This is a genomic window from Flagellimonas alvinocaridis, from assembly GCF_004916895.1.
Taxonomy (GTDB): domain Bacteria; phylum Bacteroidota; class Bacteroidia; order Flavobacteriales; family Flavobacteriaceae; genus Flagellimonas; species Flagellimonas alvinocaridis.
On record NZ_SNTZ01000001.1, the window covers coordinates 690,964 to 806,306 of the forward strand.

107 protein-coding genes and 1 tRNA gene (2 of these 108 only partly in view) are annotated in these 115,343 nt (G+C 43.2%); 49 read left to right on the forward strand and 59 right to left on the reverse strand.

The features are described from left to right. Nucleotides 1–561, forward strand: the 3' portion of a protein-coding gene (locus tag EZV76_RS03070) for an NUDIX hydrolase (RefSeq protein ID WP_136565107.1). 135 nt of this gene lie to the left of the window's left edge; only the last 561 of its 696 coding nucleotides appear in the window; the start codon falls outside the window, past its left edge; its stop codon occupies nt 559–561. Nucleotides 562–737: 176 nt separating this feature from the next. Next, the gene (locus EZV76_RS03075) at nt 738–1,277 is read left to right on the forward strand and encodes a DUF2911 domain-containing protein (protein WP_136565108.1); all 540 of its coding nucleotides are present in this window, start codon (nt 738–740) and stop codon (nt 1,275–1,277) included. Nucleotides 1,278–1,343: 66 nt separating this feature from the next. Here the strand turns inward: EZV76_RS03075 and EZV76_RS03080 are convergent, their stop codons facing one another. Further along, on the reverse strand, nt 1,344–2,099 hold the full coding sequence (locus tag EZV76_RS03080) for a sulfite exporter TauE/SafE family protein (RefSeq protein WP_136565109.1): 756 nt from the start codon (nt 2,097–2,099) through the stop codon (nt 1,344–1,346). A 69-nt stretch (nt 2,100–2,168) separates the two neighbouring features. On the opposite strand from EZV76_RS03080, the gene EZV76_RS03085 reads away from it, so the two are divergent. Beyond that, entirely contained in the window at nt 2,169–3,980 is a 1,812-nt protein-coding gene (locus EZV76_RS03085; protein WP_136565110.1) for a sodium:solute symporter family protein, read from the forward strand. A 7-nt stretch (nt 3,981–3,987) separates the two neighbouring features. Beyond that, the gene (locus EZV76_RS03090) at nt 3,988–5,076 is read left to right on the forward strand and encodes an acyltransferase family protein (RefSeq protein ID WP_136565111.1); all 1,089 of its coding nucleotides are present in this window, start codon (nt 3,988–3,990) and stop codon (nt 5,074–5,076) included. Between the two features lie 18 nt (nt 5,077–5,094). On the opposite strand, the gene EZV76_RS03095 is transcribed toward EZV76_RS03090, so the two are convergent. Further along, a complete protein-coding gene (locus EZV76_RS03095; protein WP_136565112.1) occupies nt 5,095–5,685 on the reverse strand; it encodes a riboflavin synthase in 591 nt (196 codons plus the stop codon). A 58-nt stretch (nt 5,686–5,743) separates the two neighbouring features. Between EZV76_RS03095 and pdxA the strand changes: the two genes are divergently transcribed. The 7 genes from pdxA (at nt 5,744) to EZV76_RS03130 (ending at nt 11,925) form a co-directional block, all read left to right on the forward strand. Further along, entirely contained in the window at nt 5,744–6,796 is a 1,053-nt protein-coding gene (gene pdxA, locus EZV76_RS03100; RefSeq protein WP_136565113.1) for a 4-hydroxythreonine-4-phosphate dehydrogenase PdxA, read from the forward strand. 113 nt (nt 6,797–6,909) lie between these two features. Next, nucleotides 6,910–7,440, forward strand: a complete 531-nt coding sequence (locus EZV76_RS03105) for a YceD family protein (protein ID WP_136565114.1) — start codon at nt 6,910–6,912, stop codon at nt 7,438–7,440. A gap of 7 nt (nt 7,441–7,447) precedes the next feature. Then, nucleotides 7,448–7,648 (forward strand): 50S ribosomal protein L32, encoded by a 201-nt coding sequence (gene rpmF, locus EZV76_RS03110; protein WP_072876398.1) that lies wholly within the window; start codon nt 7,448–7,450, stop codon nt 7,646–7,648. A gap of 172 nt (nt 7,649–7,820) precedes the next feature. Then, nucleotides 7,821–8,816: a beta-ketoacyl-ACP synthase III gene (locus EZV76_RS03115; RefSeq protein WP_136565115.1), complete on the forward strand. Its 996-nt coding sequence runs from the start codon at nt 7,821–7,823 to the stop codon at nt 8,814–8,816. A 27-nt stretch (nt 8,817–8,843) separates the two neighbouring features. Beyond that, nucleotides 8,844–9,335 carry an acetyl-CoA carboxylase biotin carboxyl carrier protein gene (gene accB, locus EZV76_RS03120; RefSeq protein ID WP_136565116.1) on the forward strand — a complete coding sequence of 164 codons (492 nt, stop codon included), beginning with the start codon at nt 8,844–8,846 and terminating at the stop codon, nt 9,333–9,335. A gap of 87 nt (nt 9,336–9,422) precedes the next feature. Next, nucleotides 9,423–10,775, forward strand: coding sequence for an acetyl-CoA carboxylase biotin carboxylase subunit (gene accC, locus EZV76_RS03125; protein ID WP_129653823.1), 1,353 nt, complete (start codon nt 9,423–9,425; stop codon nt 10,773–10,775). A 34-nt stretch (nt 10,776–10,809) separates the two neighbouring features. Further along, entirely contained in the window at nt 10,810–11,925 is a 1,116-nt protein-coding gene (locus tag EZV76_RS03130; RefSeq protein WP_136565117.1) for an NAD(P)/FAD-dependent oxidoreductase, read from the forward strand. 85 nt (nt 11,926–12,010) lie between these two features. On the opposite strand, the gene EZV76_RS03135 is transcribed toward EZV76_RS03130, so the two are convergent. From EZV76_RS03135 to EZV76_RS03175, 9 genes are all read right to left on the reverse strand, one after another. Continuing rightward, nucleotides 12,011–12,673 (reverse strand): ABC transporter ATP-binding protein, encoded by a 663-nt coding sequence (locus EZV76_RS03135; protein WP_136565118.1) that lies wholly within the window; start codon nt 12,671–12,673, stop codon nt 12,011–12,013. A gap of 9 nt (nt 12,674–12,682) precedes the next feature. After that, complete coding sequence (locus EZV76_RS03140; protein ID WP_136565119.1) at nt 12,683–15,091, reverse strand: ABC transporter permease; 2,409 nt, start codon at nt 15,089–15,091, stop codon at nt 12,683–12,685. A gap of 23 nt (nt 15,092–15,114) precedes the next feature. After that, nucleotides 15,115–17,514 carry an ABC transporter permease gene (locus tag EZV76_RS03145; RefSeq protein ID WP_136565120.1) on the reverse strand — a complete coding sequence of 800 codons (2,400 nt, stop codon included), beginning with the start codon at nt 17,512–17,514 and terminating at the stop codon, nt 15,115–15,117. Between the two features lie 24 nt (nt 17,515–17,538). Next, on the reverse strand, nt 17,539–19,953 hold the full coding sequence (locus EZV76_RS03150) for an ABC transporter permease (protein WP_136565121.1): 2,415 nt from the start codon (nt 19,951–19,953) through the stop codon (nt 17,539–17,541). 22 nt (nt 19,954–19,975) lie between these two features. After that, nucleotides 19,976–22,411, reverse strand: coding sequence for an ABC transporter permease (locus tag EZV76_RS03155; protein WP_136565122.1), 2,436 nt, complete (start codon nt 22,409–22,411; stop codon nt 19,976–19,978). Between the two features lie 23 nt (nt 22,412–22,434). Beyond that, entirely contained in the window at nt 22,435–24,813 is a 2,379-nt protein-coding gene (locus EZV76_RS03160) for an ABC transporter permease (RefSeq protein WP_136565123.1), read from the reverse strand. Between the two features lie 36 nt (nt 24,814–24,849). After that, nucleotides 24,850–25,545 carry an ABC transporter ATP-binding protein gene (locus EZV76_RS03165; protein WP_136565124.1) on the reverse strand — a complete coding sequence of 232 codons (696 nt, stop codon included), beginning with the start codon at nt 25,543–25,545 and terminating at the stop codon, nt 24,850–24,852. Between the two features lie 66 nt (nt 25,546–25,611). After that, nucleotides 25,612–26,862: an efflux RND transporter periplasmic adaptor subunit gene (locus tag EZV76_RS03170; RefSeq protein ID WP_136565125.1), complete on the reverse strand. Its 1,251-nt coding sequence runs from the start codon at nt 26,860–26,862 to the stop codon at nt 25,612–25,614. An 8-nt stretch (nt 26,863–26,870) separates the two neighbouring features. Beyond that, the gene (locus EZV76_RS03175) at nt 26,871–28,238 is read right to left on the reverse strand and encodes a TolC family protein (RefSeq protein WP_236640845.1); all 1,368 of its coding nucleotides are present in this window, start codon (nt 28,236–28,238) and stop codon (nt 26,871–26,873) included. A gap of 173 nt (nt 28,239–28,411) precedes the next feature. Here EZV76_RS03175 and EZV76_RS03180 point away from each other — a divergent pair, with 173 nt between their 5' ends. From EZV76_RS03180 to EZV76_RS03195, 4 genes are all read left to right on the forward strand, one after another. Further along, nucleotides 28,412–29,776, forward strand: coding sequence for a sigma-54-dependent transcriptional regulator (locus EZV76_RS03180; protein WP_136565126.1), 1,365 nt, complete (start codon nt 28,412–28,414; stop codon nt 29,774–29,776). Further along, nucleotides 29,776–31,128 carry a sensor histidine kinase gene (locus EZV76_RS03185; RefSeq protein ID WP_136565127.1) on the forward strand — a complete coding sequence of 451 codons (1,353 nt, stop codon included), beginning with the start codon at nt 29,776–29,778 and terminating at the stop codon, nt 31,126–31,128. The genes EZV76_RS03180 and EZV76_RS03185 overlap by 1 nt, the downstream gene beginning before the upstream one ends. Nucleotides 31,129–31,141: 13 nt before the next feature. Then, entirely contained in the window at nt 31,142–31,591 is a 450-nt protein-coding gene (locus EZV76_RS03190) for a 3-oxoacyl-ACP synthase (protein WP_136565128.1), read from the forward strand. Nucleotides 31,592–31,848: 257 nt separating this feature from the next. Beyond that, on the forward strand, nt 31,849–32,178 hold the full coding sequence (locus EZV76_RS03195) for a hypothetical protein (RefSeq protein WP_136565129.1): 330 nt from the start codon (nt 31,849–31,851) through the stop codon (nt 32,176–32,178). Here EZV76_RS03195 and arfB read toward each other — a convergent pair. Genes arfB through EZV76_RS03210 form a run of 3 tightly spaced genes read right to left on the reverse strand, consistent with a single transcriptional unit; the run spans nt 32,175 to nt 35,737 of the window. Beyond that, nucleotides 32,175–32,582 (reverse strand): alternative ribosome rescue aminoacyl-tRNA hydrolase ArfB, encoded by a 408-nt coding sequence (gene arfB, locus EZV76_RS03200; protein ID WP_136565130.1) that lies wholly within the window; start codon nt 32,580–32,582, stop codon nt 32,175–32,177. The genes EZV76_RS03195 and arfB overlap by 4 nt on opposite strands. Continuing rightward, complete coding sequence (locus EZV76_RS03205) at nt 32,560–33,555, reverse strand: ABC transporter ATP-binding protein (protein ID WP_136565131.1); 996 nt, start codon at nt 33,553–33,555, stop codon at nt 32,560–32,562. Before EZV76_RS03205 ends, arfB begins: the two co-directional genes overlap by 23 nt. Before the next feature lie 28 nt (nt 33,556–33,583). Then, nucleotides 33,584–35,737, reverse strand: coding sequence for a prolyl oligopeptidase family serine peptidase (locus EZV76_RS03210; RefSeq protein WP_136565132.1), 2,154 nt, complete (start codon nt 35,735–35,737; stop codon nt 33,584–33,586). Nucleotides 35,738–35,820: 83 nt separating this feature from the next. Here EZV76_RS03210 and EZV76_RS03215 point away from each other — a divergent pair, with 83 nt between their 5' ends. Then, nucleotides 35,821–36,231, forward strand: a complete 411-nt coding sequence (locus EZV76_RS03215) for a hypothetical protein (protein WP_136565133.1) — start codon at nt 35,821–35,823, stop codon at nt 36,229–36,231. On the opposite strand, the gene EZV76_RS03220 is transcribed toward EZV76_RS03215, so the two are convergent. The 4 genes from EZV76_RS03220 to EZV76_RS03235 all read right to left on the reverse strand — a co-directional run bounded on the left by EZV76_RS03220 (nt 36,212) and on the right by EZV76_RS03235 (nt 39,780). Further along, the gene (locus EZV76_RS03220; protein ID WP_136565134.1) at nt 36,212–37,210 is read right to left on the reverse strand and encodes an aspartate-semialdehyde dehydrogenase; all 999 of its coding nucleotides are present in this window, start codon (nt 37,208–37,210) and stop codon (nt 36,212–36,214) included. The two genes, EZV76_RS03215 and EZV76_RS03220, sit on opposite strands and share 20 nt — an antisense overlap. 340 nt (nt 37,211–37,550) lie before the next feature. Beyond that, nucleotides 37,551–37,958, reverse strand: coding sequence for a large-conductance mechanosensitive channel protein MscL (mscL, locus tag EZV76_RS03225; protein WP_136565135.1), 408 nt, complete (start codon nt 37,956–37,958; stop codon nt 37,551–37,553). 75 nt (nt 37,959–38,033) lie between these two features. Then, a complete protein-coding gene (gene alr / locus EZV76_RS03230; RefSeq protein WP_136565544.1) occupies nt 38,034–39,143 on the reverse strand; it encodes an alanine racemase in 1,110 nt (369 codons plus the stop codon). Beyond that, on the reverse strand, nt 39,136–39,780 hold the full coding sequence (locus EZV76_RS03235; RefSeq protein WP_136565136.1) for a thymidine kinase: 645 nt from the start codon (nt 39,778–39,780) through the stop codon (nt 39,136–39,138). The genes alr and EZV76_RS03235 overlap by 8 nt, the downstream gene beginning before the upstream one ends. 159 nt (nt 39,781–39,939) lie before the next feature. On the opposite strand from EZV76_RS03235, the gene EZV76_RS03240 reads away from it, so the two are divergent. The 9 genes from EZV76_RS03240 to EZV76_RS03280 all read left to right on the forward strand — a co-directional run bounded on the left by EZV76_RS03240 (nt 39,940) and on the right by EZV76_RS03280 (nt 46,631). After that, a complete protein-coding gene (locus EZV76_RS03240; RefSeq protein ID WP_136565137.1) occupies nt 39,940–40,629 on the forward strand; it encodes a DUF8457 domain-containing protein in 690 nt (229 codons plus the stop codon). Between the two features lie 47 nt (nt 40,630–40,676). Continuing rightward, a complete protein-coding gene (gene rsmI / locus EZV76_RS03245) occupies nt 40,677–41,348 on the forward strand; it encodes a 16S rRNA (cytidine(1402)-2'-O)-methyltransferase (protein ID WP_136565138.1) in 672 nt (223 codons plus the stop codon). A 32-nt stretch (nt 41,349–41,380) separates the two neighbouring features. Further along, on the forward strand, nt 41,381–42,427 hold the full coding sequence (locus EZV76_RS03250; protein WP_136565139.1) for a succinylglutamate desuccinylase/aspartoacylase family protein: 1,047 nt from the start codon (nt 41,381–41,383) through the stop codon (nt 42,425–42,427). Continuing rightward, nucleotides 42,424–43,554 (forward strand): DUF819 family protein, encoded by a 1,131-nt coding sequence (locus tag EZV76_RS03255; protein WP_136565140.1) that lies wholly within the window; start codon nt 42,424–42,426, stop codon nt 43,552–43,554. Before EZV76_RS03250 ends, EZV76_RS03255 begins: the two co-directional genes overlap by 4 nt. A gap of 52 nt (nt 43,555–43,606) precedes the next feature. Further along, on the forward strand, nt 43,607–44,674 hold the full coding sequence (locus EZV76_RS03260) for a helix-turn-helix domain-containing protein (protein ID WP_136565141.1): 1,068 nt from the start codon (nt 43,607–43,609) through the stop codon (nt 44,672–44,674). Between the two features lie 75 nt (nt 44,675–44,749). Further along, entirely contained in the window at nt 44,750–45,100 is a 351-nt protein-coding gene (locus tag EZV76_RS03265; RefSeq protein WP_136565142.1) for a SnoaL-like domain-containing protein, read from the forward strand. 9 nt (nt 45,101–45,109) lie between these two features. Further along, entirely contained in the window at nt 45,110–45,460 is a 351-nt protein-coding gene (locus EZV76_RS03270) for an SPW repeat domain-containing protein (protein ID WP_136565143.1), read from the forward strand. A gap of 26 nt (nt 45,461–45,486) precedes the next feature. Further along, nucleotides 45,487–45,960 carry a YHS domain-containing (seleno)protein gene (locus EZV76_RS03275; protein WP_136565144.1) on the forward strand — a complete coding sequence of 158 codons (474 nt, stop codon included), beginning with the start codon at nt 45,487–45,489 and terminating at the stop codon, nt 45,958–45,960. 92 nt (nt 45,961–46,052) lie between these two features. Further along, complete coding sequence (locus EZV76_RS03280; protein ID WP_136565545.1) at nt 46,053–46,631, forward strand: uracil-DNA glycosylase family protein; 579 nt, start codon at nt 46,053–46,055, stop codon at nt 46,629–46,631. Here the strand turns inward: EZV76_RS03280 and EZV76_RS03285 are convergent. The 3 genes from EZV76_RS03285 to EZV76_RS03295 all read right to left on the reverse strand — a co-directional run bounded on the left by EZV76_RS03285 (nt 46,625) and on the right by EZV76_RS03295 (nt 48,609). Then, nucleotides 46,625–47,209: a Crp/Fnr family transcriptional regulator gene (locus EZV76_RS03285; RefSeq protein WP_136565145.1), complete on the reverse strand. Its 585-nt coding sequence runs from the start codon at nt 47,207–47,209 to the stop codon at nt 46,625–46,627. The two genes, EZV76_RS03280 and EZV76_RS03285, sit on opposite strands and share 7 nt — an antisense overlap. A gap of 60 nt (nt 47,210–47,269) precedes the next feature. Beyond that, nucleotides 47,270–47,863, reverse strand: a complete 594-nt coding sequence (locus tag EZV76_RS03290; RefSeq protein ID WP_136565146.1) for a hypothetical protein — start codon at nt 47,861–47,863, stop codon at nt 47,270–47,272. Between the two features lie 143 nt (nt 47,864–48,006). Then, entirely contained in the window at nt 48,007–48,609 is a 603-nt protein-coding gene (locus tag EZV76_RS03295) for a carboxymuconolactone decarboxylase family protein (RefSeq protein WP_136565147.1), read from the reverse strand. Nucleotides 48,610–48,666: 57 nt separating this feature from the next. Here EZV76_RS03295 and EZV76_RS03300 point away from each other — a divergent pair, with 57 nt between their 5' ends. The 4 genes from EZV76_RS03300 to EZV76_RS03315 all read left to right on the forward strand — a co-directional run bounded on the left by EZV76_RS03300 (nt 48,667) and on the right by EZV76_RS03315 (nt 52,458). Further along, nucleotides 48,667–49,089 (forward strand): OsmC family protein, encoded by a 423-nt coding sequence (locus tag EZV76_RS03300; protein ID WP_116216562.1) that lies wholly within the window; start codon nt 48,667–48,669, stop codon nt 49,087–49,089. A 59-nt stretch (nt 49,090–49,148) separates the two neighbouring features. After that, a complete protein-coding gene (locus EZV76_RS03305; RefSeq protein ID WP_136565148.1) occupies nt 49,149–49,439 on the forward strand; it encodes a GIY-YIG nuclease family protein in 291 nt (96 codons plus the stop codon). A gap of 67 nt (nt 49,440–49,506) precedes the next feature. Then, nucleotides 49,507–51,195: a single-stranded-DNA-specific exonuclease RecJ gene (gene recJ / locus EZV76_RS03310; RefSeq protein ID WP_136565546.1), complete on the forward strand. Its 1,689-nt coding sequence runs from the start codon at nt 49,507–49,509 to the stop codon at nt 51,193–51,195. Nucleotides 51,196–51,201: 6 nt separating this feature from the next. After that, on the forward strand, nt 51,202–52,458 hold the full coding sequence (locus EZV76_RS03315) for an MFS transporter (protein WP_136565149.1): 1,257 nt from the start codon (nt 51,202–51,204) through the stop codon (nt 52,456–52,458). On the opposite strand, the gene EZV76_RS03320 is transcribed toward EZV76_RS03315, so the two are convergent. The 4 genes from EZV76_RS03320 to EZV76_RS03335 all read right to left on the reverse strand — a co-directional run bounded on the left by EZV76_RS03320 (nt 52,455) and on the right by EZV76_RS03335 (nt 56,024). Beyond that, nucleotides 52,455–53,222, reverse strand: a complete 768-nt coding sequence (locus EZV76_RS03320) for a UDP-2,3-diacylglucosamine diphosphatase (RefSeq protein ID WP_136565150.1) — start codon at nt 53,220–53,222, stop codon at nt 52,455–52,457. The genes EZV76_RS03315 and EZV76_RS03320 overlap by 4 nt on opposite strands. Nucleotides 53,223–53,321: 99 nt before the next feature. Beyond that, complete coding sequence (locus EZV76_RS03325; protein ID WP_136565151.1) at nt 53,322–54,089, reverse strand: enoyl-CoA hydratase/isomerase family protein; 768 nt, start codon at nt 54,087–54,089, stop codon at nt 53,322–53,324. An 88-nt stretch (nt 54,090–54,177) separates the two neighbouring features. Further along, nucleotides 54,178–55,512, reverse strand: a complete 1,335-nt coding sequence (locus EZV76_RS03330) for an MATE family efflux transporter (protein WP_136565152.1) — start codon at nt 55,510–55,512, stop codon at nt 54,178–54,180. 11 nt (nt 55,513–55,523) lie between these two features. Next, nucleotides 55,524–56,024 (reverse strand): GNAT family N-acetyltransferase, encoded by a 501-nt coding sequence (locus EZV76_RS03335; protein WP_136565153.1) that lies wholly within the window; start codon nt 56,022–56,024, stop codon nt 55,524–55,526. A 53-nt stretch (nt 56,025–56,077) separates the two neighbouring features. On the opposite strand from EZV76_RS03335, the gene EZV76_RS03340 reads away from it, so the two are divergent. The 3 genes from EZV76_RS03340 to EZV76_RS03350 all read left to right on the forward strand — a co-directional run bounded on the left by EZV76_RS03340 (nt 56,078) and on the right by EZV76_RS03350 (nt 57,405). Beyond that, a complete protein-coding gene (locus EZV76_RS03340) occupies nt 56,078–56,875 on the forward strand; it encodes a universal stress protein (RefSeq protein ID WP_136565154.1) in 798 nt (265 codons plus the stop codon). A 56-nt stretch (nt 56,876–56,931) separates the two neighbouring features. Beyond that, nucleotides 56,932–57,005 (forward strand) — tRNA-Ala (locus tag EZV76_RS03345). Nucleotides 57,006–57,150: 145 nt separating this feature from the next. Continuing rightward, nucleotides 57,151–57,405 (forward strand): GIY-YIG nuclease family protein, encoded by a 255-nt coding sequence (locus tag EZV76_RS03350; RefSeq protein WP_136565155.1) that lies wholly within the window; start codon nt 57,151–57,153, stop codon nt 57,403–57,405. Nucleotides 57,406–57,920: 515 nt separating this feature from the next. Here the strand turns inward: EZV76_RS03350 and EZV76_RS03355 are convergent. The 3 genes from EZV76_RS03355 to EZV76_RS03365 all read right to left on the reverse strand — a co-directional run bounded on the left by EZV76_RS03355 (nt 57,921) and on the right by EZV76_RS03365 (nt 60,486). Then, nucleotides 57,921–58,583 (reverse strand): hypothetical protein, encoded by a 663-nt coding sequence (locus EZV76_RS03355; RefSeq protein WP_236640846.1) that lies wholly within the window; start codon nt 58,581–58,583, stop codon nt 57,921–57,923. 41 nt (nt 58,584–58,624) lie between these two features. Next, entirely contained in the window at nt 58,625–59,488 is an 864-nt protein-coding gene (locus EZV76_RS03360; protein ID WP_201741817.1) for a HEPN domain-containing protein, read from the reverse strand. An 80-nt stretch (nt 59,489–59,568) separates the two neighbouring features. Next, nucleotides 59,569–60,486 carry a hypothetical protein gene (locus tag EZV76_RS03365; protein WP_136565157.1) on the reverse strand — a complete coding sequence of 306 codons (918 nt, stop codon included), beginning with the start codon at nt 60,484–60,486 and terminating at the stop codon, nt 59,569–59,571. 86 nt (nt 60,487–60,572) lie between these two features. On the opposite strand from EZV76_RS03365, the gene EZV76_RS03370 reads away from it, so the two are divergent. After that, nucleotides 60,573–61,283: an SDR family oxidoreductase gene (locus EZV76_RS03370; RefSeq protein ID WP_136565158.1), complete on the forward strand. Its 711-nt coding sequence runs from the start codon at nt 60,573–60,575 to the stop codon at nt 61,281–61,283. Here EZV76_RS03370 and EZV76_RS03375 read toward each other — a convergent pair whose 3' ends face one another. From EZV76_RS03375 to EZV76_RS03390, 4 genes are all read right to left on the reverse strand, one after another. After that, nucleotides 61,284–64,013, reverse strand: coding sequence for a PD-(D/E)XK nuclease family protein (locus EZV76_RS03375; RefSeq protein WP_136565159.1), 2,730 nt, complete (start codon nt 64,011–64,013; stop codon nt 61,284–61,286). Nucleotides 64,014–64,083: 70 nt separating this feature from the next. Next, nucleotides 64,084–65,442 carry an OmpA family protein gene (locus EZV76_RS03380; protein ID WP_136565160.1) on the reverse strand — a complete coding sequence of 453 codons (1,359 nt, stop codon included), beginning with the start codon at nt 65,440–65,442 and terminating at the stop codon, nt 64,084–64,086. Between the two features lie 113 nt (nt 65,443–65,555). Then, nucleotides 65,556–66,749, reverse strand: a complete 1,194-nt coding sequence (kbl, locus tag EZV76_RS03385; protein ID WP_136565161.1) for a glycine C-acetyltransferase — start codon at nt 66,747–66,749, stop codon at nt 65,556–65,558. A 9-nt stretch (nt 66,750–66,758) separates the two neighbouring features. Next, complete coding sequence (locus EZV76_RS03390) at nt 66,759–69,872, reverse strand: UvrD-helicase domain-containing protein (protein ID WP_136565162.1); 3,114 nt, start codon at nt 69,870–69,872, stop codon at nt 66,759–66,761. 118 nt (nt 69,873–69,990) lie between these two features. Here EZV76_RS03390 and EZV76_RS03395 point away from each other — a divergent pair, with 118 nt between their 5' ends. Next, the gene (locus EZV76_RS03395) at nt 69,991–70,599 is read left to right on the forward strand and encodes a superoxide dismutase (RefSeq protein ID WP_136565163.1); all 609 of its coding nucleotides are present in this window, start codon (nt 69,991–69,993) and stop codon (nt 70,597–70,599) included. A 671-nt stretch (nt 70,600–71,270) separates the two neighbouring features. Here the strand turns inward: EZV76_RS03395 and EZV76_RS03400 are convergent. The 4 genes from EZV76_RS03400 to purN all read right to left on the reverse strand — a co-directional run bounded on the left by EZV76_RS03400 (nt 71,271) and on the right by purN (nt 75,526). After that, complete coding sequence (locus EZV76_RS03400; RefSeq protein WP_136565164.1) at nt 71,271–73,169, reverse strand: amidophosphoribosyltransferase; 1,899 nt, start codon at nt 73,167–73,169, stop codon at nt 71,271–71,273. 44 nt (nt 73,170–73,213) lie between these two features. Continuing rightward, complete coding sequence (locus EZV76_RS03405) at nt 73,214–74,140, reverse strand: PfkB family carbohydrate kinase (RefSeq protein WP_136565165.1); 927 nt, start codon at nt 74,138–74,140, stop codon at nt 73,214–73,216. Between the two features lie 187 nt (nt 74,141–74,327). Next, a complete protein-coding gene (locus tag EZV76_RS03410) occupies nt 74,328–74,963 on the reverse strand; it encodes a ribonuclease H1 domain-containing protein (protein WP_136565166.1) in 636 nt (211 codons plus the stop codon). Continuing rightward, entirely contained in the window at nt 74,963–75,526 is a 564-nt protein-coding gene (purN, locus tag EZV76_RS03415; RefSeq protein ID WP_136565167.1) for a phosphoribosylglycinamide formyltransferase, read from the reverse strand. Before purN ends, EZV76_RS03410 begins: the two co-directional genes overlap by 1 nt. A gap of 161 nt (nt 75,527–75,687) precedes the next feature. Here purN and EZV76_RS03420 point away from each other — a divergent pair, with 161 nt between their 5' ends. From EZV76_RS03420 to EZV76_RS03450, 7 genes are all read left to right on the forward strand, one after another. Continuing rightward, the gene (locus tag EZV76_RS03420) at nt 75,688–75,921 is read left to right on the forward strand and encodes an acyl carrier protein (protein ID WP_009778413.1); all 234 of its coding nucleotides are present in this window, start codon (nt 75,688–75,690) and stop codon (nt 75,919–75,921) included. A 100-nt stretch (nt 75,922–76,021) separates the two neighbouring features. Further along, entirely contained in the window at nt 76,022–77,272 is a 1,251-nt protein-coding gene (fabF, locus tag EZV76_RS03425; protein WP_136565168.1) for a beta-ketoacyl-ACP synthase II, read from the forward strand. Nucleotides 77,273–77,279: 7 nt separating this feature from the next. After that, the gene (gene rnc, locus EZV76_RS03430) at nt 77,280–78,023 is read left to right on the forward strand and encodes a ribonuclease III (RefSeq protein WP_136565169.1); all 744 of its coding nucleotides are present in this window, start codon (nt 77,280–77,282) and stop codon (nt 78,021–78,023) included. A gap of 105 nt (nt 78,024–78,128) precedes the next feature. After that, on the forward strand, nt 78,129–78,593 hold the full coding sequence (locus EZV76_RS03435) for an IPExxxVDY family protein (protein ID WP_136565170.1): 465 nt from the start codon (nt 78,129–78,131) through the stop codon (nt 78,591–78,593). A gap of 2 nt (nt 78,594–78,595) precedes the next feature. Beyond that, nucleotides 78,596–80,038 carry a pyruvate kinase gene (gene pyk, locus EZV76_RS03440; protein WP_136565171.1) on the forward strand — a complete coding sequence of 481 codons (1,443 nt, stop codon included), beginning with the start codon at nt 78,596–78,598 and terminating at the stop codon, nt 80,036–80,038. Between the two features lie 187 nt (nt 80,039–80,225). Further along, nucleotides 80,226–81,038: a helix-turn-helix domain-containing protein gene (locus EZV76_RS03445; RefSeq protein WP_236640847.1), complete on the forward strand. Its 813-nt coding sequence runs from the start codon at nt 80,226–80,228 to the stop codon at nt 81,036–81,038. Nucleotides 81,039–81,322: 284 nt separating this feature from the next. Further along, a complete protein-coding gene (locus EZV76_RS03450; protein WP_136565173.1) occupies nt 81,323–81,871 on the forward strand; it encodes a carboxymuconolactone decarboxylase family protein in 549 nt (182 codons plus the stop codon). 55 nt (nt 81,872–81,926) lie between these two features. On the opposite strand, the gene EZV76_RS03455 is transcribed toward EZV76_RS03450, so the two are convergent. Further along, nucleotides 81,927–82,502, reverse strand: a complete 576-nt coding sequence (locus EZV76_RS03455) for a TetR/AcrR family transcriptional regulator (RefSeq protein ID WP_136565174.1) — start codon at nt 82,500–82,502, stop codon at nt 81,927–81,929. A 139-nt stretch (nt 82,503–82,641) separates the two neighbouring features. Here EZV76_RS03455 and EZV76_RS03460 point away from each other — a divergent pair, with 139 nt between their 5' ends. Then, complete coding sequence (locus EZV76_RS03460; protein ID WP_439107543.1) at nt 82,642–83,067, forward strand: COG2426 family protein; 426 nt, start codon at nt 82,642–82,644, stop codon at nt 83,065–83,067. A gap of 2 nt (nt 83,068–83,069) precedes the next feature. Here the strand turns inward: EZV76_RS03460 and dinB are convergent, their stop codons facing one another. Then, nucleotides 83,070–84,170, reverse strand: coding sequence for a DNA polymerase IV (gene dinB / locus EZV76_RS03465; RefSeq protein WP_136565176.1), 1,101 nt, complete (start codon nt 84,168–84,170; stop codon nt 83,070–83,072). 27 nt (nt 84,171–84,197) lie between these two features. On the opposite strand from dinB, the gene EZV76_RS03470 reads away from it, so the two are divergent. After that, nucleotides 84,198–84,671, forward strand: a complete 474-nt coding sequence (locus EZV76_RS03470) for a CYTH domain-containing protein (RefSeq protein ID WP_136565177.1) — start codon at nt 84,198–84,200, stop codon at nt 84,669–84,671. Beyond that, complete coding sequence (locus tag EZV76_RS03475; protein ID WP_136565178.1) at nt 84,665–85,333, forward strand: lysoplasmalogenase; 669 nt, start codon at nt 84,665–84,667, stop codon at nt 85,331–85,333. The genes EZV76_RS03470 and EZV76_RS03475 overlap by 7 nt, the downstream gene beginning before the upstream one ends. A gap of 40 nt (nt 85,334–85,373) precedes the next feature. Here EZV76_RS03475 and EZV76_RS03480 read toward each other — a convergent pair whose 3' ends face one another. The 19 genes from EZV76_RS03480 to EZV76_RS03570 all read right to left on the reverse strand — a co-directional run bounded on the left by EZV76_RS03480 (nt 85,374) and on the right by EZV76_RS03570 (nt 107,757). Further along, nucleotides 85,374–85,982 (reverse strand): TetR/AcrR family transcriptional regulator, encoded by a 609-nt coding sequence (locus EZV76_RS03480; RefSeq protein ID WP_136565179.1) that lies wholly within the window; start codon nt 85,980–85,982, stop codon nt 85,374–85,376. A gap of 10 nt (nt 85,983–85,992) precedes the next feature. Next, nucleotides 85,993–87,393 carry an efflux transporter outer membrane subunit gene (locus EZV76_RS03485; protein ID WP_136565180.1) on the reverse strand — a complete coding sequence of 467 codons (1,401 nt, stop codon included), beginning with the start codon at nt 87,391–87,393 and terminating at the stop codon, nt 85,993–85,995. A 31-nt stretch (nt 87,394–87,424) separates the two neighbouring features. Then, the gene (locus EZV76_RS03490) at nt 87,425–90,571 is read right to left on the reverse strand and encodes an efflux RND transporter permease subunit (protein WP_136565181.1); all 3,147 of its coding nucleotides are present in this window, start codon (nt 90,569–90,571) and stop codon (nt 87,425–87,427) included. A 33-nt stretch (nt 90,572–90,604) separates the two neighbouring features. Continuing rightward, complete coding sequence (locus EZV76_RS03495) at nt 90,605–91,675, reverse strand: efflux RND transporter periplasmic adaptor subunit (protein ID WP_136565182.1); 1,071 nt, start codon at nt 91,673–91,675, stop codon at nt 90,605–90,607. Nucleotides 91,676–91,727: 52 nt separating this feature from the next. After that, nucleotides 91,728–92,204 (reverse strand): GbsR/MarR family transcriptional regulator, encoded by a 477-nt coding sequence (locus EZV76_RS03500; RefSeq protein WP_136565183.1) that lies wholly within the window; start codon nt 92,202–92,204, stop codon nt 91,728–91,730. Nucleotides 92,205–92,328: 124 nt separating this feature from the next. Continuing rightward, a complete protein-coding gene (gene pheS, locus EZV76_RS03505; protein WP_136565184.1) occupies nt 92,329–93,348 on the reverse strand; it encodes a phenylalanine--tRNA ligase subunit alpha in 1,020 nt (339 codons plus the stop codon). After that, entirely contained in the window at nt 93,341–94,033 is a 693-nt protein-coding gene (locus tag EZV76_RS03510; protein ID WP_136565185.1) for a hypothetical protein, read from the reverse strand. Before EZV76_RS03510 ends, pheS begins: the two co-directional genes overlap by 8 nt. 21 nt (nt 94,034–94,054) lie before the next feature. After that, nucleotides 94,055–95,911: a SulP family inorganic anion transporter gene (locus EZV76_RS03515; RefSeq protein ID WP_136565186.1), complete on the reverse strand. Its 1,857-nt coding sequence runs from the start codon at nt 95,909–95,911 to the stop codon at nt 94,055–94,057. Nucleotides 95,912–96,013: 102 nt separating this feature from the next. Further along, nucleotides 96,014–96,640 (reverse strand): carbonic anhydrase family protein, encoded by a 627-nt coding sequence (locus EZV76_RS03520; protein ID WP_136565187.1) that lies wholly within the window; start codon nt 96,638–96,640, stop codon nt 96,014–96,016. A 10-nt stretch (nt 96,641–96,650) separates the two neighbouring features. Continuing rightward, nucleotides 96,651–98,234, reverse strand: coding sequence for a SulP family inorganic anion transporter (locus EZV76_RS03525; protein WP_136565188.1), 1,584 nt, complete (start codon nt 98,232–98,234; stop codon nt 96,651–96,653). A gap of 89 nt (nt 98,235–98,323) precedes the next feature. Then, the gene (locus EZV76_RS03530) at nt 98,324–98,635 is read right to left on the reverse strand and encodes a hypothetical protein (RefSeq protein ID WP_136565189.1); all 312 of its coding nucleotides are present in this window, start codon (nt 98,633–98,635) and stop codon (nt 98,324–98,326) included. Between the two features lie 56 nt (nt 98,636–98,691). Beyond that, nucleotides 98,692–99,456 (reverse strand): tetratricopeptide repeat protein, encoded by a 765-nt coding sequence (locus EZV76_RS03535; RefSeq protein ID WP_136565190.1) that lies wholly within the window; start codon nt 99,454–99,456, stop codon nt 98,692–98,694. Next, nucleotides 99,453–101,237, reverse strand: a complete 1,785-nt coding sequence (locus EZV76_RS03540) for a BatD family protein (protein ID WP_136565191.1) — start codon at nt 101,235–101,237, stop codon at nt 99,453–99,455. The genes EZV76_RS03535 and EZV76_RS03540 overlap by 4 nt, the downstream gene beginning before the upstream one ends. Next, entirely contained in the window at nt 101,237–102,118 is an 882-nt protein-coding gene (locus EZV76_RS03545; protein ID WP_136565548.1) for a tetratricopeptide repeat protein, read from the reverse strand. The genes EZV76_RS03540 and EZV76_RS03545 overlap by 1 nt, the downstream gene beginning before the upstream one ends. Continuing rightward, the gene (locus EZV76_RS03550; RefSeq protein ID WP_136565192.1) at nt 102,111–103,157 is read right to left on the reverse strand and encodes a VWA domain-containing protein; all 1,047 of its coding nucleotides are present in this window, start codon (nt 103,155–103,157) and stop codon (nt 102,111–102,113) included. The genes EZV76_RS03545 and EZV76_RS03550 overlap by 8 nt, the downstream gene beginning before the upstream one ends. A gap of 3 nt (nt 103,158–103,160) precedes the next feature. Further along, the gene (locus EZV76_RS03555; RefSeq protein ID WP_136565193.1) at nt 103,161–104,159 is read right to left on the reverse strand and encodes a vWA domain-containing protein; all 999 of its coding nucleotides are present in this window, start codon (nt 104,157–104,159) and stop codon (nt 103,161–103,163) included. After that, entirely contained in the window at nt 104,160–105,764 is a 1,605-nt protein-coding gene (locus tag EZV76_RS03560; protein ID WP_439107545.1) for a hypothetical protein, read from the reverse strand. A gap of 56 nt (nt 105,765–105,820) precedes the next feature. Next, nucleotides 105,821–106,687 carry a DUF58 domain-containing protein gene (locus tag EZV76_RS03565; RefSeq protein WP_136565195.1) on the reverse strand — a complete coding sequence of 289 codons (867 nt, stop codon included), beginning with the start codon at nt 106,685–106,687 and terminating at the stop codon, nt 105,821–105,823. A 68-nt stretch (nt 106,688–106,755) separates the two neighbouring features. After that, nucleotides 106,756–107,757: an AAA family ATPase gene (locus tag EZV76_RS03570; RefSeq protein WP_136565196.1), complete on the reverse strand. Its 1,002-nt coding sequence runs from the start codon at nt 107,755–107,757 to the stop codon at nt 106,756–106,758. Nucleotides 107,758–107,915: 158 nt separating this feature from the next. On the opposite strand from EZV76_RS03570, the gene EZV76_RS03575 reads away from it, so the two are divergent. The 3 genes from EZV76_RS03575 to EZV76_RS03585 are packed head-to-tail and all read left to right on the forward strand — an operon-like array spanning nt 107,916 to nt 110,688. After that, nucleotides 107,916–108,788: an aldo/keto reductase gene (locus EZV76_RS03575; protein ID WP_136565197.1), complete on the forward strand. Its 873-nt coding sequence runs from the start codon at nt 107,916–107,918 to the stop codon at nt 108,786–108,788. Nucleotides 108,789–108,799: 11 nt separating this feature from the next. Further along, entirely contained in the window at nt 108,800–109,555 is a 756-nt protein-coding gene (locus EZV76_RS03580; protein WP_136565198.1) for an SDR family NAD(P)-dependent oxidoreductase, read from the forward strand. Beyond that, entirely contained in the window at nt 109,552–110,688 is a 1,137-nt protein-coding gene (locus EZV76_RS03585; RefSeq protein ID WP_136565199.1) for an ATP-binding protein, read from the forward strand. The genes EZV76_RS03580 and EZV76_RS03585 overlap by 4 nt, the downstream gene beginning before the upstream one ends. Here the strand turns inward: EZV76_RS03585 and EZV76_RS03590 are convergent. Continuing rightward, nucleotides 110,685–112,610 (reverse strand): alpha-amylase family protein, encoded by a 1,926-nt coding sequence (locus EZV76_RS03590; protein ID WP_136565200.1) that lies wholly within the window; start codon nt 112,608–112,610, stop codon nt 110,685–110,687. The genes EZV76_RS03585 and EZV76_RS03590 overlap by 4 nt on opposite strands. A 1-nt stretch (nt 112,611) precedes the next feature. After that, nucleotides 112,612–113,556: a carbohydrate kinase family protein gene (locus tag EZV76_RS03595; RefSeq protein WP_136565201.1), complete on the reverse strand. Its 945-nt coding sequence runs from the start codon at nt 113,554–113,556 to the stop codon at nt 112,612–112,614. Nucleotides 113,557–113,712: 156 nt separating this feature from the next. On the opposite strand from EZV76_RS03595, the gene EZV76_RS03600 reads away from it, so the two are divergent. Together EZV76_RS03600 and EZV76_RS03605 are read left to right on the forward strand one after the other, a co-directional pair. Further along, nucleotides 113,713–114,438 (forward strand): metallophosphoesterase, encoded by a 726-nt coding sequence (locus tag EZV76_RS03600; RefSeq protein WP_136565202.1) that lies wholly within the window; start codon nt 113,713–113,715, stop codon nt 114,436–114,438. 54 nt (nt 114,439–114,492) lie between these two features. Then, nucleotides 114,493–115,343, forward strand: the 5' portion of a protein-coding gene (locus EZV76_RS03605) for an acyl-ACP desaturase (protein ID WP_136565203.1). The gene runs 145 nt beyond the window's last position; only the first 851 of its 996 coding nucleotides appear in the window; the start codon lies at nt 114,493–114,495; its stop codon lies beyond the right edge, outside the window.

The following is a 115,343-nucleotide window of genomic DNA, read 5'->3' on the forward strand; positions in this document are numbered from 1 at the left end:
ACTAAAAGGACGGTAGGTAATTTCACGGATCATTGGATGTTACCCGGTGGTGCTCTTCAGGCAGAAGAAACGCTAAAAGATTGCGCCCAAAAGATATTGTTTGCCCTTACAGGATTTGAAAGCATTCATTTTGAACAGGTAAAAGCCTATTCCGAAGTGGACCGGCATCCTACAAAACGGGTGATCACCATATCGTTTTACGCCTTGGTAAAACCCGAGAACCATCCCTTGACCTTAAAGAGCGGTGTGGAACAAATTGATTGGTTTGATCTGGACAATATTCCCACCAATCTTGGGTTTGATCACAACCGAATTATCCGGGATGCACATCAATTTTTTAAAAAGAATCTAAAGGATACCCTTGTAGTTGGTGAATTGCTTCCACAGAAATTTACGCTGCCCGAACTACAGAATCTTTATGAGAACATTTTGGGCCTGGAATTGGACAAACGCAATTTTAGAAAGCGAATCTTCCAAATGGATATTCTAAAGAATACAGGCGAAAAAAAACCTGGAGTAAAGGGGGGACCCATGTTGTATTCGTATAAAGATGAAGCGTAAGACCATTTCTTGCCCAATTCAATAACAAAATCAACATTATATGTGATTTTCCATCGAATTGAAAAAATGACAAAAATTCGAAGATGGGGAGGAAAAAGTACGGTTATGGATGCTGTCAGTATCCGTATCTTTAGACGAAATTGTAATGTTTCAATTCAATTAATACACTAAAACCCATGAGAAAACTAAAATCTTCGGTCCGTTGGGCCAGTCTTTTTACAATGACCGTTCTATTTAGTATGTGTAGCCTTGCACAAAAAAGCCCATACAAAAGCGTTGAGGGAAAAGCAGCCAATGCATCTATCGAGATTACCTATAACAGTCCTTCCATGCGGGGACGTGAAATTTTTGGAGGCCTAGTTGCCTATGATAAGGTTTGGAGAGCAGGAGCCAATATGGCCACAACCTTTACCACTGACAAGGATATTACTGTTGGCGGGGAAAAACTTTCTGCAGGCACCTATGCCTTGTTCTTTGTGCCCAGCAAAGGAGATTGGATCGTAATTTTTAATTCTAATCATGGACGCAGCGGCTCTTCTGTTGAAGGACTGACTTTGACCGAATATGATAAGGAAAACAAGTCGACTGACGTGCTTAGGGTTAAAGCATCGCCAAAAAAAGCTTCCCAAGCCAAGGAGCAGTTGACCTATACCGTTACCAATGATGGATTTACAATGGAGTGGGCCAATGTGGTACTTCCCGTTGCCATTGACTAGGCATAGTAAAACTTTAAAATTGAAGACCCATTTTCTTGAATTGGAAGATGGGTTTTTTGTTGGAATTTACCGGAACAGAAGTAGAAGAGCACCTAAGGCGGTAAGCACAAGAATCATTTTCCTGAAAAACCCCTCGCGAATAATTTTTACCAGTCGGATACCCACATAAATCCCTGCTAAAATGGCTGGTATCAGTTTTATATCCACCCATAAAGTCTCTAGTGTAACGGTCTTCCACACAAAAATGTGAAAGGGAAGCTTAAAAAGGTTGGTAATGAAAAAGAGCCATGCCGCGGTTCCCACAAATTGGTTTTTGGGTAATCTCATCGCTAGAAAGAAAATGTTGGTAAACGCCCCTGCCAAGTTTCCGATCATGGTGCATATTCCGGCCATAATCCCCATGGAACCAGCAAACAGCCAATGGGTGGGAACATGGGTGGATTTTCTTCGGTCCCACCAATACAGTAGGCCCAAGCTGATAAAAATAACGGTGACCATACCCCATTTGAACTCCACTTCCGGCAAGTCTTTTCCAACAAGAACACCAATAAGGATACCCAACACCATCCACGGAATAAACTTGAGAATATACTTCCACTGCGTATGTCTGTTATAATAGATGACGGCGATAATGTCCCCTACAATCAACAGAGGCATAAAAATTCCTGTAGATGCCTTGGAACCAAAGGCCAAGGCCATGAGGGTAACATTCAATATAGACATGCCCTTGAGGCCAGCTTTGGAGGCTCCCATTAAAAAAACTGCCGTGGCGGCCATGGCCCATGCCATTATAGAGATTTCGGAGGGAAGGGAAAGAAACATCCAAAACATTTGGTGGAGTACAAAAGTAACCTAAAAAAACTATCTTTGGTTCTTACCAAAACCAAACCAATGGATATACAAACCTTAGATTATGCCATAATCTTTACATTTTTCGCTATTGTCCTTTTCATAGGAATTTATGTTTCCAAGAAATCAGGAAAAAGCTCATCAGAATACTTTTTATCGGGAAGGACCATGCCATGGTGGTTGTTGGGACTTTCCATGGTGGCAACGACATTTTCCACGGATACGCCCAATTTGGTGACCGATTTGGTTCGTTCCAATGGTGTTTCCGGAAACTGGGGATGGTGGTGTTTCCTATTGACGGGAATGCTCACGGTTTTTGTATATGCCAAGTTATGGCGGAAATCCAACGTAAATACGGATTTGGAGTTTTATGAAATTAGGTATGGTGGTAAGGCTGCAAGCTTTTTAAGGAAGTTCCGGGCCATTTACTTAGGGGTGTTTTTCAATGTGATCACCATGGCCTCGGTTACCTTGGCCGCCATTAAGATAGGTGGTGTTATGTTGGGGTTGGACCCTTGGGTAACTGTAGTCAGTGCCGGCCTTATAACGGTTATTTTTAGCGCCCTTGGAGGATTTAAGGGAGTGGTTTACAGTGATTTTCTTCTCTTTTTTGTGGCCATGGGCGGTGCTATAGGGGCTGCGGTCTATCTGGTCAATCTTCCTGAGGTTGGTGGAATTCAGTCCATTTTGGAAAATGAAAATGTACAAGGAAAGCTAAGTATCCTTCCCGATTTTAGTGATAAGAAAGCGTTGATAACGGCCTTGATCATTCCATTGGCTGTACAATGGTGGAGTTCGTGGTACCCCGGAGGGGAACCCGGTGGTGGTGGCTATATCGCACAACGGATGTTGGCGGCAAAAGATGAGAACCATGCCATTGGAGCCACATTCTTCTTCAATATCATGCACTATGCCTTGCGTCCTTGGCCATGGATTTTGGTAGCACTGGCCTCTTTGGTGGTATATCCGGATATTGCCAGTATCCATGAAGCTTTTCCTAATGTAACAGAAGATAAATTGGGACACGATTTGGCTTATTCTGCCATGATGACCAAATTGCCCACGGGTCTTTTGGGAATTGTTTTGGCGTCTTTGGTAGCAGCGTATATGAGTACCATCTCAACACAATTGAACTGGGGCTCTTCCTATATTGTATATGACTTTTACAAACAACAGATAAATCCAAATGCCACTGAAAAGCAGATGGTGAATGTGGGAAGACTGTCCACTGTAGTATTGATGGTCTTAAGTGCATTTTTGGCTTTGGCGCTACAAGATGCCATGGGTGTGTTCAACCTATTGCTGTCTTTTGGAGCGGGAACGGGACTTATCTTTATTCTACGTTGGTTTTGGTGGCGTATCAATGCTTGGAGTGAAATCACGGCGATGTTTTCCTCAGGGATCTTGGCCGTTCTTTTGGAGACCACTTCATTAAGGGAAATCCTTTTTGCTCCTGAAACCGGGGTGTTCCCAGAATGGGCAGACTTACCATTTATTATGGTGGTCACATCAATCATTTGGTTAACGGCTACGTTTGTGACACAACCGGAAAGCAAAGAAGTTTTGCGTAGTTTCTACCTCAAGATTCAGCCGGGAGGACCAGGTTGGAAAAAGATTGTGGATGAAGCAGACGCAGAGAATGTAGAAATTGTCAAAAGCAATGAAAAATGGAGTGTTCCTGCGGGCATCACGGCCATGTTGTTGGGTGTGGTATTGATTTACTCCATCATGTTTGCAACGGGCTATTGGATCTATCAAGAAACCCAATTGGCTCTCATTTTGACCGGTGTTGCCCTTGTTTCAGGATTTTTCCTGATCAAGGCTTGGGGTAGGATCAAGGATAACATCTTATAACAGCACCATGAAAAATAGAGTTTTATCCGTAGATATTTTTAGGGGGATGACCATTGTATTGATGATACTGGTGAACACCCCGGGTACTTGGGGCCATGTGTATGCTCCGTTATTGCACGCACAATGGCATGGGTACACACCAACAGACTTGGTGTTTCCATTTTTCCTTTTTATTGTGGGGACTTCCATTGCGCTGGCCTATCAAAATAAAAAGACAGATTCTAGCACTTACAAGAAAATCACGATTCGAAGCTTAAAATTGATCGGGCTGGGTATATTCTTGGGGGCCTTCACCCTAAGCTTTCCTTTCTTCAAGGATTTTGAAAACATAAGGTTCCCCGGGGTTTTGCAACGGATTGGGGTAGTGTTTTTCTTTGCCTCCATCCTGTTTATCAATTTGGACTGGAAAAAGCTTATTGCCATTTCAGGTATTTTATTGATTGGGTATTGGTTGCTCATGGTATTTGTGCCCGTTGAAGGAGTGGCTTCCACTTTGGAAAGAGCACCGAACAACTTGGCAAACTATCTTGATGTAAAGGTGTTTGGCACACATAATTATAGACCTGATTATGACCCCGAAGGACTTTTAAGCACCATTCCGGCCATAGTAAGTTCATTGCTGGGCATTTTCACTGGACTGATATTGACGTCAAAACAAGAGAAGAAGACCACAATTTTGTTCGGCTTGGGAGGTGCGTTTTTGATTTTGGGCCACGTTTGGGATGTGGTATTTCCTATCAACAAGGCATTATGGACCAGTAGCTTCGTTTTGGTAACAGCGGGATGGGCCAATATTGTATTGGCGATTATTTATCACCTCACCGACGTTAAAGGAATAAAATTCGGCAGTATCTTTAAATACGCCGGTGCCAATGCCATTGTGGTGTATTTCTTATCCAGTTTCATCAGTAAACTGTTCGGGTTGATCAAGGTGGATGGTGAAAACTCCTTGCACGGATGGTTGTTCCAGACCATTTATGTGCACGATTTTATGCCCATGAAACTCTCATCCCTGCTGTATGGTTTAACGGTAGTGTCATTTTACTGCCTTTTGGCCTACGTATTGTACAAGCGGAAGATTTTTATAAAAGTATAAGGCGAAGATTTTTCAACATTATTGTCGAAGGCCCATTAAACGGGCCACATATTTTCCAACCACATCGAACTCTAGGTTCACCGATGTACCCATTATATAGGTATTGAAACGGGTATGTTCAAAAGTATATGGAATGATGGCTACGCTAAAGCTGTCTTTTTTGGAATCAACCACGGTCAAACTTACACCGTCCACGGTTATGGAACCTTTTTCAATGGTTACATTGTTCAAGCTGGAATCGTATTGAAAACGAAAAACCCAACTACCATCTTTTTGTTCCATGGAAATGCATTGGGCGGTTTGGTCCACATGTCCCTGCACAATATGACCATCCAACCGAGCACCCAAGACCATGGCGCGTTCCAAATTCACCACATCACCAGTCTTTAAGTCGCCTATATTGCTCTTGATCAAGGTCTCTTCAATAGCGGTCACGGTGTATAAGTCATCTTTTATGGCCACCACGGTAAGGCATACCCCATTGTGCGAAACACTTTGGTCTATCTTCAGTTCCGATGTAATATTGGATGATAGGGTAATGTGCAAATTACCTCCCTCTTTTTCAAGCTTTTCAACTTTCCCTAAAGTCTCTATGATACCTGTGAACATGTGTCTTATTAATTGACTAGTTTTGTAATGCAAAAGTAGCCATAACGGCAGTCATTATATGAAGGAAAATCAAAAAATAAACCTGGGGATTTCCATTGGGGACCTAAATGGAATTGGGTGTGAAGTTGCCCTAAAAACATTTGAAGACCCACGGATGTTGGACTTCTGTACCCCAATTATTTTTGCATCAAACAAAACGGTTTCCCACCAAAAGTCGGATTTGGGAATCGAGATGACGTTCAATGGGGTAAGGGATGCGTCCCAAGCTGTTGAAGGAAAGATCAATATTGTAAATGTTTGGAAAGAAGTCCCAAAGATTGAATATGGGCAGGCCACACAAGAAGGAGGGTCTTATGCCATTAAATCGCTTCGGGCCGCGGTTTCCGCTTTAAAGGATGGAAGTATTGACGTTCTGGTAACAGCACCCATCAACAAGAACAACATACAATCGGAAGATTTTAAATTTCCCGGCCATACCGATTATCTGGCCCAGGAGTTGAACGGGGAAAGCCTAATGTTTATGGTGGCCGACACCCTTCGGGTGGGGTTGCTCACAGACCACATTGCCGTTAAGGATGTGGCCCAGGCCATAACCCCCAGTTTGGTGAGGCATAAGATAGCCACCATGGAAAAATCCTTGAAAATGGATTTTGGCATCCGCAGACCCAGAATAGCATTATTGGGCATAAATCCGCATAGTGGTGATAACGGTACCATTGGGGAAGAAGACGATAAAATTTTGAAGCCGATAATCACAGAATTGTTCCATAAGGGAACGTTGGTGTACGGGCCATATTCGGCAGACAGTTTTTTTGGCTCGGACAACCACAAGAATTTTGATGCCATTTTAGCGGCCTATCACGATCAGGGTCTTATTCCCTTTAAAACCCTTTCCTTTGGAAAAGGGGTAAACTATACCGCTGGACTTGATAAGGTTAGGACATCACCGGACCATGGCACGGCCTATGAAATTGCCGGAAAAGGACAAGCGGACAACAGTTCTTTTAAAGAAGCGGTTTTTATGGCCATTGAAGTATTTAAGAACCGTACGGAGTATATGGAATTGAGCAAAAACCCACTGAAAAAACAAAAGACCAAGCGTGCGAGCTAAAAAAGTTCCACAAAGATGGATATTTGTTGGTGTTGGAATTGCAGTTTTGTAAATAAGTAGTATCTTTGCACCCGCCTTTAGAGGCTGGTACACAAACCTTAAGTGTAGAAACAATGAAGCTGAAGGAGTTTTTTATCCCATTTTCAGGCTTGAAGTTGGGAAAACACGAATTTGTGTACGAGATTGACAATGCGTTCTTTGAATCTTTTGAATACCAAGAATTTAACGGAGCTTCCGTAAAGGTGACCGCCATATTGGAAAAGATGAGCAATATGATGGAATTGGAAATCGAGGCCGAGGGAACGGTGAATGTGGATTGCGACATGACCGGCGAACCTTTTGACCAACCCATCCATTCAGATTTGCACTTGGTCATCAAGTTTGGGGAAGAGTACAATGATGAAGATGATGAAATTTTGATCATTCCCCATGGCGAGTACCAAATCAACATTGCACAGTACATCTATGAGATGTTGGTGCTGGCCGTCCCTCAAAAAAGAGTACACCCCGGTGTATTGGACGGAACGTTGAAATCGGAAATCTTGGACAAGCTGGAAGAATTGCAGCCAAAAGAAGAAAAGAAACCATCAGAAAAAACAGATCCCAGATGGGATGATTTAAAAAAGTTACTAACGGACAAATAGGTTTATAATGGCACATCCTAAAAGAAAGACATCAAAGACCAGAAGGGACAAAAGAAGAACCCACTACAAAGCGGTAGCCCCTACAATTGCCAAGGATTCCGTAACAGGAGAAATGCACTTGTACCACAGAGCACACTGGCATGAAGGTAAATTGTACTACAGAGGTCAAGTATTGATAGACAAAACAGAGGAAGAAACTGCTGCCTAATGGCAAATCCCTCAAAATAAACCAACTCCCGTTCCAAACTAGCGGGAGTTTTTTTATGGACTGAAGTTAATTTCAAAAACGGCCCCGTTTTGATAAAAAAGTCATATAAAATGACTAATTTTCACCTCTTCTGGGTCAAATTTCAATGTTTTTGACAAAAAGAGACGCTAAAATGAATAAAACAACAGCAGCGATAACAGCTGTGGGAGGATATGTTCCCGATTTCGTACTATCCAACAAAGTGTTGGAAACCATGGTAGATACCAATGATGAATGGATAACCTCGAGGACCGGAATCAAAGAGCGGAGAATATTAAAGGAAGAGAACGCCGGAACTTCGTATATGGCCATAAGGGCGGCCCAAGATCTTATTAAAAAAGGAAATGTAGACCCTTCGGAAATTGATTTTGTATTGGTGGCCACGGCCACTCCAGATCTTCCCGTTGCGTCGACTGCGGCATATGTGGCTTCAGAAATAGGGGCCGTAAATGCCTTTGCGTATGACCTACAGGCTGCATGCTCCAGTTTTTTGTACGGAATGTCTACCGCGGCCAGTTATATTGAATCAGGAAAATACAAGAAAGTTTTGGTAATCGGGGCCGATAAGATGTCATCGATCATTGATTATACGGATCGTACTACTTGCATTATCTTTGGTGATGGTGCCGGGGCCGTACTCTTTGAACCCAATGAAGAAGGGCTTGGGGTACAGGACGAGTATTTGAGATCGGATGGAATTGGACGCCAGTTTTTGAAAATTGATGCTGGAGGTTCTATCTTGCCTGCGTCTGAAGAAACGGTGAAGAACAAACAACATTATGTATATCAAGATGGGAAATCCGTTTTTAAATTTGCGGTTTCCAACATGGCGGAGGTATCCGCGCTGATTATGGAGCGGAACAACCTTACCCATGAAGACGTGCAATGGTTGGTACCCCATCAGGCCAATAAACGTATCATAGATGCCACGGCCAATAGAATGGGAGTGGATTCCGAAAAGGTGATGATCAATATCCACCGCTACGGAAACACAACATCGGCAACCTTGCCATTGTTGTTGTTCGATTATGAAAAACAATTGAAAAAAGGAGACAATTTAATTTTTGCCGCCTTTGGAGGAGGCTTCACATGGGGCTCCATTTATTTAAAATGGGCCTATAATTCTTAAATAGCACAACTAACAAAATCATATTCCATGGACATTAAGGAAATTCAAAGTTTAATCAAGTTTGTGGCCAAATCGGGTGCCAGCGAGGTGAAGTTGGAGATGGAAGACATTAAGATCACCATCCGAACCGGTAGTACAAGCTCAAGTATCCCCGAGACAACCATTGTACAGCAAATTCCAATGACCCAAGCACCTGCCGGACCTGTGGCTGCGGTTCCAGCTACTCAAGAAACCGCAGCACCTGCAGCGGAACCCGCCTCAAAATCCGATGACTCCAAATACATCACCATTAAATCACCTATCATAGGAACGTTCTATAGAAAACCTTCTCCTGACAAACCCGCTTTTGTTGAGGTGGGTAGCACCATTAGCCAAGGTGATGTGCTTTGTGTGATCGAAGCCATGAAATTGTTCAACGATATAGAATCCGAAGTTTCCGGAAAAATCGTCAAGGTATTGGTTGATGACTCTTCTCCAGTGGAATTTGATCAGCCATTGTTCTTGGTAGATCCATCGTAGTGAATTTTAAATGATAAATTTTAAGCAGCGATTCGTGTTGTTTAAAACCATTTAAGATTTAGAATTCAGAATTTAAGATTGTGTTCTATGTTTAAAAAAATACTGATTGCAAATAGGGGAGAAATTGCACTGCGAATTATTCGTACCTGCAAGGAAATGGGGATAAAGACCGTTGCCGTATACTCCAAGGCGGACGAGGAAAGTCTCCATGTGCGTTTTGCAGATGAAGCCGTTTGTATTGGTCCGGCCCCCAGCCACGAATCCTATTTAAAGATTCCGAACATCATTGCTGCTGCGGAGATTACCAATGCCGATGCCATTCACCCAGGATATGGGTTTCTTTCCGAAAACGCCAAGTTCTCGAAAATCTGTGCTGAGCACGATATTAAGTTCATTGGTGCTTCCGGGGAACAGATTGAAAAAATGGGGGACAAGGCTACGGCCAAGGAAACCATGAAAAAAGCTGGGGTTCCCACAGTTCCGGGATCAGATGGGCTACTGAAGGATGTGGACCATGCTAGAAAGGAAGCCAAAAAAATGGGGTATCCCGTTATGATCAAAGCTACTGCCGGTGGTGGAGGAAAGGGAATGCGCGCCATTTGGTCCGAGGACGAAATGGAAAAGAATTTCGAAAGCGCCGTGAAAGAAGCCACAGCTGCTTTTGGCAATGGCGGAATGTACATGGAAAAGCTCATTGAGGAGCCACGACATATTGAAATTCAAGTTGTGGGCGACCAATATGGAAAGGCATGTCACCTTTCAGAAAGGGATTGTTCGGTACAACGTAGACACCAAAAACTGACCGAGGAGACGCCGTCACCTTTTATGACGGATTCCCTAAGGGAAGATATGGGTAAAGCTGCAGTGAAAGCTGCTGAATATATTAAATACGAAGGAGCGGGAACTGTGGAGTTTTTGGTGGACAAGCACCGAAACTTCTACTTCATGGAAATGAACACCCGTATCCAGGTGGAGCACCCCATCACAGAACAGGTGGTGGATTATGATTTGATTCGGGAGCAGATTTTGGTTGCCGGAGGTGTACCCATCTCAGGGAAGAACTATTACCCAAAGTTGCATTCCATTGAATGTAGGATCAATGCGGAAGATCCGTACAATGATTTTAGACCTTCCCCAGGAAAAATCACAACCCTTCATACGCCCGGTGGGCATGGGGTCCGATTAGACACCCATGTATACAGTGGTTACATGATTCCACCCAACTACGACTCCATGATTGCCAAGTTGATTACCACGGCCCAGACCCGGGAAGAGGCCATCAACAAAATGCGCAGGGCGTTGGATGAGTTTGTGATCGAAGGTGTAAAAACCACGATTCCGTTCCACAGACAATTGATGGATCACCCAGATTATTTGGCCGGGAACTATACCACTAAATTCATGGAGGGGTTCAAAATGGATTCCAAATATCAAGACTAAATACAGCCCCGATTTTTATCGGGGTTTTTGTTTTATGGAGCTAAGCTATTGGGAATATAAGACCTGGTTGTCCCATGTGGATTTTACCATCATTGGTAGCGGTATTGTAGGGCTTAACTGTGCACTCCGATTAAGGGAAAAATATCCCAGCAGCAGGATTTTGGTCTTGGAAAGGGGCAGTCTCCCTCAAGGGGCCAGCACCAAGAATGCCGGCTTTGCCTGTTTTGGGAGCGTTTCAGAAATTTTGGCTGATGCAAAGGCACATACCGAGGAAGAAGTGGTGCAGTTGGTCCAAAAACGATATAATGGCATTCAGGTATTGCGCACGCTTTTGGGGGATAAGGCCATCGGGTTTGAACAGCATGGTGGCCATGAACTTTTTTTAGAGGATAATTCAGAACTGTTTGGATCCTGTTCGGATAGCATGGAACATCTGAATAAACTACTTCTCCCTGTTTTTGGAGCCCCACCTTTTGCAAAGACCAAGAACAAATTCGGGTTTTCCGGGATTTATGACACCTACATTACCCATCAATTTGAAGGTCAATTGGATACCGGAAAAATGATGCAGGCCCTACTTCAAAAATGCCATGACAACCAAATTCCCATTTTAAATGGGATAGAGGTCACGGACATGGAAGATTCTGGCAGCAAAGTGACCATCCACGCGGAAGGTTTTGGATTTGATTCCAAAAAGGTGTTTGTGGCGACCAACGGTTTTGCCTCAAAACTGTTACAGTCCGAAATGGTAAAGTCTGCTAGGGCACAGGTACTGATCACAAAGCCCATCAAAAACCTAAAAATAAAGGGAACGTTCCATCTGGATGAGGGCTACTACTATTTTCGGAACATAGATAACCGAATCCTGCTTGGAGGTGGCCGCAATCTTGATTTTCAAACCGAAGAGACCATGGAATTTGGGGAGACCCTGACCATTCAGAATGCCTTGGAAAAATTACTCAAGAACGTAATCCTTCCCGACCAAGACTTCGAAATTGACCAAAGATGGAGCGGGATTATGGGTGTGGGTACCCAAAAAACCCCCATCGTAAAACAAATTTCCAATTCCGTTTACTGTGGTGTGCGACTTGGCGGAATGGGCGTTGCCTTGGGCAGTTTGGTGGGAACGGAGCTTGCGGATTTGATTTAGAAAGCTCAAGTGCAAGCTCAAATACCAATGACCACTATGGTATTGGTTTCTTGAATACTTTTTTGCACTTGATGCTTGGACTTAATCAAATCATTCGTCCATCCAAAAGGTTGATGATTCGGGAACCATAAGCTGCATTTTTCTCCGAGTGTGTCACTTGGATAATGGTAACCCCTTCGTCATTCAACTGCTTAAAAAGTTGCATGATTTCCTCCCCTTGCTTGGAGTTGAGGTTTCCCGTGGGCTCATCGGCCAAAATCAGTTTTGGATTTGAGATTAAGGCTCTGGCGATGCCCACCAATTGCTGTTGCCCACCGCTGAGTTGGGCCGGGAAAAGGTCTTTTTTGCCCACAATATTGAATCGGTCCAGCATATCGGCCACCATAGCCTTGCGTTCGGCGCCTTTATATTTTTTATAGAGCAGGGGCATTTCCAGATTTTCCTTTACCGTGAGCTCGTCCAGCAAATGATAGGATTGGAACACAAAACCAATGTATTCCTTATATAGATTGGCCCGGTGTTTTTCTTTGATGGAGTGTACAGGTTCGTCCAAAAATTGGTATTCCCCTTCATCAAACCCGTCCAACATTCCAATAACGTTCAGCAGGGTGGATTTTCCGGAACCCGAAGGCCCCATAATGGAAATAAACTCACCTTCCCGTACTTCAAAATTGATGTCCTTTAATAAAAAAATACGCTGGCCTCCAGAGTTGACCCATTTAAAAATGTTGTGTAATTGTAAAAGCATAGTGTTGATTTATTCCGTTCGTAAACTTTTTACGGGATTGGCCGATGCAGCCCTTATGGTTCTTGCCCCCACAGTCAAGAATGCGATCAGCATAGCTAAAAAACCGGCCATGGCAAAATACAAAGGGCTCAAGGTGATTCGAAAGGGGTAAGACTCCAGCCAATTGTTCAAAAAATACCAAGCCAAGGGTGCGGCTATTAGAAAAGCGAAGCCTACCAATTTTAGGAAATCCTTGGTTAATAATAGGGTAATGGAAGATACGCTTGCCCCAATTACCTTTCTAACGCCAATTTCCTTAGTACGTTGGGTCACTACTAGCATGGACATGGCAAACAATCCAATACAGCTCAAGAGAATCCCTAAGACGCTGCCACTTGTGATAATGGTGGCCATTGTTTTTTCGCGTCTAAACGTACGGTCAACATTTTCATCCAAAAAAGAACCCAAAAATTCGGCTTGGGGCTCTACTTTTCCCCAAGCGGCGTTGATGGCATCATAAGATTTGGCTATGGCCGCGGGACTCACTTTTACGTAAGCATAGTAGAGGTCCCAATCTGTATTCATGAAAAGGGTCAGCGGTTCAATTTCCCTGTTTATATTCTGAAAATGATAATCTTTCAATACTCCAATGATGGTATAAGTGGCTTCGTCTTCCTGGATTTTAACGGATAGGGGGTCTTTCTCATTCAATTCCTTTGCCATGGTCTCATTGATTACTATACTAAGACTGTCTGCACCGTATTCTTTGCTGAAAGACCTACCCGAAACCAAGGGAATGTCCAAGGTTTTTAAATAATCATGGTCAACAGTAAGTACATTGGTGCCTATACTACGTTCTTTATAATCAAACCGCCATTTACTTGTGGACAAACTGCCGTCCCTTCCCCGTCCCAAATTATTATCGGCACCGCTCACACTAAGGATGTTTGGGTTATTTTTAAGTTCTTCCCGTAGGAGTTGTACCACCCGGTAACTATCCATTTTGCCATTGAGTGGAATGGAAACCACTTGTTCCTTGTTATAGCCCAAGTCCTTATTTCTCATATACTGGATTTGTCCATGAAGAACTATGGTTCCGCTTATGAGAACAATGGCAATGACAAATTGAAGCACTATAAGACCGTTTCGCAATCGGTTCTTGCCCATTTCCCACTTTCCTTTAAGAGCCCTAATCGCATTGAGTTTACTCAATATGAGGGCCGGATATCCACCAGCAATTAGTGTAATCAACAATAGGGAAAGAAAAAAACCTACCAATATGACTGGCTTGGATAGGTTGGAAAGGGTTGCCTGTGTGTTAAAAAGTGTTTTGAAAGGGTCCAATAGCAAATGAGCTGCTATCAATCCCAACACAATGGAGACCACAAAAATTAAGATACTCTCCAACCAAAATTGTCCGAAAAGTTGCCGTTTGACCGCTCCAAGGGTTTTTCGCATGCCTATTTCCTTAAGCCGTTTTTCTCCCAAAGCAATGTTCATATTGATAAAATTGGCACAAGCAATGAAAATGATGAGCAAGGCAATCCCTAAAATTAAATAGGGAAAGGTACGGTTGACTATAGCGATACCGGTTGCGTAGGAGACAAAGGCAACATCGGAATAAGGTAGAAGATGAAATTGTTTGTATTGTCCGTTGGTATCAGGCAATGCTCCATCTCGGACCATACTTTCAATCTGATTTTCATAGTGTTGGTTGGTGAAAGAGCGGGTATTTTTTTCAAACTGGGATAGGGAAACGCCCTCTTCCAACTCTAGGTAAACCAAGTGGTTGTAAGAATCCCATATGTCGATGTTGGGAAGATACTCCCTGTGGCTCTCGAACGGAATTACAATATCAAAATCCACACTAGTGTTCACTGGAGTGTCTTTTAGTATAGAGGCAACAGTGAATGGAACTTGTTCTCTTCCTTGTTGTAGAAAGATGGTTTCTCCAATGGCATTCCCATCTCCAAATATCTTTTTGGCAGTACTTTCACTAAGGGCAATGGAATTTTTGTTCGGAATAGGTTCTTGGGTATTGCCAATGATCACAGGATAACTGAAAAGAGTGAAAAAATCGTTGTCTACATATTCGGCATCCAAGTCAAAGTCTTTGTTTTGGTATGTGATCAAAGCATCTTGGCTAAGAGATCGGGCGATATGTTTTATTCCGGGAACCTCCTCTTTTAAAGCTGGGGCCAATGGAATAGGATTTACAACACTGATAGTTGTTCCCTTTGGAGTTTGATTGGACAGATACAGTTGATAAACCGTATCCTTTTTTTTGTGGAATTGGTCAAAAGATAAATCAAACATGGCTGTCATACCCAAAAGAATTGCTATTGCAAAAGCAGTGGACAATCCAATTAAATTGGCCGTTGTGAAGACTTTGTTTTTGAGAAGGTTTCTCCAGGCTATTTTAAGATAGTTCTTGAACATGGCTTTACTGGATTACTGATGAATTACTCTGTCCGCAAACTTTTTACGGGATTTGCCTTTGCAGCCCTAATGGCTTGGAAGCTTACGGTGACCACGGTCACGAACAGGGCCCCAAGCATCGCCAAGGCAAAGATCCACCACTTAAGGATTACGCGATATGGATATTCCTGCAACCATCCGTTCATAACGTAATAGGCTATGGGCACAGCTATAAAACAGGAAATGATGACCAGTTTTAAAAAGTCTTTGGACAACATGTTCCAGACATTGAAAACCGTGGCTCCCAACACTTTGCGGACCCCAATTTCCTTGGTACGCTGTTCTGCAACAAAGGAAGTCAACCCAAAGAGGCCTAAACAGCTGATAAGGATGGCCAAGGCAGTAAAGATTCCTGATAAACGACCTATTCGCTCCTCGGCGGCAAATTTTTCGCCGTATTCCTCATCTACAAAGTCGTACTGGAACGGAATATTGGGAAAATGCTCCTTGAAGACCCGCTCAATAACAGCCAGATTTTGTCCGGCACTTTGTTTGGGGTTCAACCGTAGGTTGTAGAAGGAAGCATTGCCATATTTATCAAAGGTGTACATACCTTGTTTTACAGGTTCATATGGGGATTGGGCAATCATATCCTGAACCACGCCAATAATTTTTAGAGGTTCACTCGGATTTTCAGTGTCCTCATCCTTTAAAAGTTTACCAACAGGGTCTTTAAGTCCCATATATTTTACAGCAGTTTCGTTGAGTAGAACAGCATTGGAATCCGAAGGAAATTCCCTTGAAAAATCCCTTCCAGCCACAATCTTAAGGTTGAGCGATTTGGCATATTCGGGGGAAACTTCCGTATAGGCCAAATCTTCCTGAAATCCTTCTGGCTTACCTTCCCAAGTCCATCCACTTCGGTTGGACCAAATGTTGGTGGTTGGGCTACTGGAGGATGACATTTCAACAACCGCCCCGGAAGCAATGAATTCATTGCGCATTAATTCGTACTTCCCAGTAAAGTCTTGGCTCATGACCGGAATTTGTACCAAGCCTTCGCGATCGTACCCAATAGGTCGGTTTTTAGCGTGGTTGATTTGTTGCATTACGATAACAGTTCCGATGATGAAGGCAACTGAAACGGTAAATTGGAGCACAACCAAAATTTTTCTAGGCAAACCGGAATGCTTTCCTGCCTTGAAGGTGCCCTTGAGCACATCAACAGGTCTGAAGGAGGAAAGGTATAGGGCTGGATAGCTTCCCGCGAGCAAGGCAGTAGCTATAATAAAAAGGATGGAGATTGACCAAAAGCTTGGAAGTGTCCAAGGGAAATCTATTTCCTTTCTGGCCAGTTCATTAAATCCGCCCAAGGATATCACTACAATAAGAACGGCAATGAGAAAGGCAAACAGGACCACTAAAAAGGATTCTCCCAAGAACTGGTTGATCAATTGCCCACGTTGGGATCCAATGGACTTTCGTATACCAACTTCCTTGGCTCTTTTTTCGGAACGGGCGGTACTAAGGTTCATAAAGTTGATACAGGCTAAAAGCAACACGAATACCCCAATGATGCCAAACAACCAAACGTATTTGATACGTCCGCCCACTTGCTTCCCATTTTCAAAAAAATTACGGAGGTGCCAGTCGTCCATAGGCAGCAACATCAGTTGCGGGTTAAACTGTGCGGTATCTTCGTTTAAATCTTTTTTTACATCTTTAATGACCGATGTAACCCTTTCCATTGTAGTATTATCGGCTATTTGAACAAACATCTGGAAGGAATTGTTCCCCCATTGGTCCTCGGCATTTTTGAGCCATTCAGCCGTGGTCAGATATTTATCCCAAGGCATGAGATAGTGCATGTCATTAAAAGAGGCATTAAAAGGTATGTCTTCATAGATTGCAGTGACCATCATATCATACTGACTGTTGACCTTGATGACTTTTCCAATGGGCTCCTCATTGCCAAAAAGGGCATTGGCCGTGGAAGCGGAGAGCATAATGGAATTGATTTCCCTAAGACCATCTTTTTCACCTTTTATGATGTTTAGGTCGAGCATTTCAGGAGCTTCCCGTTGCATAAAGTTTCCGGTCCTTGAAATACTGGTCTCCTTGTACTTCAGATATTGGGAATTGTTCCATGAGGCCATTACTAAGTGCTCGAAGTTGTCCATATACCCATCTCGGAATGCTTTTTCCAAGGGACGGGGAATGGCAGGACCTGTACCGGTTTCCCCATTAAAGGTCTGCGATTGGAATATCTGGGCGATAGTATCTTTATTGGAGAAGTAATCGTTGTGGGTGAGCTCATCCTGCATCCAAAGGCCAATGATAAGTGCAACCGCCATACCCAAGGCCAATCCACCCACATTTATGATGGTATACGCCTTGTGCTTGGTTAGGTTTCTCCAGGCAATTTTTAAATAGTTTTTTAACATGATGGTTTTGTTTTTTGATGTGATTTATTCGGCGCGCAAACTTTTTGCCGGGTTGACCAAACCTGCTTTAATGGCTTGGTAGCTGACCGTTAAAAATGCTACTGCCAATGCCAAAAGACCAGATAAGACAAAGACCCACCAAGAAATATTGATCCTGTAGGCGAAATCTTCCAACCACCGGTTCATTAAGTACCAGCCAATAGGGGTTGCAATGAGTATTGATATTAATATCAGCTTTACAAAATCAAAAGTGAGTAATTGATAGATGCTTTTGAAAGGAGCCCCAAGAACCATACGGATGCTAATTTCCTTTTTACGCTGTTCCACCAAAAAAGCGGAAAGGGCAAATAGACCCAAACAAGCGACAAGGATGGCAAATAGGGCAAAGCTGTTGAATATCTTTCCCATGCGTTGTACGTCGTCATGCATTTGCGCAAACTCTTGATCCAAAAAAGTATACTCAAATGCTTGTTGAGGCACATAGTCTTGCCAAATGGCTTCTATGGCATGGATTGCCCTTGTGGTTTCCCCTTTATTCAGTTTTACCGATACCATGCTTGGGCTATTACCAATGACCAATGAGACCGGGGCAATTTCTTCTTTGAGATTCTTATAGTGAAAATCCTCAAGAACTCCAATTATGGTCCAATCTTCCCCATTATTGATGCGCTTTCCTATGGGATCATCAAATCCTAGTTCCTTGGCCATGGACGAATTGATGACTATGGCAGATGAATCACTGGCAAATTCCTTGGAAAATGACCTTCCGTTTTTAAGCTGAAGCCCAAGGGTTTGTATATAATCATAATCTACTCGCCAAATTTGTGCAGGGACCGAGATTTCTTGTCTTCCATCACGTAGTAGACCAAATGTGTTTCCATTCCGCTTTGTGCCTTCAATGGGAAGGTAATCACTTATGGTAGCTGTTTTTACATTGGATAACCCAAGAAGCCGTTCTTTAAAGGACTCCGTGTTGTTTCTTAGTAAATTGGTTCCCTTGATGACCAATACTTGCTCCTTGTTGAACCCCAGTTTCTTGTCCAAAATAAAATTCATTTGCTTATAGATAATCAAAGTGCCAATGATTAAAACCACTGAAGTGGTAAACTGAAAAACAACGAGTCCACTGCGGAGTTTTCCACTTTTGCTTCCCGTACTCAGGGACCCCTTGAGCACGTTAACTGGTTTAAAAGCGGATAGATAAAATGCAGGGTATAGGCCTGCAATAATCCCTATGATTAAGGCCGCTATTCCTATTATGGGAAGGAACCACCATGTTTCCCAAGGCATACCTATGTTTTTGGCCGCAATGGAATTGAAAGTAGGGAGCAGTCCCCAGGCCAATAAGACCCCAATAACAAAGGAAATTATGCTAAAAAGGATGGACTCGGTTAAAAATTGGCTTACCAAATCGCCCCGAAAAGCTCCCACCGTCTTTTTTAATCCAACCTCTTTGGCCCTATTGGCAGACTTGGCGGTGGACAAGTTGATGAAGTTTATTACCGCCAACAACAAAACAAACCCGGCAATGGCAGCGAACAGCCAGACAAATCGAATATCGCCATGGTTTAACCCATCACCCATCTTTAAATCTGATTTTAAGTGGATGTCGCCAATAGGCTGCAATTTATACTCCAATGTTTTTAAAACCTCCATGAACTTCTCTCCCCTCATCCTTTCGCGGTAGGCAGGAATGACAAAATTTTCTAGAATTGAGCCCATCTTTTTCTCCAAAGAGGCAACATCAACATTGTCATCAAGCAATACATAGGTAAAGTAATTGTTGTTGGACCAACTCATGTTGGTGTCCTCGATGGCCAAAAGAAAGTCAAAATCCATATGCGATTTTTCCGAAAGATCTTCCTTAATGATTCCTGTTATCGTATAGGGTCTAGTGGAATTATCGTCAAGAAAAACCGTTTTTCCCACAGCATTGCCATCGGGGAAATATTTGGCCGCCTTTGAGGCCGTCATTACAACACTACCTGGATTTACAAGTAGATTTTCAGGATTGCCCTGTTCCAACTCCCATTCCAATAGGTCAAAAACGGATTGGTCTGCATATACGAAGCCCTCTTCAAAGTTGTTTTGGGTTGTTCCTTCAGGACGTAACGCCCTTCTTCCGGCACCAAAAAGTTCACTTGTATTTATTTTGCCTGCTTTTTGGATTTCTGGAAAAGTGGAGGCCAATGTTTCTGCAAAAGGAAGTTGAAAATGAACGCTTTTAAGTTGCTCCCCATCCATCATACCTTGCATGACCACACGGTAGATTCGATCTTTGTTCTTGTAATGGGTATCATAGCCTAGTTCATTTTTTATGAAAAGGGCTATCAAAAGACAAGCAGCAATGCCCATGGCAAATCCGCCGATCTTAATGCCAGTGAATAATTTATCTTTTTTAATGTTGCGCCAGGCAATCTTTATATAGTTTTTGAACATGGCTTTTCGTTTTTGATGATGGTTATTCTGTTCTAAGGCTTTTTATGGGATTCACTACGGCAGCCTTTATACTCTGATAGCCTACGGTGAGTACGGCCACCCCTATGGCCAAAAGTGCTGCTAGGGCAAATACCCACCATCCTATTTCTATGCGATAGGAAAAATCTTCAAGCCATTTGTTCATGGCAAACCAACCAATAGGCAGGGAGATAAGGATGGAGATTCCGACCATTTTTAGGAAGTCGGTGGTCAATCGATAGGTAATCTGCTGGACGCTGGCCCCCAAAACCTTGCGGATTCCAATTTCTTTGGTACGCTTTTGGGCATTGAAAGCAGCAAGTCCGAACAAGCCTAAGCAGGCAATCAAAATGGAAAGGACCGTAAAGACCATGAATATTTTGCCCAAACGTTGCTCCGCATCGTAGGTGGTATTGAAAGAATCGTCCATAAAGCGATAGCTAAAAGGTTGCCCGGGCGCAAACCTGTTCCAGATTCCCTCGATTTTGGCAATGGTAGAGGAAAAGTCTCCCGCATTCAATCTTACCGCCAGTATCCCAGAAGGTTGTCTGTCCAAGAAGAGACCCAAGGCCCCAATATTTTCCCGCAACGATTCATAATGGAAATTTTTAACTACGCCGATGATTGTGCTAAATTGGAGTTCTTCCACTCCGAGGTCGTCCGTCATTTTTAGACCCAACGCCTCTTCTGGGCCAACACCAAGAATTTTTAGAGTGGCTTCATTGACGATTACAGCGGTGGAGTCGGTGCTGAATTCCTTACTGAAATTACGCCCGGCAATGAGCTCCATGTCCATCGTACCTATATAATCGTGATCAACAGTCCAAGTTTGCATTTGGATGGCATTTTCTTGGTCCACTGATCCTTCTTTAAAAAAGGAGCCGTTGGAGCGGGAAGATGGTGTTGGAAAATAAAAACTCAAGGTGGCATTTTTGGTCTGACTCAATTTGAGGACTTCTTCTTTCAAGGCCCCAACTTGAGACCCGGCGGAGAAAACATCATCGATCAGAACCACTTGATCTTTGGTAAAACCCAAATCTTTGCTTTGTATGAACCTTAGCTGTTGAAAAACAACGATGGTGCTAACGATCAAGAAGACCGAAATGGCAAACTGGAACACAACCAACGCGTTTCGGACATTACCTCCGCCCACATCACTTTGCCCTCCACCCTTGAGTGTTTTCACGGGCATAAACCGTGACATGAAGAAGGCCGGGTAGCTTCCTGAGAAAATCCCTAGGACAACAGTGGCGAATAGCACTATTCCCCAAAAAATAGGATTTGAAAAGGGAATGGCAATTGCCTTTCCTGCAAGGTCATTGAAAAAGGGCAGTATTATTATGGCAATAATCAACGCTACCAAAAGTGAAATGAAGGAGATAAGCCCCGATTCGATCAAGAACTGCCGTACCAAATCTATTTTGTTGGACCCCAATGTTCTTCTAATACCTACCTCTTTGGCCCTTTTCAGGGAATACGCCGTAGAGAGGTTCATGAAGTTCACACAGGCGAGAACAATCAGAAACAAGCTTATAAAGGAAAGAATGTATACATTTTGCATGGTACTGTTTGGGCTCATTTCAGACTGCCGGCTCGAGTGAAGATGGATATCGGTCAAAGGCATTGTATGATAGTTGACATAATTGCCTGAAGCGAGAAAGGATTCCTTGGTTATCCCCGGGAAAAAATTTTGTGCCCAGGGCAACAGATAGGTGTCGAAGAGGGTGTTCAAAGGAGCTTGAAAATCTGCGACATTGGCCGAGGGAATCAGTTTTATGAACGTAAAGTAATTGTGACTGCCCCAATCGGGGGATTGCGAATCGGCAAAACCGCTCATGGCCATAAAAACAGAATGGTCCCTTAAAAACGAATTTCTGGGGAGGTCATCTATGACCCCTGTAACCGTATAGGTGTCCGTATTGTTCAGTAATAAACGTTGTCCCAAGGCGTCCTTGACACCAAAATGCTTTTCGGCAGCGGTTTTGGTCAAGACCAAAGTGTTGGGTTGGGTCAGGGCCGTTTTGGAATCACCCACCAGTAGATTTATTCCAAAGAAATCGAAGAAGGTGGAATCGACAAAAGTGACCTGGAGTTCTTTTGTGTTGGTTTCAGTGCCACTTTTACGCAATAATAGACTTCCCCTGTCCCGGAAGCGAATAGCAGATTCTACCTGCGGAAAATCTCTTTGCAAAGCCTCCGCCATTGGAGCTGCAGCTTCAGAGGCTTTTATTTCGGCCCCGCCAAATTTAATATCGCTGTCAACCCGATAGATGCGTTCGGCATCAACAAACATCTTGTCATAACTTAATTCGTCATAGATGAAGAGGCAGATAAGCAATGCACCAGCCATTCCAATGGCAAGGCCAAAAGTGTTGAGAAACGTGAAAAAGGGTTGCTTTTTGAGATTCCTCCATGCAATTTTTATGTTGTTCTTAAACATGACGTGTCGTTTTGAAAATTAGTTTATTCGGTTCGCAGGCTTTTAACAGGGCTGGCCAAGGCCACTTTTAGGGTCTGATAGCTTATGGTAATCAATGTGATGACCATGATGGATACAATGGCCAGGGCAAAAACCCACCAGTGTATTTGGGTTCTATAGGCGTAACCTTGAAGCCACTGTTCCATGAGATACCAAGCAATGGGGGTAGCCAAAACGCCGGCTATGAGGATGAGCTTAAAGAAATCCATGGAAAAAAGCGTCAAGATGTTGGTGACATTGCTGCCCAACACTTTTCTAATGCCAATTTCCTTGGTTCTTTGGCCCACAAAAAAGAGAATAAGACCGTAGAGGCCAAGGCAGCCAATCAATATGGCCAAGCCTGAGAAAACTTTGGAAAGGGATAAATACCGTTGTTCCGCTTCGTATTGCTCTGCAACACGTTCATCCATAAAATGCGGTTCAAAAATATAGCCTTCAAATGTATTGGACCATTTTTCCCCGATTTGATCTAAAATGGATTTAGTGTTTTGGGCGCTTATTTTTATTGCTATTTGACTGAACCAGTGGGGTTTGTACGCTATAAAAACTGGACTAATGTCTTCCGTAAAATCGCTGTCGTGAAAATTGGCAATAACTCCAACAATGGTTGTTCTTTCACTATTTACTTCGATTTTCTTGCCCAACAGGTCATTGGATGAGGCCAACCCCAATTTTTCTCCCAGTTTTTCATTGACAAGGACTTCAGTGATAGAGTCGTGCTCAAAAAAGTTTCTTCCAGCCACTAATGGAATGTCAAAAGTTTTTAGATAGTCTTTATCGGCAAGCTTGGCTTGAATGCTGAATTCCTCATCTTCTGGCCTATTGTGGAACTTTATGCTGGTTCCCCAATTACTGTGCGAAGCTCCAGGACTATCCAAGCATGCGGAAACCTCATTGACTCCCCCAATTTGGGACAATTGATCTTTAAGGGATTTTAGCTTTACGGGTTCAATGTCCGTGGGGATGTCCACCATGACAATGGATTCCCTATCAAAACCTAAATTGGTGTTTACGGCATAATCTATCTGTCTGGAAATAATCAGTGTTGCTGCTATTAGGACAATCGATATGGCAAACTGTGCTACGACCAAAACTTTCCGAGTTGTAGAGCCTCCCGTGTCGTTATGGTTCAATTTGCCCTTTAGGGCAAGCACAGGAACAATACGGGACATTAAAATGCCAGGGTAGCTACCAGATAGGAACGATACCAAGACCAGCACAGCACTTAAAAAAGCAAAAAACTGCACATTCCACAGATTGTTCATGGAGAGCTCCAGTTCAAACAAATTGTTGAACGAAGGGAGAAACAAAACAGCTAAAAGAATGCCCAATCCAATGGCAAAAAGGCTAATTACAAAAGTTTCGGACAAAAATTGCCAGAACAGATGATGCCTAAAGCTCCCCAATACTTTTCTGACCCCAATTTCTTTGGACCTGTAGAAGGCCTGAGCTGTTGAAATGTTGATGAAATTGATACAGGCAATGAGTATCAAAAAAAGTCCAATGACACCAAAAACCCACATTAAAGCAGGGTCTACACCACCATATTTTGAATTAAAATGAATATCAGCCAGTGGTTGTAGCTTGTAAACGTGTTTGTTTTTGCTTTTGGGGCGATGCTTTTTAGGAAGTTCCAATAGCATATTTTCTATGTCGGCTATGTTCTGGTTGGGGTGCAATAGGGCAAAGCATTGTAAATCTGACGAAATGCCGCCCCACGTTTCCTCTGAAACAAATTCATTGAATTTTTCCAAGGTCTTGAACGAGATGAACAGCCCTTCAGTTACCAAAGAAGTTTTGGGAACATTTTGAAGAATTCCAATAACTTCAATGGTTTCTTTGTTGTCATAAAGAAAGGTTTTCCCAAGAGCATTGACTGTTCCGAATAATTTCACGGCCATTTTTTCGGTGATATATGCCGTATTGGGTTCTTCCAAAGACCTATTGCCGGCAGCGTCCATTAGAGGAAAGGTCATGATGTCAAAAAAATCCGGCTCAACAAAGGCAACGCCTAGTTTATAGGGTTGGTTTTGTCCTTGGGCTTCCACCTTAACGAGCACCTCATCCCAATTGACCATTTTGGCGACTTTTTCGGCGTAATGGTATTCTTCACGGAACACTTTTGCAAAGGCAGGGGGCACCGAGGCATTGTAACCTATCTGATCTTGATGACTTTCGGTGACCATTCTATAGATTCTGTCCGAATTCTCATGAAACTTATCAAAGGACAAATGGTGTGTCAAAAACAGATATATCAAAATACTGCTGCCAAAGCCTATGGCCAAGCCTAGGATGTTTATAGTGGTGAACACCTTTCTTTTGATAAGGTTCCTCCAAGCGATTCGGATATAGTTTTTGAACATGATGGTTGTTTTTGATGATGATTGATGAATAAACTCTTATACCATTGCTCCCATGGGTTTATTTTGACTTTCAGTGACAATTTGCCCATCGAACAGGTTGATGACCCTGTGCGCATAATGCGAATCACGGTCGGAGTGGGTCACCATGACAATAGTGGTGCCTTCTTGGTTCAATTCGGTCAACAGGTTCATGACCTCTATACCATTTTTGGAATCCAAGTTACCCGTAGGCTCATCCGCCAAAATCAGTTTGGGGTTGGTAACCACGGCACGGGCAATGGCCACCCTTTGCTGCTGACCACCGGATAATTGCTGTGGAAAGTGTTTTTCCCGATGCGCAATTTTCATACGCTCCAAGACCGTCTTTACCTTTTCACGGCGTTCAGATTTGTTCATTTTTAGGTAAATGAGAGGCAGCTCCACATTTTCAAAAACGGTAAGCTCATCAATAAGGTTAAAACTTTGGAATACAAAACCAAGATTCCCTTTGCGCAATTGGGTACGTTGGCTTTCCTTAAGTCCCCCTACTTGGTGGCCGGCAAACTCATAGCCTCCCTCAGTAGGGTTGTCCAGCATGCCAATAATATTGAGGAGGGTGGATTTTCCGCATCCGGAAGGGCCCATGATGGCCACAAATTCTCCTTCGGCAACCTTTAGGTTTACCCCGTTCAGGGCCAAGGTTTCCACTTCTTCGGTTCTGAAGCTTTTTTTAAGATTCTGTATCTGTATCATTTTTATGGTTGTTTCGCTGTTAGTATATAGACTTCTTTAAATCAATAGGTGTTACAGGTTGCATGGTTATTTTAACACAATCCGTTCTGCGGTCCCAAAACTGTCATAGTTGCTGGTAATCACTTCTTCTCCAGGTTGTAGGCCCTCAAGGACCTCGTAGTACCTTGAATTCTGTTTACCCAGACGGACATTGCGTTTTAGGGCCTCGCCGCCATCAGGGTTCACCACAAATACCCATTGGCCCCCGGTACTTTGGAAGAACCCGCCTTTGGGCAACAAAAGGGCTTCGTTGGATTCGCCCAACTGTAGGCGAATGTTATAGCTCTGCCCTGCACGAATGGTCTCGGGCTTTTCATCGGTAAATACCAAATCTACCTTAAAGCGACCGTTCCGTACTTCGGGGTACACCTTGCGCAGTCGTAGACCGTATTCCTTTTCATTGCGCTCCAAGGTTGCGGACAGGTCCCGTTTTACCCGATCAATGTAGTGCTCGTCAATTTCGGCCTCAATCTTAAAATCGGTGAGTACGTTGATTTGACCGATACGTTCCCCTTGGGCAATGTTCTGTCCAATCTCGGCATCCAAAAAGCCAAGCTGGCCATCTGCAGGGGCGCGGACATTGAGGTGGTCCAAACGCTCATAGACCATGGATAGGGTCTTGTGCATCCGGGCCAAATCGGCATCCAAGCCGGTCAAGGAAGTTTCCCTCAACTCATCATCCTGCTCGGTTTGCAGTTTTACAATGTCATGTTGTTTTTTGGCGAGCTCGTAATTCTCCTTGGAAAGAAGGTAGGTTTCTTTGGAAATCAGTTCGTCCTTGAACAACTCTTCATTCTGCTCGTAGTTTCGCTTTAGGCGTTGAAGGTCATATTCGGCCGTGGCCAAGTTTCGTCTTCCCTCCACCTGTCTTGAATCGAAGGTAAGTTTGGTAGACCGTAGGTCGTTCTGTTTGAGGGCCAAGTTACTCTCGCTCGCCAAGATCTGTTCGTAGAGACCCATGTTTTCGAGCTTGAGAATGATATCTCCCTTTTTTACCATGGACCCTTCCTCAATCAATTTTTCCGAGACCCGCCCACCTTCATAGGCATCCATATAGATGGTGGCTATCGGGGCCACAGTACCGTTGATGGTAATATAGTCATCAAACTTGCCGGCGGTGACCTGTGCTATGGAAAGGCGTTCCTTTTCGGTCCTGAAGGTGGAAACGGAACTAGCAAAAAGCAGCTTCCATCCCACGAACAATAAAAGTACGCCCAAGGCTATATAGCCGTAATGTTTGGGTTTAAGTCCTTTCTTTTTCTCTAATTGTATATCCATGGTTCTGATTAGTTGATATTAAAAATGGGTAGGCCACTATAAAAATCTATGGTGCTCTTGTTCACTCTCAAACGGAGACCTACCTGTAAGTTTTCATTTTGTGCCACGCCGTACAAATTCTTGGCCTGAAAAAGGTCCAAAGCGTTGATGAGCCCTTTTTCGTAGCGTTTTTGGGCAATGGTGAATGCCAATTGTTGGGCCTCCACCTTTTGGTTGCTCTGTTCGTATTCGGCAATCAATGCCTGATTGGTCTGTACGAGCTGTTGCAATAACTGAAAAAGTTCCTGCTCTTGGATCTTAAGATTGTTCTGTGCCTGCAAATAGGCAATTTTTTGCTGTTTCACCCGTGAATGGTTGGACCAACCGTTGCTAATGGGAATGCTCAGTTCGGCCCCTACAAACTTGGAGGTGTTGTCGTTGAACTGGGTCTTAAAGGGAATGATGTTCCCGTTTTCATCCACATTCGTCTCAAAATAACTGGTACCGTACCCGGCGACCAAGGAAAGGGAAGGATAAAGTGTACCCCTTGCGGCTTGAAGTTGTTTTTTGGCAGCACTTACCCGGTATTCCTGCGATTTTACCAAGGGCACAAATCCTCGGGCAGTTTCATATAAGGAGTCCAAGGGAGCGCTTTCAATTTCATTGGGAAGGGGTTCCAAAGTTTCTTGTAGTGTAATATCCGTTACTTCGTTGAGATTCATTTCTTGAAGCAAAACCAACTTGGCATTGGTAAGCAGGTTTCTGTTCTGGGTCACCAATAATTTATCGCCCAACAGATTGGATTCGGCCTCGTAGAGGTCGGCCCCCGCCATGATGCCCAACTCCACCTGCTTTGCAACCAAGTCGTAATTGGCTTGGGAGATTTCCTGTTGCTCTAATGAATTGGCCACAAGCCCTTCATAAAATTTAATATCGTAAAAAGCGCTCATCACCCTAAAGGCCAAGAGGAATTTCTCTTGCAACACATCTTCCTGTGTCGCTTTCAAAATGAATTTTGAGGCTTTTATCGAGTTCAATTTTTGAAACCCTTGAAATAGCCCCATGTTGGCACTTAGAGAGTAGTTGTTGCTAAAGAACTCCGTGTTCACATAATCGTTGGTGTTCGGGTCGGCCGATCTACCGTAGCGAATCCTATAATCGGTATAACCGCCCACGGAGGGCAACAAATCACGGATGGACTGGCGATAGGTCTCTTTGCTCGAGTCGCGATTATAGTTGGTGTTCTTTACTTGAAGGTTGTGCTCAATGGCGTAGGCCACACATTCATCCAAGGTCCAGGTCTCTTGCGAAAACCCGGAGATTGCAACGAAAAATAAAAGGCCGGTAATGTATGTTCTAAGGTTCATAATGTATTCCTGTGCCAAAACTATGTCCATTCTTATGCCAAAAACATAATCAACTAATTATCAGAATATTAAAATATTTTTTAAAAGGAAAGTTAAACATAGGTGTAAAATATTTATACAAAAAATGTCAAATTATTTTACACATCGATGGCTTGCATTGTGCCAATTCGTAGCTTTAGAATTGAAAAGGAATTATAGGAGTTATGACCGATGCCAAGATTTTAGTGGTAGATGACAATAAGAGTGTATTGAGCGCTTTGGAGATTTTACTCCAGTTTGAATACAAAAGCGTTCAGACCTTGTTCAATCCCAACCAGATTTCTTCCTTTCCCAATATGGAGGAAATGGACATTGTGTTGTTGGACATGAACTTTTCCGCTGGGGTGAACACAGGGAACGAAGGACTGTTTTGGCTCAACGAGATCAAAAAGAAATCCCCCAACACCTCTGTCATCATGATGACGGCCTACGGTGCGGTGGATTTGGCAGTGAAGGCCTTGAAGCAGGGCGCATCGGATTTTGTCCTGAAACCTTGGAACAATGAACGGCTCATGACCACGGTGCGATCGGCCTATGAGTTGCGGAAATCCAAACAAGAGATCCACAACCTGAAGAAAAAGGAAAGCAACCTAAAACAGGTCATCAATGAGGACAAAAACTTTATCATTGGTCAGTCCAAGGCACTCTCCTCGGTTTTGAACTTGGTCGCCAAGGTGGCCAAGACCGATGTCAATGTGCTCATCACCGGCGAAAATGGAACAGGGAAAGAACTCATCGCCCGGGAGCTGCACCGATTATCCGCGAGAAAAAATGAGGTGTTCATTGGGGTGGATATGGGTTCCATTGCAGAGAACCTTTTTGAAAGTGAACTGTTTGGGCATGTAAAAGGATCCTTCACCGATGCCAAGGAAGATCGGGCGGGAAAATTCGAGGCTGCCCACCAAGGCACTTTGTTTCTGGACGAAATCGGGAACCTTTCTTTGCAGATGCAGGCCAAATTGCTCTCTTCCATCCAAAATAGGGCGGTGGTCCGGGTAGGGTCCAACACCTCCTCTCAGGTTGATATTCGTTTGGTTTGTGCCACCAATTGCAATCTGGAACAAATGGTAGCGGATGGACTGTTTCGGGAAGATTTGCTCTACCGCATCAACACCATCCATATTGAAGTGCCTCCCTTGCGCGAGCGTGAAGGCGATGTTTTGGTGCTGGCCGACTTTTTCTTGAAAAAATTTGCCCATAAATATGATAAACCCGGGCTACGCATCAACAATGTGGCCCAAGAAAAATTAATGGAATACCAATGGCCGGGCAATGTTAGGGAATTGCAGCACACCATGGAGCGGGCCGTGATCCTTTCGGACGGAAATGTGCTCAAACCCACCGATTTTCTATTGCACGCCAAGCCCATGCAGTCTTTGGACCATCAGCCATTGACGCTGAACGAGATGGAAAAACAAATGATCTTACGGGCCTTGGACCAACACGATGGCAATTACAGCGCGGCGGCGGAACAATTGGGCATTTCCAGACAGACCCTCTACAATAAATTGAAGAAAAAGCACGAATAATGGCCAGTCGACATTTTTATATCCAGTTGATTGTTCGGGTGATCTTGATCACGCTCACGGCCTTGGCCCTCGCTTTTGCAATCTCTAAAACGTGGTATTTCACCTTGGCATTTTCGGTGATTTTTTTGGTGTCCCAAGTGTATGCATTGATCATATTCATCAACAGGACCAACCGCAAGATTGCCTATTTTTTCGATGCCATCCGCAATGAGGATTTTACCCTACGCTTTCCCGAACGGGTGGCCATCAAATCCTTCAAGGAACTCAACCAAAGCCTGAACCGGGTCAATGGGCTGATCCAGGAAGTACATCTACAACTGCAGATCAGGGAACAGTACTATCAGGAAATCCTGAAACAGGCCAGTATAGGTATCATGACCTATAACGAGAAGGGCCATATCCTGTTTTCCAACCCCACTATGGAAAAGTTGTTGGACTATTCCCCGCTGAACCACATTAAACAATTGGCCCAAGTGGATGAAAACCTGTTCAAGATCTTTGAAACCTTTGAGCCCTTTGAGCGCAAACAGTTTCAATTGACCAATGAGCGGGAACAGATCCATCTGGCCATTAAATCCACCCCTTTCACCTTGGACGGGAAATCGCTCTTGTTGGTGGTGATACAGGACATCCACAAGGAATTGGACGAAAAGGAGACCGAATCCTGGGTGCGCCTTATCCGGGTGTTGACGCATGAGATTATGAACACCATCACCCCCATCGCCTCCATTTCAGATTCCATCATCAAGTACTATCGGAACAACGGAAAGATCACTCCTATGGAGGAGTTGGAGGAACATCAGATCAAGAACACCCTGAAAGGGTTGGAGGTGATCAAGGAACAGGGGGGCAACCTCATGGACTTTGTACAATCTTACCGAAGCCTTTTGCACGTACCCGAACCCAACAGGACCATTGTACAGGGGAAGGCCCTTTTGGGCAAGATCGATGTGCTCATGTCCGCGCGGCTGCATGAAGGCGAAACTGATTTTCAGGTGCTGTGCGACCCGGAGGATTTGGAGCTGTTCATAGATGAAAAACAGATTGTTCAGGTATTGATCAATCTGGGCAAGAATGCACTCCAGTCCGTGGGGGACACCAAAAACGGGAAGGTGCAGATGGTGGCCGGGATGGACCGCAACGGGAAAAAATATATCGAGGTAAGGGACAACGGCCCGGGCATTCAACCCGAAGTGCTGGAAGAGATCTTTGTGCCCTTCTTCACCACCAAGAGCGAGGGAACGGGGATTGGCCTGAGCCTGAGCAAACGGGTGATGCAACTGCACGGCGGGGGTATTCAAGTACACTCCGTACCCGACCAAGAGACCGTTTTTAGATTGACGTTTGCCTAAACCACGAGTGAAAATGCAGAAGAAAGAACAGCTATTAAAGTTCTGTTGGGACTATGTGGACACCCGAACGGAACGCCTGAAAAAAAGTGCCGCGGCACTACAGGAATCCTTGAATTCCGAAACCAAGAGCAGCGCCGGGGACAAGCACGAAACGGGACGGGCCATGGTGCAACTGGAGCAGGAAAAACTGGCCCAGCAATTGGTGGAACTGGACCGACTCAAGGAAGTGTTACGAAAGATCAATGTTGAAAACGCACAGGGCAAAATACGTTTGGGAAGTTGGGTAAAGACCGGCACGGCCCAGTATTTTTTGGCCATTTCCTGCGGGGCCGCCCCATGGGAGGGCCAGACGGTCTACTGCATATCGGCGGGATCGCCCATTGCGCAATTGCTCATGGGAAAAGAGGCGGGCCAGACCTTTGACTTTAATGGAAACACCCATACCATTTTGGAGGTGGGCTAAACTGTTCCAGACCCAATTTTAGTTGGATTTCTTTTTAGCTTGATAACGCCGGTATAACCAAACAGCAATTAAGGCTATTGCAGTTAAAGCGGCACTGGTAATTACTGAGATTGTTTCTTTTTCGGCTTCCATGACTAGGGATTATATCCTCTAATTTACGGTTTTATCGCTATCAATCTGAATCAGTGCGGATTATCGTCCGCGCTTTTCTCATTTATATTCTTTTCCTTTGGTTAAATGAACTCAAATCTTTAACCATGGAAAACAACCAGACCGCCTTTTTAAAGGGCGTTAAAATTTTGGCCGAGGAACATTTTAGGTCGTTACGGCCCTACAGATCGGGTTTTGAGGTGGAGCACTTGTATATAAAGGGCTATCAGGACCTGTTGTTCCATCTGGAGTCTTTGATCAATGTCTGCATCTTGGCGCTTGACAATCCCCATGTGGGAGAGCATACGCAGATCAGGGAACCGCAGGTGCACATCCAGAAAGTTTTGGAGCTCACCGCCCAACTTATCCCGTTTGAGGAAGCCGGGTTTTTGGACCAGATGCGGGAACTCATTTCTACTTTGGAAAAGGAAGACTAGCTACCCAACCCCGGTTTTTTGCGTTGGGACTTCTTTTCCGCCGCCTGTTTTTTGGATTTTAACCGTTTTTCCACGGAAGATCGAGTGGGTTTGGTGGGTTTCCGTTTTTTGGGAACGGTCAAGGCATTTTTCAGCAGGTCAAAAAAGCGCTTCACCACTAGGTCACGGTTCTTGTGCTGGCTTCGGGACTCGTCGCAGTTCAATTGTAAGACCCCATCCTTGGTGAGTCTGGATTTCAACTTAAGCAGTAAGCGTTCCTTTTCCACCGTGGACAATCCTTGGGATGCGGCCACATCAAAGGCCAGTTCCACTTTAGTGGAAACCTTGTTCACATGCTGCCCGCCCGCGCCGCTACTTCGGACGGCTTTAAACTGTAGTTCGCTATGGATTTGTTTTTTGTCCACCTTGGAGACGCCTGTTTATGGTCCCCAAAGATACATTAAGGAAAACGGTATCGCCCACCTTCAGTTTTTTGGGCGTGTTGAAATAGAGCATGGGCCCATCTTCCACCTGCCCCTCGTTGAGGTAATGACTTCCTTTAAAAAAGGAATGGGTCACCTCCACCTTCAATCCCGAAGTGGTGGACACCTTGAACTCATCGGGGTATACCAACACCGATTTATCGATTTGCGAGTACGATTTCAGCAATTTTATGGGCAGCTCGTTCACCTCGCCAAAAAGGCTGGCCGTATAGTAGTTGGGCGGGTTCCGGTACAGTTTTTTGGTCTTTTGGTTGGCAATGATGCGCCCTTTTTCCAAAATCAGGGTCCGCTCTGCAAACGGAAGTACATCACTGGGGTCGTGGCTGGCGGTGAGTACGGTTATTCCCTTTTTCTTGAGATGGGCAAAAAGGTTCCTGCGAAGGGAGTTCCGTTTAAAGTTGTCTATGTGCCCAAAAGGTTCGTCCAACAAGAGGATTTCGGGCTCTTGGGCCAGTACCCGGGCCAGGGCCACCCGTTGTTGTTGTCCGCCACTCAGGTTTTTCACCTTGGTCTTGGCATAGGCCTCCAGTTCTATCAAGGCCAACAGTTCCGCGATGCGCTCTTGGTGGGTTTCCCGCTCAAAGACCGAAAGATATTGCCCAATGTTCTCTTCCACCGTGGTGAAGGGCATCAGGTCGAAATCTTGGGAGAGGTATTTCATGTACGGTTCGCCCGGCACCAGATTAAAATTGGGCCCCAAGGCCTGCCTGTCGCCCCAAAAAATGGAGCCGTCCTCTACATGCAAAAACCCATAAATGATTTTTAGGAGGGTGCTTTTTCCCGAACCACTTTCGCCCATCAGGGCCACGTGTTCGCCGGGGTGAACTTCAAAGGCCACATCTTCCAAAATGACCTTGGATTTGTATTGAAATGATGGAATCTGAACGTTGAGCATATAAAATTTTAGAATCTACAGCGATTCCTTAGTCCTTAAACTCCTTGAGCACCGCTTGGTTGGGAAGCTGGTCGTATCCCATGTTGTAAAAGGTGAACCCAAAGATGTCCGCATATTGTTCTATGGTCTTGCTTACCGGGGTGCCGGCCCCGTGCCCTGCATTGGTCTCAATGCGTATCAGGGTCGGGTTGGTCCCGATCTGTTTTTCCTGCAATTCTGCCGCAAACTTGAAACTATGGGCAGGCACCACACGGTCGTCATGATCTCCCGTGGTGATCAAGGTGGCCGGATATTCGGTGCCTTCCTTTACGTTGTGCACGGGCGAATACCCTTTTAGGTAATTGAACATTTCTTCATTGTCCTCCGAAGTGCCATAATCGTAGGCCCAGCCCGCGCCGGCGGTAAAGGTGTGGTAGCGGAGCATGTCCAAGACCCCAACGGCCGGAAGCGCCACTTGCATCAAATCGGGTCTCTGGGTCATGGTGGCCCCTACCAAAAGTCCGCCATTGGACCCCCCACGAACGGCCAAATATTCCTTGGAGGTATATTGGTTGTCGATGAGGTATTCGGCTGCGGCGATAAAATCGTCAAACACATTCTGCTTTTGGAGCTTGGTGCCCGCAATGTGCCATTCCTTGCCATATTCGCCACCCCCTCTGAGGTTGGGCACGGCATATATGCCACCTTGTTCCATCCAAACAGCATTTACAATGCTGAAAGCGGGTGTCAGGCTAATGTTGAACCCTCCATACCCATACAGGATGGTGGGGTTTTTACCGTTGCGCTCCAATCCTTTTTTATAGGTGATGATCATGGGAACCTTGGTGCCGTCCTTGGAGGTATAGAACACTTGCTCGGATTCGTAGTCTTCCGGGTTGAAATCGATTTGTGGTTTCCAATACTGCTCGTATTCCCCGGTTTCCACGTTGAATTTATAAGATGAGCCGGGCGTGTTGTAGTTGGTGAAGGAAAAATAGAACTCTTTTTCCTCCTTTTTACCCCCAAAGCCACTGGCGCTTCCCACACCAGGAAGGTTCACCTCCCTGATTAGTTTGCCTTGATAATCGTACTGGAATACTTTGGAAATGGCATCCACCATATATTCGGCAAAAAAGTAACCGCCTCCGGTGCCTACCGTGAGTACGTTTTCCGTTTCTGGGATCAAATCCGTCCAATGTTCCGGAGTGGGGTTGGAGGCATCGGCCACCACCACTTTTTTATTGGGGGCGTTCCGGTTGGTGACCAAAAATAGTTTGGAACCTTCGTTGTCGATGACAGAGGTATCGGAATCGGTATCGTCCAGAATGGTGACCAATTTTGCATTGGGGTCCGTGAGGTCCAAAAGGAACAATTTGTTCCCCGATGTGGAAACGGCTGCGGAGATAAACAGGTATTTTTCGTCTTCGGAAACATACCCGCCCACATAGCGATGTTTTTCCTCAGCAGTGCCACCAAAGATAATCTTGTCCTCGGATTGGGGCGTGCCCAATGCATGGTAGTATAGTTTGTGCTGATCGGTCTTTGCCGAAAGCTCGCTACCATCTGGCTTGTCGTAGCTGGAATAGAAGAAACCTTCGTTCCCCTTCCATGAAAGGCCACTGAACTTGATATCGACCAAGGTGTCTTCCACGACCTCGCGCGATTCGGCATCAATGACAATGCCCTTGCGCCAATCGCTGCCCCCTTCGGAAATAAGATAGGCAGCTTTGGAGCCATCCTTGGTGAAGCTCAGCCCCATCAAGGAGGTAGTTCCATCTTCCGAAAAGGTATTGGGGTCCAGGAACACTTCCTCTGGGCCATCACCCTTTTTTCTGTAGACCACATATTGGTTTTGCAGTCCGTTGTTTTTATAGAAATAGGTATATACCCCTTCTTTGAAGGGGGAGCCCACTTTTTCGTAGTTCCAGAGTTTTTCCAGACGTTTTTTAAGGTCTTTGCGGAACGGAATCTTGTCCAAATATCCAAAAGTGGAGGCATTTTGTTGTTTTACCCAAGCCTCGGTTTCTGGGCTTCGGTCGTCCTCCAACCAGCGGTAAGGGTCTTTGACCTCGGTTCCGAAATACGTATCTACGGTATCGACTTTTTGAGTGGTGGGGTAGTTCACAGCGATGGGTTCTTTTTTGGGAGTGGTCTGGCAGGCAGCGCATAAAACCACAACAGCTAGGAGATTTTGGTTTCGCATTTTTTCAGATTGATGCTGATAAAAATACAATGAATATTAACTATTTTCAGCTCATAAAAGACACTTAACACTTTTTAATCACAATGAAGTTCGAAGAGAGGTATGGAAATTTTACAAATAAACAAATAAAGAAAACTTTGTTGTTCGCTATGATACTTATAATCGGTTTTATGATTTTGGTCTTAATGGAAGTGCTGGGGCGGAAAGACATGATGCTAAAATATGACCAAGAAGTTGACTTATTGGTAACAAAAGTGAAAAGAGATAAAGGGGTGTTGACTCTTCAAGACAGTATTGCAATTTCTGGAGCAACTCCTTTAATCAGCCCAATTAAGAAAATGAAAGCCTTTGCGAATTACAAAGATAATTTCCCACAAAAATATTTTCTAGATCAAATAGTTCCAAAATATCGAATCATCAGAAAAGCAAACAGTGACACCATAACAATATATCATTATGGTGACACATTGCTTTTTAAACTACTTTCGGACTAAAGTGCTCTACAACATATTCGGCAATCTGAACAGCATTGGTGGCCGCTCCTTTACGAAGGTTGTCCGCCACAATCCACATGTTCAAGGTGTTGGGTTGGGTCTCGTCCCTACGGATACGCCCCACGAAGACATCGTCCTTGCCATGGGCAAACATGGGCATGGGGTAGGTGTTGGTGTCCGTGTTGTCCTGTACCACAACACCGGGAGTCTCGCTCAATAGTTGTCGCACTTCGGCAAGCTCAAAATCGTTTAGGAACTCAATGTTCACCGATTCTGAATGCCCACCAGCGGTTGGGATACGCACTGCGGTGGCCGTAACCGAAAAAGTACGGTCGTCCAATATTTTTTGGGGCTCACGGGCCAATTTCATTTCTTCCTTGGTGTAGCCGTTTTCCAAGAACACATCGCAATGGGGCAATGCATTTCGGTTGATGGGGTAGGGATATGCCATGTCACCCTCTATGCCGGCAGCTTCGTTCTCCATCTGCTGAACGGCTTTTAACCCGGTCCCGGAAACGGATTGGTAGGTAGAGACCACCACACGTTTCATCCCATATTTTTTATGTAGCGGGTCCAACACCATCACTAATTGAATGGTGGAACAGTTAGGATTGGCTATGATTTTATCTTCTGCGGTTAAAGTATCGGCATTGATTTCAGGCACCACCAATTTTTTGGTGGGGTCCATTCGCCAAGCGGAAGAGTTATCAATGACGGTGGTACCAACTTCGGCAAATTTGGGAGCCCACTCCAAAGAAGTGTCCCCACCTGCGGAGAAGATGGCAATATCGGGTTGGGCGGCAACGGCATCGGCAAGCCCGATAACGGTATGCTCCTCCCCCTTATACGTCAACGTTTTGCCTACGGAGCGCTCCGAGGCCACCAACAACAATTCTGAAATGGGGAAATCGCGTTCCGCCAAAACTTGCAACATCACTTCGCCAACCATTCCTGTGGCACCTACAACTGCTACTTTCATGCTTACTTAAATTTGAACCGCAAAGGTACGCCAGTTAGCGATCTAAACAAGTATCCCAAAGAAGAATAATCAAAAAATAACAAAAAGTTATAAATAAAACAACCATCAACCTGCTTGCGGGGCAAATTGATGGTTTTTAAAGGGTTAATTGTGATGTAGCGGGGATGCTGAAAAATTCAGCACCAACGATGTTTGTTTTCTAATTGTCCGTAATCAATCATACAAATAAAAAAATTGTCAGGTCGAGCGCAGTCGAGACCTTATCTTAAGACAATGTACCCGTTAACTTCTCGACTGCGCTCGAGGTGACATTGCCTTACAATTGATAACGGATATTCAATTATTTCTTCAACAAATCCCGGATTTCGGCCAACAACTCTTCTTGGGTCGGGCCTTTTGGAGCTTCTGGTGCAGGCTCTTTTTTCTTTTTCATCTTGTTCACACCCTTCACGATCATGAACATTACGAAGGCAACAATCAAGAAGTCGATGACGTTGGTGAGGAATGCACCGTATAGGACCGCAATTTCCCCTACGGTTTCCCCTGCGTCGTTGACAGTTCCTTCTGTAATCACGTATTTCAAATCGTTGAAATCTGAATTGAACAATAGCCCGATCAATGGTGAAACAATGCCCCCGGTAAAGGAGGATACTACTTTGTTGAACGCTGCGCCCATTACGAAACCTACGGCAATATCCACTAGGTTTCCTTTCATGGCGAAGTCCTTAAACTCTTTTAAAAATCCCATGTTATAGTTAAGTATTGGTTAATCAAGAAACAAAATAATCAAAAAACAGGTAGATTCGGCAAATATTCGGAAAAATCAATCTTCCACGATTAACCGTTTTACCCGTTGCGATAGGGCCGTTAAGATTTCGTAGGAGATGGTCTTGGCCCCAGAGGCAAATTCCTCTGCCGATTTTTGTGGTCCAAAAACCAGAACTTCATCGCCTTCCCTACAATCTATATCCGTAACATCTACCATAATCATATCCATACACACATTGCCGATAATCGGTGCCTTTTTTCCATGAATCAGAACGTGGGCCTTTCCATTGCCATAGGGACGACCGATACCATCTGCATGGCCCAAGGGGAGTGTGGCGGTTTTTCGGTAACCATCGGATTTAAATGCCCGGTTGTAGCCCACCGTTTCGTTGGGTTCTATCTGATGTATTTGTGAAATGATGGTCTTTAAGGTGGCCACCGGTCTTAATTGGGCATCAACCTCCTTATGGTTTCCATAGCCATACAGACCGATACCGCTGCGGACCATTTCAAATTGGGCGTCGGGATAATTTAGGATGCCCGAAGTATTGAGCATATGTCTTATGGGCCTATATCCCAATTTTTGGCTGAGTGCTTCAGCAATTTTTTTGAAGGTGTTGACTTGGTTCTCACTAAAACCTCTTTCGTTTGGGTCTTCCGAAGCGGCCAAATGTGAAAACAGGGAGATTATTTTTACCTCTGGCACATCTACCACTTGTTCAAAAATAAAATCAACATCATTTTCCCAAAAACCCAAGCGGTTGAGTCCCGTATTGAACTTGAGGTGTATGGGGTATTTAACTTGTCCTTTTTTTTTGGCAGTCTCTATAAACGCTTTGAGGATTTTTGGAGAGTATATATTGGGCTCCAGATGGTGGTCAATAATTTCCTCAAAATTTATGGGAAGAGGATGCAGCACCAAAATGGGTTTGGTGATTCCGGCTTCCCTCAGCAAGATGCCTTCACGGGCATAGGCTACGGCAAAGTAATCAGCGCCAAGGCTCTGCATTTTTTGCGCAATGGCAACCATGTCGCTACCATAGGCAAAGGCTTTTACCACCGCCAGAAATTTGGTGGAAGGAGCTATTTTTGAGCGGAGAAACCTGTAGTTGTGCGCTAAGGCAGACAGGTTTATTTCCAGAGTGGTTTCCCCGATCTTATTCATTGCCATTTTTCTTTTTTGCATCAATCTCTTCAGCCTCCACATCCATTTGATTGATTTTTTCCCTAAGCATGGCTTTATAAAAAGCAGCACGGCTAAGCGGCTCATATTCTTCGGTCTCGCCCAAAAGCACCAATTTATCATTGCTGGATTTCCGAAAACTATAATTGGCCAAATTTCCTGTACGTGTACAAACCGCATGTACTTTGGTCACATATTCTGCAGTGGCCATCAATGCGGGCATGGGGCCAAAGGGATTGCCCTTAAAGTCCATGTCCAATCCAGCAACAACGACGCGAACCCCCCGGTTGGCCAAATCGTTACAGACCGTAACAATTTCATCATCAAAGAATTGGGCTTCATCAATTCCTACAACATCACAACCATCTGCAAGAATGCGGATATTGGCCGCAGCAGGAACAGGAGTGGAACGGATTTCGTTGGCATCATGTGACACCACCATATCTTCGTGATAACGGGTGTCCACAATAGGCTTAAAGATTTCTACTTTTTGCTTGGCAAATTGGGCCCGTTTCAATCGGCGGATGAGTTCTTCGGTCTTTCCAGAAAACATGGAACCGCAGATGACCTCTATCCATCCGAACTGTTCTTTTGGGTTTACCGTGTTTTCAAGAAACATTAGCGTATTTTTGAACGAAATTGTGTCCTTTTTCCGTTGTATTGGGACGAAGCACAAAGCTACTAAAAAAATGTGCCGCAGGCCCCAGGTTAAAATTTAACCTTTTGTTCGTAACGGAAAAGATAAAATGATTATATTTTTATAGTAAAGAATATGGCTATGATACGGAAACTAAGGGAAGAACTGATAAAATTATCCACCGAGATCATCACTACGAGGGAAGATCAGGATTTGGTGGTTTTGTATGAAAAGGCAAGGAGTATCTATGAAAGATTGGCGGTGCTCAAGTTTATTGACGAAAAATTGAGCGATGTTGAAGTTGATGTGTCCAAAAATGTGGTTGCTTCACGATTTGAAAAAGTAGCCAATGCGGTGCTCAGCGGAAATATTGCAGTGCCCGAGAGCAATCCACATGAAGAGGATATTATGACCCCCGGGATGGAAACCATAAAGGACATGGTATCCGAAATGCCTACGGAAACAGCTCTGGAACAAGTTTTTGCTGAATTTGTTGCCACCCCGGAGTTCATAAAAAATGACCAGGAGAATGTAACTCCAACTGATAAAAAGATAAAAGCTGATCAAGAGACCAAATCCAAATCTTTAAACGATACATTGGGCAAGGATATGCAGGTGGGGCTCAATGACAGATTGGCCTTTGTAAAACACCTGTTCAACAATAGCATGGAAGACTACACAAGGGTGCTCTCCCAATTGAACACCATTGACAGTGAAGAACGTTCCATTGCTTTTATCAACAACATGGTAAAACCCGAATACAACAATTGGCAAGGCAAGGAAGAATATGAAACCCGTTTGATGGCCCTTATCGAACGTAGGTTTGCCTAGTACAGATCTTTTCGTTTACTTTTCCAAACAAGACCGTAACTTTGGATATGGGAAAATTGTATTTGGTTCCGACCCCAATAGGGAATCTTGAAGACATCACCCTTAGGGCTATCAAGGTGCTTAAAGAGGTAGATATAATATTGGCTGAGGATACCCGTACCAGCGGAAAACTGCTCAAGCATTTTGAAATCCACACGCAGCTTCAGAGTCATCATATGCACAATGAACACAAACAGCTCGATGCCTTGGTGAACAAATTGAAGGGCGAAACTACCATTGCCCTTATTTCGGATGCGGGGACCCCAGCTATTTCGGATCCTGGGTTTTTGCTAACCCGTGCTTGCGTGGAAAACCATATTGAAGTGGAATGTCTGCCCGGGGCAACAGCTTTTGTGCCAGCCTTGGTAAACAGCGGTCTTCCCAACGACCGTTTTGTGTTTGAAGGATTTTTGCCCATCAAAAAGGGGCGCCAGACCCGAATGCAGCAATTGGCCGAAGAATCTCGCACAATGGTTTTTTATGAATCTCCCCATAAATTAATAAAGACCTTAACGCAGTTTGTGGAGTATTTTGGAGAGGATAGGCCTGTTTCTGTGTCCAGGGAACTCACCAAACTCTATGAGGAAACTGTTCGGGGAACCCTAAACGAAGTACTTTCTCATTTTACGGATAAACCACCAAAAGGAGAATTTGTAGTTGTGGTTGGCGGTAAGAAATAAAGACTATATTTATTTCTCAAATTCCAAAGGCAATGAAAATCAAGTTTTTATTGGGAATCCTTCTTATAGCTCCAATTTTTGGCAGGGGTCAGTTTGAATCGATTCCTACATTGGATAGTTTGGTGTTATCAAGTTTTGAGGAGGGAAAAATTCATAAAGTATGGCTTGCATTAGGAAATGATGGCTTTGGTCAGCCCATACAAGTTCCCGTTTTGATAGCGAAGGGAAATGATACCGGCAAAGTACTTGGATTAACTGCTGCCATCCATGGAAATGAGCTTAACGGGATTGCAATTATCCATAGGGTTTTTTCTTCCTTGGATGTAACCCAAATGAAAGGCACAATTATTGCCATTCCGGGCTTGAACCCCTTGGCCATTGCCAATCAACAACGCGAATTTGTGGACCAACAGGATTTGAACCGGTTGTTTCCGGGCAAGGAAAAAGGCAACCGTTCACAACAAATGGCTTTTCAAATAGGAGAAAAAATCATTCCGTTCTTCGATTATCATATTGATCTGCACACGGCCAGTTTCGGACGCGAAAACACCCTCTATGGACGTGGTGATATGCAAGATGATACATTATCTGGCATGCTTCGAATCTTAGAGCCAGATATTATTGTTTCAAACAAGGGCGAAGCCAGTTTTGGCGAGGCCAGCGGACTTACTTTAAGGGCTTTTGCCATGAAGAAGGGCATCAAGAGCATTACCATGGAATACGGAAATCCGCAGGTGTTCCAGAAAGAAATGATAGACCGGGGGGTCATAGGAATTGTAAATGTTTTGAAGTGGTTGGATTTTACCAAAGGCGAAACAAAAATGCCACCGGCCAAGAATGTTTGTTCAAAATCCTATTGGATTTTTACCAAAAAAGGAGGCTATTTAGAGGTGCATGTGACGTTGAACCAAAAAGTTGAAAAAGGGGAGCATATTGGAACACTCCGTAACCCATTTGGCGAAGTGATTGAGAAATATTTTTCCCCGGAACCGGGCATTGTCATCGGGAAGAGTACTAACCCTGTAAGTATTTCGGGGGGAAGGATTCTCCATTTAGGGATTTTAGAGAACTTGCCATGAGCTGGGTTCCGTGGGGAATAACGCTGTTTACCGTAATTGCGGTCTATTTTTTGGATCGCTGGGAACATAAAACGGTAAAGTCGATTTTTGATTGGGTCCCTGCCATTCTTTTGTCTTACATTATCCCTGCATTGATATCCTATGCATTCGGGTTGGATTTTTCCCAAGATAGTATACATGACCTCAGTAAGACCTTTTTTATTCCATTGACCATTGTGGCTGTAATGGCAAGTCTTTCCTTGGGACAGTTGAAAGCCATCGGATATAAACCCATTCTTCTTTTTGTGTCGGGCTCTTTTTTTATTGCGTTGTTTCCTGTCGCGTTTGTAACGGTATTTCCGCATACCGATTTGGTTACCGAAACCTTTTCCAACAAGGGTTTTTGGAAAGGGGTGCCTCCCATTGTGGGAAGTTGGATCGGAGGAAGTACCAGTCAATTAGTGCTCAAGGAATTGGTGGAGTGTCCCGAGGGAATTTTTCTCTCAGTCTTGGTCATGGACAATATTTTGGTCAACATTTGGACCATTCTGATGTTCCAGACCATCAAAAAGAGCAAAGGACTAAATTCATTTTTAGGAATTAAGGACAAAATACTTCCCGAAGGAATAAGGGAAGAAGGATCAAAACGATTGTCGGGGTGGATCACACTTCTCATTTTGATAATGGTGGTCCTTCTTTTGAATGTGATAATGGAGTCTTTTGTTGGGAAAGTGGTTACGCTTTCGATACTGGGATTGGTTATGGGCAATTTTTTACGTGGATGGAATTTTAAGTTTTCCCTGAAATTGGGAGGAATCCTGATTCTTACTGTCATGTCCATATTGGGGTTGAAGCTTCGTTTTGATCTATTTGGGTTTGATATGTACTTTTTCTGGTTCCTTTTGGTTTGGCTTTTGGGACACTTTCTGTTTATGGTCCTCATTGCGAAACTCCTCAATGTGAACATGGCCTGGGTGCCCATAGCCAGTATGGCAAATGTTGGGGGTATTGCCACGGCCCCTGCGGTAACCGCTGCCTATAAAAAAGAATGGATGCCCCATGCCATTATCTTGGCGATTTTAAGTATGGCCACAGGCACATTTTGGGGCATGATCACCATTTATCTGCTACAACAATTCATGGGTTAAAAGTGTTAGCAAACCCAAGAGTTTTCGACCTAAGAAAAACAAACCGGGTAAAATGGTCCGAAAATTCAGCCCAGAGATCAATAAGGTTTACTTCATTAACCAATACACCCTTTTCCATATCCTTTCGGGTTCGGGAAGTATTCAGGTCGATTTTAAAAATTACACCGATTGGATGGATAAGGCCATTTATTTGGAAAAAGGGCAATACATAAAATTTCTTTCGGAAGATTTTGAGGTAAGAACCATTGAATTTCCCAATAAGGATGTTTTTGATAATAAGGAGGTTCGGGTGCTGTTCAAACATCTCATCTCCTTGGGCTACATCAATTTTAAAGAGTGTGTGGATTGCGAAAAATACCTTTCACAGAGCTTATTCGAAGGGAATACCCGTCAGATTATGGATGTTTCTTTAAAACAATGGTTTTGGCAGAACCCCTTCAATGCCAGTAAGAGTGAGTATCAAATCATTTTTGATATCAAGGATGTAATCGACAAAGAATACCCAAATCACCTGTCCAACAAAGAATTGGAAGCCCTATTTCGAGAAAACGGATATCAGGCCCATGCCTTGGTAAAGGAAAAATTGGGGGTTACGGTAAAATCCATGTTCAACGAGAAACGTTTAGTGGAAAGTAAAAAAGATGTGGCCTTCACCGATAAGAGTATTCAAGAAGTTTCTTATGATATGGGGTTCAAGGACCCTGCCTATTTCAATAGGGTGTTTAAAAAACGTACAGGCTACAGTCCCACCCAGTTCCGTGAAAACTTTGATTTTGAAAGAAAGGACCCTTTTGTGGAAGATTTGGTTTTTCTGCTACGGGAGCATCACATGCAAGAACGATCCTTGGCCTTTTATGCCGATAAAATGAACCTTTCCGTAAAGGCCCTAGCCAAAAAGACTAGGGATAAGATGAACGATTCTTTGGGTCGGCTTATCAGGAATGAACTCATCAATACCTCTAAAAAATTACTCGACTCAGATGCCTCCGTAAAGGAAATATCCATTGCACTGGGGTTTGAGGAACCTAATCATTTTTCTTCTTTCTTTAAACAGTATACGGGGAGCAACCCATCAAAATTTAAACTGGAAAAAGTACAAGGAAATGCTCCTTTTTTGTAGCCTTTAAGCAACGTTACCGCCGCAAATTTGCCATGTAATTACAACAAAGATTGTTTAACCGTAAAAACATAGCAAATGGATATTAAAACGTTAGCTAAAGAAATGGACAGCATTGTTGCACAAGGTGCAATTGTTGAAGCTGTGGAGAAGTTTTTTGCTGAGGATGCAAACACTTCGGACTACAACCAAGTAACCACCTCCGGAAAAGCACAAATGGTGGAAAAAATGAGAGGTTTTGCAGATGCCATAGCAAAAGTAAATGGGATAGAACTGCACAGAACCTTGGTGGATGGTAATGCATCTGCATCGGAATTTACCTTCGATTTTTTGATGAAGGACAACAGCAGAGTGTACTGGCATGAAATTATTAGACGCCTTTGGAACAGTGAGGGCAAAGTAATTCATGAGGAATACTTTAACGCTTAATCCAACATCATGAACCTTAGATTTATTACACCGACCCTCCATGGGGTTGCAGACTATACCGCTGGTATTGGATTGATCATTGCGCCATTTTTATTAGGTCTTGGCCAGTCCTCGCATATAGCAGTTTGGTTTTCGGTAGTTACGGGATTGGCAGTGTTTGTGGCCAGCTTGCTAACCGATTACAAATATAGTTTGGCACGTGTTATCCCGTTTCAAGGACATTTGGCCATAGATCTTTTGGTGGCCGTAACCTTTATGATCGTACCGTTTGTGTTTGCACTAACAGGAATAGATGCCATCTACTATTGGTTCAATGCAACGGTGGTCTTTTTAGTAGTCTCGCTAAGCGCGAGCAAATAATTATTCATTTTAAAAAAACAAGAACAATGAAGACAATTAAGAACATTTCAATTTTACTGCTAACCGCAGTTTTCATGAACACGGCTTTTGCCCAAGACAAGAAGTCCCACAACATAGACAATAGCAATATTGCATTGCAGGGGTACAGTCCTGTTTCCTACTTGGATTTGGGAATTGCCCAAAAAGGGATAAAGGAACACAAGTCTGAGCACGACAAAGTGGTCTACTACTTTACCGATGCGGAGCAAAAGAAGAAGTTCGACAAAAACCCATCTAAATACTTGCCTCAATATGGCGGATACTGTGCTTTTGGAGTTTATGCGGGAGCCAAATTTAGGCCAGACCCCAACAAGTTTATTGTAAAGGACGGAAAGTACTTTTTGTACCTGTACAATTTGGAGCTTGATGCACAGCAATTGTGGTTGGCCGAAAACAACCATTCCAAATTGGTAAGCAAGGCCAATGAGAATTGGAGCAATCTAAAGAACACCTATAACTAGTTTTTTTCAGGTGGTTGTGTGTTGAAAATACCTCAGCATTCTTATGTTGGGGTGTTTTCTCTTTTATGTAAATTTCCTTTATGGATGTAGAAATGAATCAATTACTTTCCGAAATCAAGAATTGTTCCGTTTGCAAAGAGCACCTCCCCTTTGGTCCTAGACCAATAGTCTCTGCCCATTTAAAGTCTAAAATCGCTATCATTGGACAGGCGCCGGGCACCAAAGTGCACCAAACCGGAGTGCCTTGGGACGATCCTAGTGGAAAGCAGCTCAGAAAATGGTTGAACGTTACAGATGAGCAGTTTTATGATGAGCGTTTGCTCGCACTCATCCCAATGGGTTTCTGTTATCCCGGCAAAGGAAAATCGGGCGACTTGCCACCAAGAACCGAATGCGCCCCCCTATGGCATCAACCATTGTTGGATCAAATGCAAGAGCTAAAACTAACGATACTCATTGGTCAATATGCGCAAGCCCATTATTTGGGGAATGCCAGAAAAAATACACTGACAGAAACGGTAAGGAACCATCGAGCCTATTGGCCAGATTTTTTTGTGTTGCCCCATCCATCACCGAGGAACCGTTTTTGGTTGAGCAAAAATCCTTGGTTTGAAGAGGAAGTAATCCCTCAACTTCAAAAAGCAGTTTCCAGTATCCTAAAAAATCAATAGGAAACCGAGGCACGTAATCGGCTGAAAGTTTCAGGTTTCATGTTGAGGTAGGAGGCCAAATATTTCTGGGGGATTACTTTTAACTCATCTGGGCAGCGCTGCATAAAGGCAACATACCGCTGTTCGGCAGTAAGGGTCAATAGTTCCACCTCACGGGAGAGGCGACCAAATAAGATGTCCTGAAAAAAATGATGCCCCCAAGTATAAAAACGAGGGTGTTTTTTGAATATGGAATCATAGTCGCTCCTTGATATGGCCAATAACTTTGAAGGTTTCAAGGCTTCCAAAAATGTTTTTGAGGGAGTTTGCTGGATAAAGGAATCAAACGCACCGGACGGACTCCCCGAATAAGAAAACCCCAACACTACTTTTTCTCCTCTCTCATTTAAAAGGTAAATGGCCTGAACACCATCAAGCACGATGTAAAAACAGCGTTCAATCTTGCCCGCTTCGGTGATCAAATCATATTGATCAAATGTTTTAATGGACCATAGCGACTTAAAATACCGCTCCTCTTCTTTGGTAAAATCGATATTTGGAAAGAATCCTTTTAGGATACGGGATGCTTCATCGTCCATAACAGGAATGACTTAATTGCCTTAAAAATAAGGATTATGTTGCAGCTAGAGCGAAGGTTGTTAGGGAGAAACCAAGGAATCTTGTTGCTGAAGGATCTCATCTATCTGTACCATATGCCGTTCTAAATGGCAAATAAGAAACTCAAAGGCTTCCGGAAGATAAAAAAGGACTATAGGGCCAATGGCCGAAGGAATTTTTAGCTGGGACACCTCTTTTTTCCTGCAGAGCAAGACGGCTTCTTTGAGATGGTTGTGCAACTCAAAAAAAGTTTTGAAGATTTCTTCCGCTTTTTCGTGATTTAATTGGTTGTGGTCCAAAAGAGGTTCAAACTTTTTTAAGGTCTTCATTTTCCATTTGCGAACACCTTCTTTTGGCCTTTGGCTATCAACCACCAATTTTTGCCATCTTCTAATTCTAAAACCCTCATTTTCAGATTTATTGTCTGGTAATTTGGGAATGTGTTGATTGAATTTTTGTTGATAATGGCCATATGCTATATTGAGATGCACCAAGACTTCTAAAATGTTCCATGATTTGCTATTCGGAGGAGTTGTCAACGAAGGCAACCCCAGATTTTGAAGTTGGTCAACCTTATTAAGAATGGCGTTTAATCGCTGGATGTGGTTTTCAGGGGTAAGGAGCAATTGGGCCATAATAGTTCGTTTTTTGATTTCTACAAAGGTTAAACATCATGGAAACATAAATATTGATGCAGGTCAAGAAATCTATGGTCATCGCGAATGAGCCATAAAAACGGGTTAAATAAATATAATCTAACAGCGAAGCGGTCTAACATCTAATATCTTGATCCATCATGCTTCCCCTTTTCCCAACCATGTTTGCCCAAATATTGGTCGGCACTTTCCACGGCTCCATCCTCAATGGAGGTGCCCATGGAATCGTTCCATCGGTTGAGATACCCAAATAAGGAAATCACTCCCAGCATTTCCACAATTTCCCCTTCGTTCCAATGTTGGTACAAGCGTCCCTTGATTTCGGCATTAACAGCGTTGGGTACCTGCGAAGCGGCCAAGGAAAAATCCAAAGCAGCCCGTTCTGCTTCGGAAAAAGCAGGATGGGTTCGATATTCCCAAATATTGTCCAACTGTTCCTGTTCGGCCCCATAGCGTTCCGCAGCACGTATGGCGTGGGCTTGGCAATATCTACACCCGGTGGCATTGCTGCTCACCCAGGCAATCATACGTTTCAGTGCCGAGGTTACCCCTCCCTCATTCGCCATCACCGCTTTGTTGAGGTTGATAAACGCCTTGGAAATGGCAGGACGGTGCTGCATGGTCAATACCGAATTGGGACAAAATCCCAGAGTTTCATTAAAGAACTCGGCAAGCTGTTTGGTTTCTTGGTCGTGATTGGGGTCTAGAGGGTTCACTAGGGCCATGGATGCGATTTTAAATTGTATTTTTGACATCTACAAGAAACAAAATTTTTTGACTCCATGACAAATCACATCACTACCAAATGGTTGGGCGGAATGGCCTTTGAGAGCAACAACCCTTCAGGACACAATTTAAGAATAGATGCAGGACCGGATGATGGTGGGGAAGGCTCAGGCTTGCGTCCCAAGGCACTTATGTTGTCGGGTTTGGCCGGTTGTTCTGGATTGGATGTGGCTTCATTGATCAAAAAAATGAAACTTGAGGTGGACGATTTTACCATTGAGACCATTGCCAACCTTACCGATGAACACCCTAAATATTACGATTCCGTAGTCATTGAATACCATTTTTATGGGTCCAACCTAAAAGAGGACAAACTCCAAAGAGCGGTGGACCTTTCCGTGGAGAAATACTGCGGGGTCATGGAAATGTTCAGACGGTTTGCGCAATTGGAGATTAAGACGATTTTTCATAAGAAGTAAGCAGCGTCACTTCGAGTGGTTCTGGCAAAGCCGGAATTGTATCGAGAAGTGTCAATCACATGAAATTATCGTATGTCTATATTCTAAAATGTTCCGATGGAACATATTATACAGGCGTAACCTCCGATCTTGAGAAAAGAATAGAAGAACACATTGTCGGGAAGCGTTCAACAAGTTATACTTTTTCAAGAAGACCCGTAGAATTGGTTTTTTATGCTAAGTTTACACAAATTGAATTGGCCATTCAAAAGGAAAAACAGATAAAAAAGTGGTCAAAAGCCAAAAAGGAAGCCCTCATAAACGGTCAGTATGATGCGTTGCCCAATCTTGCCAAAAAGAAGTTTCAATAATCGGTTCTCGATACATTTCGAGCCAAGCTCGAAACACTCGAACTGACGACACCTAAAAACCAAGATGATGCGTTGGACCCTAAAACCTAAACCCACTGAAGAAAACATACAACAGCTTTCCCAAGAGCTGAACGTTGACCCTCTGGTTTCCCATTTGCTGATTCAAAGGGGAATTACCAATTACGAAGAGGCCAAACACTTTTTTCGTCCGAAATTGTCCCATTTGCACGACCCTTTTTTGATGAAGGATATGGACAGGGCAGTGGCCCGTATTGAGTTGGCCATGGCCAACCAGGAGAATATTTTGGTGTATGGGGACTACGATGTGGACGGAACAACCGCCGTGGCTTTGATGAGCTCGTTCCTGTTGGAAAGCTACCCCAATGTGGCTACCTATATCCCTGATCGGTATTTGGAAGGATATGGTGTGTCCTTGCAGGGAATCGATTTTGCCGAAGACAATGACATTTCATTGATAATAGCCTTGGATTGTGGCGTGAAAGCCATTGAACAGGTGCAGTACGCCAAGGAAAAGGGCATCGATTTTATCATCTGTGATCACCACAGACCCGGAAATTCACTTCCCGATGCCATAGCCATTCTGGATCCAAAACAGGACAATTGCAACTATCCTTACAAAGAACTTTGCGGATGCGGCGTGGGCTTTAAACTCATTCAGGCTTTGAGTTCCCGGCAAGGGAAAACTACCAAAGACCTGTTGCCTTATTTGGACTTGGTGGCCACTGCCATAGCAGCAGACATAGTTCAGATTACGGGGGAAAACAGGGTGTTGGCGTATTTTGGTTTACAAGTGATTAACTCCAACCCAAGAATGGGGTTCATGGCCATCATTGATCAAGTAAAGAAAAAAGCCTTGACCATTACCGATGTGGTGTTCATCATAGCACCGAGGATCAACGCCGCAGGTCGGATGAAACATGGGCAGCATGCGGTGGAGTTATTGACTGAAACCAATCTTGTACAAGCGAAACAATTTGCTTCCGAAATAGAGTTGTTCAATACTGAGCGGCGTAGCTTAGATCAGGAGATTACCCAAGAAGCGCTGATGCAAATTCAGGAAAACAAGGAGGAGGACAAGTTCACTTCTGTGGTCTATAATGAGAACTGGCACAAGGGTGTGATAGGTATTGTGGCATCCAGACTTACCGAAACCTATTACCGCCCCACATTGGTCTTTACCAAGAGTGGGGAGAAATTGGCGGCTTCCGCCCGATCCGTGAAAGGGTTTGACATTTACAACGCCTTAGAAGGTTGTTCCGATTGTTTGGAGCAATTTGGAGGACATATGTACGCAGCTGGACTTACCCTTTCGGAAGAGCAATACGACACCTTCAAAAAGCAGTTTGAGAAAGTAGTTTCAGAAACCATCGACCCTAAGCTAATGCAGCCTGAAATTTCTATAGATGCCAAAATTTCAATACATCAAATCACGCCAAAACTGATGCGAATCTTAAAACAATTTGCCCCTTTTGGCCCAGGGAACATGACACCCATTTTTATGGCCGAAGGTTTGCAGGATAGTGGTTATGCAAGAGGGGTGGGCGAAGATGAAAAACATTTGAAAGCTTCTTTGACCCAAAACGACTCACCTCCCATTGGAGCCATAGGCTTCAACCTTGGAAATAAATTGAATCAAATCAAGGATAAAAAACCTTTTGATGCCGTATTTTCGCTGGATGAAAATGAATGGAACGGAACGGTGAGCATTCAATTGAAACTAAGAGACATTCGCTAGACATTTATGGATCCCTACGCTGCGCTTCGTTATAAGGAGTTCAACATATTTTTGCTGGTCAGATTTGCCATGGTCTTTGCTTGGTCCATGCAGTTTATCGTTATTGAATGGCAAGTGTATTCCTTGACCAAAGACCCCCTTTCTTTGGGGATTATTGGGTTGATGGAAGTGATACCCGCCGTGGGCATGGCCTTGTTTGCGGGTCATGTGGTGGATCAGCGGGAAAAGCGAAACCTTTTAGTGACCTGCATCATCGGTTTTTCCGTAATCAGTCTGGGCCTGTTTCTATTGAGTTGGCCCGGTCTTGAGGATTCTTGGTCGTCCAAGCAGATTCTTTATTCCATTTATGCTTTGGTGTTTATGGGTGGATTGGTACGGTCGTTTTTGGGCCCCACTATTTTTTCGTTGATAGCTTTGATTGTTCCAAAGAAAATCTATCCTAATGCTGCTACCTGGAGTAGTTCCACTTGGCAGTTGGCCTCTGTTTTAGGTCCAGCCTTGGCCGGATTTTCTATCAGTTGGATTGGGGTGCATTGGTCCATGTGTGTCATCTTTGGGTTTTCGCTCATGGCGCTCTTTTTCCTGTTTCAAATCCCAAAGAAACCCATCCTCAACCCAAAAATTGGAGAGCCTGTGATGCAGAGCTTAAAGGACGGACTCAAATTTGTCTTTGGGAATAAGGCCATTTTTGGGGCCTTGACCTTGGATATGATTGCAGTATTGTTTGGTGGGGCTGTTGCCCTATTGCCCATCTATGCCCAGGATATCTTGCACGTAGGTTCCGAAGGCTTTGGAATCTTGCGAGCCGCTCCAGCGGTGGGTGCATCCTTGACCATGTTGGGGTCCACACGTTTTCCGTTACATAGACAGGCAGGAAAAAAACTTTTGTGGGCCGTTTTTGCTTTTGGGGTCTGTATCATTGTGTTTGGTGTGTCGGAACTCTTCTGGTTGTCCGTGGTGGCGCTGTTCTTGAGCGGTGCTGTGGACGGAGTTTCCATGATCATACGCCAGACCATCCTACAATTGAAGACTCCGGACAATATGCGGGGCAGGGTGGCTTCGGTGAATTCCATTTTTGTGGGATCGTCCAATGAGCTGGGAGCTTTTGAAAGTGGCTTGGCCGCCAAATTGTTGGGTACCGTGACCGCGGTAGTGTTTGGAGGTTGCATGACCTTATTGACGGCAGGAACCACGGCCATAGTTTCCCCTACTTTTAGAAGACTGGACCTTCAAAAAGACATTGATGAGCATGAAAAGGACTAGCCTTCCAACTTTTCCAAGGTGAGTTTTTCCCCATCAAAAACAGCATAAGTAAAATACGAAATCCAATCCCCTAGATTGGTGTAAGTCGATTTTTCATTAAGCTTGATTTCCATGGGAAGGTGCCTATGTCCAAAAATGAAATGATCATAGTGTTGCTGTTCCAATTTCCGTTTGGCATACAGAATGAGCCATTCCTTGTCCTCACCCAAAAAAGTGGCATCGGCATCACCGGAAATCACCTTGTTGTTCACGGAAAGGTGCTGCCCCAAACGAACGCCCAAATCAGGGTGCAACCATTTGAAGAACCATTTGGCAATCGGATTGGTAAACACTTTTTTCATCCGTTTGAACCCTTTGTCATGAGGGCCAAGACCATCCCCATGGCCAATAAAGAATGAAGTGTTATTAATGAGGTATTGTTGTGGTTTGTGATAGACAGGAATATTGAGTTCTTCCTCAAAATAGCCATTCATCCAAAGATCATGGTTGCCTACAAAATAGGTGATTTGGATGCCCATGTCGGAGAGTTCGGCGAGTTTCCCAAGCGTTCGGGTAAACCCTTTGGGAACAACGGTTTTATACTCAAACCAAAAGTCAAAAAGGTCACCCATTAAAAAAATAGCCGCCGCATCGTCCTTTATGGAATCCAACCAAGCCACAAACTTTTTTTCCCGGGGCAGGCTGTCCTTTCGGGTGGGTGCCCCAAGATGATTGTCGCTGGCGAAATAGATTTTTTTGCCTTTGGCAAGGGTAATATCCTTCATTTATTTTTTAAAACGTCGGTTGCTTCTTATTCTGTTGACTACATATACCACAATCACAAAAAGGGCAAGTAGGGGGAAAACCAAATCATTCATATCATTTTATTTTTTAAATTTTTCCAAAGCTGTTTTGGTATCTGGGGAAAGGGCCAATTTTCCTGAAATTTCGGCACGTTTAGCCAATAAGTCGTCCCAATGTCCGGTTCCTTCCCAAAGGATGCGTTTCATTTCGGCCAAGGCGCTGGGATTATAGGTCGCCAATTTCTGGACATGGAAGTCCAACTCTTTATCCATTTCCGAAATGGAGTCGAACACCTTGGCAAAGAGTCCTTTTTCCTTGGCCCAATAGGCGTTTTTCCATTCGGTGGGGTTAAAACTGAGTTCGGCCAGGGCTGCCTTTCCCATTTTTCGTTCCACGGCCGGGGCAATCACAAAGGGCCCGATACCGATGGAAATCTCCGATAATTTAATGGCGGCATCGACCGTGGCATACACATAGTCGCAGGCTGCGGCCAATCCTACTCCCCCGCCAACTGTTTTTCCTTGCACCCTTCCGATGATGGGTTTGGGACATTTGCGCATGGCATTGATCACGTTGGCAAAGCCACTGAAAAAAGCCTTCCCTTCTTCCAAATTGGAAATGGCCACCAGTTCGTCAAAAGAAGCACCGGCACAGAAAGCGCGGTCCCCTTCCGATTTAAGGACAATCAACGAAACCGAATCATTCCCGGAAAGCTTGTCAAACTCATTGGTCAATCGCTCTAAAAGTTCAGAAACAAAGGAGTTGCTGGCAGGATGGCCAAATTCGACCGTTGCAACACCGTTGTCAATCTTGGTATATAGGCTTCCGTTGGGTCTGTCTGTGGGCATTATCTTAGTTATGAGTTATGAGTTATGAGTTCTTGGTTCTTGGTTCTTGGTTCTTGGTTCTTGGTTCTTGAACTTTTCAATCACTAAATTAAACGTTTTGCACCAAGGGCCTGAACTTTTGCCTGAATTTCCAGACCAAAGCAAATCCTCTGATCATCATCCAAACCACAAAGGCAATCCAAATGGCATGGAATCCCCACCCGAGGTATTTTCCAAGATATAGCGCCGGAATAAAGCCCAAAAAGGTGGCCGAGAGCAGCACGTTCCGCAAATATTTCATTTCACCCAGACCTTTAAAAAGTCCATCAAAAACAAAGGCCAAGGTATTCATGGGCAACCCTAGAATAACGATGTAAAAAATACCATAAAAGGTTTCTAAGACCACGGTCTCGTTGGAAAAAAGGTGCCCAATAGGCCTGTAGAACACAAAGCCTATCAGCATAAGGACTACACTTACCGTCAATCCATAGAAAATAATTTTCTTGGCGAGTTGCCACAAACCATTGTAGTTCTTGGCTCCCAACAATTTTCCGCCCATGCTGTTTCCGGCGGCGCCATATCCATCAATAAAAAAGGCAGCGAAGAGCCACAGGTTTATCGCAATGGTATGTGCTCCAATGTATTTGTCGCCAAGAGCGGTTGCCTCCCTAACCGCAATGATCAATGCGGCATTCAGTGCCAAGGCCCGCACAAAAAGGTTCAGGCTCATGAACACCAATCGGGTGAGTTCCTTGTTCAATGGGAGCACCAGCCGTAGGCTGATGTCGGTCTTTTTCAGCAAAAGGACAAACGCAATCAGGGCCATAATGGCCTGTGATATCAAACTGGCCCAAGCGGCCCCATCCAGATAAAGGGCGGGAATGTAACCCTCCACCCCATAGACCAACAAAAAATCGAGACCAATGTTGAGCACGGCACCGATCAAGGCGATCACCATGGGGTAAAAAGTGTTCTGCAACCCCCTAAAAATGCCAAAAATGGCAAAGGTGAACAGGGTGAGCGGAAAGCCCCAGACCCTAATGGAATAGTAAGAAATGCAATACTGCAATATTTTCCCCGTGGCATTGAAAAGCCTAAAAATATCCTCAATGATAAAGACGGTCGATAACAGCACCACGATGCTCAACAAAATGTTGAAAAAGATGGCCTGTGCGGGCAGATGTTTCACCTCGTCCAACTTGCCGGCACCCAGATATTGGGAGATAATCGCGGAAATGGAGCTTCGGGTTTGGCCCAACACCCAGATGAGCATGGACAAAAACGACCCCACAATCCCGGCCGCAGCCAAGGATTCTATACCATCCACGGGAATATTGCCCACAATGGCCGTGTCCGTTATGGAAAGAATGGGTTCCGCAATGCCCGAAATGGTGGCGGGAACCGCCAGTTGGTTAATGCTTTTAAAATTGATATGCGTGCTCAAGACGCTGCAAGTTACAGCACTAATTCATAACAATGAAAAGGATGCCCACTTTGTTTGGGAAAGAAGATATCGCCCAACTTTTGGTACCCCCGTTGCTCATAAAAACGCTGGTTCCGTTTGTTTTGTGAAAACGTATCCAACCGCACCGATACAAATCCCTTTGATTTGGAATATTCCTCCGCAAAATCCATGAGCTCTTGGGCAAAGCCTTTACCCTGACAGGCCGGGTCTACGCAAAGTCTGTGGATATAAGTACTGTTGCCATTGGGGGTGAGCCATTCAATGGGCACATACTCCTCATCCATGAAGGTAGAAACCACAATGGCCCCCACAACGGAGCCTTCGTGCTCCTTTACGTAGAGTTCGTTTCGGTCAAGGTCATTGACAAATGCGTCCTTGTTGGGATAGTGCTCGTTCCATTGAAAAATACCGTTGGACTGCATTTTTAGGGCACAGGCCTTGGTAATGGTAAGGATATGGTCAATTTCAGATATCTTTGCGTGCCGTATCATGGATTCATTTCAATTTAATTGTAAATTTAGGGTTAAATCATAACAGCCAAATAATGAACAACATTCTTGTACCCATTGGAACATCACCGGATTCTTCACAAACTTTGCAGTATGCCGTAGACTTTGCATCGAACTTTGGTGCCAAGATCTTTGTCATGGATGTGTTCCATGTGGCCACTGGAATAGGGAGCTTGGCCAATGTAGAAGAGAAGGTTTCAAAAAGTGGTAAGGAGCATTTAAAGCTCATCATCGAAAAAGTGGACACCAAAGGTGTGGAGATTAAAATAGCCACTTATAATGGTGATATTGTTGATGGTCTGAACAGCATAAACAAGGAATTGGGCATAGACCTGATCATTATAGCACCACGGAGCAACGACATTATGGAGGAGCTTTATCTGGGGAACACATCGGGAAGAATCATTAAACAGACCAACATTCCCACTTTAATCGTTCCCAAGGGAACCGAGTTTAAGCCCATCAAGAAGGTTTTAACGGCCTTTGGATCGGGAATCTTGAAGCGGAGCAGCATTTTGAGCCCGTTGGTGACCATAAAGAACAAATTCAGGGCAGAGGTGAGCCTATTGTTGGTAAAACGCCCCGGGTATTCCGAGGACGACCTTAAGGTGAACACCGCCCTTATGGACCTGAGCAAGCAGTTGACCATTACCGAAAACGCCACCACCTATCTGGGGGTGATGGAACATTTTAGGAACGAACACCCGGACATGCTTTGCGTGTTCCGAAGAAAACGCGGTTTCTTTAAAAAACTGTGGGAAAAGAACACCATTAGAAAGTCCGAGTTCTTTGTACCCATCCCCGTATTGGTACTCAGCGTTAAAAAAGACTAAGCAGGCGCACTATTTTTGATAGTTTCGGAAAAAAGTATTTCCTTTGCGCTCTCTTTGGGGGATTAGCTCAGTTGGCTAGAGCGCTTGCCTGGCAGGCAAGAGGTCACCGGTTCGAATCCGGTATTCTCCACAAAAAACAAAAGCACCTCAATTGAGGTGCTTTTTTTATGGCTTTTTGCGAACTGTTGGAAAGCATTGGCTAGAGCGTTCCGAAGGCTTTCGGAAAGGTCACGGGGGTATTTCAATGGTCAGAGCCTAAAATAAAGGCATTTTTCATGGAGTATTTCGTGTACATCATATATAGTGAATCGGTTGACCGATATTATATTGGGCATTGCCAAGATTTGGAAGATAGGATAAGCCGGCACAATGGCGGGAGGTCTAAATACACAAAGATAGCGTTGGATTGGGAGGTAAAGTATACCGAGAGTTTTTCAACAAGAGGTGATGCTATGATCAGGGAGAGGGAAATCAAGAAAAAGAAGAGTAGGAAGTATATTGAATTTCTCATTTCCGAACGAGAGGGCTAGAGCGTTCCGAAGGCTTTCGGAAAGGTCACCGGTTCTCCCGATGACTATCGGGACGGTATTCTCCACGAAAACAAAAGCACCTCAATTGAGGTGCTTTTTTATTTTCCACTTGTTTTCTTTTGGTCTTAAAAGGTTACAACATTAGACCATTTTAAAACATACATTACCAAGACCGTACTGGCTATGCTGGTAAAGAGTACACTTTGCCAGAAGTATACTTTGTTGCCCCACACCTTTAACCATTTTTGGCCGAATGCATTTCTAACATACGCCCCAAGACCTTTATAAAGGAGAAAACCCAATATTAAAAATAGTGCCGATGCTGTAGTTATTGTCCAAACGTTTTCCATTCATTCAATTTTTAATGTCGTACTTGTATAGTGTTACCCATACAGGACTGTACATAATGAAACCCCAAGGCGTTTCATTGAGGTAAAAGATACATAAATTTTTTTAAGGATTTTTATGGGTTGTTTGCCACAAGATGGAATCTTGCGGCAGCGGAGGTGCTTTTTTTATTTGTAATAATAGTACCAATTGCTTTCATAGTTTTTGTCAAAGTTTTCCTTGCTATCCAAAGAGATAGAAAAGAACTCTCTCTTAAAATACCCAAATGGATCATATTTCTTTAGTAATTCATAGTACTCGTCTGTCCATTTTTTATGCTCTTCCGAGTTCTCATATTTTTTTAACTGTTCGTCTGAGTACAAGAAAAAAGTGGTGTATGAAAAAGCCCGTGATATTTCCCAAATGTGCGGATTGTTAAGTCCTTTTTTGAGTTTTTTGACTTTTTCTTCTGGAATGCTTTCGTTAGCCTCGATTCTGGCGATGGATTCAAAATCCCCGTAAATCACCCAAATGTTTTCTGTCTTGTATTCAGAAGATGCTAATTTTTTAGAAAACCTGGAAAATCCATTTTTTCTAATTAGTCCTTGTTCATTTAACGTTTCCTGAAATTTTTTGCCAATAGCTTTCTGTTTGGCCGAATCAAAACTGAATCCATTTGGGGCGTCAAATTTTGCCCTCTCTTGTGGATGCTCAAAGCAAATTTCCAACCTTGGATGTGTTCCTTTGTCAATCGTATCGTAGAAAATATTGATTGTCTTGACGCCGTAAGCTTTATCAATCCATTCGGCAAGTGTTTTAAATTCAGGTTTCATTACCTTTTTTCCTAGCATGATTTGCTTGGTTTCTTTGTAGACCTTGTCAGAAGGCATAATCATAATAGGTGCTTTATTTTTTCAAGGCAAATGTCCTCGGTCAGTTGTTGTAGCTCCGCCACGCGGGCCGACAGATACTCCAGATCACCTTTGGTGATGTGGTACTCCTCCATTTTATAACGGGCATCTATATAGGCACGCTTTAAGAGTTCAAAGAGGCGTTTTTCTTCCTCGGTTTGGGTGGGGAACACCGCAAAACGCTTGTCGCACATTTCCACTTTAATGCCCAAGGTCTCCAGATTGTGATCCTTGGGGCGGTAGTCCGTGAACACCAACAATATGGTGGTGTAGTAACGCTCCGTGGCTTGGTGGAGCTCAAAGGCAGCTTTATGAAATTTTTCTCTATCAAAGTCAAACTTATAAGTAACAAAAAAATCATTGGCACTATCAAACCATTGGTCGTAATAGTCCTGTGCCTTTTGTTGGCTTTCTTGGGGGGTGAGCAGTTTGGGCGTGGCCAGTTTGCATTTTTCCGAGTCGTACAGCACAATGCCCTCTTTTTTAATGTCCTTAAAAAAGTAATTGCCCAGTCGCAGGGCCTGGTTCAGGTGTTTTATACCGTGGAAGATGAGGTTCACGGGAGTGCGCACCTTTCCGGTGACGGTAAGCTCGGCCTTTACCTTGTCCTCTATCCGGAATTTTTGTTGCAGGTCCTCATGGGTGAGCACTACGAGCAGGTCATAATCGCTCCGATATTCATAGGTGATGCCCTTTTCCACATAGGTGTCCTCTACCCAGTTGCCGCGGGCGTAGCTGCCAAAGAGCAGTACCATTTCCACCTCTTTAAAGGCGGAGAGCAGGGTGGTGAGCCGGCCCAGTTCCTCTTGCTTGGTTTTAGGTAGATGGTTTAAAGATTTGTTCACCTACGCAAAGTAAGAAATTATTTGGTGTGGGGGTTGGGGGTGGGTGTTTGCCACAAGATACAATCTTGCGGGAATAGGGGTCAATACAATGTTGTCAACTTAATTTTATCTTCATTTAATTCCAAGACTTTAAATCTATAACCATATACAAAGTGCTTCCTGTCATTTTTATTTTCTCCGTTTATGTACAAAATCAAATTTTCGTTTTCAATGTCAAATTCAAAATCATATCTGGTTTTGGAATTCTTCAAACAGTAATGGTCCACAAGCTTTTGGTCTTTCTTGAATTTTAAAAAGCAGGTTTCTTTGGATGTATTTTTCAATCTGGTCAGAGTGTATATTTTACCTTTTACAATTTTATGAATGGTAGAATCGTACTTCCAGTTTCCAATTAAAACTCTATTGTTCTCAACATTCAAAAGCATCCTTTTTTCCTCCAACCTATTCAAATAATCACCAAAAATTTGTTTTTTCAACTCCAAAAAAGTTGAGTTACCCCAATTACAAAACTTATAAATCTTGATTCGTTTTTCATCAATATCAATAGTATAATACTGCACATAGGTACTGCTCCAATTCTCCACGCAATCATCTTTAAATTCGTGTGCTTTGGTCAGAAATCGGTTAATTGATGAAATATCGTTTGCATTCAATTCTGTTTCTGAATTTTCAAGTAGTTTGTTATCAGGGATAGTTATTGTACCAATGATTTTATCTTCTCTTCTAACAAATTTCATTTCCTCTACGGTATAGTACTCATCTCCATATTGATATCGAATGATAAGCTCTTTAAATCCATTTTTCAGCCCCAAGGAATCAGCAGTTGATTCATAGGCCAAAATTGAATTCAAAGAGATTGTAAGGAACAATGTGAATACTACCTTTTTCAATGATTCAGTTTTAGGATTATATGAATTTTCCATAAACCCTGATTCATATATCCATAAATGTACCACTTTATTATGGTCGGGCATGGGTTGGTGGAGAAGGTAGACCATGTGCCCTAAAATTTACCATCCTTTTAGGATGGTTTTTTTGTTTTTCCCCATTTCCTTTTTGAACTTTAGGGGATAAAAAAATCAACATGGATTTAGAAGGAAAAGTAGCCTACATCACAGGGGGCACCAAAGGAATAGGATTGGGCATTGCCAAGAGCCTTTTGCAACAGGGCATGAAAGTGGCCATAAGTGGACGGAACCGGGAAGGTGTCAACGAAGCCGTAAACCAACTTAATGCAGGCACAAATGTTTTGGGCGTGGTTTCGGACGTGGTTGAATTACAGGATGAAATAGATGCTGTTGAACATATTCTAAAAACGTGGAAGCGATTGGATGTAGTCATGGCCAACGCCGGGGTTGGCCATTTTGCACCCATAGACGAAATGAACCCCAAAGATTGGAACCAAATGATCAATACCAACCTGAACGGGGTTTTCCATACGCTAAAGGCTTCGGTAGAGGCCCTAAAACTTACCGAAGGCTATTACATGACCTTGGCCAGCTTGGCCGGGACCAACTTTTTTGCCACCGCAGCGGGCTATAATGCCACCAAATTTGGTGTAGTGGGCTTTACGCAGGCGGCCATGCTCGATTTAAGGCAATACAATATCAAGGTCACCACGATCATGCCGGGGTCGGTGGCTTCCCATTTTAACAGCAACGAACCTTCAGAAAAGGACGCTTGGAAGATACAACCGGAAGATATTGGGAAGTTGGTGGTGGATTTACTCACCATGCACCCTAGGACACTGCCCAGTAAGATCGAGGTGCGGCCTACCCGCCCCGATCTGAAGTAATTAGACGGGCTTTTCGGTCAGCGGGATTTGCGTGGAGCAGATTTCCTTGATGAGCTGTTCCAGATAGCTGGTAAATGTTTCCAACACCTTGGTATCGATCAAGGGGTTTTTGTCCTCGGAAAAGGGGAAAAATCCCTGTCCTAGGTTTTTAAAGGAATAGATACCTGCGTGCAAGGGTTGTTCCCCGTGTTTTTTGGTGTACAGCAGGGCGTAGCAGAGCAATTGGAACGCCTTGCTCTTGTCGTAAGTGGTGATGAGTTCCTCCCAATCCGTGATCTTTACATTTTTGGGTTCCACCTTTCCAGTCTTGTAGTCCACCACCCGGATAATGCCGTCTACTTGGTCCACACGGTCCAGGGTCCCTTTCAATTTTATGGGGAAGTCCAGACCGGACACTTGCAGTTGGCACTCGTACCGTTCTTCCAGGGCGAGGAGTTTTACTTCATGTCTTTGGAGTTGTTTCAGTTCCAAACCGATGAAGTTTTCCAGATATTTTACAATGACGTTGTAGACCAGAAGATATTTTCCTTTGGAAACATCGACACCTGATAGATTTTTATTGAAATGTCGCTGCACCGTTTGGGCAATATGCGGTTTTACGGCAGAAACATTTTCCTTGGTGAGCACTTGTCCCAATAAAGGTTGGTATAAGTCCTCCAGACTGTCATGCACAATGGTCCCAAAAGTATTGGCGGCGATGTTTTCCTCGACTTCCTCCACATCGTTGATCTTTAAAATATTGCGGGTGTAAAAATCGATGGGATTTCTAATGTAATTGGTCAGTGAGGTGGGGGAAAAACCGTTTTCGGCAAGAGCCATAATGTCCATGTGCAGTTGTTCGCCCTTGGTGATCTGCAAGAGGGTTTCTGCCATGATCTGGGTCTGTGGCGTGCTTATGGTATGGGTAATAAAAGGAGCAACGTCCTTGTCGGTAAGCAGTTGCGAGACCAGTCTGCTTTTTTCACCACCTTCCAAGACATCGGGTTCTGTGTTGTAGATGATGAAGACGTTTTTGGCGCGTTGGATGAGTCGGTAGAAGTGATAGGTGTAGATGGCGTCCTTCTCCTTGTAGGTAGGAAGGCCGTAGTCGCGTTTTACATCGAAGGGAACAAAGGAGTTGTTGGATTTTCCAGAAGGTAGAATTCCCTCATTGACGGAGGTGATGATGACCGTTTCATAATCCAGGTTTCGGCTTTCCAGCATCCCCATAATCTGTAGGCCGGTCAACGGTTCACCCACAAAATCCAGATTTTCCATGTTAGCCAACTGTCTGAACAGACTTTTGATGGATCGGAGTTCCTTAATATGCCCCAATTTGTCCAAGTGCTGCTTCAATTGGTTGAAGAGGGTATAAAAGCGGTAGAGTTGCTCCAGTTCCAATGCATTCCCCTCATTTTGGAACAGCGCTTTTAAGCGGAGGGTGAGCAAAAGACAGCAATCTACCCACTGGGAAGGGGAAATGCTTGTGCCGGGGAAAATAATCTTTAGGATTTCGGATGCATCGGCGTAGTTGGATAAGGTGGTTGAATCCAAGTACAGCCAATTGTTCTGTTTGATGTCGTTGGAGATTACCTTGGCAAAATCCAATGGTTGGTCTTTGGACAATACCGAGGTGTAGGGATTGGAGAGGAATTCCAAAACATTCTTGTAGAGCCATCCCCGTTCAGAAGCATTACTATTGAGCTCCAAAAAACTCAGGTAAAAGGAGTGGAGCACAGTTTTGTCCAAGGGAAGTCCCATGGTAATGTTGGTACTTGGAATAGAGGCAGGAACGGCCTTGAGCATGGGTGTGAGCAAAGTCTCATCGGCCAGAACCACTGCGGTTTTTGCGAGATCAATTTCCTTGCTGTCGTTTAAATTTTGCAACAACTGTCCCACATATTTGGTCTGTGAGATACTTTTTGGAACCCCGGTTATTTCGATTCTTTTTGAAGCGAGAAAATGGTCTTGGGGCTCTATGGTGCCTTTATTTTTGTAATAGGGCCATTCCCGTTGGTATTTTCTGATGAACAGTCCGGCATCATGGATGGAATCGTTCAAGAAATGGGTGTCAATATCCCAAAAAATGAGTCCATTTCCCTGTTCCAGGAAATATTGGACAATGGTGGATTCTGCATTGTTCAGGGCATTGAAGCCCACAAAGACTGTAGGATGGTTTTTGTGCGCTGTACCGTAATCTTCCAATTTATCCACTGCAATTCGGGACATGAGTCCTTGGTAGCCTCGTTGCTGTTCTAACAAGGTTTTGGTGAAGCCATTGTAAAGAGACTCCAAATTACTCCACAGTTGCAGGTAGTTTTTAACGAGCTCGGTTTTCTCTTTCTGTAGGGACCAATGGTTGAGTTCCTTGATGGCGGATAGATAGTTAAGGATATCTTTAGGAGGGATGAGGTAGCCATCTATTTCATCAAAATCTTGTAAGAGCACCTGCCCCCATTTCATAAAGGTTGGAAAGTCATCGTGTTCTTCTAGGTTCGATTTTTGGTAGGTCTCAAATAGAGTCAGCAGCAGTTCCAAGTTTGAGGCCTTGTCCATCCCAGAAATGTCCCCGATAAAATCTTGAATAGAGTAAATTTTCGGTGCGAAGGTGTTTTGTTGCAGCCTTTGTGAAATGAACTTTTTCAAAAAAGTCCCCGATCGTTTACTTGGGAGTACAAAGGTACATTGGGAAGGATTGATGCCCTTCTCTTGCAAACGGTCCAATACGTGTTCCAGAAAACTTTGTTGCATGGACTAAAAATAAAAAAGGCCCCCGAATTATCGGGAGCCTTTTTGAAAAGAAAACTAAGTTTCTATTTCATTATTTTACCAAGTTGATTTCAACTCGTCTGTTTTGCGCTCTACCAGCTCTTGTGTTGTTAGTGGCGATAGGCTTAGCCTCACCGTAACCGATAGCAGTCAATCTTGAAGAAGAGATTCCTTTGTCGATCAAGAAGTCACGTACAGAGTTAGCTCTTTTCTCAGAAAGCTCTTGGTTCAATTTCTCGCTACCAACACTGTCAGTATGTCCTTCAACAGTAAATTTAGCAGTTGGGTACTCGTTCAAGATTTGGATGATGTCAACCATTACAGTAGTAGATTCTGCTTTGATGGAAGCCTTACCAGTATCGAACAAGATAGTTCTAGCGTAGTCGTTCAATTGTTTCTGAACTTCTTCAGTTACTTCAGGGCAACCGTTGTTAGCAACAGTACCTGCAACATCTGGGCATTGATCATCTTTGTCAAGAACACCGTCACCGTCAGTATCAGGCCATGGGCATCCTTTGTTTTCAGCAGGACCAGCTTCGTTAGGACAAGCATCGTCTTTATCGGCAACACCGTCACCGTCAGCATCAGGACATCCAGCTAGAGCAGGAAGACCAGCAGTGTTAGGACAAGCGTCATCTTTATCGGCAACTCCATCACCATCAGCATCAGGACAACCGTTCATTTCTTTGGAACCAGCTTCGTTAGGGCAGCTATCTTTAGAATCTTCGATGCCATCACCATCAGAATCAGGACAACCGTTGAAAGCTTCCAAACCAGCAACTTCTGGACAAGCATCGTCTTTGTCGTAGATACCATCACCGTCAGTGTCAGTACCACCAAATTTAATGCTAATACCAGCCAAGTGTTGGAAATGCTTAACCAAGTAATCTTCGAAAGCATGCTTGTACTGGGTCTGTAGTGTAAGACCGATGTTTTCAGAGAACCATATGTTGATACCAACACCACCGTTAACGGTACCAGCTCCGATTTCATCAACCCAAGTATAACCACCACCAATCTCAGCAAAAGGATCAATTGTAGTGTTTTTTAGGAAGTTGTACTTAATGGTACCATCTACAGCATAGTGAGAAAGGTCATCCACAGAGGTGTCACCAATTTTCTCGATTCTGTTCAAGGAACCACGTACACCTAGAGAGAAACCATCACCAATGTACTTGGAAACTCCAACATAAGAAACGGAAGGCAAAATGTTCCAATGGTCTGAAACATTAAAGTACTCATCAAACAAAGTAGTACTTGAAAATGGGTTATTCTCGTCATTGGTTGGATAAGCGTCTATAGCATTCACTCCAAAACTGATCTGCCATGGATTATTCTCGTCTTGCGCTTGTATGTTGTTGATCCCTACAAACACAAGGGCAACAACCAATAATTTGCTAAGATGTTTCATGCTCAAAATTTTAAGTTTAAGTGTTTATCAGCTGCAAATGTAAGTTGTTAAGAACTATTAACAAAATCAATTTTTCTTTTTTTTTAACGTATTACGTAGAACTTTTTATACAGTTAAACGATTTTTAGTGCCTTTCCCACTTTGGCAAATGCATTTATGGCACGATCTAAATGATGTTTTTCATGGGCTGCGGAGAGTTGTACCCTGATTCTTGCCTTGCCTTTGGGAACAACCGGATAGAAAAATCCGATGACATAAATACCTTCTTCGAGGAGCATATCTGCCATCTGTTGGGAAAGTTTGGCATCGTAGAGCATTACGGGCACAATGGCAGAATCCCCATCTATAATATCAAAACCGGCATCTTTCATTCCCTTTTTAAAGTATTCTGTATTGGTCTGGAGCTTATCCCTGAGGGAAGTGTCCTTATCCAGCATTTCAAATACTTTAATGGAAGCCCCCACTATGGCCGGCGCCAAGGAGTTGGAAAAAAGATAGGGTCTAGACCGTTGTCTCAGCATTTCAATGATTTCTTTTTTGCCCGTGGTGTAGCCGCCCATGGCACCACCCAATGCTTTGCCAAGGGTTCCTGTGATAATGTCTATTCGGTCCAGTACACCTTTTTCCTCCAACGTACCCCTTCCGGTCTGCCCAATAAAACCTGCAGCATGGCATTCATCTATCATTACGAGGGCATCATATTTATCGGCCAAATCACAAATCTTGTCCAAAGGTGCCAAAAGGCCATCCATGGAAAAGACTCCATCAGTGACAATGATTTTGAACCGGGCATTATCTGCAATGCTTTGCTTTAACTGTTGTTCCAAATCGGCCATATCGTTGTTGGCATACCTATAACGTTTGGCTTTGCACAAACGAACACCATCTATGATGGAGGCATGGTTCAACGAATCGGAGATTATGGCATCCTCAGCGGTCAGCAAAGGTTCAAACACACCTCCGTTGGCATCAAAGGCAGCGGCATATAATATGGTGTCTTCCGTGCCGTAAAAATTTGCAATTTTCTGTTCCAAAGTTTTGTGGATATCCTGTGTGCCGCAGATAAACCGAACAGACGACATTCCAAAACCATGGGTATCCATGGCATCCTTTGCAGCTTGGATCACATCGGGATGGGAAGAAAGCCCCAAATAATTATTGGCGCAAAAGTTTATGACCTCCTGTCCTGTTGAAATGGTAATGGCTGCCCCTTGAGGAGAGGTGATTATACGCTCTTTTTTAAACAGACCCGCTTCCTGTATGTTTTCCAGTTCTTGGGCCAAATGTTCTTTGATTTTTCCGTACATGATTGTTGATTAAATGAATATGGGGTTTATTTCGTGGTCTATATATACAATAATATTATGGTCTACTTTATAGCCCATTGCACTCAGGGCATCTCCATATTGTACTATTTGTTCCTTATGTGATGGTGAAGGCTTTCCTGTCTTGTAATCAATCACCGTGGCTTGATCACCTAAAATTGCGATACGGTCTGGGCGCAATGATAGGCCATTGACGGTCAGGATTTCCTGTTCGTTCCAAATCTCATATGGGGCGGAAAAGTACGCCTTTAGATTTGGATGCCCTACAACCTGCATTAGTTTTTGTTGAATTTCGCCCGCGGCATCTTTTTGAAAGTGTCCTGCCAGTTGAAGCTTTTCAACCACCGGCAGAATATCTTCTCGAGTCTTTATCTGACTCAGTGCATAATGTATAAGGTTTCCAGCCTCAATGGCCTCTAAACGGCCATCGTCCCACAACCTGCCGGAAGCAGTTGAAATACTGAAGCCAGTATCTCCCTTGGGCCTGGTAACGTAGGGGATAAAATCTGTTTCTTCTTTTGCGACATAGGTGCTTTGGTTCTCTTGGAACTCCCCAAAAGAATACAACTCCTTTTCATTTTGGTAAACTCCCAGTTCTTTCAAATGCCATTGGAATAGGTCTGCATAGCTCGAAACATTTTCCATGGAGTTCCTATCTTTTCCTTTTTCGGTGAACACATAAAGCCCTTTTATGGGTCTGGTAAGAGCTACATAAAGTACATTCATGGCGTCCAAAATAGACTTCTGTTCTTCAGCTGCGTAGATTTCGGAAGCACCCAAATTGTACTCGAGCATATCTCTGTTGGTGTTGATAAGGAATTCACTTAAACCCAAATCATTTTCTGCTTGGGTGGCCGGCACCCAAGATTTTTTACCCATTTTGTTTATTCTGGAATTGGCAAAGGGAAAGATCACAAAAGGGAATTCCAGCCCCTTGGACTTGTGTACGGTCATGATCGTAACAGCATTTACGTTATCCGGTGCCGCAATGGAAAGAGAATCTTTTTTTTGCTCCCAATACTTTAAAAAAGAATAAATACTGGCTCCCATTCTTTTTTCAACCAGTAAGGCTTCGTCCATTAAAAAGGTAAGATATGCCGTGGAGTCACTAGAGAGTTCAAACTGTACAATGGCACTTTCCAAAATGGTGGATACGGACTGCCCTTTTAGTTTTTGCATGTTGAAAGCATGTTCTTCAAAAAGATAGGCTTCAACATGGTCTAAGTTTTTAGAAATGACACCATGCTTGTGCGTTTCATGCTTCGTCAAGAACAAAAGCACGTGGTATGCCGCTTCGCGATCCGCGGGATTCTCCATAATGCGCAACAAAGCCATTAAAAAGATTACAGTTTTGTTATTGTTGAGCAGGAGTGCGTCCGACGAAATAATAGGAATATGGTTTTGGGCAAGAAAGTCTGCCAAGAGCATTCCATTTTTATTGTCACGGACCAAGATGCAGATATCCGAACAGGGATATCCTTGGGAGGTAAGGTGCTGGAGAGTCTCCAAGGTTTTTAAACAGTAGGTTTCTTCTTTGTCTTCGACGCCATTTTCCAAAAAGCACAGTTGTACAAATCCGCCAGACCTATTATTGGTTTTTTGATGGCTGTCCTGTAAAAAGAGATTTTTGTACGCTTCATTTTGGAGTATGGGTGCCACCGAAGTAAAAAAGCGATTGTTGAATTGAACGATTTCGTCACAGCTCCGCCAGTTGGTTTCCAATGAACGGATGCTAGGCTCCACTACAAAGGGCGTTGATTGTCCATTTAACAGGTCCAAAAGTTGTTCGGCCCGTCCTCCCCGCCAACGATAAATGGCCTGCTTTACATCACCCACCAAGAAAAGAGAACCACGCTGGTGTTTTTCATCCTCACTTTCCAGGGCGTTCCCAATAAGTGGAATCAGATTTTCCCATTGCATTTGGGAGGTATCCTGAAATTCATCAATAAAATAATGACGGTATTTTTCACCCATCCGCTCATAGATAAAGGGAACGGGTTGGTCTTTGATTTCTTTGGAAAGAATAGCATTGAGGGACGAAATGGGGATGATGTCCCGATCCAGCTCGATATTTTTGATTTCCTTGGCAATCTCATTGAGCAAGGTCAAGGGAACCATGTTGCCATAAATGTTCTTGAGGTAAGCTCTATGATAGATGTGTTGTTTTATGGATAAAAAAGCATTAAGAAGTGTCATGGACAGTTCGGCAACATCCCTTTTGTCGGCGGCTTTTAAAATTTTACCTTCAACCAGATTGGGTTCCAGTGTTTTGCTGGTATAGATTTTTTTTGGGTCGAATTCTCCCTCCACCATTTTTTTAAAATGGTTGGGCAAGGTCTGTCTTGGAAAATCAGAAGCATCAAAGCCATGGTGGTCAATTTCCTGAAGCGCTTTTTGGGCCATCCCAACAATTTTGGCCTCTAAAAGAATCACACTTTCCGAAAGCTTTTTTTGAATTTCCTTAAAATCAGCAATAGACTTGGAACGCAAAGAATCTATATGTGCAGCATGGTTTTCTTGAAAAAGCAATTTTCCAATTTCCAAAAGATCATAGGCAATGTTCCAGCTTTTGTCGTCATCAATTTTTTCAAGGGAAAAAGCAATCAGCACTTCGGTAAGTTCAGTGTCGCTGCCGGCACGTTCCAACAAACGGCCAACGGCTTCTTCCAAGAGCAGATCAACATCCAGCTCCACCTCAAAATTTTGGGACAGGTGAAGATCTCGTGCAAAGGTCTTTATAATCTTGTGGTTGAACTTGTCAATGGTGGAAATCTCAAAAAACGAATAATTGTGCAGGATTCGCTTTAAAGCCCTTTGCGAGCGTTGTTGCAATTCCGTATCGTCTACTGAAAGTTCATGGCACAACTCATTAAAAAGAGATGATTGTTTTTGGGGAATGGGACTTTTGCCAAAAGCAAAGAGGTTGTCCAAGATTCGGGTTTTCATCTCATCCACAGCCTTATTGGTAAAGGTAATGGCCAAAATCTGCCTGAACTTGGAAGGAGAATCGTTGGCCAACAACAGTTTTAAGTATTCCTTGGTCAAGGCATAGGTCTTGCCGGAACCAGCTGAAGCACTGTATATTTTAAAGTTGTTGTTACCCAAGAAAACTTTTATTGCAAAATAAGAATTATCGATCTGAACTTAACACGGATTTAGATGAATATGTTTGTTAAAACCCGTATTTTTACATGAATTAGTAATAACACAAAAACAAAGAATTATGGCTTTTGAATTACCAAAATTACCGTATGCATACGATGCATTGGAACCACATATAGATGCTAGGACCATGGAAATTCACCATACCAAGCACCACAACGGTTATACCAATAATCTAAATAACGCTATTGCGGGAACAGATTTGGAAGGAAAGGACATTGAAACTATTTTGTCCAATTTGGATATGAGCAATGGTGCAGTTCGAAATAATGGTGGGGGCTTTTACAACCACTCTCTTTTCTGGGAAGTAATGTCTCCCAACGGGGGAGGGACCCCAAGTGGCGAATTGGCCAAGGCCATTGATGCTGCTTTCGGTTCTTTTGATGGATTCAAGGAAAAGTTCGCAGCGGCAGCGGCAACACGTTTTGGTTCAGGATGGGCTTGGTTGTGCGTACACAAGGGAGGTAAACTGGAAGTTTGCTCTACTCCTAACCAAGACAACCCCATTATGCCCGGAACAGGTTGTGACGGACAGCCTATTTTAGGATTGGATGTATGGGAGCATGCATACTATTTAAACTATCAAAACAGAAGACCCGATTATATCTCTGCTTTTTTCAATGTGATCAATTGGGATAAGGTTTCCGAAAACTACGAAGCAGGAAAATAAGACTGAATTCATTATATATATTGAAAAGCCGCGCATTTTGCGTGGCTTTTTTTATTGAATGAACAGGATGATTAGTGTAAATAGAAAAGGGCAGGAAAGCTCCTGCCCTTTTCGTCCCAAATCTTACCATAAACTTAACCTACTTATGCTATGGCGAGACTAAAATACTGGTATTGTGTAAAATAACAAAGGGTTTTGGAGAAATTTTTGCTTTTTCAACAAAAAAGAAAACGTGCAGTTCGTCGATTTTTTGGATAAATCCTTGGTTGTCAAACATAAAGAAGGCGGAGCATGCTCCGCCTTCTTTCCCCAAATCTTACCATGAACTTAACCTACTTATGCTATGGTCCTCCAAATGTACGCCAAGGGGTCTTTTGCCCAGCAAGCTTTTAGATGAAACCCACGTTAATTGGTTGAACTGCCCAACTTGTGGTTTGTACGGGCTGTTAGTAAGGAAAAGGATTACGAAACAGTGGAATCGGAAAGTATACAAAATAAAAAAGGTGGAATAGCTTCCACCTTTTTTGCCCCAAATCTTACCATGAACTTAACCTACTTATGCTATGGCAACACTAAAGTAGGTTTGACGCTTGCCCATCGTATAAAAACACGCCAATCTGCTTATTTCATCGATGAAATGCATACATGGCTTTGGTTCTGGATTGGCTTGATCAATAGGCTCGTTCGTTCTTTCCTTCGAAGAAGTTGATGAATGCCCTATTTACCACGCGATTTCCTCCTGGTGTGGGGTAATCACCGGTAAAGTACCAATCACCTAGGTTTTTTGGACATGCTTCATGCAGGTTATCAACCGTCTGGTAAATAATGTCCACTTCAGCTTGTATGCCATCCGGGCTTAAGATTTCAGCAATTTTTTTGGAAATCTGCTCATCTGTAAACGGAGCATAAAATTCCTTCACATAGTTAACCACGTCCTTGTCCTTGGAAGATGTTTGCTTTAAACACTTCTCGTAAATTTCCTTAATCTTGTTCGTGGTTCCGTGGTCTTCGTGCAGAGCCTGTGCAGCTTTAAACGCAACAAAATCTTCCAATTTGGCCATATCTATCCCATAGCAATCGGGATAGCGTATCTGCGGGGCAGAAGAAACCACAATGATTTTCTTAGGGGAAAGCCGATCCAATATTTTTAGGATGCTTCGCTTTAAGGTGGTACCCCTTACTATACTATCGTCAATAATCACAAGATTGTCATCCTCCTTTACCGAACCATAGGAAATATCATAAACGTGGGCCACAAGGTCATCCCTACTTGTATCTTGGGTAATGAATGTCCGCAGTTTGGCATCTTTAATGGCCACTTTTTCAATTCGTGGTCGCACATCCAAAATTTCATGAAGCTCTTCTCCTGTTATATTGGGTCCCAAAGCCAGAATCTGCTGTTCCTTTTTCTTGTTGAGATAACTCTGTGCCTCTTTGACCATTCCAAAGAAAGAGGTTTCGGCGGTATTGGGAATATACGAGAAGACCGTATTGGTCAAATCGTCATCAATGGATTTAAGGATTTGCGGAAATACCAATTTCCCCAACATCTTTCGTTCTTGGTAGATTTCCTTATCACTCCCCCTTGAAAAATAGATGCGCTCAAAAGAGCAGGCCTTACGTTCTGTGGGTTCCAAGATTTCCTTAACGTCGACCGCACCTCCTTTTTTCACAATGACGGCATGCCCAGGATCTAGTTCCTTTACATCACCATATTGCACGTTGAAGACCGTTTGGATCACAGGGCGTTCGGATGCCACCACAACAATCTCATCATCCTTATAATAGTAAGCAGGGCGAATGCCAGCGGGATCACGAACTACAAAAGCGTCGCCGTGTCCCAACAAACCACCCATGGTATATCCACCATCCCAGTTTTTGGATGCTTTTCTTAAAATTTTCGCAACGTTCAATCGCTCAGCAATCAAAGGCGAAGCTTCTCTTTTGTTGTAACCCTCCTTCTTGATTTGCTTGTAGAGTTTAGCCACGGCATCGTCCAGAAAGTGGCCAATTTTTTCCATAACCGTGACCGTGTCCGCCATTTCCTTGGGATGCTGCCCGAGCTCCACCAAGTTGCCAAAGAGTTCGTCAACGTTGGTAAGGTTAAAGTTACCGGCCACAATTAGGTTTCGGTGCATCCAGTTGTTCTGCCGTAGAAAAGGGTGTACGCTCTCTATGCTATTTTTTCCGAAAGTACCGTATCGTACATGCCCCATCAACAACTCTCCTATGTAGGGAATGTGCTGTTTTTGAAGCTGTACATCGTTTTCGTATTCGGGATGTTCGGCAAATGCGGTATTGATTCTTGTATTGATTTGATCAAAGATGTCCTGAATGGGCTGTTGCTGTGCAGACCGTACCCGGCTCATGTAACGCTCCCCGGCCTTCATGTCCAGCTTTATGCTCGCAAAACCGGCACCATCTTGTCCGCGGTTATGTTGCTTCTCCATCATCAGGTACATTTTGTTGACTCCGTAAAAAGCTGTACCGTACTTTTCCTTGTAGTACTCCAGAGGTTTAAGCAAGCGGATCAGTGATATTCCGCATTCGTGCTTAATGGCATCACTCATAACAAACCAAATAAAAAAAGCCCCGAAAAATTCAGGGCGCGTATTTATGTTAATTCAATATTGAACTGTGTCAATTCCTTAAACTGCATCAAACGTGCATCCACTTCGTGTTTTTCCAACTTAACCATTCGTTCGGTCCCAAAGCGTTCCACACAAAATGAAGCGAGATTTGATCCTTGTATTATCGCATTTTTCATATTTCCAAAGGAAATGTTCCCGGTTTCGGCCAAATAGCCTGAAAAACCACCGGCAAAAGTATCGCCGGCCCCGGTAGGATCAAAAACCTCTTCCAATGGAAGGGCAGGGGCAAAGAAAATGTTCTCTTTATGGAACAACAAAGCACCGTGCTCCCCTTTTTTAATGACCACATATTTAGGACCCATTTCCTGAATTTTGGCAGCCGCCTTCACCAGAGAGTACTCTTTGGTCATCTGCCTTGCCTCTTCATCATTAATGGTGATCACATCAATCTGCTCTATAACTTCCATGAGCTCATCCCAAGTATTGTCCATCCAAAAATTCATGGTGTCCAAGACGATTAACTTTGGTCGTTCTTCCATCTGATTAATTACACTCATTTGTGTGTTGGGATGTAGATTTCCCAACATGACCACATCGGCATTCTTAAAATTTTCAGGGACAACTGGGCTAAATGTGCCCAAGGTATTGAGTTCAGTGACCAGCGTGTCCCGGGAATTCAGGTCGTTGTGATAACGACCCTCCCAATAGAAGGTCTTGCCGCCTTTAACCACTTCAATTCCTGAAATGTCAATGTTTCGGTCGGTCAACAAATCCAAATATTCTTGCGGAAAATCGTCTCCTACAACGGATACAATGGCCGATTTAACTTTAAACTGAGAAGCAGCCAATCCTATGAATGGCGCAGCTCCCCCCAAAATCTTACCTGTTTTTCCAAACGGAGTCTCAATAGCATCAAAGGCCACACTTCCAACAATCAGCAATTTGCCCATTCAGTGAATTTTGGTGCAAATATACGCTTTGATATTCCATATTGGAATCATTGGCAAAGGATTTAAGAAAAAGAAGGGATACGCGCAGGATTAAGCTCAAGTTCAGGCTTCAAGAGCAAGCCCAAGTGCAAGTTTAAAAGAGAGAGTTCTAATATCTAACATCTCAGGGCTAATATCTGTCAAGACTTTATTTCCGACCAAAATCTGCAGGTATTTCTCCCCAAGCCTTGGTTTCCCATTTCACGATGGGCGTAGCATAACGGTTTTTTTTGAGCCAGTCCTCTGCCCGCTCAATAAGTTCAAAAAGAGTGGCGTTTTTGGAACTTTTCTTGAGTTTGGTGCCGCATTTTTTCTTTCGTACCCAGCCAATGGCAATACGGGAATCGGAATATAGAATACGGTCGCTGTTCTGTTTTTTAAGGAAGGCAAGACCGTGAACAAGTGCTAAAAACTCACCCACATTACTGGTGCCTTCAGCAAAGGGTCCTTGGTGGAACAACACTCTTTTGCTTTTGGTGTCCACTCCGCGATATTCCATTTTTCCGGGATTTCCGCTTGAAGCGGCATCTACAGCTATCGAATTGTAGTTGGGGTCGCCAATTTTTAGAAGCTCTTCTGAGGAAAGTTCGACTTTCCCTTTGGATTTCCCTTTATACTCCAAATAATTTCCATTAAAGGCCTTTTTTGCTTCGGCAAAGGTTGTGAATGATTTGTATTGAGCGCCCTTGAAACCTTCAATTTGGGCTTTGCAATCATCCCAAGACTCAAAAATACCCGGACGTTTTCCTTTCCAAACTACATAGAACTTTGCCTTTTTTGCCATTATGTAAGGAGTTTTTCTATAACCTTCGGAAAGTGTTCATATTCCAACCGATGTACTTTTTGGGCTATTACATCTACGTTGTCTTCAGGACTGATGGCGGTTTTGGCTTGAAAAATAATGGCACCCTCATCATAATGTTCGTTCACATAATGGATGGTTATGCCAGTTTCGGTCTCTAAATTCTTTTTAACGGCTTCGTGCACCTTTGCACCATACATACCCTTTCCACCATATTTGGGCAACAAGGCTGGGTGTATATTTATGACTTTATTTGGGAAGGCATCAATAATATTGGATGGGATTTTCCATAAAAACCCGGCAAGAACGACTAAATCGGCCTGTAATCCTTCAAGAAATTGTACTACGGTTTGAGAGCCTGTAAATGCTGCCCTGTTAAAGTAGAATCCGGGGATGTTCAGCCTATCGCACCGCTCCAGTACTTTAGCTGTGCTTTTATTGGTAAGCACCGCGGAAACCTCTACACTTGGGCTTTCCTTGAAGTATTTTATTATGTTTTCTGCATTTGACCCGCTGCCGGATGCCAATATAACTATTCGCTTCATTGGTAAGGAATGGAAGGGATTTTCGATTAACTTTACAGGGCTAAAGTAGTGTACTGATATTAAAGATGCTTAATTTCGGTTACATTTTATCGACAAATGGTGTATTTAAACCAAAGTTTTTTATTTTTGCCAACGATTAAATTTTTAAAACCACTATAATTATGTCAGACATTGCATCAAGAGTAAAGGCTATCATCGTTGATAAACTGGGTGTAGATGAGAATGAAGTTGTAGCTGAAGCTAGCTTTACCAACGATTTAGGAGCGGATTCCTTGGACACTGTTGAGCTTATCATGGAGTTTGAGAAAGAATTTGATATTCAAATCCCTGACGATCAAGCAGAAAACATTGCAACTGTTGGTCAAGCCATTAGCTACATAGAAGAAGCGAAGTAATTACATGATATATTACTAAAGAGTATAAATTATCCATGTGGTGGTCATCGCATGGATAATTTTTTTATAATTTAGGTTCTAAAGGGTAAAAAATAGTTCAATGCAGTTAAAGCGAGTAGTGGTTACCGGAATGGGGGCGTTGACCCCCATAGGCAACAATTTGGAAGCTTATTGGGAAGGACTACGAACCGGTAAGAGCGGTTCTGCCCCCATAACATATTTCGATACTGAGAAGTTCAAGACAAGTTTTGCCTGTGAGCTCAAAGGGTACAATCCAGAGGATTTCTTTGATAGAAAGGAAGCCCGAAAATTGGATAGGTTTGCCCAATATGCCCTTGTCTCTTCAGATGAGGCCATAGCTGATTCAGGGATAGATTTGGACAATGTGGACAAATTTAGGGTCGGTGTTGTATGGGGAGCCGGAATTGGCGGTTTGGAAACCTTCCAGAATGAAGTGATTGGCTATGCCAATGGCGATGGAACGCCAAGATTCAATCCTTTCTTTATTCCTAAGATGATCGCGGACATTGCGCCGGGAAACATTTCCATAAAGCATGGATTCATGGGGCCTAACTATACCACGGTATCCGCATGTGCTTCTTCGGCCAATGCCATGATCGATGCGCTCAATTATATTAGATTGGGCCATTGCGATGTCATTGTAACCGGAGGAAGCGAAGCAGCGGTGACCATTGCCGGTATGGGAGGATTTAACGCCATGCACGCTTTGTCAACAAGAAATGATAGCCCCGAGACAGCATCAAGACCATTTGATGCCACCCGTGACGGATTTGTACTTGGTGAAGGCGCTGGGGCCCTTATTTTGGAAGAGTACGAGCATGCCAAGGCCAGAGGAGCAAAAATCTATGCAGAGGTATTGGGTGGTGGACTCTCCAGTGATGCCTATCACATGACGGCACCACACCCTGAAGGAATCGGCGTGGTAAAGGTGATGGAAAATTGTTTGCAGAATGCCGGCCTAAAACCGGAAGATGTGGATGCCATCAACACGCACGGAACTTCTACTCCTTTGGGAGATGTAGCAGAGCTGAAGGCAATATCCAAAGTATTTGGAGACCATGCAACCAAGATAAACATTAACTCCACCAAGTCCATGACAGGGCATTTGTTGGGGGCGGCAGGGGCCATTGAGGCCATTGCGTCTATCTTGGCCATGGAACACAGCTTGGTTCCGCCAACAATCAACCATAATGTTGTAGACGAACAAATCGACCCATCGCTCAATCTGACCTTGAACAAGGCACAGAAGAGAGAGGTTAATGTGGCCATGAGCAACACTTTCGGGTTTGGTGGTCACAATGCATGTGTTTTGTTTAAAAAATTAGGGTAGTTTCCAGATGAAATTCACCTCCAAAATATTTAATTCCCATCCAGACTCGGATGGGGATTTTTTTTTGGGGATTAAAAAAATCCTCGGATTTAAGCCCAAGGACATAGAGATTTATAAAAAGGCGTTCCTCCACAGATCTATGAACAAAAAAGATGCGGATGGAAACCCCATGAATTATGAACGTCTGGAGTTTTTAGGGGATGCCATGTTGGGAACCATCATTTCAAAGCATTTGTTCAATGAGGTTCCGGAAGGGGATGAAGGCTATCTTACCAAAATGCGATCTAAAGTGGTAAGTAGAAAGCACTTGAACGAATTGGGAAAGGATTTGGAACTTTTGCAGTTTGTGGAAAGCAGGATTCCCAAGTCCCATTTTGGAGAAAACATACACGGGAATGTCTTCGAGGCGCTGGTTGGAGCCATATATCTAGACCGGGGATATTCATATTGCGAAAAGTTCATCAATGAACGGGTTATTGATCCCTATGTGGATATTGATCAATTGGAAGGAAAGGTAATCAGTTATAAGAGCTTGGTCATTGAATGGTGCCAAAAACAAAAAAAGCCGTTCCACTATAATGTATATGAGGACACGGGAAATGACGAGTTGAAACACTTTGCCGTAAAACTTACCATTGGCGATAGAATTTTGGCAAAAGCAAGGGCCACTTCCAAAAAAAAGGCTGAAGAAAAGGCATCCAAAAGAGCCTATTTTGCACTTCAGAACAAAATTGAAAATCAACAAGATTAAATAAAAGTAAACTCAAACGTTTTCGTTTGGTTTATAAACGTATTGTGCCGTTTCAGCTAGGCAATCAAAGGGATTAAGAGTATATTTACATTTCGTGTTAAAGGCATGTTGACAACACACAGGATATCGGCAGACTTTTTTGATGACAGTTTTGGGCTAATAGCCATACACAGTAATTTAGAAGATTACGCCATGGCTTATGGCATAAATTCCAATTGTTCGCTGTATCTGAAAAGAATGGGAAACGACCTCCATTTGGACGAAAGTTTCTTTTTTTCCGTATTTGATTGGGAGGATGAAATCAACGATGTATACTGGACGTTGATATCCAATTCATGTACCATAGTGGAAGCGGTTCAATCAAATGGGTTATTTGGAAACGATTCTTCCTATAGAACCAACCATTTGGTGAAGGAACGCAAAGAAGTTGACTATTTTCTTAAGGTCGATGGCGCAGATGAAACCGCTTTGGAACAAAAGGTCAAGGCCATCAATAAAATAGCAAAGGTAGTTACAGCTTATCCAGTGGAAGCACATACCTTAAAATCAAAAAGAAATCTAATCTTTTAAAAATGCCAAGTAGAAAGAAGACTAAAATTGTAGCAACGTTAGGCCCAGCAACCAGCAAGAAAGAAACCCTTAAGGCAATGATAGAGGCTGGCGTGGACGTTTTCAGGATAAATTTTTCGCATGCTTCCTATGACGATGTTACGGAACGTATCAATATGATACGCGAGTTGAATGAGGAATTGGAGGTAAATACATCCATACTTGCAGATTTGCAAGGTCCAAAACTTAGGGTTGGGGTCATGGGAGGCGAGGCCGTAGTTGTGCCTGGCGACGAAGTCACCTTTGCCACTGGAGAGCCTTTCGAGGGCACTGCCCAAAGGGTATACATGAACTACCAAAATTTCCCACAGGATGTAAAGCCTGGCGAACGCATTCTTTTGGATGATGGAAAATTGATTTTTGAGGTCAAATCAACCAACGGAAAGGACGAAGTCAAAGCTACGGTAATTCAGGGAGGACCCTTAAAATCGAAAAAAGGAGTCAACCTTCCCAATACCAGCATTTCGTTGCCGGCCCTTACCAAGAAGGACATTAAAGATGCCATATATGCCATAGAGCACCAAGTAGATTGGATTGCCCTTTCTTTTGTTAGGCATAGTCAAGACCTTATTGACCTGCAAGAATTGGTGAATAAACACTCGGACCACAAAATTCCCATTGTGGCCAAGATTGAAAAGCCAGAGGCCGTTGATAATATTGATAAGATTGTGGCGTATTGCGATGGTCTTATGGTCGCTCGGGGCGATTTGGGAGTTGAGGTGCCAGCCCAAGAAGTTCCATTAATTCAAAAGAAGTTGGTGCTCCAGGCCAAAAAGGCCAGAATCCCCGTGATTATTGCCACGCAGATGATGGAAACCATGATCACCAGCCTTACACCAACCCGTGCTGAGGTAAACGATGTGGCCAATTCTGTAATGGATGGAGCTGATGCCGTAATGTTGTCTGGAGAGACTTCGGTAGGGAACTATCCCGTTCAAGTAATTGAAAAAATGGCCAGTATCTTGACCAGTGTAGAAAATTCAAGCTTGATCAAGGTTCCTCAGAACCCACCTCATATCCGCACCAAAAGATACATTACCAAGTCGGTTTGTTATCATGCGGCGCTAATGGCAAATGAGATTCAGGCCAAGGCCATTTCAACTTTGACAAATAGTGGGTATACGGCTTTTCAGATTTCGGCTTGGAGGCCAAGTGCCCATATTTTGGTGTTTACTTCCAATAAAAGAATACTCACCCAATTGAATCTATTGTGGGGTGTTAAGGCATTTTATTACGATCGATTTGTTTCCACGGATGAAACCATTGAGGATGTAAACCGAATTGCCTGCAAAAAAGGATTTTTGGATGTTGGGGACATGCTAATTAGCTTGGCCGCCATGCCCATTAAGGACAAGGGAATGGTGAACACCCTTCGGGTGAGCGAGATAGAAACTTGCTCGTTTTAATACAAGTATCCCGACACAGAAATATAAATTATTGAAAAATCCCAGATGCCATGAAGCCCATGGTTTCTGGGATTTTTGTTTTATAGTATGTAAGTATGGTTCAGAACAGTAGACTAAACAAACATAACCTCATTTTAGTTCCAATTTACAAATGGTCTACGAATTCAAGGATGCAAAATTAGGAGCCATGCTCAGGCTTGTGGAAGATATCAAAAACGATTGTCCAAAGCATTCCCCAATACCCAACAACATTAAATTTTTATGGAACAGGAATGAGGCTCCCCTTACCATTGAGGTAGATGGGATGGCATTGGAACTACTACCCAACCAAATGGTAACGGTCACCTACCTACAGCATGTTTCCTATGTCAAAACGGAATTGCCCCTCTCCGCTATTTTTTTCAATAGGGAATTCTATTGTGTCTTTGATCATGACAGTGAGGTTTCTTGTAATGGGATTTTGTTTTTTGGCACCCAGGATTTGCCTATTGTAACCATCCAGAATGAAGAGCTGCGCAAATTCAATCTCTTATACGACATGTTTGTTGAAGAGTTTTCAACTCCAGACAATATTCAGGGAGAAATGCTACAGATGCTCTTAAAACGGCTGATCATTATGACCACCCGCTTGGCCAAGGAGCAACTGATTGTAAAAACTTTGGGCAACGACCAAATAGATATCATCCGAAGGTTCAATTATCTGGTGGACCTAAATTTTAAGACCAAAAGAAAGGTTAGTGAATATGCCGAAATGTTGTACAAGTCTCCCAAAACACTTTCCAACCTTTTTTCCATCTATAACCAAAAATCGCCCCAACAAATCATCTTGGACCGTATTGTCTTGGAGGCCAAGCGCCTCATAAACTATACGGATAAACAAAACCAAGAGATTGCCTATGATCTTGGATTCAATGACCCCGCCCATTTTAGCCGATTCTTCAAGAAAATGACCCAAATGACCCCTTCCGAGTATAGGGAAAACCAGCTGGTCCCGGCTTAAGGGAAAAATGGGCAAGTCCTCGGGAAATTGTTCCTAACACCTACCTGTCTTTTCGCAACATCTTTGCACTGTAATTTAAAACAAACCAAGGATGAAGTATTCAGGTAATACCCTTTTCAATCTAATCGAAATTTTCAGGACACCACAAAAAAGAGTGGTTCAGACAGTAATTGCCAACAACCATTGTGAGCAAAATCACCATCACGATTTCTATTGTGATACGGAAAGACCCTTTGTACAAAATAGATAATCAAATAATAATTCATTTAAAATTTTTTTAGATCATGAGCACATTTAATGTACCCAAAAGAGAAGAAGTAAGCGGAGCCAATCAGGCCATTTTTGACAACTTGGAAAAGGCTTTAGGCTTTGTTCCAAATCTATATGCTACCTATGCCCATTCCGAAAATGCACTGGGCAATTATTTAACCTTTGCCAATGGCAAGACCTCTTTGAAGGCCAAAGAAAAAGAAGTGGTAAACTTGGCTGTTAGCGAAGTGAACAACTGTCTATATTGTCTATCGGCCCATACCGCCATTGGAAAAATGAACGGTTTTACGGAAGATCAAATTCTGGAGTTGAGAGCGGGGAAGGCCTCTTTTGATGCCAAGTTGGATGCCTTGGCAAAATTGGCCAAAAACATTACGGAGAATAAAGGCGCTACCGATGCCAGTGTTTTAGATAACTTCTTTGCTGCCGGATGGACCAAGGAGAACCTAATCGATACAATTTTGTTGGTGGGAGATAAGACTATTTCCAACTATATCAACAACACCATGGATGCTCCTATTGATTTTCCTGTAGCACAGCCATTGTCGGAGGTGGAAGCCTAAGATGCTGTAATTAGTTTAAGTGTAAAAGCCCTTTCAAGTTTTTGGAAGGGCTTTTTTAGTCCACATCAATACCTGCATAAAGGGAGGGTGCGATGCTTTTGGCCATAAAAATAGGCCAGTCATTTTTAAAAAGGTGGCTTTCGGTAATAGCGCTGTCATATAAAAGATAAAGCCCACTGGATATTCTTTCGATTTCCGCCTTGGAGAGATTGGGAATGTTACCGCCCACCACTTCACCTAGGAAAAGCAACAGTTCCTTTTTTTGTTTTTGGATCACTTCAAGTACTTTTTTCTCTTTTGGTGAAAGCTCTCCTAAAGTCTTGAGTCCCCAGCACCCATAAAATTGATCTTCCCGGTATAAATCTTGGAGGAAATCAAAAATGGCCAAGAGCTGGTTCTTTCCTTTTTTTCTTCGACCTACAAACTCTTTGAGGGATTCTATAAAGGCATCATGTCTAAACTTCAAATAGGCGATGCAGATATCTTCCTTGGATTTAAAATGGCTATAGAGCGTAGCCTTGGCAATGCCACTTTTGGCAATGATTTCATTAACCCCAGTAGAATGGTACCCATTGATATAGAATAGATTACTTGCTGTTTCAATGATTTTGTTGTGTATACTTTCCATCATTACATAAATATAGACAAAAGACCGGTCTGTCTAGTGTTTTTTAATCATTTTTTAGCATAGTGCTATGCAAGACAATACATTTTCATCACTAGTTTTGCTTTTTTAAAGAAATTGCGTGATTCTAGACTTATTAATTGCCATGTTTTGGAGCTTGTCTCCTTTTGGTGAATCGAAAGTAGGGATACCTTATGGTATTGGAAGGGGAGTGAACAGCTATGTGGTATTTGTGGCCTGTTTTCTATCCAATCTTTTGGTGTTTCCCATAATGATGTTCTTTTTGGAAAACATCAATCGGCATTTGGTCAAATGGAGACCCTATAAAAAATCTGCACTATTTGTAGCCCGAAGGGCAAAGACCGGTACAGCGGACAAAGTCCAAAAATATGGTTTCTTTGGGTTGGTTCTTTTTGTCATGATTCCGTTGCCAGGAACTGGGGTATATGCCGGAAGTATTGCTTCTTACTTACTAAAGATTGAAAAAAAGCAGGCTTTTTTAGCCAATGCCCTTGGCATATTTCTGTCATCACTCATCATTTATGGGGTTACCGTACTATCTGTGAAGTAGGCTTAGAAATCAAATTTTAACTGAACAGATACGACTTCTTTTTCTGGAACCTTCTTTTGTTTTTCAGTATTGAGATTGGCCAATGAAATGCCCAATAAACGCACTGAATTCTCCAGAGAGGATTGATACAGGAGTTCTTTGGCTGTTTCTAGAATAAGTTCTTTGCTTGCAATATAATAGGGGAGGGTCTTGCTTCTGGTTTGGAGGGTAAAGTCACTGTATTTGATTTTCAGGGTCACGGTTTTTCCGGCGATTTTGGATTTTTGAAGTCTTCTTTCCAACTCTGCAGCAATGTTCTCCAATTTTTCCAGCATAAAGATTTCACTGCTCAAGTTTTCAAAAAAGGTACGCTCTGCTCCTACAGATTTTGGAATCCGATGGGGTTTCACGGCACTGTGGTGTATGCCACGGACCACATAATAGTAGTACTTGCCGCTTTTCCCAAATGTCTCATCCAAAAATTCCAATGATTTTTGCTTTAGGTCTTTCCCGGTAAAAATGCCCAAGCGGTACATTTTTTCTGCGGTTACCTTACCCACTCCATAGAATTTGCGAATATCCAGATCTTCCAAAAACTGGATGACCTCTTCGGGGTTCACCGTTTTTTGACCATTGGGTTTGTTGTAGTCACTGGCCACTTTGGCAATGAATTTATTTATGGAAATTCCGGCCGATGCCGTAAGCCCGGTTTTCTCAAGGATTTTTTGACGGATTTCCTTGGCAATCAACGTGGCGGATGGATTTCCTTTTTTGTTTTCGGTCACATCCAAATAAGCTTCGTCCAAGGAAAGGGGTTCCACGAGGTCCGTATATTCATAAAAAATACTCCGAATTTGATAGGAAACCTCTTTGTAGCGGTCAAACCGGGGTTTTACAAAGATTAAATCCGGACAATTCCTTTGGGCAATATATCCGGCCATGGCACTCCGAACCCCAAATTTACGGGCTTCATAGCTGGCAGCGGAAACAACACCCCGCTTTGAGCCACCGCCCACGGCAATGGGTTTTCCCTTCAGCTCGGGGTTATCGTGCTGTTCCACTGAGGCATAGAACGCATCCATGTCCACATGAATGATTTTTCTTAAGGGAAAATCAAAATCCATACTCAAATTTAGGGTATATTTAGTTTGATGGAACACTTGGAAATAGAGCGAAAGTTTTTGGTGACCTCCGACGCATATCAACAAGAGGCAACATCGAGCACCCGCATAGCACAAGGCTTTTTGAGTACGGACCCCCAAAGAACAGTTAGGGTGCGAATCATGGGAAACCAAGGTTTTTTGACCGTCAAAGGAGCAAGTAATGCGTCCGGCACCTCACGATTTGAATGGGAAACCGAAATCACTGTGGCCGAGGCGACCAATCTTATAGATTTGTGTGAGGATGTGATTTTGGAAAAAGTACGTTATACGGTGCCTTTGGGCAACCATGTATTCGAGGTGGATGAATTTTTGGGAGAAAATAAGGGGCTGGTAGTTGCTGAGGTAGAACTACAGCATGAAGATGAGTTTTTTAAAAGACCTAGCTGGTTGGGGGAAGAAGTCACTGGACTTAAAGAATATTATAATTCGCAACTAAGTCAAAAACCATTTTCAGAATGGTAGACCATAAAAGACAAAAAACAATTAATCTGGTGAGCTTGGTGCTGGCCTTGGCGGCCATTTTCAGTGAGTATTTCGGATATAGGACGCTCTATGTATTCTTAAAACCGCTGACCACCATTTCCATATTGGCGCTCTTGTTTTTTATTCCAAAGGGAGGGTTGACGAAGTTTACCAAGCTTATCCTTGTGGCCTTGATTTTTTGTTTGATAGGTGATGTGCTTTTGCTCAATCAAGCGTATTTTGTTTTCGGATTGGTGGCGTTTTTACTGGCACATATTCTCTTTATTGTGGCATTTATCAAACACAAGGGTTTTTGGTTCCATTGGGTTTCGTTTGTGATTCTTTTCTTGATAGGAGGAGCTATTTTCTTTTGGTTAAAACCAGATTTAGGGGACTTTATGGTACCTGTTCTGTTCTATGTTTTGGTGATAACTTCAATGGCATGGCAAGGATTAGGCTTATATCTAAGGAACAAGGCAAAGACATACGCATGGATAGCGTGGGCTGTGCTATTTTTCATGCTTTCGGATACCTTGCTGGCCATTAATAAATTCAAAGCACCTTTTGACTATGCCAGTGTTCTTATTTTGGTAACATACTGGCTTAGTATTGCTTTGATTGCCAATGCTGCTTATAACATTGGTTTGGGAGAAAAGTCATAGTTTAATTCAATATTCACACCAGAATCAGGTGAAAAGTGGTTCAATAGTTTTCGCAGGGGCAGTTTTGAAGATATTCCAGGGTAAGGATTCCCCGTAAGTGGTTAACAATAATGTGGTCCAGTAATTCTTGGGCACTGTATTCCTCAAAAAGATTGGCTTTTGAATAGACAGTATCCTCCAGTCTCAACAGAAAAAGTTTGCACATCAATTCCACATTAACATCTGACCTAACTTGCTCCAATTTTTGGGCCTTGACCAACAACGGATGTACCACGTTCCAAACAATATCCTTTCTAAATTCAGAATAAACCCTAGCGGCCTTGGTGTAGTACTTGTTGATACCGTAAAAGAAAGCAGGGCTTATACCTTGCAGGTGGCTAAGCCCTAACTTGTATATGTAAATGATTGTAAGCAAGGGCTGGTCTTCATTTGGATTCTTCTGCATATGGTCGTCAATGGAGCTCCTTACTTTTTGTAAAAAGCATTGTAGACTTTCCATGACCAGCTCTTCCTTACTTTGAAAGTACTTGTATATGGTTTTTTTTGAAATGCCCAGGTCGTGGGCCAACTCGTCCATGGAAAAGCGTTTACTCCCAAATTTTGAAAAATTGGAAAATGCACATTCCAGCAACTCTTTTTTGTTGTCCATGGCCTGATCTTTACTGCCAGCCTCCTCCCAAGGCTCTATACAATTCCACTATGGCATTCAATTGTCCGTATTGGGAATCCACAAAGCTCAATTCTGAGTTCAGTGCATTTTGTCTGGCGGTAAGGACTTCAAGATAGTTGGCCAAACCATTGTTCAGTAATTCTTCCGAATAGTCTTCGGCAACGGAATAGGCTTCCAGTTCCTTGGCACGGGCCTCCAGTTTTTGGGCTTCGGCATCATAGCTGTAGAGTGCGTCCGAAACTTCTTTACCTGCCGTCAACAAGGTTTTCTTGTAAGACAATAAAGCCTGTTCCTGTTGTACTTTAGCGACTTCCATTTGGGTCCTTAGCCTACGCCCGTTGAAAATAGGCTGTGTTAACGAACCTACCATTTGGGAAAACAGGGAGCTGGCGTCAATCCAGTTTTCAAATTCCAAACTTTGGAACCCTCCTGATGCGGTAAGGCTCAAGGAAGGATACATGCTACTACGGGCCACATTGGTCAATTCAAAAGCATTGATAAGGCCGAACTCGGCTTGCTTTACATCGGGACGATTGGCCAACAATAAATAAGGCACCCCAGTTTCCAGATCACTTTCAATGGATTGTTCATCCAAACGGGACCGTTCCACTTCATGGGGAGGCTCACCCAATAAAATACAGAAGGTATTTTCCAGTAGTTTAATGTTGTTCTCCAAGTCGATAAGAATAATTTCCGTGGTATGGACTTGGGCTTCGGTCTGTTTTACGGCCACTTCGGTCAGTTGCCCTGCATCCTTCAGGGCCATGGTAGTTTCCAAACTTCCTTTTCGGGCAGCCAAGGTCTGTTCCGCAATGTTGTATTGCTTGTCCAATGCCATTAACTGGTAATAGGTGTTGGCTATGGCAGCCACCAAATTGGTCTTTACCGCTTGATGTGCGGCCACACTCTGTAGATATGAGGCTCCTGCAGCCCTTTTATTGCTTCGAATCTTCCCCCACACATCTGCTTCCCAAGAAAGGGAGCCAGAAAGTTCATATTGTTCCAAAGGTCTTGTGAAAAAGCTTCCAAACTGACTGTTTCCAGAGTTTTTGGTCCGGGTAAAACTAGCTTTGCCTGTAAGAGTTGGGAAATATCCCGCCTTACCTTGCTTAACATAGGCTTCGGCAGCAGCAACATTTTCCAGGGCAATACGTATATCCAGATTGTTTTCCAGACCTTTTTCAATATAAGATTTCAACTGCTCGTCATTGAACAGGTCCTTCCATGAGATGGTTGCCATGGAGGTACTATCTGTGGGAAGGTTATCGGTCCTGTACAAACTTTCCGTTTCAATTTCTGGTCGGGAATAGTTTTTGGCGACAAAGCAGGATTGCAGCAATAAGGTCGCCGAAAACAGCAGGGTGATTTTATATATGGATTTTATTTTCATGGGTAATATGCTTTGTTCGGTCATTGAATGTTTAGGCATGGCTTGCTTCATTGAGTTGTTCCGGCTTTCCTGAAATTCGCTCTTGAAGTGCTTGGAAAATGACAAATAGCACAGGAACCACGAACACTCCAAATATGGTCCCTATGAGCATTCCCCCAACGGCACTCAATCCTATGGATTGATTTCCAATAGCACCGATTCCTGTGGAGAGCGCCAAAGGCAACAGCCCAAATATGAAGGCAAAGGAGGTCATCAAAATAGGACGTAGCCTGGCCCGTGCCCCATCAATGGCAGCATTGAACAATGTGAACCCTGCCTTTCTTCGTTGTAAGGCGAACTCCACGATCAAAATGGCGTTTTTGGCTAAAAGACCAATCAACATGATCAAGGCAATCTGGAAGTAGATGTTGTTTTCCAATCCACCCAAATTCACAAAGAGTATAGCCCCAGCCAAACCAATAGGCAAGGACAACAATACGGAAAGCGGTACAATGTAACTTTCATACTGGGCACTTAGCAGGAAGTACACAAAAATCAAACTCAAGATAAAAATGAGTACGGTCTGCGAACTGGCATTGCTTTCTTCCCGGGTAAGTCCAGAATAGTCATAAGTGTATGAAGTTGGCAGCACTTGTGCAGCCACTTCCTCAATGGCATTGATGGCGTCTCCCGTACTGTAACCGGGATTGGGTACACCGCTTACTTTCACGGAACTTAATAGGTTAAATCGCTCTACTACTTCTGGACCGTAAATCTTTTTAAGGGTAACAAACTGACTTACCGCTACGGATTCCCCAGTACTGTTGCGGACAAAGATTTGGTTCAATGAATTTTCATTGGCACGATCTTGGGGTTTTGCTTGGATCATGACGCGGTATTGCTTTCCAAACTTGTTGAAATCCGTTGCATAGATTCCCCCATAATACCCTTGGAGCGCATTGAATACATCTGTGGTGGAGAATCCTGCCATTTTTAGTTTTTCCACATCGATTTCCAAATCGTATTGTGGGAAACCGGGATCAAATTGTGAAATCGCATATTGAATTTCCGGTCTGGCGTTCATCGCCGCCAAGAATTGATTTTTCACCTCATTTATGGCCAACCAGTCGTCCGTTCCCTTGTTCTGAAGCTGCACCTCAAAACCAGAGTTGGTACCAAAACCTTGTATGCTGGGAGGGGTAAAGTATATGATCTGCGCATCTTTAAATTGAGCCGAAGTGGCATTCAAATGTTGCATGGTGGCACTTACGGAAAGGGAATCTTCCTTTCTTTCGTTCCAATGCTTCAGTTTCATGATGGAGAAGGCATACGACCCCGCACTTACCCGGTTCAATAGGCTGAATCCGGCTACACTCATCCGGGCTTCAACCACATCCATGGATTCATAAATGGAATCCAGTTTCATGATGGTTTCCTCGGTTTTCTCCAATGTGGTTCCTGGAGGCATGCTCACATTGGCAAAGATGATACCTCGATCCTCATCGGGCACAAATCCAGATGGTGTGGATTGGAACAGGTAAAGTGCCAGCGCACTGAAACCTAAGAGTAGGGCCACAGTAATCCACTTACGTTTGACCAAGTTGCCTACAGCGCCGGTATATTTATTGGTAATGGCCATAAAACCAACATTGAAGGCCTTGAAAAAACGGGTCATTAATCCTGATTTATGCTCTTTATCCGGATTGTGGGGTTTTAGGAAGAGCGCGGCCAATGCAGGGCTGAGGGTCAATGCGTTGATGGCCGATATCAAAATGGCTACAGCTAAGGTAATTCCAAATTGTTGGTAGAAAACTCCCGAAGACCCTTGGATAAAGGAAACCGGAATAAATACGGCGGACATTACCAAGGTAATGGAGATAATAGCCCCGGAAATTTCTCCCATGGCCTTTTTGGTCGCGGTCTTTGCCGAATCTGCCCCTTCTTCCAATTTGGCATGGACAGCTTCGACCACCACAATGGCGTCATCCACCACAATACCAATGGCCAAGATCATGGCAAAAAGGGTCAACATGTTGATGGAATAGCCAAACAACTGCAGGAAGAAAAAGGTTCCTACAATGGCCACAGGCACGGCTATGGCTGGAATCAAAGTAGACCTAAAGTCCTGCAGGAATAGGAATACCACAATGAAAACCAAGATAAAGGCCTCGATCAAGGTCTTGACCACATGGTCAATGGAAGCATCCAAAAAGTCTTTGGTGTTGAACGGAATCACATAATCCAGTCCTTTGGGGAATTCCGATTTGCTTTCCACCAAAATTTGTTCAATCTCATCAATAATATCCTTGGCGTTAGACCCTGAGGTTTGATATACCCCAACAGCCACACCTGGATTTCCCATACCGTAGTTTTTTCGGGCATAGTTGAAAGCACCCAATTCTATCTCGGCAACATCCTTTAGGCGCAAAAAACCACCATCGTCAGTAGTTTTTAGGATGATATTTTCGTATTCGGCCACTTCGGAAAGTCGACCCTTGTATTTCATGACATACTCAAAGATACCTTCTGAATTTTCACCGATTTTCCCTGTTGCCGCTTCCCGGTTTTGTTCTCGTAAAGCTGCTTGAATATCGGCAGGCACTAAATTGTAGGCTGCCATTTTATCTGGAGAGATCCATATCCGCATGGAATAATCCTTGGCTCCGAACACATTCACATTACCTACCCCTTTAATACGTTGTAACCGAGGCACCAAGTTGATTTTGGCATAATTTTCCACAAAGGTGGCGTCGTAATTCTCATTTTTGGAAAAGATGGAGAAGAAAAGCAACGCACTGTTTTGAGCCTTCCGAGTGGTTACCCCGGTCTGGATTACTTCTTGGGGCAATAGACTGTTGGCCCGCGCTACCCTATTCTGTACGTTTACCGCGGCAATGTCCGGGTCTACACCAAGCTCAAAGAATACACTGATGTTGGCAGCACCATCGTTACTTGCTGATGAGGTCATGTAGGTCATGCCTTCCACACCATTGATTTGCTCTTCTAGCGGTACTACAACACTTTTTAATACCGTTTCGGCATTGGCTCCTGTGTAGTTTGCAGAAACTTGAACCGTGGGAGGGGCAATCTCGGGATATTGTTCAACCGGTAAGGTGGCGAGTCCCAAAATTCCCAGAATCACAATAATTATGGAAATCACGGTAGAAAGTACGGGACGTTCTATAAATTTTTGAAACATATTTTTCTTCTAAAAAATGTTGACAATATGATTTTACTTGACAGGATTTATGGTCTGTCCGTCCCTAAGCTTAGACACTCCTTCGGCAACGATGGTAGTACCTTCATCAAAGCCTTCGGAAACAATGAAATCCGTATCTGTTTGTGCTACAATTTTAAGAGGCTTGGTAGAAACGGTATCGCCATCATGGAGGATATAGACCATTTTGTTGCCTTGTAGATCAACTGTGGCAAACTGTGGAATCACCCATACATTTTGATAGGTTGAAGGAACTCTTATTTGTCCTGTACTTCCGGAGCTGAGCAATTGATCGGGGTTGTTGAAATCGGCTCTCAACGTTACACTTCCTGTTGTTCCGTTGATGATATTGTTGACCATGGCTATTTTTCCTTTTTGCGGATAGATTTCACCATTGATCATGACCAATTCCACCTCTGGGGCAGTATCGGTGGTAAGCGGGTTTCCATTGGAAGCCATGCGTTGCTTCATGTCCAACAGCTCTTTTTCATTCATTGAAAAATACGCTCGAACACTACTAATATCGGACACCACTGTCAAGGGTTGCGTCATGGCATTGCTTACCAAAGCACCTTCTTTATAGGGAATTGCCCCAATGAAACCATCAACAGGACTATTGATGTTGGAATAGCCTATATTGGCGGAAATACTTTGATAGGTACTTTTGGCCTGAGCCAGTCTTGCCTTTGCCGTTTCCAATTGTACATTACTGATGATGTCTTTTTCCACCAAGGGCACAAGCTTGTCCACTTCCACTTGGGCCACATTCACGGCAGCTTTGGCGGCATTGGCATCTTGGGTAAGGGTCTGGGTCTCCAATTTAAAGAGCAATTGGCCTTTTTTTACTTTTTGACCCTCTTCCACATATATTTTTTGGACAAAACCTGAAACCTTTGGCCAGATTTCCACATTTTGCTTTCCTTCCATGGACGTAGCATAGACTTTATAAATGGTAATGTCTTGTTTTTTTAGATTGCTCACTTTTAGGGTAGGGGGAGGTGGTGCGGTTCGTTGCTGGGCTTTTTCCCCACAAGAGGAGAAGATCAAAGCAGTCACTAGGGTTAAGGCTATATGGGCTGTTTTCATGACTTTGTTAGTGGTGTTAAGGTTTATGAATAGTTGGGTAAACATTATTTTTTCAGTCTATATTTTTTTCAAGTTTTTCAATGGACTCTCTTAGAAGCTTTTCATTTTTATTCACATAGTCCAAGTAGATATGGGTTCTTTCTTGTCCCTCCTTGAGTTTTTTTGGGCTACTTTTTTTGTGATGTTCCAAGACCAAGGTGATGATTTCCTTTTCCTTTTCTAACCGTTTAAGATTTTCCTGGAGTTTAGAAAGGAAAAAGGTCTTTTGTTTGGCAACAGAAAAATATCGCCTTCTATCACCCGGTTTTGTAAAGTAGGTGATGATTCCCATGTTAAGAAGAAGGTTCAAAGAGGTTGAGGTTGAGCTTTTACTGGCCCCTCTTTTTTCCAGACAGTCCTCAAAAGTGAGGCCGTCCTCATCGGTTAAAATAAGGATGGCGTAGATTCTTGCGGCCAAAGGCGGCAAATTGTACTCTCCTTCAAGGTGAATCCCTAATGTTTCTATAAGTTGTTGATTTGCAGTTACCATGAAATGGATTTAACGCCGCAAAATTACATTTGGTTCTGAACGTACCAAACTAAACGAACTTAAACTTGTGTTAAAAAATCATCTGGAGGTCGGATTCTAATCTAACACAATGAAAATAAGGGAATTATAAGGCACTTTTGAACTGCTCCAAGAACCGGACATCATTCTCGCTTAACAGTCGAATGTCCGAGATTTGATGCAATAAAAGGGCAATACGGTCTATTCCCATACCAAAGGCAAATCCGGAATATACTTCGGGATCTATACCACAATTGCGTAGTACATTGGGGTCTACCATTCCGCATCCCATGATTTCCAACCAGCCGGTACCCTTGGTCATCCGGTAATCAGTTTCGGTTTCAAGTCCCCAGTATACATCCACCTCGGCGCTGGGTTCTGTGAATGGGAAATAGGAAGGTCTTAGTCGGATTTTGGATTTTCCGAACATTTCCGAAGTAAAATATTGAAGTGTTTGTTTCAAATCTGCAAAGGATACGTTCTTGTCCACATACAAACCTTCCACTTGATGGAAAAAACAATGCGAACGGGCAGAAATGGCCTCATTTCGATACACCCTGCCGGGAGAAATGGTCCGAATGGGTGGTTTGTTGCTTTCCATATACCTCACCTGTACGGATGAGGTATGGGTACGCAATAGGATATCGGGGTCTGTTTGGATAAAGAAAGTATCCTGCATGTCCCTAGCTGGATGGTATTCCGGCAGGTTCAGCGCTGTAAAGTTGTGCCAATCATCCTCAATTTCCGGACCTTCGGATACGTTGAAGCCAATTCTTGAGAAGATGTCAATGATTTGATTCTTAACAATGGAAATGGGATGCCTTGCCCCAATTTCTATGGGTTCCCCGGGACGGGTCAAATCCCCGAACTTGCCAGCGGTTTCTGCTTGGTTCTCAAGAGCGGCCTTTAGGTCATTGACTTTTTCCGTTGCTGAATTTTTCAATTGATTGATGACCTGCCCAAACTCTTTCTTTTCTTCATTGGGAACATTTTTGAACTCGGCGAAGAAACTGTTCAAAAGGCCTTTTTTTCCCAAATACTTGATTCGGAAATTCTCTATCTCTTCTGTTGAGGTTGAAGTGAATTTTTCTACTTCAGCCAAGTGTTCCTTTATAGTCTCAATCATTTTTACTGGCAGTATTGGCCGACAAATTTAGCAAATTGTCCTTGAATATGTAGGCAATAAGATAATGTACGGCCACTCCACCAAAAAAATGCCATAACCAATGGGTGCCCATAGAAAGAAAAGTTTGGTTTTTGTCTATGCTCCGAAACATTACGGCCACTGCAAAAATTGCAAAAGAGAGGATTATCAGCGAAACATTTTTTCCTTTAGTTTTAATAAGGTACCACACCAAAGGCAACAGAATTGTAATTGCGGTGATCACATATCCCAAAGAAATCCGCCATCCTGTTGGCATAGGTATGATGCGAAGCATATAAGAGGCACCTAATAGCAAAACCACAAGTAGCAGACGTTGCCACCACGGTTTGACCACCTTAAAAATAAAATAAATGACCAGGGCAGCGCAAAGGAACATAATGGGCATCCAGTCCAGCCTAAGCCAGAATTCATGACTTCTTGTGGCATGGTAAATAGTGCCGCCAACATAGCTAACGGCAATTACCGGGAGAACCCAAGCTAAAAAAAGATGTTCTTTAGTGTTCTTATACACTTTTAAACCCCAATAAACAATAATGAACAAAAAGATAAGATTGCTTAGGGTGTTATAAGGCTCCACAGGAAATCTTCCATCCAGGGTTTCTAAATAAATAGGTCCTGAATCATTTGGAAATTTTAGGAAAAGCATGGGTTTATCTGTAGTATGGAATTAGGGTTTAACACTCTCAGAACCATTGCCAATCCAATTCATGCAGGACTTAAAAGTGTCAAAAATATGCTCCTGAGGAACTAAGCCTGGGATAATATCAATACGTTCCATCATGTATTTGGGTTGGTCCAGGATACTCACCAAGAGTACCCTAATGTTTTTCCTGTTCAAATCCTGTAGCACATCTTCCATGGCGTAAAGACCAGACTGGTCCATGTATTGCATGCGTCCCATTCGGATTATGACTGTGGACGCGGTATTTGGAATTTGGGATGCCAGTTGCTGAAAATCGCTGGTGGAACCAAAAAACAAGGGTCCCTTAATGTGCTTAATGAAAACATCTTCCTTAATTTTTTGCGAGAGATTCTTCTCATCGGACCATGCTTCTTCTTTCAGGGGTTTTACATCAGATCTTTTTGCAGTAAGGTCTCCAATTTTTTTCATGAACATCAATGATGCAATTACCAACCCTATACCTACAGCATATACCAAGTTCCATATGGAAGATAGAACCAACACCACCAACATGATGATTACTTCTGAGCTCAACTTCATCGGACCTAACTTAATATCCTTTGGAAGGTGTGGAATTGCCTTCAACCCTCTATAGTCCATTACTCCTATACCCACGGTGACCAATATACCTGCTAAAACCGCAGCGGGAATTTGAGAGGCCACAGGGCCAAGGGCGAGAAGAATAACGAGCAATAAAATACCGGCGACCATTCCTGAAAGCCTGGTTTTGCCACCAGAATTAATGTTGACAACAGTTCTAATGGTGGCCCCAGCCCCGGGAATACCCCCAAAAACAGCTGCAATACTGTTGCCAATACCCTGTCCAACCAATTCTTTGTTCGGTTTGTGCTTGGTTTGGGTCATGTTATCTGCCACTACCGAGGTGAGCAACGAGTCTATTGCCCCAAGCAGGGCAAGTGTAAGTGCAGTAAAAATATGCGGGGCAATGGAGTTCAGGTTAAATCCTGAAAATATCTCCAAGTTCGGGATGGGCAATCCGCTGGGAATTTGTTCGATGGGACGATAATCCAATCCAAAACCAAAAGCCACTCCAGAAACTACCAACAGGGCTACCAAGGTACTGGGAACGGCAGTTGTGATTCTTTTGAAACCATAGATGATAAAAATGGTGGCCAAGGCGAGGGCCAGTTCCAACCAATTTATGTTCAGTAATGCACGGGGAAGAACCTTTATGGTTCCCAAAACACCTGAAGCATCTTTGGCGGCCAAGGTACTGGCCTCCTTGTTCATATCGGCTTCTGTTATGGTGCTTGCACGCTTTATGGTTTCTTCAAAGTTTTCCAACACCAGAATGCCTTCGCCTGCTTCTTCCCTTAGAATATTTTCCAAGATTTTCTCCTCGGCTTCGGGCATATATTGATTTACAAATTCCAAATCTTCCTTGGGGTAATATCCTACAGCTGGTAATATCTGTGTAACCAAAATAATTACACCAATGGCTGTCATAAAACCAGAAACTACAGGATAGGGAATGTATTTTATATATTTTCCCAACCCAACCAATCCTAACCCTATCTGCATTAGACCTGCCAAAAGAAAAATAGTTAAAATAGCAGGGAGGGCCTTGGTTACATCACCGTCGTTAACGGCAACAATACTGGCAATAACCACCATACTCACCGCCGTCATAGGGGCGGTAGGTCCAGATATCTGGGTGTTGGTGCCACCAAAGAGGGCTGCAAAAAAGCTAATGAAAATGGCACCATATAATCCGGCGCTGGGTCCTAGACCAGAGCTGACACCAAACGCAAGTGCCAGAGGAAGTGCCACGATTCCTGCGGTTATTCCTCCAAAAAGGTCTCCTCTTACGTGTTTGAACATATGCCAGTATTAAATTTATACCGTATGAAGATACTAATTTTAGGACATAAAAAGGCCGATGATTACGTAATCATCGGCCTTTAAGATCATAGAGTTTGTGGCTTACATGAAAGTAACTTTACCATCAGATATGTCATACATACCTCCTACAATGGCTATTTCTCCTTGTTGTTCCATTTCCTTTAAGATGGGACTCTGATTTCTGATGTTATCCAAGGTCAGTTCTACATTTTTAACCGCAACGGAATCTACAAAATCAAGGTTCTTGGAATTTCTCAAGGACTCGTCTCTTGGCTCGGTAACCGCATCAACAGCAGGTTCAATTTTGTTGATAAGCTTTGTTAAGTTGCCAAGGCGGGCATGATCACAGGCCCCTTTTACGGCTCCACAACTAGTGTGGCCAAGGACAACCAATAATTTGGTTCCTGCCAGCTTACAGGCAAACTCCATACTTCCAAGGATGTCTTCATTGACAAAGTTTCCGGCTATTCTAACACTAAATATGTCCCCTAAACCCTGGTCAAATACTAGTTCTGCAGAAACTCTGGAGTCGATACAACTTAGGATGGTGGCAAAAGGAAATTGCCCATCTTTGGTGTCGTTTACTTGTTCCAATAAGTTTCTATTGGCTTTTAGGTTCTGTTGAAAACGCTCATTGCCTTCCTTTAAAAAAACAATGGCTTTTTCTGGGGTCATGGTGGCTTGTGTTTCTTTTGTGTGTGCTTTCATATCACTATAGTTATGCCGATTTTTTCGGTCTTAGATTAAAGAATTCAATGTAACTTTTTGGGTTTTCCGCAATGCCTCGTTCGGAAATAATGGTAATGTCAATATTTCTATTTTTGGCTTTGGCCGAAAAGTCTTCCAAAATTTCAATAATGTCATTGTCCAAGAACCTTGTCTTTCTAACATCAAGTTCAAGGTATGAATTTTCAGGAAGCCTGTCCAACTCTTTTAGAATAGCTCCTTTGTTGATAAAGGTAACTTCTTCTGCCAAAGTCATTTTAATTTTATGTACACCATTGCTATTATCCTCAATATGAAGGAAATGCGAATTTTGGTAGCTTTTTATAAGGATTACCACAATCCCTACGCCCAAACCTAATCCTATACCTACCAGAAGATCGGTAAACACGATTCCAATCACAGTCACAACAAAAGGAACAAACTGTTTCCAACCAGAATTATACATGGTCTTGAACAAACTTGGCTTAGCCAACTTATAACCAACAACGAAGAGGATGGCCGCCAAGACGGATAGAGGAATCATATTTAGTAGCGTTGGGATTAAAACTACCGAAGCCAATAAAAAGAATCCATGAATAATAGCTGAAGCTTTGGTTCTACCTCCAGATTGTATATTGGCAGAACTACGAACAATTACTTGGGTTATGGGCAATCCGCCAACCAAACCGGATAAACTGTTTCCGACACCTTGTGCCAATAGCTCCCTGTTGGTAGGGGTTACACGTTTATGTGGGTCCAACTTATCAGTTGCTTCAACACAAAGTAAAGTCTCCAAACTGGCCACGAGCGCAATGGTAAAGGCAGTAATCCAAATCTCGGAATTGGTTATGACCGAAAAATTTGGGAAACTGAACAACCCGGCAAACGACTCTAAACTGTCAGGAACAGGAACACTTACCAAATGCTCGTCAGAAATACCCCAAGTGCCATCACCAGAGGTAAAGGCAAAATAAACAATTCCCAAAACCACGGCAACCAAAGGTCCTTGGATCAACTGAAAAATCTTTGATTTTTTGCTCAATACCCTATCCCAAAGAATAAGAATGGACAAAGCCACAACGGCAATCACAGTTGCCCCCGGACTAATGGAATTAATGGCAGATATAATTCCGCTGAACGTATTTTCACCATCAACTTGGAAGAATGCAAAATCTCCTTCTGGGTCGGCATCGTATCCAAAGAAATGTGGAATTTGCTTTAAGATTATAATAATCCCAATACCGGTAAGCATTCCTTTGATTACTGATGACGGAAAATAGTAGGCAATAACCCCAGCTTTTAATAAGCCAAAAACAATTTGGATGATTCCACCCAAGACCACGGCCACAAGAAAGTTTTCATAACCTCCCAAAGTGCCTATGGCAGTTAATACAATTGCAGCAAGCCCCGCAGCGGGCCCACTAACACCTATTTGAGATCCACTTAGTGAACCCACAACGATCCCTCCTATGATTCCTGCGATAAGACCCGAAAAAAGAGGGGCGCCACTGGCCAGGGCAATTCCCAAACAGAGGGGTAGCGCCACAAAAAAGACCACAATACTGGCTGGCAAGTCATTTTTTATATACTTGAACATAATTAATATAGTAATGGTGTCTTCAGGGATTTATAATTTACTGAAGACTGTTAGAAATTGATTTTTGATGTGTTTAAAAAAGAAAAAAATTAAATCAATCTCTTGGGAGGTGGGTCAAGAATCTCAATGGTGCAATCCAAAACTCTAAAAATATAGGTTAGAGCATCAAAATCTTTTTCTTGGTTTAGTGTAGAATCTACAGGGAAAAAATTGCGAAGTAGAAAAAACTTACTCTCAAAGTTCTTGCTACCAGTTGTTTCCTTGCTGTTGTTTTCCTCTTCAGAGGAACCAAGAATTATTGCGGTACAGTACTCCTTGCCCAGAAGGGGAACAAAGGGTGAGGCCATTAAAATTGTGACCAGTATCACCGAGACAAAAGGAAGAGCCAAAAGTCTTAGCACTATACAGTTTTTTTGCAAAAATAAAAGGAAGCACAAAAAAGTTTGTTAAATAATATTTAAAAGTCTTTCAACAACTTAATATTATCGGTCAACAACCATCCAGTTTGGCCATCCGCCAATTTAATTTTCCTCCAATCGTCAAGTTGATCCAACACATTTACTTTTGTTCCTTCGTGAAGGGTAAAGACAATTTCACTGTTATTGTTGGGTTCAGACGACACCTGTACCTGTTTACTGAAAACTATGGCAGGATTGTCTTTTTTAAACTCTTGATTTTGCAGATAAGCCATTAAAATGGACACAACACTCAAGGAAAGCGAAAAAATGCTCACGATAAAAGCTATCCGTTTTTGATTGGCAAATCGAAGAAAAAAATAGGCCAGATAACCCAGAACAAACAAAAAGGCAAAACCTATGGCCACATAAGCCCATTGATCAAAGAAAAAGAGGTTCACAATTTTTCCATAGATTTGGGCAATCTCGGTTTTAGGGATGCTTTCTATGGCGTCTAGCCTCATGTTTTGGGCATAACCTAGATTGTTCCTGATTTCCGCATCATTGGGGTCTAACAACAAGGCTTTTTCATAATAATAAATACTGGGCCCAATGGCATTTAGCTTATAATGGCAGTTACCCATGTTAAAATACAATTGTGCGGAATGTTCCCCAGTATCAAGAATTTTTTTGTAATTATCTATGGCTTTACCGTATTCCCCTTTGTTGTAATATTCTGTAGCCTGATCAAACAGGACGTTGCTTTGGCAGAAACCAAGGGAAGCCGAAAAGAGGGCAATTAAAAGCACTATTTTTTTTATACTCATAACTGTTTGTCCAAATTTGAAATTACCCCGCTGGCCTTATCATAGTCATTTTGCATTTGCACATCTGAAAATGGGCTATATCTGGCCATTTCACAACTTTTCAATAGCTCAATAAACCCTTCCACATCTGTGTCCTCCACTTTTTTGTCCAAAAGGATGGAGGTTATTTTTTCTTTGCTGAATTCTGAGGTCTCGATTTTCAGCTTGGCTTTTAGATAGTTGTGAAGTCCTTTCTCCAAAGCCACATAGAAGGCTTCTTTGTTACCTAATTCTTTTTTGGCAGTGGATAGATATTTTCTGGCCAGTTTGTTGGCCTTTTTGATTTTGTTGCCCACAACATCCTGTGCAATTGCTTCCCTTTTCTTGAATGAAAAAATTGCAATCGGAATTAGAAGAAGGGGACCAAGAAGCCATAGATAAAATGCTCTGGAACCAAAAAAGTAGTTTACACCAATTGGACTTAGGTTAGGGTTTAGTTTAATAAAATGAAACTGCTTTCCTGTTGGAACAACCAATTGTTTATTGGTCGCTGTGCCCACCGCATTGTTGCTTGCAGAATTTGTTGGTCCCTCCAACACCTCTATATTGATTTCATCGGAGTTAAGAGTGATGTATTTTTCCGTCTTGGGATTAAAATAACTAAAGGAAATACTGGGAATGGGGTATTTTCCCCTAAATGAAGGCACAATGGTGTAGTTGTTGGAAACTTTACCTTCCATTCCCGAGCTATAAGTTTGTATGTTTTCTTCATACTCCGGATCATAAACCTCCAAAGCACTTGGAAGTTCGGGTTCAGGGAGCTGAAAAAGTTTCAGGTTGCCCTTTCCGGAAACCTCTACAATGGCTTGTAGGGATTCTGATGCGTTCAACTGTTTTTTGGAGGCAGAAACAGAAAATTCGAAATCCCCTACGGCTCCACCAAAATTTGCAGGCTTTCCATTTTCTGGAAGTGGTTTCACGTTTATGGTCCTTTTCCCGGCAGATACCGTTTTACTGGTCTGGGTGTAAATGCGTCCACCGAAAAAATCCCTTCGGTTGGTAGGAACATCAACAAAAACCTCCAAGGAAAGAGGTTCAATATCAAGTTGTCCCGCTTTTTGTGGATAGAGAACAACTCTTTTCAAGACTACATAACGGTATGGTTTTCCTTGATAGGTGCCATTTTCGGCGGTACGTCTGGTAACGGGAATGTCTTGGCTCCAAAAATTGTTGTACGTTGGATTGTCCAGTTCCCTGTAGTTGGTAACACTAATATTTGGGCTTACATAAAGCTTATAGATGACGGTAACGGCCTCATTGAGATAAGAATTTCCCTTGGAAACTTCTGCTACCAAATGTAGGTTCTCATCGGCCACATCATCCACAGTTTTTTGATCGCTGGGTTTGTCCACTGCCGCAGTTACTTCAACCGTTTTAGAAAGTGTTTTGTAAGTTTCGCCGGCAATTTCTATGGTGGCTTGTTTTATAGTGAAGGAACCTCTTGCCGTGGGCACCAAAATATAGGAATATGTTTTTGAAAAGCTCCTTTTTCCGTTGATCCATGAAGAGCTTATGGATTGGGAAGGCCCCATGACCACCTTAAAACCCTCAAAAGGGGGAGGGCTAAAATTATCTCCATCCTTGTTCATGGTAAACTCCACACGAAGGCGTTCGTTAATGCCCAATTTTTCCTTGCTGAGGTTCATTTCAAAAGTAACCTCTTCTTCTTGGGCTTGGCTGGAAGCCCCCGTCAAGAAGAATATGATTGTAAAAAGTAATATGTTGCCCCTCAACCTATACATTACCAGTCTTTTTCGTTTCTGACTTTTTTGCCTCTCACTTTTCTTGCCTCCATTTTTTCCTGAACCTTTTTTTCTTCGTTCTGCATGGCTTCTAGGAGGTTCTGAATTTGTTGTTCAGAGAGCTGATTGGGTCTTGGCTGTTGTTTTTGGTCATCAGGTTGATCGCCCTGATTTGGTTTTTTCTCCTGCTCCTTCTTTTTGTCACCATCCCCTTCTTTATTTTCTTCGGGCTTGTCCTCTCCGTTTTCTCCCTGATCTCCTTGGTCTTTGTTTTCGTCCTCGTTTTGTTTCCCTTCGTCCTGTTTGTCGTTATCCCCCTCGTTGTTCTGATCTTGGTTTTGATCCTGATTTTGGTCTTGTTGGTCCTGCTTGTCTTGGTTATCCTGATTTTGATCGTTCTGTTGCTCGTCTTGCTGTTTTTCAAGCATCTTTTTTGCTAGGGCCAAGTTGTAACGGGTCTCGTCATCATTGGGATTGCTGCGCAAGGCTTCCTTGTAGGCTTCAACGGCCTTTTCGTATTCCTTGTTCTTCATGAACACATTGCCCATATTGTGAAAGGCCTTGTGTTTTTCGGGCTTGTTTTCTGCTTTTTCCCCAGCTTGTTTGTAGCGACCAAAGGCTTCTCCAAAACTCTCACGGTTGTAGTAGGCATTTCCTAAATTGAATGGTGCCACCACGTTTTTTTCACTCTTGGAAATGGCTTTTCTATAATTGGCCTCTGCCGCAATAAAATCATTGGAACTTAGCTCTCCATTGGCCTCATAAGTAAGGTTAGTGGAGGCCTTAAGCGCCTTTTCGGCGCTTTTGTCCGCTATTTCTTCCTGCGCCATGGCATAGCTTGTGCATAGCACGAGAACAAACATCAATCTCATCTTAGTCATCATCATGTTCATTGAAAAGATTTAGTTTTTTTAACCATTGTGTTTTTCTGTCCAGAAGGAAAATGTCCAAAAATAGAAATAAAAGTGCTGCTCCCAGAAACCATTGAAATTGGTCTTGATATTCAGCAAATTGCTTGGCTTCAAATTCTGTTTTATCCATCTGGTTCAGTAGTTCTTTGATATGTTCCACGGCATTTTCCGTATTGGAACCGTCTATATATTCGCCATTTCCGCGATCGGCAACTTCGGTCAGTATGGCCTCATTGAGTTTGGTTATGACCACTTCGCCTTGGGTGTCTTTCTTCAAACTTTCAACAATGCCATTCCTTTTTATTGGGATGGGTGCACCCTTAGGTTTTCCTACCCCAATGGTAAAGACACGAATACCATTTTCTACGGCGCCTTCAACGGCGTTTGCCGTGTTTCCTTCGGAGTGGTCCTCCCCATCAGAAACTATGAAGAGGACCCGATTGGTCTGTTCGGTATCATCGTAATAGGTAGTGGCCAAATCTATGGCTGCATCAATGGCAGTTCCTTGTGATGACAACATATCGGTGTTCATACTCTGCAAGAACATCTTGGCCGCACCATAATCAGTAGTAATTGGCAATTGCGGATAGGCCTGTCCAGCATAGGCAATGATACCGATACGGTCACTTGCCAATTGATTGATGATTTCCGATACCAAACGTTTTGCCTTTTCCAATCGGTTTGGGGCAATGTCCTCCGCCAACATACTTTTGGATACGTCCACCGCAAAGACGATATCTACGCCTTCTCTTTTGACGGTTTCCAGTTTTGTGCCAATTTTAGGGTTTACCAATCCCATAATAAGTGATGATAGCCCAGCCAGCAGAAACACCAGTTTTATAACCGACTTGAAACTGGATTTGTTGGGCGCCAATCTTTTGAGCAGTTTGGGGTTGGCAAAATGGCGCTGGGTCCTTTTTTTCCAGATTTGAAGAAAAAAGAAGGCCAAGACCATTACCGGAATAATGCCCAAGAGATAGAAATATGTTTTTTCATCAAACTGTATCATATGCTAGATAAAGCTTTTAAATATAGAATTGCGCAGGGCCCATTCCAATAAGAGCAATACTCCTGCCAAAAAAATCAGCGGTCGGAACTTTTCTTCGTATTTATAATATTTAAACTCTTCTATTTCTGTTTTTTCCAATTTATTGATCTCATCATAGATCTCTTCCAATTTATCATTGTCCGTAGCCCTAAAATATTGTCCGCCAGTGACTTTTGCTATTTCCTTGAGCAATTCCTCATCAATTTCCACTTGGTGCATACCATATCGGAAGCTTCCATCTGGATTGTAACCAATGGGGGAAAGGGCATTCCCGTTGGTGCCCAGACCAATGGTGTAGGTCTTTATTCCAAATTCCACAGCCAGATCTGCCGCGGTTTGGGGTTCAATAAAACCAGAATTGTTCACCCCATCGGTCAGTAGGATAATGACCTTACTGATGGCTTTGCTCTCCTTCAACCGATTGACAGAAGTGGCCAATCCCATTCCAATCGCAGTACCATCCTCCAATTCGCCGTAGGTAATTTCCCTGAGTGCGTTCAGTACAATAGCTTTATCACTGGTTATGGGGGTTTTGGTATAACTCTCACCTGCATAGCCCACCAAGCCAATACGATCGTTGGGCCGCTGTTTTATAAAATCGGCTGCTACTTCTTTGAGGGCCGAAAGTCTGTTTGGCTTTAGATCCCGAGCCAACATACTTGAAGACACGTCTATGGCCATAACAATATCTATACCCTTGGTGGTTTTGGTCCGGGTTGAGATATCTTCGGTTTGTGGCCTTGCCAGGGCAGTAATGATGGCCGCTAGGGCCAAAAGCCGCATAATGAATAGGACAGGCCTTAGTTTAGAAGCCCAACTGGTCACCGTAAAACCCTTTACACTGGATATTTTAAGAGCTGCAGTTTGATTCTTGTGTTTGAAAACATACCATAGCAAAGCCAGTGGCAGCAATACGAGCAACCAGAAAAACTGCGGATTTGCAAATTCTATATTTTCAAACATTTATGCCTGTGTTTTAACGTCCAATGTGTTCAATATTCTTTCAACAATCTGTTCTGCATAGGTATCGCCATCTTCCCAAGTGATCACAACCTGTTGCATAAAGCCTTTTCCTCCAAAGGAAAGTATATTGTATTTGGCTTTTTTTGGTTGACTGTTCCCCGGCCCATCAATGGTACCGGTGCCGTAAGTCTTTAAACCTTGCACACCAGATTTTGTAGTGAACTCCTCTTGTTTAGTGATGATGTTTTTTAGCCCAAGACCCTCAAATGTGGCCAAGGTGGCACCCACGGCTGCTGAAAAGTCGGGGTCTTTTTCTTCTTTATAGATGGCGGAACTGGCGGAGACGGAGAAGATACCGGCATAACTTCCATAGGAAAAGGATTGGAGTTCCTTAATCAATTCTTCGGCCTCTGGCGGCAACTTCACCTCTTGGCGAATAAGTACATCCGGGGTTTCCAGTTCAACAGGGGGAAACCCGTATGAGCTCGCTACCCATTCGCCTTCCAAAAGGTCTTTGGTCGGATATCCAAAAACGGTGTCCCTTACCTGTTTAAAACCATAATAGGCTACCGATACTCCTGCGCCTACAAAAACTAGCCCCGCAAAAATGGCTGCCGCCCAGTAGATGCGTTTGCGCTGTTTTCTCTTGGCGAGTTCTTCCAGATATTCTTCATTCAGCAATAATTCTTCCTCTGTGGGCTCGGGGAGGGCATCGTGGGTTTTTACCACTATTTGCTCCACAAGCTTTCGGTCTTGTTCGGCTACTGAACTGGCAGGCTTGGATTTGGCAAATTTCACCAAGTCTGCGGTCTGCAATATTTTCTGAAATTGTTTTAGGGTTTCATCGTCCAACTTTAGCTCCCCGGCATCTTTTAGCAGCTCCAACTTGGTGATCAGCTGTTCCGTGGTGCTTTCCATGGCAGAAACATGCACTTCGTCCTCAAGGTACAAGCGAACAATGTCCGTAAGCTCAGAATAGTATTTTTTGTACTCATCTTGAATGAGGTATCTGGAGTTTTCCAACTTTTTCAACTCCATTAAAGCTCTGTCATAAGGAGGTAGCAAAGCCACCTTTTCCTCTTCTGTCAGGGGCTTTTTTCTTAGGAAGAACCAGTAAACCAATCCACCCACTATAAGAAGCCCCAGGAGAATCCATAACAAAGTTTTCCAAAGTTCGGCATTACTGCGATCTACCTGTATGAGTGGTTTTATGTCGAACATTCTCTGCTTGGTGGTGTCCACGGCCACATCTCCCACTTTTATATTAAAGGAGTCTGTAAAAAAAGGCCGTTCATTAATGGCGATACGCTGCGGAGGGATAGTGTATGCGCCGCTATCAAACTGAGTGAGGGCATAAATGCGTTGCAAGACAACCTTATCATTATTCTTAATGGTATCTCCTATGATGGCTTCCACCGTTTCTAAAGGAGAAAAAGTCTGCCCTTCTGGAAAGTGGACCACATTGGTGGAATCGGTTTCCACGGTAATGGTATATTTTATCTGCTCCCCAATTTTTATGGAAAGGGTATCCACATCAGTGGAAATTTTGGAATCGGTTTGTGACCATCCCGTAAAGGGCAATACAAAAAGGCATAGCAGTGTCATCAACACAAACGGTGTCGGGACATTTTGAATTTTCAATTTTGAATTTTCAACTTGCATTATCCCCTTCGTTTAAAATAGCCCAACAATTTTCTTACATAACTCTCGTCTACCCTGCAATTGATGACACCGCAGCCACTTTTGGTAAACGAATCCATGAAATAGCCTACTTTGTCTTTGTGGAACTGACCATAAGCAGAGCGAACTTTTTTGGATTGGGTGTTCACCAACTGCATGGTTCCGGTCTCCGCATCCATCATTTGTACCATACCCAGATTGGGAATGGATTCTTCCCGTTCGTCAAAAACACGAATGCCGGTAACATCGTGTTTGTTTCCTACTATACGAAGGGTATTGTTATAATCATCGGCAATAAAATCCGATAGCACAAAAACGATGGCCTTTTTCTTCATCACATTGGTAAGGAACTTTAAGGCTTCGGCAATATTGGTCTCACTGCTTTGTGGGGTAAACTCCAAAAGCTCTCGGATAATACGGAGCACATGACTTTTCCCTTTTTTGGGAGGAATAAAGAGCTCTACTTCATCGGAGAATAAAATTATCCCCACCTTGTCGTTGTTCTGTAATGCTGAAAAGGCCAGTGTTGCCGAAATTTCGGTAATGACTTCTTTTTTAAACTGATTGGATGTTCCAAAAAGTTCGGAGCCGCTCACATCCACCATCAGCATCATGGTGAGTTCCCTTTCTTCCTCAAAGACTTTAACGTAGGGTTCATTGTACCGAGCTGTAACGTTCCAGTCAATGGACCGCACGTCATCCCCAAATTGGTACTGCCTCACTTCACTGAAGGTCATGCCCCTACCTTTAAAGGTAGAGTGGTACTCCCCACCAAAAATATGGTCGGAAAGACGGCGGGTCTTTATCTCAATTTTACGTACCTTCTTAAGTAGTTCCTTTGTATCCATTGGGTTCAAAAAATGGGTTTTCGGGTTGGTTTAAAGCATTGCTACTTTGACCGAGAAACATTGAACCGTTACGGTACTTCTACCTCGTTTACGATCTTGTTTATGATTTCTTCCGAGGTGATGTTTTCTGCTTCTGCCTCATAGGTTATCCCGATACGGTGCCTTAAGACATCATGCACAACGGCCCTAACATCTTCGGGGATCACGTACCCACGCCTTTTGATGAAGGCATAGCACTTGGAAGCATTGGCCAAGTTGATGCTTCCCCTTGGGGAGGCACCAAAACTTATTAGTGGCTTTAGGTTTTCAAGGTTATATTTTTCAGGATATCGGGTGGCGAACACCAAATCCAGAATGTATTTTTCAATTTTTTCATCCATATACACCTCCCGCACTGCCTGTTGAGCATTTAGAATTTGCTTAATGCTTACCACAGGTTTTACTTCCTCATAGGAGCCCTTAAGGTTTTGGCGGATAATCAGTTGTTCTTCGTTGAGCTTGGGATAATCTATTACCGTTTTCAACATAAAACGGTCCACTTGAGCTTCAGGAAGTGGGTAGGTTCCTTCTTGCTCCACGGGGTTTTGGGTGGCCATTACCAAAAATGGAGCATCCAGTTTAAAGGTTTCATCCCCAATGGTCACTTGTTTTTCCTGCATGGCCTCGAGCAAAGCGGATTGCACTTTGGCCGGCGCCCTGTTAATCTCATCTGCTAGCACGAAGTTGGCAAAAATGGGACCCTTTTTGATGGAAAAATCATTTTCCTTGATATTGTAAATGAGTGTCCCGATCACATCCGCAGGCAAAAGATCGGGAGTAAATTGGATTCGGCTAAAACTACCTTTTACAGCCTTGGCCAAGGTATTGATGGCCAAAGTCTTGGCGAGCCCGGGAACTCCTTCCAAAAGAATGTGGCCCTGGCCCAAAAGGCCAATGAGCAACCGCTCTACCATATGTTTTTGGCCCACAATGGCCTTGTTCATTTCACCGGTAAGCAGGTCAATAAAAGCACTTTCTTGGGCAATTTTCTCATTCACAGCACTAATATCTATAGTAGTGTTTTCTTCCATATGAACCGTTATTGTTATGTGTTTAAGTCAGTCTGAATGCTAAGAGGTGCAAAATGAAAATTTATTTAAAATTGACCTGTTAATTAATGGTTAAAAAAAACGGTAAACCCCTAGTTTTATGAAGGATTTAAGGGTTTAATTTTATACTTTCAACCCATATGAAAGAGAGAGATACGTATTCCAGGATTATTGCTGGAACCATGACATGGGGAAGTTGGGGCAAAAAACTTTCCAAAAACGAAATGATTGATTTGATGCAGCATTGCATTGAATTGGGGCTTACCACTTTTGATCATGCCGATATTTACGGGAGCTATTCCACCGAGGCTGATTTTGGCCAGGCCTATGCCGAAAGTGGGATCAAGCGGGAGGATATCCAATTGATTTCAAAGTGTGGCATACAGATAACCAGAGGCAGGGACAATCGCATCAACCATTACGAGTACAGTAAGGATTACATTATTTGGTCTGCCGAGCAATCCCTTAAAAAGTTGAATACAGAATATTTGGATTTGCTCTTGTTGCATCGTCCCAGTCCGTTGATGGAACCCCATGAAATAGCGGAAGCCATTTATGCTTTATTGAAAAGTGGCAAGATCAAACAGTTTGGGGTTTCCAACTTTACCCCGTCCCAAGTGGCCATGTTGGAGAAGACCATTCCTGTTTCGGGAAACCAGGTAGAATTTTCACTGACATATGATTCTCCCATGTACGATGGAACGTTTGATGATTGCATCGCAAATAATAGAATGGCTATGGCGTGGAGCCCTTTGGGAAGTTTGTTCCGGGAAGAAACGGAACAGACCCAACGAATCAAAAAGACCTTGGTTCCCATGATGGAAAAATATGGAGCTGATGAAAGTCAATTGCTTTTGGCATGGCTGCTAAAACATCCTGCCATAGTGTTTCCCGTTATAGGTACCACAAACAAAGACAGAATAAACATGGCCAAAAAGGCCTTAAACATAGATTTGGAATTACAGGATTGGTTTGTTCTTTTAGAGGCAAGCCAAGGCCATGGCGTTCCGTAAGAATATATATAATGAAGAAAACAGCATTGATCACTGGAGCAACCAGTGGTATTGGAAAGGCAACGGCAGAGATTTTTGCAAAGCAAGGATTTAATTTAGTCTTGTGTGGACGTAGACAGGATCGTTTGGATGACCTCAAGAAGCAGCTAGAGGGAAGTGTTGAAATCCATACATTGAACTTTGATGTGAGGGACAGGGATGCTGTTTTTGCCGCTGTTGAAAGTTTACCCAAAGCTTTTACCAAAATTGATATTTTGGTCAATAATGCTGGAAATGCACATGGGTTGGACCCCATTGACAAGGGAAGTATTGATGATTGGGAAGCTATGTTGGATATCAACGTAAAGGGCCTATTGTACATGTCCAAGGCGATATTGCCCCAAATGGTGGAACGAAAGGCCGGACATATCATCAATATTGGGTCAACGGCAGGAAAAGAAGTGTATCCCAACGGGAATGTGTATTGTGCCAGCAAGCATGCAGTGGATGCCATTAACCAAGGAATGCGGATAGACCTCAATGCCTATGGTATTCGGGTTGGAGCGGTCAATCCTGGTTTGGTACAAACAGAATTCAGCGATGTGCGATTTAAGGGAGATGCAGATAGGGCCTCTAAAGTCTACCAAGGGTTTCAACCCTTAAAGCCTGAAGATATTGCGGATATTATTCTTTTTGTGGTCACCCGCCCCTATCACGTCAACATTGCAGATTTGGTGGTCATGCCCACAGCCCAAGCGAGTAGCACCATCGTGAAAAAGGAGCTATGATCAATAAACGCCTACTGGTAAAAAATCTTTTAGCGCATAACGACGAAAACAGTTTTTACGACAAGAAGCGTTTTATATCCATAGGTGAAAAAGAAGGCAAGGCCAAATTTTTAAAGCATGTCTGTGCTTTGGCCAATAGCAACCCCAAGAACAATTCCTTTATAGTGGTTGGTGTGGAGGATGCCGACAATGAGATTGTGGGGGTCGATTTTTTCGACGACAGCAAGATCCAGAACTTGGTGAATGCCTATCTGGACAATCCGCCCATCATATCCTATGAGAACATTCCATTTCCCCATTTGCCTGAAGGAAAGGTAGTGGGGTTGGTCACCATTCGATCTAATGGGAAGGTCTGTGCCCTTCGGAAGAATATTTGGAAGTATTACGGTGGCGCAGTTTTCTTCAGGGAAGGGAGCATTAGTTTGCCAAAGGCTTTTGATATTGAGTTGAAGGATATTAATTCTGAGGTTGTGGCCACCATAGAGCAGCATGCCCGCAACAATATTGAGCTGACTCTGGATGCCGTAATCAATTTTATGAACACGAGGCATCCCGATCTAACCAGTGATTACAAAGTTTTCAAGGAACAGTTTGTAGTCTGTTGGGCAGGCAACAAGAAGAAAGTAAAAAACAAGACGTATTATTCCCGAGTAGATATTGAGTTGATCAATGAACAGGTAAAACTGTTCTATTCAGCTTTGGACGAGATTACCATTGCTTATGATGATGATTCATTCAGTACTCTGGAGTTTGTGCAATTGGGATTGGGTGCTCAGCAAAAATATTATCCCCTGGAAGAGATGGTAATCACCTTTTCGGAAAATGGCAAGTACACCATCAATAGCAAGCTGGTTTTTGAACCGCCACAATATGACAAAAAAACCCTGTTCCATGTATATAATGCCAACAATGCACTACTACAAAAACTGGAAAGGAAAATAGCCCTGACGAGTGCTGAGCAAATTGATTTAACCCATTTGCCGGCTACCTACCTTATTTGCTACTTGAATGGTTTTGAAGAGGCCAAAGAACAAATGGACCAGGCCAGACCCTTGCTGAAAACCCATGATCAAAGTATATACCTCTCGCTGAAAGAATCCCAGCGAATCCTTAGAAAGGTGAGGTACAACTAACTCCTTTTCAACCAAATAATTTGGTAGGGCATTATCTCCAATAAACCGCTGTTGATTTTAATTTTTGTATCGGAAATTAGATCTGTAGGTTCTCCTTGGGCAAAATACCCCAATTTTTTAACCCAACTGGTCTCCATAACCTGTGGGTTTTCATCAAAATTGCTGATAACAAGAAGACCTTCATTTTGGCAACTTCGCTCAAAAACAAGAATGTGTTCATTTCCAGTATGGTATAGCTCTATGTCATTATGGTCAGCAAAAATTGGATTCTCCGTTCGGATGGAAATAAGATGTTGGAGTCTTCGGAAAATTTGGGAAGAGGGTAAACTATCATGATCCAATTTAGAAACGACTTGCCAATCCTGCATCGGCCGATTTACCCATCGGCTATCCTCTTTTTTAGAGGGGTCGTTTCTAAAGGAATAGTCGTTGAGCGTAGCGATTTCGTCTCCAGCATAAATCAAGGGGATTCCTCCAAACGCCATGATGATGGCATGCATCATGATGATTTTGGAAACAGACTGATCGATCAAAGCCTTATTTTCTTTGGCAAGCCCTTCTTCCAAACCCAATAATGATGCGGCACTTCCTGTGATTCGGCCATCACCGGTCTTTGGGTTGTACATGAAGAGCAGCCCTTTTGCAGGGGACCAGTCGAGCCTTTGGCAATAATAATCCAACAAAAATTTTCGGTGCTGGGCCGGATTCCAGCCCAATTCTTCGATCAACCGATTTTCATATCCCAAACCAATATCATCATGACAACGGATGTAATTGATCCAGGTACAGTCCTTTGGTTTTGGAGGAACATGGGCCAAACTTTTATAGAGCAAAGAAGTTTTTTTGGTGGCAATGGAGTTCCATAAAAGAGCCATTAAGGAGGCATTATAGGCCACCTCACATTCATTCCCTTTTGTAGGCCCTTGCCCAAAATATTTTATAATGTCCGTTGGGGCCACAATGGCTTCGGCCAAGAGAATGGTGCCTGGTGCAACAACTTGCAAACACATCCTAAAAAGTGAAATAAGGCTATGTGCTTCAGGGAGATTTTGGGAGATGGTCCCAATCTTTTTCCAAAGGAAAGCAAGGGCATCAAACCGAACCACATCCACTCCCATATCGGCCAGTTTCACCAGGTTGGTGAGCATTTCCAAGAAGACCTCGGGATTGGTATAGTTGAGGTCCCATTGGTAGCTGTTGAACACGGTCATTACCCATTTTTCCATTTCGGGAACATAGGTAAAGCTCCCAGGTGATGTTTCGGGGAACACTTCGGGCAAGTTTTTTTCAAACTCCAATGGAATGGTGTCATCCTCGAAAGTATAATAATAGCCTTGATACTTTTTGTTGCCTTGCATAGCCTTTTTGGCCCACGAGAACTCATTTGAGGTATGGTTAACCACAAAATCCAACATTAAGAATATCCCTTGCTTTCTAAATTCGGTGGTCAAAGCCAATAGGTCTTTTTTGGTGCCATACCTTTTGTCCACCTTATGGTAGCTGTTTACGGCATACCCGCCATCGTTTTCACCTTTGGGCCTCGTGGTAATGGGCATCATGTGCAAGAAATTAATACCCAATTCTTTGAGATAGGGGATCTTTTTTTGAAGCCCTTTCAGGTCTTTATTGAAATGCTCCGCATAGAGTTGCATACCAACCATTTTCTCGGACTGATACCAATTTCCTGCTTTTAATCGTTGCAAGTCCTGTTTTTTAAGTTCGTTGGGTCTCAAAGCAAACAGTTTGGGAAGCAGTTTCAACAATTTTTGAAAATGGTGCTGGCGAATTTCTTCAGGATACAGGGAAAAGAAGAGCTGTTGAATCAAGCTAGCATTGGTGGCCAATCTAAGTTCAAACAAAGCCTTGGGGTCATTCTCTTTGGATTGGGAACTTAAAAGCTGATGTAACTGGGCTTGGGTCATTTTATTTTTCCAACTGTTCTTTGGTAGGTAATGCCGCAATGGCCCCATATTGGGTTGTGGTCAACGCACCGGCCCGGTTGGCCATTTCAACCATTTTTTCCAGGAGGTCAAATTGTTCAAAAACAGGATCAAAATTCCCCAAATCCGAAATTTGGTGGAGGAGGCAACCCATGAATGCATCTCCAGCTCCAGTGGTGTCTACTGGGTCTACTGGAATGCTGGGAATAATTTTTTTAACGCCATTGGCACTGAGTAAAGTACCCTCTGCCCCTAAGGTTATGGTAATGATCTTGCTGCCCACTTCATGAAGAAATTCACATGCTTGCATGGGATCGGCTTTACCGGATATTAGTTGTGCTTCTTCCAAACTGAATTTGCACAAATGGGACTTTTCCACAAACGGCATACATTTTTTCACAAAAGTTTCCTCATCTTCTTTCCAAAGATCACCCCTAAAATTGGGGTCAAAGCTTATAAACATTTCCTTGGTAAGCGCATCAAAGAGGTATTTGCTGTAGGTCTTTTCCAAAGGTCCGCCTAAAAGAGCGGTTGCAGCACCCAAATGCAGGATATTGTCCTTAAAGGTTTTTCGCAATAGGGGATCATATCCTAACTCACGATCGGCACCCCTGCTAAATACAAAATCGCGTTCACCATTCTCGGCCAATGAAACAAAGGCAAGGGTAGTAAAGGTTTCAGAGCGTTGGACCAGCGAAGTATCCACATTTTCAGCTTTTAGGACATCAAGCAAAAAGTTCCCAAAAGGATCTTCCCCCACGCAACCAATAAAAACACCCCGGCCACCAAGCTTGGATATGGCACAAGCTACGTTGGCGGGTGCTCCACCCGCTTTTTTGGTAAACTTTATGGCCTTTGAAAGGTCGTTGCCTTGGTTTTCAGCAACAAAATCTATCAATACTTCACCTATGCAGAATACTTTTTTCATTTTTTCCTTGTACTATCCCAATGTACATATAAAAAAGACTCTCATCCAAAAAACGCCATCCTTTTGTTTGGGAACAGGGTCTTATCCAATGGAAAACTTTACCTTAATTTAGTATGCATCGCGCCTTTTGTCCGTAATATTGTCAAAAATTTTGATATGCGAACATTGGTTGTGGGGGATATCCATTCAGGATTGCGAGCTTTGGAACAACTTCTTCAAAGAGCAAAGATCACCTCAACAGACCATCTGATATTTTTGGGAGATTATGTGGATGGTTGGAGTACTGCTGTAGAAACGGTTGACTTTCTTTTGGATTTGAACAGAGAATTTAATTGCACATTCATTAGAGGCAATCATGATGAACTGTGCAGGGAATGGTTGTTGACCAAAAAAGAGAATCCGCAGTGGCTGGCCCATGGCGGAACCGCAACAAGGGATTCTTATCTGAACGATGGTCGCAATGATTGGAGCGCACACCTTGAGTTTTACGCTGGATTAAAGAACTACCATTTAACAGAAGATAACAGGCTTTACCTACATGCCGGGTATACCAACCTTAAAGGGGTAGATTTTGAATATTTTGAACAATCATTTTATTGGGATCGTACCTTATGGGAACTTGCCATGGCAGTAGACCCCAAACTGACCCCAACAGATTCCAATTTTCCTAAAAGATTACATCAATATAAAGAAGTCTTTATAGGCCATACGCCTATCTCTAAAACCGAAGAGGTTATCCCTAAAAATGGGGCCAATGTATGGAATGTGGATACCGGGGCCGCGTTTATGGGAGCGTTGACCATAATGGATGTGGAAACCAAGGAGTTTTGGCAAAGTGATGCCGTTCATACATTTTATCCTGGGGAAAGAGGAAGAAATTAGAACTATTCCATCCATTTTCAGAATTTAATGGAGACCTTTGCAAAAAACTAGTTTATGCCAGAAAAGAATATTCGGTTGGAGGTAATGCAAACCATTGAACCGAAAGTGGAAGGATTTATGAAGGAGTTTCTCATTCCTACTGAAGAAATATGGCAACCCACGGACTTCTTGCCAGATTCCCAAAGTGATAAATTTTTTGATGAAGTGGAACAGATTCGTGGTGAGGCCAAAGAACTGGGCTATGATTTTTGGGTAACCTTGGTGGCAGATACCATTACCGAGGAAGCATTACCAACTTATGAGTCTTGGTTGATGGATGTTGAGGGAATTGATCAACACAACGGTAAGGAAAATGGATGGAGCAAATGGGTAAGGGCATGGACCGCGGAAGAAAACAGGCACGGAGACGTGTTGAACAAGTACCTTTACCTATCTGGAAGGGTAAACATGCGGGAAGTGGAAATTACTACCCAACATTTAATTTCGGATGGGTTTGATATCGGTACCGATAGAGACCCCTACAAGAATTTTGTCTATACCTCTTTTCAGGAATTGGCCACGAACATTTCCCACAAAAGAGTGGGCAAGTTGGCTCGGCAAAAAGGGAATAAATCTTTGGCCAAAATGTGCAACATCATTGCTGGCGACGAAATGCGTCACCATTTGGCCTACAGGGAGTTTGTGAAGATTATTTTAGAACACGACCCCAACAATATGGTAGAGGCTTTTGCCGACATGATGAAACGAAAAATTGTAATGCCGGCACACTTTTTACGTGAATCGGGCGGAAGTATGGGGTTTGCATTTGAACAATTTTCGGATTGTGCACAGCGATTGGGCGTATACACGGCCCAAGACTATATTGAAATTCTACAAAAGTTGAATGATTATTGGCAGTTGGGAAG

Excerpts from the sequence above, each read along its gene's own strand:
- EZV76_RS03490 (WP_136565181.1), bottom strand. The coding sequence starts at position 90,571 with ATGTTTCAAAAATTTATAGAACGTCCCGTACTTTCTACCGTGATTTCC.
- EZV76_RS03145 (WP_136565120.1), bottom strand. The coding sequence starts at position 17,514 with ATGTTAAAAAACTATTTAAAAATTGCCTGGAGAAACCTAACCAAGCAC.
- EZV76_RS03495 (WP_136565182.1), bottom strand. The coding sequence starts at position 91,675 with ATGAAAACAGCCCATATAGCCTTAACCCTAGTGACTGCTTTGATCTTC.
- EZV76_RS03550 (WP_136565192.1), bottom strand. The coding sequence starts at position 103,157 with ATGATACAGTTTGATGAAAAAACATATTTCTATCTCTTGGGCATTATT.
- EZV76_RS03445 (WP_236640847.1), top strand. The coding sequence starts at position 80,226 with ATGCTCAGGCTTGTGGAAGATATCAAAAACGATTGTCCAAAGCATTCC.
- EZV76_RS03215 (WP_136565133.1), top strand. The coding sequence starts at position 35,821 with ATGAAGTTCGAAGAGAGGTATGGAAATTTTACAAATAAACAAATAAAG.
- pyk (WP_136565171.1), top strand. The coding sequence starts at position 78,596 with ATGCCAAGTAGAAAGAAGACTAAAATTGTAGCAACGTTAGGCCCAGCA.
- accC (WP_129653823.1), top strand. The coding sequence starts at position 9,423 with ATGTTTAAAAAAATACTGATTGCAAATAGGGGAGAAATTGCACTGCGA.
- EZV76_RS03275 (WP_136565144.1), top strand. The coding sequence starts at position 45,487 with ATGAAGACAATTAAGAACATTTCAATTTTACTGCTAACCGCAGTTTTC.
- EZV76_RS03080 (WP_136565109.1), bottom strand. The coding sequence starts at position 2,099 with ATGTTTCTTTCCCTTCCCTCCGAAATCTCTATAATGGCATGGGCCATG.
- purN (WP_136565167.1), bottom strand. The coding sequence starts at position 75,526 with ATGAAGCGAATAGTTATATTGGCATCCGGCAGCGGGTCAAATGCAGAA.
- EZV76_RS03375 (WP_136565159.1), bottom strand. The coding sequence starts at position 64,013 with ATGCAACAAAGTTTTCTGGAACACGTATTGGACCGTTTGCAAGAGAAG.
- EZV76_RS03195 (WP_136565129.1), top strand. The coding sequence starts at position 31,849 with ATGGAAAACAACCAGACCGCCTTTTTAAAGGGCGTTAAAATTTTGGCC.
- EZV76_RS03565 (WP_136565195.1), bottom strand. The coding sequence starts at position 106,687 with ATGGATACAAAGGAACTACTTAAGAAGGTACGTAAAATTGAGATAAAG.
- pheS (WP_136565184.1), bottom strand. The coding sequence starts at position 93,348 with ATGATTGAGACTATAAAGGAACACTTGGCTGAAGTAGAAAAATTCACT.
- EZV76_RS03395 (WP_136565163.1), top strand. The coding sequence starts at position 69,991 with ATGGCTTTTGAATTACCAAAATTACCGTATGCATACGATGCATTGGAA.
- EZV76_RS03560 (WP_439107545.1), bottom strand. The coding sequence starts at position 105,764 with ATGACACTGCTATGCCTTTTTGTATTGCCCTTTACGGGATGGTCACAA.
- rnc (WP_136565169.1), top strand. The coding sequence starts at position 77,280 with ATGAAATTCACCTCCAAAATATTTAATTCCCATCCAGACTCGGATGGG.
- EZV76_RS03115 (WP_136565115.1), top strand. The coding sequence starts at position 7,821 with ATGAATAAAACAACAGCAGCGATAACAGCTGTGGGAGGATATGTTCCC.
- EZV76_RS03325 (WP_136565151.1), bottom strand. The coding sequence starts at position 54,089 with ATGCCCACAGACAGACCCAACGGAAGCCTATATACCAAGATTGACAAC.
- EZV76_RS03535 (WP_136565190.1), bottom strand. The coding sequence starts at position 99,456 with ATGAGTATAAAAAAAATAGTGCTTTTAATTGCCCTCTTTTCGGCTTCC.
- EZV76_RS03600 (WP_136565202.1), top strand. The coding sequence starts at position 113,713 with ATGCGAACATTGGTTGTGGGGGATATCCATTCAGGATTGCGAGCTTTG.
- EZV76_RS03480 (WP_136565179.1), bottom strand. The coding sequence starts at position 85,982 with ATGGACAACAAAAAAGAGTTGCTGGAATGTGCATTTTCCAATTTTTCA.
- EZV76_RS03595 (WP_136565201.1), bottom strand. The coding sequence starts at position 113,556 with ATGAAAAAAGTATTCTGCATAGGTGAAGTATTGATAGATTTTGTTGCT.
- rpmF (WP_072876398.1), top strand. The coding sequence starts at position 7,448 with ATGGCACATCCTAAAAGAAAGACATCAAAGACCAGAAGGGACAAAAGA.
- EZV76_RS03370 (WP_136565158.1), top strand. The coding sequence starts at position 60,573 with ATGGATTTAGAAGGAAAAGTAGCCTACATCACAGGGGGCACCAAAGGA.
- EZV76_RS03500 (WP_136565183.1), bottom strand. The coding sequence starts at position 92,204 with ATGGTAACTGCAAATCAACAACTTATAGAAACATTAGGGATTCACCTT.
- EZV76_RS03165 (WP_136565124.1), bottom strand. The coding sequence starts at position 25,545 with ATGATACAGATACAGAATCTTAAAAAAAGCTTCAGAACCGAAGAAGTG.
- EZV76_RS03220 (WP_136565134.1), bottom strand. The coding sequence starts at position 37,210 with ATGAAAGTAGCAGTTGTAGGTGCCACAGGAATGGTTGGCGAAGTGATG.
- EZV76_RS03205 (WP_136565131.1), bottom strand. The coding sequence starts at position 33,555 with ATGCTCAACGTTCAGATTCCATCATTTCAATACAAATCCAAGGTCATT.
- EZV76_RS03315 (WP_136565149.1), top strand. The coding sequence starts at position 51,202 with ATGGATCCCTACGCTGCGCTTCGTTATAAGGAGTTCAACATATTTTTG.
- EZV76_RS03470 (WP_136565177.1), top strand. The coding sequence starts at position 84,198 with ATGGAACACTTGGAAATAGAGCGAAAGTTTTTGGTGACCTCCGACGCA.
- EZV76_RS03280 (WP_136565545.1), top strand. The coding sequence starts at position 46,053 with ATGAATCAATTACTTTCCGAAATCAAGAATTGTTCCGTTTGCAAAGAG.
- rsmI (WP_136565138.1), top strand. The coding sequence starts at position 40,677 with ATGGGAAAATTGTATTTGGTTCCGACCCCAATAGGGAATCTTGAAGAC.
- EZV76_RS03175 (WP_236640845.1), bottom strand. The coding sequence starts at position 28,238 with ATGGACATAGTTTTGGCACAGGAATACATTATGAACCTTAGAACATAC.
- alr (WP_136565544.1), bottom strand. The coding sequence starts at position 39,143 with ATGAATAAGATCGGGGAAACCACTCTGGAAATAAACCTGTCTGCCTTA.
- EZV76_RS03260 (WP_136565141.1), top strand. The coding sequence starts at position 43,607 with ATGGTCCGAAAATTCAGCCCAGAGATCAATAAGGTTTACTTCATTAAC.
- EZV76_RS03140 (WP_136565119.1), bottom strand. The coding sequence starts at position 15,091 with ATGTTCAAGAACTATCTTAAAATAGCCTGGAGAAACCTTCTCAAAAAC.
- EZV76_RS03400 (WP_136565164.1), bottom strand. The coding sequence starts at position 73,169 with ATGAGTGATGCCATTAAGCACGAATGCGGAATATCACTGATCCGCTTG.
- EZV76_RS03525 (WP_136565188.1), bottom strand. The coding sequence starts at position 98,234 with ATGTTCAAGTATATAAAAAATGACTTGCCAGCCAGTATTGTGGTCTTT.
- EZV76_RS03340 (WP_136565154.1), top strand. The coding sequence starts at position 56,078 with ATGAACAACATTCTTGTACCCATTGGAACATCACCGGATTCTTCACAA.
- EZV76_RS03365 (WP_136565157.1), bottom strand. The coding sequence starts at position 60,486 with ATGGTCTACCTTCTCCACCAACCCATGCCCGACCATAATAAAGTGGTA.
- mscL (WP_136565135.1), bottom strand. The coding sequence starts at position 37,958 with ATGGGATTTTTAAAAGAGTTTAAGGACTTCGCCATGAAAGGAAACCTA.
- EZV76_RS03190 (WP_136565128.1), top strand. The coding sequence starts at position 31,142 with ATGCAGAAGAAAGAACAGCTATTAAAGTTCTGTTGGGACTATGTGGAC.
- EZV76_RS03160 (WP_136565123.1), bottom strand. The coding sequence starts at position 24,813 with ATGTTCAAAAACTATATCCGAATCGCTTGGAGGAACCTTATCAAAAGA.
- EZV76_RS03510 (WP_136565185.1), bottom strand. The coding sequence starts at position 94,033 with ATGCTTTTCCTAAAATTTCCAAATGATTCAGGACCTATTTATTTAGAA.
- EZV76_RS03290 (WP_136565146.1), bottom strand. The coding sequence starts at position 47,863 with ATGGCCCAATTGCTCCTTACCCCTGAAAACCACATCCAGCGATTAAAC.
- EZV76_RS03405 (WP_136565165.1), bottom strand. The coding sequence starts at position 74,140 with ATGGGCAAATTGCTGATTGTTGGAAGTGTGGCCTTTGATGCTATTGAG.
- recJ (WP_136565546.1), top strand. The coding sequence starts at position 49,507 with ATGCGTTGGACCCTAAAACCTAAACCCACTGAAGAAAACATACAACAG.
- EZV76_RS03085 (WP_136565110.1), top strand. The coding sequence starts at position 2,169 with ATGGATATACAAACCTTAGATTATGCCATAATCTTTACATTTTTCGCT.
- EZV76_RS03475 (WP_136565178.1), top strand. The coding sequence starts at position 84,665 with ATGGTAGACCATAAAAGACAAAAAACAATTAATCTGGTGAGCTTGGTG.
- EZV76_RS03580 (WP_136565198.1), top strand. The coding sequence starts at position 108,800 with ATGAAGAAAACAGCATTGATCACTGGAGCAACCAGTGGTATTGGAAAG.
- EZV76_RS03155 (WP_136565122.1), bottom strand. The coding sequence starts at position 22,411 with ATGTTTAAGAACAACATAAAAATTGCATGGAGGAATCTCAAAAAGCAA.
- dinB (WP_136565176.1), bottom strand. The coding sequence starts at position 84,170 with ATGGATTTTGATTTTCCCTTAAGAAAAATCATTCATGTGGACATGGAT.
- EZV76_RS03255 (WP_136565140.1), top strand. The coding sequence starts at position 42,424 with ATGAGCTGGGTTCCGTGGGGAATAACGCTGTTTACCGTAATTGCGGTC.
- EZV76_RS03570 (WP_136565196.1), bottom strand. The coding sequence starts at position 107,757 with ATGGAAGAAAACACTACTATAGATATTAGTGCTGTGAATGAGAAAATT.
- accB (WP_136565116.1), top strand. The coding sequence starts at position 8,844 with ATGGACATTAAGGAAATTCAAAGTTTAATCAAGTTTGTGGCCAAATCG.
- EZV76_RS03250 (WP_136565139.1), top strand. The coding sequence starts at position 41,381 with ATGAAAATCAAGTTTTTATTGGGAATCCTTCTTATAGCTCCAATTTTT.
- EZV76_RS03130 (WP_136565117.1), top strand. The coding sequence starts at position 10,810 with ATGGAGCTAAGCTATTGGGAATATAAGACCTGGTTGTCCCATGTGGAT.
- EZV76_RS03265 (WP_136565142.1), top strand. The coding sequence starts at position 44,750 with ATGGATATTAAAACGTTAGCTAAAGAAATGGACAGCATTGTTGCACAA.
- EZV76_RS03135 (WP_136565118.1), bottom strand. The coding sequence starts at position 12,673 with ATGCTTTTACAATTACACAACATTTTTAAATGGGTCAACTCTGGAGGC.
- EZV76_RS03350 (WP_136565155.1), top strand. The coding sequence starts at position 57,151 with ATGGAGTATTTCGTGTACATCATATATAGTGAATCGGTTGACCGATAT.
- EZV76_RS03460 (WP_439107543.1), top strand. The coding sequence starts at position 82,642 with ATGTTTTGGAGCTTGTCTCCTTTTGGTGAATCGAAAGTAGGGATACCT.
- EZV76_RS03455 (WP_136565174.1), bottom strand. The coding sequence starts at position 82,502 with ATGATGGAAAGTATACACAACAAAATCATTGAAACAGCAAGTAATCTA.
- EZV76_RS03355 (WP_236640846.1), bottom strand. The coding sequence starts at position 58,583 with ATGCTAGGAAAAAAGGTAATGAAACCTGAATTTAAAACACTTGCCGAA.
- EZV76_RS03515 (WP_136565186.1), bottom strand. The coding sequence starts at position 95,911 with ATGTTCAAACACGTAAGAGGAGACCTTTTTGGAGGAATAACCGCAGGA.
- EZV76_RS03585 (WP_136565199.1), top strand. The coding sequence starts at position 109,552 with ATGATCAATAAACGCCTACTGGTAAAAAATCTTTTAGCGCATAACGAC.
- EZV76_RS03555 (WP_136565193.1), bottom strand. The coding sequence starts at position 104,159 with ATGTTTGAAAATATAGAATTTGCAAATCCGCAGTTTTTCTGGTTGCTC.
- EZV76_RS03180 (WP_136565126.1), top strand. The coding sequence starts at position 28,412 with ATGACCGATGCCAAGATTTTAGTGGTAGATGACAATAAGAGTGTATTG.
- EZV76_RS03380 (WP_136565160.1), bottom strand. The coding sequence starts at position 65,442 with ATGAAACATCTTAGCAAATTATTGGTTGTTGCCCTTGTGTTTGTAGGG.
- EZV76_RS03545 (WP_136565548.1), bottom strand. The coding sequence starts at position 102,118 with ATGACTAAGATGAGATTGATGTTTGTTCTCGTGCTATGCACAAGCTAT.
- EZV76_RS03150 (WP_136565121.1), bottom strand. The coding sequence starts at position 19,953 with ATGTTCAAAAACTATATAAAGATTGCCTGGCGCAACATTAAAAAAGAT.
- EZV76_RS03210 (WP_136565132.1), bottom strand. The coding sequence starts at position 35,737 with ATGCGAAACCAAAATCTCCTAGCTGTTGTGGTTTTATGCGCTGCCTGC.
- EZV76_RS03295 (WP_136565147.1), bottom strand. The coding sequence starts at position 48,609 with ATGGCCCTAGTGAACCCTCTAGACCCCAATCACGACCAAGAAACCAAA.
- EZV76_RS03105 (WP_136565114.1), top strand. The coding sequence starts at position 6,910 with ATGAAGCTGAAGGAGTTTTTTATCCCATTTTCAGGCTTGAAGTTGGGA.
- EZV76_RS03300 (WP_116216562.1), top strand. The coding sequence starts at position 48,667 with ATGACAAATCACATCACTACCAAATGGTTGGGCGGAATGGCCTTTGAG.
- EZV76_RS03090 (WP_136565111.1), top strand. The coding sequence starts at position 3,988 with ATGAAAAATAGAGTTTTATCCGTAGATATTTTTAGGGGGATGACCATT.
- EZV76_RS03485 (WP_136565180.1), bottom strand. The coding sequence starts at position 87,393 with ATGAAAATAAAATCCATATATAAAATCACCCTGCTGTTTTCGGCGACC.
- EZV76_RS03075 (WP_136565108.1), top strand. The coding sequence starts at position 738 with ATGAGAAAACTAAAATCTTCGGTCCGTTGGGCCAGTCTTTTTACAATG.
- EZV76_RS03450 (WP_136565173.1), top strand. The coding sequence starts at position 81,323 with ATGAGCACATTTAATGTACCCAAAAGAGAAGAAGTAAGCGGAGCCAAT.
- EZV76_RS03240 (WP_136565137.1), top strand. The coding sequence starts at position 39,940 with ATGATACGGAAACTAAGGGAAGAACTGATAAAATTATCCACCGAGATC.
- EZV76_RS03285 (WP_136565145.1), bottom strand. The coding sequence starts at position 47,209 with ATGGACGATGAAGCATCCCGTATCCTAAAAGGATTCTTTCCAAATATC.
- pdxA (WP_136565113.1), top strand. The coding sequence starts at position 5,744 with ATGAAGGAAAATCAAAAAATAAACCTGGGGATTTCCATTGGGGACCTA.
- EZV76_RS03520 (WP_136565187.1), bottom strand. The coding sequence starts at position 96,640 with ATGAAAGCACACACAAAAGAAACACAAGCCACCATGACCCCAGAAAAA.
- EZV76_RS03320 (WP_136565150.1), bottom strand. The coding sequence starts at position 53,222 with ATGAAGGATATTACCCTTGCCAAAGGCAAAAAAATCTATTTCGCCAGC.
- EZV76_RS03095 (WP_136565112.1), bottom strand. The coding sequence starts at position 5,685 with ATGTTCACAGGTATCATAGAGACTTTAGGGAAAGTTGAAAAGCTTGAA.
- EZV76_RS03420 (WP_009778413.1), top strand. The coding sequence starts at position 75,688 with ATGTCAGACATTGCATCAAGAGTAAAGGCTATCATCGTTGATAAACTG.
- fabF (WP_136565168.1), top strand. The coding sequence starts at position 76,022 with ATGCAGTTAAAGCGAGTAGTGGTTACCGGAATGGGGGCGTTGACCCCC.
- EZV76_RS03185 (WP_136565127.1), top strand. The coding sequence starts at position 29,776 with ATGGCCAGTCGACATTTTTATATCCAGTTGATTGTTCGGGTGATCTTG.
- kbl (WP_136565161.1), bottom strand. The coding sequence starts at position 66,749 with ATGTACGGAAAAATCAAAGAACATTTGGCCCAAGAACTGGAAAACATA.
- EZV76_RS03575 (WP_136565197.1), top strand. The coding sequence starts at position 107,916 with ATGAAAGAGAGAGATACGTATTCCAGGATTATTGCTGGAACCATGACA.
- EZV76_RS03305 (WP_136565148.1), top strand. The coding sequence starts at position 49,149 with ATGAAATTATCGTATGTCTATATTCTAAAATGTTCCGATGGAACATAT.
- EZV76_RS03435 (WP_136565170.1), top strand. The coding sequence starts at position 78,129 with ATGTTGACAACACACAGGATATCGGCAGACTTTTTTGATGACAGTTTT.
- EZV76_RS03270 (WP_136565143.1), top strand. The coding sequence starts at position 45,110 with ATGAACCTTAGATTTATTACACCGACCCTCCATGGGGTTGCAGACTAT.
- EZV76_RS03590 (WP_136565200.1), bottom strand. The coding sequence starts at position 112,610 with ATGACCCAAGCCCAGTTACATCAGCTTTTAAGTTCCCAATCCAAAGAG.
- EZV76_RS03540 (WP_136565191.1), bottom strand. The coding sequence starts at position 101,237 with ATGTATAGGTTGAGGGGCAACATATTACTTTTTACAATCATATTCTTC.
- EZV76_RS03170 (WP_136565125.1), bottom strand. The coding sequence starts at position 26,862 with ATGGATATACAATTAGAGAAAAAGAAAGGACTTAAACCCAAACATTAC.
- EZV76_RS03335 (WP_136565153.1), bottom strand. The coding sequence starts at position 56,024 with ATGATACGGCACGCAAAGATATCTGAAATTGACCATATCCTTACCATT.
- EZV76_RS03235 (WP_136565136.1), bottom strand. The coding sequence starts at position 39,780 with ATGTTTCTTGAAAACACGGTAAACCCAAAAGAACAGTTCGGATGGATA.
- EZV76_RS03410 (WP_136565166.1), bottom strand. The coding sequence starts at position 74,963 with ATGGCAAAAAAGGCAAAGTTCTATGTAGTTTGGAAAGGAAAACGTCCG.